Below are 101,422 nucleotides of genomic sequence, written 5' to 3'. Positions count from 1 at the left end.
CGCTCGGCTTTGTCGTCATCGCAAAATCCCCGTTTCAAAAACAGGGAATCATATCCACCCAATTTTGCAACAGTCCCACAAGGGGAGAAGGAGAAGCCGCCCCTCACGGCATCAACTGGTACTCATAAAGCTTCTGGTACAGCCCGCCCTGGTTGAGCAGCGTGCGGTGCGCGCCGCTTTCGACCACCTTGCCGGCTTCCAGCACGACGATCGTGTCGGCTTGGTGCACGGTCGACAGGCGGTGGGCGATGACGATGGTGGTGCGCCCGACCGTCAGCTGTTGCAACGCGTCGCGAAACAGCGCCTCGGATTCGGCGTCGAGCGCGCTGGTCGCCTCGTCGAGCAGCAGGATCTCGGCATTGCGCAGCATGGCGCGCGCGATCGAGATGCGCTGGCGCTGACCGCCGGAAAGCAGCGCGCCGTTCTCGCCGACATCCGTATCATAGCCCTTGGCCATGGCGCTGATGAAGTCATGCGCATTGGCCGCTCTCGCGGCGGCAATCACCTCGGCGTCGGTCGCGTCCTGACGCCCGAGCCGGATGTTGTGCATCACGGTGCCGGCAAACAGGAACGTGTCCTGACTGACATAGGCGATCTTTTCCCGCACCGAGGAGAGCGTGGCGTCGGAGATATCCTGGCCATCGAACAGCACCCTGCCGACCTGCGGGTCGTACATGCGCATGATCAGGTTCAGGATGGTCGACTTGCCACTGCCCGATGGTCCGACCAGCGCCGTCATCTTGCCGGCCGCGAGCGTCAGGTCGAGCCCTTCGAACACCGGCGGGCTTTCCGGGTAGGCGAAGCTGACATTGTCGAAATGGATTTCGCCCGGCCCGGCCTGCATCGGCTTTGCATCGGGTTTCTCGGCCAGCGTCAGCGGCCGGTCGGCGAGCTGGAACATCATGCGCACGCCGACAATGCCGGTTTCCAGCGAAATGCGCACGCGCGCCAGGCGCTTTGCCGGTTCGTAGGCCAGCAGCAGGGCCGCGATGAAAGCCATGATATTGCCCGGCATCTGGCCGCCACCCAGAACCAGGAAGCCGCTGACCAGGACGGAGCCGGAGATTGCCAACCCGGCAAGCGTTTCCATAACCGGACTGGTGGCGGCTTCCAGCGTCGCGATATTGTTGGCGCGGTTCTCCACGTCCGACACGGCCTTGTACATGCGCTTGCGCATCGCGCCTTCGAGGCCGAAGGATTTCACCACGCGCACGCCCACCGCCGTTTCCTGCATCACCTGCACGATCTGGCCGAGCGAGCGGAACTCCTGCGCGGCAATCTTGCGCACGCGTTTCAGGATGTGGTTGACGCCGTAAATGGCTACGGGACCAATGACAAAACAGATCAGGGACAGCGCCGGCTGCTGCCAGACCATCACCCCCACCAGCACAATCATCGTCACCAGATCGCGCACATAGGATGTGACGACGAGGTCGAGCACGTTGCGCGCTGCCTGCGCGTTGTTGGTCATGCGGGTGATCAGCTCCGACGACGAGGTCGAATGGTAGAACTCGATGCCTTGCGCCAGGATGCGGTCGTAGATCTTGCGTTGCCGGTCGGCGATGATGCTGTTGCCGACGCGGCTCATAAAGTAGGCCTGCACGAAGTTGGCGATGCCCTTAAAGACGAAGATCGCGGCGACCCCTCCGGCAATCAGGTTGACCCGGTCGAGCCTCTTGTAGATCACGAACTCATTGGTGATCTCGCGAAGAATCCAGGCGCTGGCGCCGGTCATGGCGGCCACCACCAGCATCGATGCGATCGCCGCGGCATAGCCAAACTTGTGCTCGTGGAAGGATTCCCTGACGAGCCTCGCGATGAGGCGCTGGTTTTCCGTAGAACGGAAGAAGCGAAACAATGGTTGATCCCATGCCTGACTGAGACGAATTTCGGATTCGCCACGGGGGCGAAAGGCGGCTTATAGAGCGAGTTGCCACCGGATGGAACCTTTCGCTGCCGCGGAGACAAACGGCTGCGGCCGGGTGTCTTTTGCGCCACGATTGTGACGAGTGATCTGCAGGGAGATGACGACAGATGGATTTCGACCTTGTTGTGCGCGGCGGAACCCTGCCGGACGGCACCGTCGCCGACCTCGGCATATCAGGCGACACGATCGTCGCCATCGAGCCCGAACTGAACGTCACCGCCGGCACGGCGATCGATGCACATGGCAATCTGATTTCGCCGCCCTTCGTCGATCCGCATTTCCACATGGACGCCACGCTGTCCTACGGCATTCCGCGCATCAACGCCTCGGGCACGCTGCTCGAAGGCATCTCGCTGTGGGGCGAGCTGAAGCCGCTGTTGACGCATGAAGCCGTGCGCGAGCGGGCGCTCGCCTATTGCGACTGGGCGGTCTCGATGGGCCTGCTTGCCATCCGCACCCATGTCGATGTCTGCGACGATAGGCTGCTGGCGGTCGAAGCGTTGCTCGACGTCAAGAAGACGGTCGCGCCCTATATCGACCTGCAACTGGTCGCCTTCCCGCAGGACGGCTTTTATCGTTCGCCGACGGCACGACAGAACACCATCCGCGCGCTCGACATGGGCGTCGACATCGTCGGCGGCATTCCGCATTTCGAGCGCACCATGCACGACGGCACCCGCTCTGTCACTGAACTGTGCGAAATCGCGGCAAAGCGCGGGCTGATGGTCGACCTGCATTGCGACGAGACCGACGATCCGCTGTCACGCCATATCGAGCAGCTTGCCTATGAGACGCAGCGCCTCGGACTGCAGGGCAGGGTGGCCGGCTCGCACCTTACCTCCATGCATTCGATGGACAATTACTACGTCTCCAAGCTCCTGCCGCTGATCGCCGAGGCCGGTGTGTCGGCGATCCCCAACCCGTTGATCAACATCATGCTGCAGGGCCGCCACGATACGTTCCCGAAGCGCCGCGGCATGACCCGCGTCAAGGAGATGCAGGCGCATGGCATCCGCGTCGGCTGGGGCCAGGACTGCGTGCTCGATCCCTGGTACTCGCTGGGCACCGCCGACATGCTCGACGTCGCCTTCATGGGCCTTCACGTCGCGCAAATGTCGAGCCCGGCCGACATGGCGCGCTGCTTCGACATGGTCACCAACGTCAACGCCGCCATCATGGGCCTCGACCATCTCGGCCTCGCCGTGGGCAAGCGTGCGAGCTTCGTCATCCTCGATGCCGGCAACCCGATTGAGGCCCTGCGTCTGCGCGCCGAGCGGCTCTGCGTCGTCGCCAGGGGCAAGGTGGTGGCCGAGCGCACGAAGCAGGAGACCCGGCTGTCGATCTCAGGGCGGCCAGGCCAGGTGAACCGGCGGCACAAGACTGCGTAGATACAGCCGATTTCCGCCGCTGGTCTTACCGATTTGCCTCGTCAAAGCGGCCGCTTGCGGATAGGGAGCCGCATGGCCCAGTCGCTTGCTCGCAGCTTCACGATGAGAAACGTGCTTCTGGCCGGCATACTTTTGATGCTGGCCGGCGACTTCATGTTCGCGCTGAACGACGCGATGGGCAAATGGCTGGTCGCCTCTTTCTCGGTTGGCCAGGTGGTTTTTATCCGCTCGATCGGCGCCTTCATCGTGCTTGGCCCGATGATCGCCAACCAAGGCGCTGGCAGACTGTTCCGGATGGAGCGGCCAGTCCTCCAGTCTCTGCGCGTGCTGGCGACTACGGTGGACACGGCGCTGTTCTATGCCGCTGTCGTCTATCTGCCGCTTGCCGACGTGATGAGCTTCTACATGGCCGGGCCGATCTATGTGGCGGCGCTGTCGCATTTCCTGCTCGGCGAAAAGGTCGGCTGGCGCCGCTGGGCAGCCATCCTGGTCGGCTTCTGCGGCGTGCTGATCATATTGAAGCCGTCCTCGGCGGCGTTCTCGCAGTCCTCGCTGTTCGCGCTGGTCGGCAGCATCGCGTTTGCCTTTGCCATCATCCTCAGCCGCCGCTTGCGCGGCACCAGCGACACCACGCTGGTCACCTGGCAGACCATCGGCACACTGCTGGTCGGCGCCGTGATGACCATCGGCGCCTGGCGCAACCCCTCGACACTCGATTTCGGCGCGATGCTTTTGCTCGGTGTCGTCTCCTGCAGCGCCCATCTGATGATCACTCGGGCGCTGAAACTGGCGCCAGCCTCGACGCTGGCGCCGCTGCACTACAGCCTGCTTTTGTGGGCGGTGATCTTCGGCCTCGCCTTCTTTGGCGACGTGCCGGGACCGCGCATCCTGATCGGCTCGGCCATCGTCGTGCTCGCCGGCCTGTTCATCTTCCATCGCCAGAAAGTGGTGGAAACAGTCGTGCCGCCGGAAAACGTGCCGAAAGGCGTGAACTGACCTAACCTTGGCGCACGGCCGCCAGATGGCGTGAAAACTCCGGCGTCTCCACCAGCGCCTTGCAGCGATCGAAACGGCCGTCGGCATAGGCGCGGAAATCCTCGACTGGGTTGTTGTTGGCAAGCTGGATCAACCCCCACAGCGTCCACAACAGGTCGCACATCGCCTTGTAGATGACGATACGGCCGCGCTCGGCTGGCCTCGCCTCGCCGCCGAAATAGGCGCGCATCAGCTCTTCCTCTTGCGCAGTGTCGAATTTGCCTTCGACGCTGAGATCGCCGATATCCCAGAGCGGGTCGTTCATCCCCGAATACTCCCAGTCGACGATCCACATCCGCTCGCCCGTATCGAGAAAATTCTCGCACAGCGGGTCGCAGTGGCAGGCGGCAAGCGGCAGCTTGTGAGCAGCAAGGGCGGCCCGCACGGTTTCGGATTCGCGCACCACGTCATGATAGCCGGGCGGCAAGGCGACGTCCTTGGTCGATAAAACCTTGAGATAGTCGTCGATCATCGCAAACAATTCGAAGCGGAACGGAAACGCCGCGTCGGACGCGTGCAGCTTGCGGAAGGCCTCGCCCGCGCGCGCCGGGCTTCCCGGTCGGGTCTTGAACTTCTCCGGCGACATCGTCTCCACTCCGGCAACAAAGCGAGTGACCAGCACGCCGGTCTCGGGGTCGACATGCAGCACTTCGGGACTGACGCCGGCCCGGGCCGCCTCACGCGCCGCCACCGCCTCATTGGCGCGGTTGATATACTCCTGTGTGCCCTTACCCGGGATACGCAGGCAGATATCGCCGGCCCGGAACACCAGATTGGTCATCCCGCCCAATCGCTCCAGTGGCCCGTCATAGCCGGCCAATGCCGGAATCGCCGCAAGTGTCTCGCGTGCCTCGTCCGTCCCCATGCCTGTTCCCCTGGCCGTGTTATTTCTTGCGGTAACGGTTCCACAGTTTTCGCCGTTTGGCTATCATCCGATCGAGGGTAAGCAGCGAGCTGGCGGAGAAACAGCCATGGCGGGAAACAAGGATCATGGTGGGCTCGGCGCCGCCTACGCGGCGCAACGCCCCGAGGACGTGGCCGCGATCTATGACAACTGGTCGGAAACCTACGATGCCGACATGTCGGCCGCCGGCTATCGCCACCCAACGATCTGCCTGGCCCTGCTCGCCCGCCATCTGCCGCGCGGTGCAGGCCCGCTTCTCGATGCCGGCGCCGGCACTGGGCTGATCGGCGAATGGCTAGCCATTACCGGTTATCCCCAGGTCGAGGCGCTCGACATTTCGCAGGGTATGCTCGCCAAGGCGGCAGCAAAGGGCGTCTATTCGGCGCTGCATTGCCTGGCGCTCGGCGGCCCGCTGCCCTTTGCCGACAATGCCTATGCCGGCATCGTCTCGGCCGGCGTTTTCACCTCCGGCCATGTCGGCGCCGAGGGGCTGGACGAACTGATCCGCATCTGCCGGCCGGGCGGCATTATCGTGCTGACGGTCAAGAACACGTTGTGGAACGCCGGCTTTGCCGACCGCATCGCTGCGCTCGAGGCTGAGGGCAGGGTCGTTTGCGCCGAGGAGACTGCGCCCTATGTATCGATGCCCGGCGAGGCCGATACGGTGCCCAGCCGCGGCCTCGTGCTGAGCGTTAGCTGATCCAGGATCTATACCTTGATCCTGCTCATCGCCGGATCGTACATCGGCTCCAGATGAATTTTTGCCGGCGTCCGTTCCATCGCCGCCACCAGCTCATAATCGCCGGCGGTGAGGAAATGGTCGCTGACGCCGTCGGCATTGCGGACATAGCCATAGCCGATGTTCTTGCCCAGCGTGTAGCCATAGCCGCCGCTGGTGAGATAACCGACCGGTTCGCCATTGCGCAGAATCGTCTCGCGCCCGACGAGCACAACATCCGGATCGTCGACGGTAAAGCCGGCAAAGCGTTTCTTCAGTTCGGCGCCGCTGATCTTTTCGAGTGCCCGACGACCGACGAAATCGGTGTTCTTCCGAAGCTTCACCGCCCAGCCGAGGCCAGCCTCCTGCGGCGTGTCGTTGGGCGTGATGTCGGAACCCCAGGCGCGATAGCCTTTCTCCAGCCGCAGCGATTCCAGTGCCCGGTAGCCGACCGTCCGGATATCGTGCTTCCCACCAGCGGCCATGAGCGCGTCGAAGATCTCGCCGGTGGCGGCGATCGGCACATGCAGTTCCCAGCCGAGTTCGCCGACATAGGTGACGCGCAGCGCCCGAACTGTGTGGCCGGCAATCGCGATTTCGCTGATATGGCCGAACGGGAATCCTGTGTTCGAGACATCGGCATCGGTCACCGCAGCCAGCACGTCGCGGGCCCGCGGCCCCATCAGCGACAGCGTGCCGAAATCCTCGGTGACATCCTTCAGCGTCACGTCGAGGTCCTTGCCGACATGGTCGCCGATCCAGGAGAAATCGTGTGTGCGGAAGCCGGTGCCGGTGACGATGTAGAATTTGTCCTCGGCGAGCCTTGCCACGGTCAGGTCGGCTTCGATGCCGCCGCGCGTGTTGAGCAGCTGCGTATAGGTCAGCCGTCCCACCGGCTTGGCGACATCGTTGGCGCAGATCCAGTCGAGCGCCTTGGCTGCATCGGCACCCGTCATCTCGTATTTGGCAAAGGAGGACTGGTCGAAGAGGCCGACCTTTTCGCGCACATGCCGGTGCTCGTCGCCCACGGCTGAGAACCAGTTCTGCCGGCCCATCGAATAGATGTCTTCGGGCCTGGCGCCCTCAGGCGCGAACCAGTTCGGCCGTTCCCAGCCGAGCTTGGAGCCGAAGACGGCGCGGTGAAGCTTCAGCCGGTCATAGAGCGGCGAGACGATGCGTGGCCGTCCCGAGACGTACTCCTCATGCGGAAAGCCGATCGTGTAGTGCTTGCCATAGGCTTCCAGCGTGCGGTCGCTGACCCATTGCCGGTCGCGGTGCAGGCCGGAAAAGCGTCTGATGTCGACCACCCAGAGGTCGAGTGGCGCCTCGCCGTCGACCACCCATTGCGCCAGCACCCAGCCGGCGCCGCCGCCCGACGCGATGCCGAAGGCGTTGAAGCCGGCGCCAACGAACATGTTGGCGCATTCGGGCGCGACACCGAGGATGAAATTGCCGTCCGGCGTGAAACTCTCCGGTCCGTTGATCATCTGCTTGACACCGGCCCGCTCCAGCGCCGGCACGCGCGCGATCGCCTGGCTCATATGCTGCTCGAAGTGATCGTAATCGTCGTCGAACAGGCGGAATTCCCATTCGTCAGGCACATCGCCGCCAGGCAGGCCGGTCGCCCAGGCCTGCGGGTTCGGCTCATAGCCGCCCATCACCAGCCCGCCGACCTCTTCCTTGAAATAGGTTCGTCGGTCGGGGTCGCGGATGGTCGGCGCGTCGGTCGCCAGCCCTTCGATCTTTTCGGTGACGATGTACTGGTGCTTGACCGGTTGCAGCGGCACGGAAATGCCGGCCATGGCGCCGACCTGGCGCGCCCATTGCCCGGCGCAGTTCACCACCTTGTCGCAGGCGATGTCGCCCTTGTTGGTCTTCACCGCGGTGATGCGTCCGTCCTTCATGTCGAAGCCGGTAACGCGGACATCCTCGAATTGCTTGGCGCCATGCATGCGCGCGCCCTTGGCCAGCGACTGCGTGATGTCGGAGGGGCTTGCCTGGCCGTCGGTCGGCAGCCACGAGGCGCCGACGAGATCGCTGGTCTCCAGCAGCGGCCACATCTTTTTCACCTCGTCCGGCGACACCAGCTGCATATCCATGCCGAAGCTCCTGGCGGTCGTCGCCAGTCGTTTGTACTCCGTCCAGCGGTCGGCGTTGGTGGCGAGCCTGAGGCACCCGGTCATCTTCCAGCCGGTGGCGAGGCCGGTCTCGGCCTCCAGCCCCTTGTAGAGTTCGACCGAATATTTGAGCACCCGGGTGATTGAGGCCGACGAGCGCAATTGGCCGACCAGCCCGGCCGCATGCCAGGTCGAGCCGGAGGTCAGCTTGCCCTGCTCCAACAGGACGACATCGGCCTTGTGGTCACGCGCCAGATGATAGGCTGTCGAACAGCCGATAATGCCACCGCCGATGACGACGATGCCGGCATGGGTGGGCAAGGTCATGGCTGTGTCCCGTACTTCGTGCGGTAATTGTCCAGCGCCGCGTCGAGCCGCGTCAGGTTCTCTGCGGTATAGGCGACGTAGTCGATGCCCGGCGCATCGAGATAAAGCTCGGAAACCATGCTCCACATCGCCTCGCGCAGCAGCGACGCGCATTGCATGGCCGCGTGCGAACGGCGGATCGCCTCATCCGGCTCGCGCATGAAATAGGCGGTGAGGAAAGCGAAGGAGTCCGCGTCGCTCATCTCGGCATTGGAGGCAACGCCGGCAAGGTCGAACATGGCGGTGTTGAAGCCGGCATATTCGAAGTCGATCAGCCATAGCCTGTCGCCATCGTCAAGAATATTTGCCGGCAAAAGATCGTTGTGGCCGAAGACGATCGGCAGCAGTTTCTGCGCCCGCTCCAACTCGTCGGCCAGCGCCAAAAGCCGTGGCAGCTCGTCCCGCTTGCGGCTGCCGCCTTCGTTCAGTGTGCGCGCATAGTCGCGGATGACATGGAAGACCCAGAACATGAAGCCTGCGCCGGAGATGTGATTGGGCATCTCGCGATGGAACCCGCGCATCAGCGCGGCGACGCGGCCGATATTGGCGCGCACGTCTGCGGCGACGTAGGTTTTTGCGCCGAGGAATTCCGTGACCATGATGCCGGGTTCGGAATAGCGGACCGCCGGCGCGAAGCCCGCTTCATGCGCAGCCCGCGATGTCATCACCTCGCGATCGCGAAAGACATGGTGGAACGGATAGTCCTGCCCAAAGCGCACGACGTGCCGCCCGGCGGCGTCCTTGACCAGATAGTTGGCGTTGCTGAGGCCGCCCGGCAGCGGTGCAATGTCGACGCTGCCATTCCAGCAGGGCAAGGCCCGGATCCGGTCTTCAGCAGTCACGAGGCCATCCCTGATTTGGCGGAGCTTCGACAAGGCGCCCTGCGCCGCGCAAAGAGGGCGGGGGAACGCAAAAAATCTCGTCGGTGCGGGATGCCGGGACTCTCCCATCCCGCGCCGCACCGACGAGCCCGTTTGGCCAGGTTTTGATACCCGGTCTCCGCCCCCGCGGATTTGAAAAGTCCTTGCGCCAAATCAATCCCAGACGGTCTGGCCAGACGGTCCGGTCCGTGAAATTGCGGCTCTGCCATCACCCTCCCGTGGCAGTTCCGAAGCCTGCCACGCGATCAATGTCATGCCAGTGCCGCCCGACTGTCAATCAAATGTTGTGACTTTTTTTGGGTGTTTTGCCCGAAACCACCTGCAATTCCTTTAAAAACGTCTGTATTGCCCGAGAACCGGGCAGGTCGCAGAATTCGGGAGGCCACATGATCCATTCGAAACGGCATGGCGAAATCCTCCGCCTCCTGAAGGAAGAGGGCACCGTCACCATTGCCAGCCTGGCGGACCGGCTGGGGGTCTCGCTTGAAACCGTGCGCCGTGATGTCAAGCCGCTCACCGGTAACGGCTCGGTGCTGAAGATGCATGGCGCCATCGGCCTGCCGTCGATGACCGGCGAGGCGCCGTTCGAACGGCGTATGCGCGACAATGCCGAAGCCAAGCGGCTGATTGCCCGCATGGTCGCCGCCACCATCCGCGACGGCGAGTCGGTGATGCTGGACACCGGCACCACCACCTCGTTCCTGGCCCGCGAGCTGCTCGGCCACCGGCGGCTGACGGTGGTCACCAACTCGTCCGACATCGCCCGCACGCTGGCCACCGTCAACGGCAACAAGGTCTATATGGCAGGCGGCGAGCTGCGCAGCGATTCCGGCGCGGCCTTCGGCGTCTCGGCGATCGACTTCGTCAGCCGTTTCTCGGTCAGCCACGCGGTGATTTCGATCGGCGCGGTGGACGCCGCCGCAGGGCTGGCGGACTATGATCTGGAAGAGGCGGAGTTCGCCCGCATGGTGCTGTCGCGCGGCCAGCGTTCCCTTGTTATCACCGACCACACAAAATTCGGTCGCCAGGGGCTGGTCCAGGTCTGCGGCTTTGACGGTTTTTCCGAACTCGCCACAGACCAGCCGCCGCCGCATGACATCGCCGCTGCCCTTGCCGGAGCCGGTGCGCGGCTCAGCATCGCAGGCGGCGAAGCCGGGTTCTGAATCCTGTCGCCGGATCGGGCATTTGGGGTTGCCACTTCCCAGCGCCGGCTTCGCCGTGTTTAGTCCGGCCATGGCCTTCACCATCCGCCAGTTGCAGTTCTTCATTGCCGTCGCCGAGCAAGGCACGGTGTCGGGCGCAGCGCAGAACCTGTCCATCTCGCAGTCGTCGGTTACCGAGGCGATCAAGGAACTGGAAAGCGACCTCGGCGTCGAATTGTTCGAACGCCATCCACGCGGCCTCAACATCACCCACAAAGGCCACCAGTTCTTGCGTCATGCCACCAAGATCCTGGCCGATGTCTCCGACGCGCGCCGCGCATTCTCCGACGACCAGGTGGTGGCCGGCGGGCGCCTGCAGCTCGGCGTCACCTCGCTGGTCGCCGGCTATGTGCTGTCCGATCTGCTTTCCCGCTATCGCCGCGCCTATCCCGGCGTCGAAGTCTCGGCCATCGAAGACAATGGCGACTATCTCGAGCACCTCCTGATCGGCGGCAAGCTCGACATTGCCGTCATGGTCACATCCAATTTGCGTGACCGCACGGCGCTGCAGTCGGAAATCCTCGAAGTCTCGGCGTACCGGCTGTGGGTGCCGCTCAGCCACAAGCTGGCCAGCGCCGACATTATCGGCATTGGCGATATTGCCGGCGAACCGCTGATTATGCTTACTGTCGACGAGATCGAGGAAAGCACCGGCAAGCTTCTGGCGGCGATCGGCGCCAAGCCATATGTCGCCTTCCGCACCCGCTCCGTGGAAGCTGTGCGCAGCCTCGTCGCCACCGGCGCCGGCGTGGCGCTGCTGCCTGACCTCGTCTATCGGCCATGGTCGCTGGAAGGCGACCGCATCGAATCCCGCGATATTTCCGGCACTCTGCCGGTGGTCCAGGTCGGCATGGTCTGGCGCCGCGGCTCCGGCCTGCCGCAGGCGGCCCGCGACTTCATCGGCCTCGCCCAGTCGCAGCGCACGGTGCGCCAGCAGCGCTGATCGGGTAACGTCTTTGTTTTGATGCATGTCGTTCTCTCAAAACCGGGGGCCACTTTTGGGTGACATGCATTTGGCACCTATCTATCGGAAAAACCGATATCGTGTTTCTGATAAATGAATTTGCGAAACCGGAATTTTCCAAGCACTTTTCATTTCAGGGACGAAAGCCGCCATCAGAGCGGCGACATGTCCATCGGACGAACTGACGCTTTTCAGCCTGCGGCTGACCGCAGCGAAGACCGGCTTCGCAGTCAGGCGCCAAAATGGGAGATTGACGATGAATTCATTTCTGAAGACGTGCACGGCTCTCACGGTCGCGCTCACCTTTTCCGGTCAGGCCGTCGCCCAGGTCAAGGAGCTTGGCAAGGGCGAAGGCGAGGTCAGCATCGTTGCCTGGCCGGGCTATATCGAGCGCGGCGAAACCGACAAGGGCTATGACTGGGTGACCGCCTTCGAGAAGGAGAGCGGCTGCAAGGTCAACGTCAAGACCGCCAACACCTCCGACGAGATGGTCTCGCTGATGAATGAGGGCGGCTTCGATCTGGTCACCGCTTCGGGTGACGCCTCGCTGCGCCTCGTCGCCGGCAAGCGCGTGCAGCCGATCAACACCGATCTCATCCCGAGCTGGAAGAGCGTCGACGACCGCCTGAAGGACGCGCCTTGGTTCACCGTCGACAAGGTGCATTATGGCGTTCCCTATCAGTGGGGCCCGAACGTCCTGATGTACAACACCGATGTCTTCAAGGAAGCGCCCAAGAGCTGGAACATCGTCTTCGAGGAAATGAACCTGCCCGACGGCAAGTCGAACAAGGGCCGCGTCCAGGCCTATGACGGCCCGATCCACATTGCCGATGCCGCCAACTATCTGATGTTCCACAAGCCGGAACTCGGCATCAAGGATCCCTACGAGCTGAACGAAGACCAGTACAAGGCGGCGCTCGAATTGCTGCGCGTCCAGCGCACGCTGGTCGGCCGCTACTGGCATGACGCCGCCATCCAGGTCGACGACTTCCAGAATGAAGGCGTCGTCGCCTCCGGCTCGTGGCCCTACCAGGTCAACACGCTGGTGGCCGCCAAGAAGCCGGTCGCCTCGACGGTGCCGGAAGAAGGCGTCACCGGCTGGGCCGACACCACCATGATGGAGGCCGACGCCGCGCATCCGAACTGCGCCTATATGTGGCTCGAGCATTCGCTGTCGCCCAAGGTCCAAGGCGACGTCTCGGCCTGGTTCGGTTCGCTTCCCGTGGTGCCCGCCGCCTGCAAGGGCAACGAGCTTCTGACCGACGAAGGCTGCAAGACCAACGGCTACGAAAATTTCGACAAGATAAAGTTTTGGAAGACCCCGGTCTCGAAATGCGCCACCCAGAACGACCAGTGCGTGCCCTATTACCGCTGGGTGTCGGACTATATCGGCGTCATCGGCGGACGTTGATCGCCTTACCCTCCCCCTGTGTGGGGAGGGTCGACGCGCAGCGTCGGGGTGGGGGACAGCGCGGTTCGTGCTAGGCCACCCCCACCCGCGGCTTCGCCGCGACCTCCCCACAGGCGTCGCGCGAACTCGCCACAACTCGATCCAAAAACAGACTGGCAGCCCATGACCTCGGCCGTTTCCTTCCAGAAAGTCTCACGCCATTTCGGGAGCGTTCGCGCCGTCGACGCCGTCGATCTCGACATCGTGCCGGGCGAATTCTTCGCCATGCTCGGTCCGTCGGGGTCCGGCAAGACGACGTGCCTGCGCCTCATTGCCGGTTTCGAGCAGCCGACCTCGGGCTCGATCTCGATCTTCGGCGAGCGTGCCGAAGGCGTGCCGCCCTATCGCCGCAACGTCAACACGGTGTTCCAGGACTACGCACTGTTCCCGCATCTCAACGTCCTCGACAATGTCGCCTACGGGCTGATGGTCAAGGGCATAGCCAAGGCCGAGCGGCAGAAGGCGGCGGAAGAGGCGCTGTCGCTGGTACGGCTTCCCGGCTATGGTGCCCGCCGTCCCGGCCAGCTCTCCGGCGGCCAGCGCCAGCGCGTCGCGCTTGCCCGTGCGCTGGTCAACCAGCCCAAGGTGCTGCTGCTCGACGAGCCGCTCGGCGCGCTCGACCTCAAGCTTCGCGAGAACATGCAGGAAGAGCTGAAGTCGCTGCAAAAGGCGCTCGGCATTACTTTCGTCTTCGTCACCCACGACCAGGGCGAAGCGCTGTCGATGGCCGACCGCGTCGCCGTCTTCAACGATGGCAAGATCATGCAGGTCGGCACGCCGGAAGACATCTACCAGCGGCCGAAGACACGTTTCGTGGCCGATTTCGTCGGCTCCTCCAACGTGTTGCCGCCGGATTTCGTCCAGCGCTATTCCGGCCAGCATCGCTGGGGCAGCTTGCGTCCCGAATCCATCCGCATCGGCCGCGCCGCGAAAGGCGATGGCGTTGCCGCGCGCCTGGTCGGAGCCAACTATCTCGGCGCCACGACAAGGCTGGCGCTCGACGCCGACGGGTTGCGGCTGCACGCCATCGTGCCGGCCGGCACGAAACTACCGGCGGAAGGCGAAGCGGTGGTGCTCACCTTCAACCGCGAGCACCTGCATCTGATGGATGAGCCGGCATGAGCCTCGACGCCGCCATGCCGCGCGCCACGGCCCCCGCCATCCTGCCCGGCAGCGGTGGCATGCGCGGTGCGTTGTCCGACCTGTTCTGGCGCCGGCCGCGATTGCTGCTGTTCCTCATGCTGCTGCCCCCGGTGATATGGCTGGGTGTCGTCTATATCGGATCGCTGTTCGCCCTCCTGGCGCAGAGCTTTTTCTCGATCGACGAATTCTCCGGCCTCATCAACCATGAGTTCACGCTGAAGACCTATGGCGACCTGTTCCAGGCCGCCAATCTGGACATCATCCTGCGCACGGTGACGATGGCGGTGCTGGTCACGCTGGCTTCGGCCATCATCGCCTTCCCCATCGCCTATTACGCGGCGCGCTATGCCCGCGGCCGCTGGAAGGCGCTGTTTTATCTCGGCGTCATGCTGCCGCTGTGGTCGAGCTACCTGGTCAAGATCTATGCCTGGAAGCTGATCCTCGCCAAGGAAGGCATTCTGACCTGGCTGCTCGCCAAATTGCATCTGCTCTGGGTGCTCGATGGCTGGCTGTCGCTGCCGGTCGTCGGCGGAAACTCCCTATCGGTCTCCGCCACCGGCACCTTCATCGCCTTCGTCTATGTCTGGCTGCCCTTCATGATCCTGCCGGTGCAGGCGGCATTGGAACGCGTGCCCGGCAATCTGGTCGAGGCCTCGTCCGATCTCGGCGCGTCGCCAGGCCAGACCTTCCGCAACGTGTTGTTCCCGCTGGCGCTGCCCGGCATCGTCGCCGGCTCGATCTTCACCTTCTCGCTGACGCTGGGCGACTACATCATCCCGCAGATCATCGGCACGTCGCGCCTGTTCATCGGCCAGGCCGTCTATTCGCAGCAAGGCACCGCCGGCAACATCCCGCTCGCTGCGGCCTTCACCGTCGTGCCTATCGTCATCATGGGCTTCTACCTCTGGGGCGCCAAGCGCATGGGGGCCTTCGATGCGCTCTGACGGCTCGCAATCCGCCCCGCTCGGCCTCAAGATCGCAGCAGCTTGCGGCCTGCTCTTCCTGCATCTGCCGATCCTGCTGATCTTCGTCTACGCCTTCACCACGGAAGAAAAGAGCTTCGTCTGGCCGCCGCCGGGGCTGACCACGCAATGGTTCGCCGTCACCTGGAACCGGCCGGATGTCTGGCAGGCGCTGTCGCTCTCGGTCCGCGTCGCCGCGATCTCGACGGCGATTGCCCTGATACTCGGCACGCTGTGCGCCGCCGCCGTGTCGCGTACGAAATTCTTCGGCCGCGAGACCATCTCGCTGCTCGTCATCCTGCCGATTGCACTGCCCGGCATCATCACCGGCATCGCGCTGCGCTCAGCCTTTTCGCTGGCCGACATCCCCTTCTCGTTCTGGACGATCGTGCTCGGCCACGCCACCTTCTGCGTGGTCGTCGTCTACAACAATGCGGTCGCCCGCTTCCGCCGTTCCTCGGGCTCGATGATCGAGGCCTCGATGGATCTTGGCGCCGACGGCTTCCAGACCTTCCGGCACGTCGTGCTGCCTAACATTGCGACCGCACTGCTTGCCGGCGGCATGCTGGCCTTCGCGCTGTCGTTCGACGAGGTCATCGTTACCACCTTCACCGCCGGCCAACAGCAGACCGTGCCGATCTGGATGCTGGAGGAGCTGATCCGCCCGCGCCAGCGCCCGGTCACCAATGTCGTCGCCATGGTCGTGGTTCTGGTGACGCTGCTGCCCATCCTGTTTGCCTACTATCTGACCCGCGACGGCGACCAGATCGCCGGCAGTGGAAAATGAAAACAGCGAATAGCGAGTAGCGAGTAGGGAAAGATGCACGACCGCCCCTATTCGCTACTCGCTCCTGACAAGGGAGAAATCCATGGACACTCAGATGCTGATCGGCGCGATCTTCGACAAGGGCACCGAGACCGAGGAGCCGATCCTCAATCCAAAGACCGGGGCGACCATTCTCAACCTGCCGGAAGCAAGCCCGGCGCAGATCGAGGCGGCGGTGGCGGCGGCGGAAAAGGCGTTTGTCACGTGGTCGCGCACCACGCCGGCGCAACGCTCGGGCTATCTCCTCAAGATTGCCGACCGAATCGAGGCCGAGGCCAAGGAGTTCGCCGCGCTCGAGGCGCTGAACTGCGGCAAGCCGATCAATGCCGTGCTCAATGACGAAATCCCGGCGATCGTCGACTGCTACCGCTTCTTTGCCGGCGCGGTGCGTTCGATGCCCGGCGTGGTCGCCGGCGAATATCTCCCCGGCCACACCTCGATGGTGCGGCGCGACCCGATCGGCATCGTCGCCTCGATCGCGCCCTGGAACTATCCGCTGATGATGATGGCCTGGAAGCTGGCGCCGGCGATCGCGGGCGGCAACACCGTCGTCTTCAAGCCGTCGGAACAGACGCCGCTGACGGCGCTGAAGCTGGCCAGGATCCTGGCAGAGGTGCTGCCCGAGGGCGTCGTCAACGTCGTGCTCGGCCGCGGCGACAGCGTTGGCAACACGCTGATCAACCACCCCAAGGTCAACATGATCTCGATCACCGGCGACGTCGCCACCGGCAAGAAGGTGCTGCAGGCCGCCGCCAAATCGGTCAAGCGCACGCATCTGGAGCTCGGCGGAAAGGCGCCGGTCATCGTCTTCGACGACGCCGATCTCGGCGCCGTGGTCAACGGCCTGCGCGCCTTCGGCTATTACAATGCCGGCCAGGACTGCACCGCCGCCTGCCGCATCTATGCCGGCAGGAAGGTCTACGACAAGCTCGTTGCCGATCTGTCCTCTGCGGTCTCGACCATCAAATACAACCAGCCAGATGACACTGAGAATGAGATCGGCCCGCTGATCTCGCGCCGCCAGCGCGACCGCGTCTCGAGCTTCGTCGAGCGCGCTTCCGAACTGAAGCACATCGAGATCACCACCGGTGGCAAACCGGGCGAGGGCTCCGGCTTCTACTACCAGCCGACCGTGGTTGCCGGCGCGCTGCAGGAAGACGAAATCGTGCGCCGCGAAGTGTTCGGCCCGGTCGTCTCGATCACCCGCTTTTCGGAAGTCGACGAAGCCGTGAACTGGGCCAATGACAGCGACTACGGCCTGGCGTCCTCGGTGTGGACCAAGGACGTCTCGCGCGCCATGGCGACGGCCGCCCGCCTGCAATATGGCTGCACCTGGATCAACACCCATTTCATGCTGACCAACGAGATGCCGCATGGCGGCTTGAAACAGTCCGGCTACGGCAAGGATATGTCGCTCTATGCGCTGGAGGACTATACCGCCGTGCGCCATGTGATGGTGGCGCACGGGTAGCGTCTCAGCGCTCAAGCATTTCAAGACCAGGGAGGAAAGAACCATGCATCGCCGCCAATTTCTGACAACCGCAGCCATCGCCGCTACGCTCTTCGTTGCGTCGCCGGCCTTTGCCGCTGACTCCGCGCAGTCGGTGGTCGAGGCCTATGTCGCGGCCTGGAACGCGCATGACTCGGCCAAGGCCGCCGGCTACTTCGCCGACGACGTCACCTACTACGACGCTTCCGTCGGCAAGCCGGTGGCGGGCAGGGAGGCCGCCAAGACCGGGGTCATCGACAATTTCCTGAAGGCCGTTCCTGATGCCGTATGGACGATGAAAGGCAAGCCGTTGATCGACGGCGACCGCGTCTCGTTCGAATGGGAGTTCTCCGGCACCAATACCGGCGCCTGGGGAGACGGCACCGCCGCGACCGGCAAGAAGTTCTCCTTCACCGGCGCCTCGATGTTCCAGGTCAAGGACGGCAAGATCGCGACCCAGAGCGACTATTACGACGCGCTAGGGTTCTACAAGCAGCTTGGCCTGATGTAGCAGCGCCGTCTGCTCCCCTTCTCCCCCTTGCCGGGAAGGAGGGGAGCAGCCGCTACTCGACAATGCGATATATGTTCCAGAGGCTGGTGCCCGACACGACGAACGGCTCCATCTCCTTGCCCCATTTGGCGTGCGCGTCGATCTTGCCGATCTTGGCGAAGAAAGCCTCCAGCTGGGCAAGGCTTTCGACCTGATGATGCGATTCGACCGTCGCTTCCCGGGCGCCGATCGAACCGGTCATGATCTGGAACTGCAGGTCGGCGATGCCGACCTGAGAGCCGATCTCGCGTTCCCATTTCTTGAGCAGTTCAAGCACGGTCTGCTTGTGCCCGAATTTGGCGTCGATCTGCCATCTGGCGCTGAACATTTTTGTCTCCTCCGGCTTTGCGGCCCAGGCCGCGGTTAGGTGGCCTACTCGTCCCAGGCCTGCACGACGGTCTGTCGTGCAATGCGTCCGTTCTTCAACTCCAGCATCGCCGCGCAGAACACCTTGGTTCCGTCCGGATAGGCGCAGGCCTGGGTGAAGGCGAGGTTGTCGCCATCGGCGATGGTGGTGTCGACCTTGTGGGTCATTGCCCGGCTGCAGATGTCGTCCCAGAATGTGCTGATCGCCGCCCGGCCACGGATCTCGCGCGGCTTGCTCGGCGGGTTGTTGCGATCGATCACGCGCACCAGCGCATCGTCGGCGTAGAAGCTCGCCAGCGTCCTGCCGTCCCGTCCTTCGATCGCTTTCTTGATCGCCGCGCCGTCAACGCTTTGCGTCTTGGTCAGCATCTTTTCCTCCATGGCCCCTCGATGGGCGGTTGATGACAAAAAGGGCTGCCCGGCGCCATCGCCGGGCAGGGTCTTTCACTGCGACTTGGCTTTGACGGCCGCGAACACGCCGTCGGTCTGCTGTTTGAAGGTCGCTAAATCGACCTGGCTGCCGTTGAGCATCGTCGACCAGTGGCGCACGATGGCCGCCATCGCGATCGCTTCCTTGATCTCCTCATCGGTCGCGCCATTGAGCTTGGCGGCCTCGGTGTGGAAATAGATGCAGTACTGGCAGGGGATCTGCGAGGCGACGGCCAGCCCCATCAGCTCCTTGGTCTTGCCGTCGAGCGCGGTCTTGGGGTTGAGCTGCACGCCCTTGATCTCGGCCCAGGCGCCGGCAACCGCGACATCGGGCAGCGTCTTGAACATGTCCGGCACCGAGCCGAGCGTCGCCTCGATGTCTTTGTAGGCGGCCGCCGCCGTAGCGTCCTCGGCCTTGGCAGGGGCAATCGTGAACAGTGCACCAACGCCTGCCGCTATCACCAGCGATTTGATCGACCTGTTTGACTTCAGCATTGCATCCTCCGTTCGCAGCGCCTTCCCGGCGACATCCGCCTGGGCTGCATGGAGAGAATTCGTAGCGCCTGCGCGCCCTTGGTCGCTTCGCCCGAAAGCGCCATGGCTCCTATGGCCCGTCCGGGCCAGTGTGCCTGGCGGAGAATGCCGCCGCCGCCGCCCGCGACGGCAGGTCGAGCTTCAGCAATATGTTGGCCACATGACGCTTGACCGTATGCTCGCTGAGCCCCAGCTCGGCAGCGATTGCGGCATTGCTCTTGCCGTCGGCGATCAGGCTGACCACCTCGCTTTCGCGCGCCGTCAGTTGAGCAGGCTCGGCAGACCTGGCCTTGGGACGGCAAGCGGGCTCGAGATGCTGTTCCGACGTCACCTGGACCAGCGCCAGCGACTCGTCCAGTTCATCCAGCGCGACACGGCCGGCATCGGCGAAATGCAGGCCGGAACCGGCGGCGAGGTCGGCGACCAGCCGCGACGCCAGTATCTCGCCGCGCCCGGCATGGGCGGCGATCTGCATCGTCACCCGTGCCATCAGTCCCATCGGCGGTCCGCGCATTTCGACCTCGCCGACATGCGCGCCCTGGGCGCTTGCAATGCCCATATGCTGCGCCGCATCGCGCAGCGCCGCCGCGCAGCGTATGGCCCGCGCCGGCCCGTCGAAGCGCGCGACCATAAGCTCGCCATGGATGCCGGCGGCGCGTCCGCCATGACGGCCGACCAGCTGCCGCCAGCTCTCCTGGAAGCGCTCGCTGCGTTCGCTCCACATGCGGTCGCCTACCCGCGCCGTATCGTAGATGCGTGTCGCCAGAAGAGCGGCAAGCACGCGCTCCGCTTCGATTACGGCGCGCTCGCCGGTCAGGAATTCCTCGATCAGGTCTGCTACCCGGTCGACATCGCCGGTCCAGATCGGGTGATCGCGGCCGGGGATTTCGATCAATCGCGCATTCGCGATCTTCTTGGCCAGGAAGCGGCTGGCGTCGGGGTCGACCCGCACATCGTTGCGGCGATGGATGAGCAGCGTCGGTGTGCCGATCGCCGAAAGTACACCGCGCACGTCGACCCCGGCATTCATCCGGGCCAGGGCAGCCGCTGCCGTCGGGCTGGCCGACAGCCGCTCGAAGCGCGCCCACCACTTGGTGAAATGCGCGTCATCGACGCGGCCCGGCGCAAAGTTGGGCAGAGTGGCGCCGGTGCCCCACTCTGTGCCCGCTGTCGCGATGAAGGCCTCGAGGCGTTCGGGCGGCATCACCCATTTGTGGAAATGCGCATAGCCGCCATAAAGCGCCAACGCCCGTGTCCGCTCCGGATAAGTGGCGGCGAACAACATTGCCAGCGGCGCGCCTTCCGAGGCGCCGAGCAAGGCCGCACGGCCACTGCCGGTGGCATCCATCACCACGCGCACATCGTCCATGCGGGTTTCGAGGCTGGGCAGATGGCGCGGGTCGACCCGGTCGGACAGGCCGGTGCCGCGCTTGTCGAACAGGATCAGCCGCGAGAACGCCGACAGCCGTTTCAACAGCCTGGTATAACCTTCGTCTTCCCAATGCAGGTCGAGATTGGAAATGAAGCCGGGCACGAAAACCAGGTCGAACGATCCCTGGCCGACCACCTGATAGGCGATCCGCACGTCGCCGCTGAGGGCATATCGCGTCTCGATCGGCCTCACGACTGCATCCCGCCCGGCCAGACGACTTCTGATCGTCGACCATAGCAGACACCTGCCGGATGCGGCAGTCAAACTTTAGAAGACAGGAATATAGCCTGGCGACCCGAACTGCGTTCGCCCGGTTATTCCGGCGATCGGCTATTTCTGGGGAGCGGCGCTCTCTGCACCCGTGGGTTGGACGTAGCCGATGCTGATATCGGCCTGCTCCTCGGTCTTCGGCCGCTTGATCCTGGCCGAAGCCACGACGACAAGCTCGTCGAAATTTTCGCCGCCGCTGTCCAGCATCTCGAAGAACTGGCGGCGCATCCTGGGCTCCCAGAACTTGTTGATGTGCTCGGCTACACCCGCCACGCCTTCCTCGCGCGGCCTGGAATGGAAGAAGGCGGCAATCTGGTTGGCCATGCGCACCAGCTTTTCCCTGGTGCTCGTGATGTGGTCTTCGTCATGCGACATGCTGGGCAACTCCCAAGACCACCCTTTTCGGGTGGGTGAAAACATCGAAATCGTCGCCGCGCACCAGCGCCACCAGTGTCATACCGGCTTCTTCGGCAGTGCGGATGGCAAGTGCTGTCGGCGCCGAGACGGCCATGATGAAAGCCGAGCCGATGGCCGCCGTCTTTTGCACCATCTCGACCGAGACGCGGCTGGTCACGACGACAGCACCGGTGGCGCCGTCAATGCCGGCTTTCGCCAGCGCGCCGGCCAGCTTGTCCAGCGCATTGTGGCGGCCGACATCCTCGCGCGCCATGACGATGCCTTTGCCCGGCACATAGAAGCCCGCAGCGTGCACGGCGCCGGTTTCGGAATGCAGCGGCTGCACCTTCGACAGCAACCTGACCGACCGTACGATGTCGTCGGCTTCAAGCGTAAGTTTCGACGCACCAACCTTGTCGACCGAGCGCATCGCTTCCTCGATGGATTCGATGCCGCACAGCCCGCAGCCAACCGGCCCGGCCAGGCGCCTGCGTCGCGCCTCGAAGCGCGTATTGGCCTGGTCCTTCAGCCGGATCTGGATATCGATGCCGGCGCCATGATCCTCGACCTCGATGGCTTCGATCTCGTCAGGCAGCGCGATGATGCCTTCGGTCAGCGAGAAGCCGAGTGCAAAATCCTCGAAGTCGGCAGGGCTCGCCATCATCACCGCATGTGTGGTGCCGGCAAAGGAGAACGCCACCGGCGTCTCCTCCGGCACCATGCGGTTCGCGGCCGCAGTGCCGCTGGCGCGGTGCGCCAGCCGCGATGTCTGCGTCGTTGCTTTGCGGCGCGCGGCCAAGACTACTCCGCCGCCTGCAGCGGAGCGATGCGGCGGCTGTTGCGCGCCTGCTCGTCATAGTCGCGCTGCCAGTCCGAAGGCCCGTTGGAGGCGCCTACTTGCACCGCCGTCACCTTGTACTCCGGACAGTTGGTCGCCCAGTCCGAGAAGTCGGTGGTGATGACATTGGCCTGGGTGTCGGGATGGTGGAACGTCGTGTAGACCACGCCGGGCGACACCCGGTCGGTGATCTGCGCACGCAGCGTCGTCTCGCCCGAACGGCTGGTCAGCCGCACCCAGTCGCCGTCGCGCACCCCGCGATTTTCGGCATCGTGCGGATGGATCTCCAGTCGATCCTCGCTGTGCCACATGACGTTTTCGGTGCGCCTTGTCTGTGCGCCGACATTGTACTGGCTGAGGATGCGGCCGGTGGTCAGCAGCAACGGGAAACGCGGCCCGGTCCGCTCGTCGGTCGCCACATATTCGGTGCGGATGAACTTGCCCTTGCCGCGCACGAAGCCGTCTATATGCATGATCGGCGTGCCGAGCGGGGCTTTCTCGTTGCAGGGCCATTGCACCGATCCGACACGGTCGAGCAGATCGAAGGAGACGGCGGCGAAGCTTGGCGTCGTCTTGGCGATCTCGTCCATGATCTCGGAGGGATGCTGGTAGTTCCAGTCAAGCCCGATCGCACGGGCAAGCTCCTGCGTCGCTTCCCAGTCCGCGTAGCGCGCTTTCGGCTCCAGGACCTTGCGCACCATGTTGATGCGGCGCTCGGCATTGGTGAAGGTGCCGTCCTTCTCCAGGAAGGTCGAGCCCGGCAGAAAGACATGCGCGTAGTTCGCTGTCTCGTTCAGGAACAGGTCGTGCACGACCACGCATTCCATCGCCGCCAGGCCGCCCGCGACATGCTTGGTGTCAGGGTCGGACTGCAGGATGTCCTCGCCCTGGATGTAGATGCCTTTGAAGGAGCCGTCGACAGCGGCATCCAGCATGTTGGGGATGCGCAGGCCCGGTTCGTCGTCGAGCTTCACGCCCCACAGGCTCTCATAGATGTCGCGCACGGCTTCGCCGGAGATGTGGCGGTAGCCCGGCAGTTCATGCGGGAATGAGCCCATGTCGCATGAGCCCTGCACATTGTTCTGGCCGCGCAGCGGGTTCACGCCAACGCCCGGGCGGCCGATGTTGCCGGTCGCCATGGCAAGGTTGGCGATAGCCATAACCGTGGTCGAGCCCTGGCTGTGTTCGGTGACGCCGAGGCCGTAGTAAATCGCACCGTTCCCGCCCTTGGCATAGAGCCGCGCAGCACCCCGGATCAGCTCCGGGTCGACGCCGGAAAGCTTGCCGACGGTCTCAGGGCTGTTCTCCGGCAATGCGACGAACGAGGCCCAGTCCTGGAACTCCGTCCAGTCACAGCGTTCGCGGATGAAGGCTTCGTCGAAAAGCCCCTCGGTGACGATGACATGGGCGAGCGACGTCAGCACAGCCACGTTGGTGCCGGGCTTCAGCGGCAGGTGGTAGTCGGCCTCGACATGCGCCGACTTGACCATTTCGGTACGGCGCGGATCGAGCACGATCAGCTTGGCGCCCTGGCGCAGCCGCTTCTTCAGCCGCGAAGCAAACACAGGGTGGGCGGAAGCCGGATTGGCGCCGATGATGACGGCGACATCGGTGAAGTCGACGGAATCGAAATCCTGGGTGCCGGCCGAGGTGCCATAGGTTTGGCCGAGACCGTAGCCGGTCGGTGAGTGGCAGACGCGGGCGCAGGTGTCGACATTGTTGTTGCGGAAGCCCTGGCGCACCAGCTTCTGGACCAGATAGGTCTCCTCATTCGTGCAGCGCGAGGACGTGATACCGCCGATCGAGGTGCGTCCGTATTGATATTGGATACGACGGAATTCCTTGGCCGTATGGGCGATCGCCTCTTCCCAGCTCACCTCGCGCCAGGGATCGCTGACCTTTTCCCGGATCATCGGCGACAGGATGCGGTCCTTGTGGGTCGCGTAGCCATAGGCGAAGCGGCCCTTCACGCAGGAATGGCCGTGGTTCGCCTTGCCGTCCTTGTAGGGCATCATGCGAATGACTTCGTCGCCCTTCACTTCGGCCTTGAAAGAGCAGCCGACGCCGCAATAGGCACAGGTCGTGACGGCGGAGCGCTCAGGCATGCCTTTCTCAAGCACGGTCTTTTCACGCAGCGCATCGGTCGGACAGGCCTGCACGCAGGCGCCGCAGGACACGCATTCGGAGGCGATGAAATCCTCATGCATGCCGGCGACCATGCGCGATTCGAAACCGCGGCCCTCGATCGTCAGCGCGAAGGTGCCTTGCACCTCCTCACAGGCCCGCACGCAGCGCGAGCAGACGATACATTGCGCCGGATCATAGGTGAAATAGGGGTTGGATTCATCGCGGGCGATGTAGTCGACCGCCAGCGAGCCATGGCCCGGCGCGACGCCGTTTTCCTGCTTGACGTGGTTGCGGCCCTCGATGCCGAAGCGGTTCTCGGTCAGGCCGACCGACTTCGCCACAACGTCGAACTCGCTGGCGCCGGTACCGGCCTTCTCGTTCCAGCCCGTCGGATGGTCGGAGACGTAAAGCTCCATGACCCCGCGGCGGATGGCGTCGAGCCGCTCGGATTGCGTGCGCACCACCATGCCTTCGCCGACCGGCGTCGTGCAGGATGCCGGCGTACCGCCGCGCCCGTCGATCTCGACCAGGCAGACGCGGCAGGAGCCGAACGAGTCCAACATGTCCGTGGCGCAGAGTTTTGGAATCTCGACCCCGCCTTCCATCGCCGCGCGCATGATCGACGTACCCTCCGGCACGCTGATGCTGCGGCCGTCGACGATCAGCGTGACCTGCTTTTGCGCCTTCGATTCCGGGGTTCCGTAGTCGAGTTCTTCGATGAGTGTCGGGAAGTCGGCCTTGATGTTCATCTGCCAGCTCCTATTCAGCAGCCGCGCGCGCCGGCGCGGGCTTGAAATCTTCGGGGAAATGGGTGATCGAGCTCATCACCGGGTAGGGCGTGAAGCCGCCCAGCGCGCAGAGCGATCCGAACTTCATCGTGTTGCAGAGATCGGTGACCAGAGCCAGGTTCTTTTCCGGCTCGATGCCGGCGGCAAGTCTGTCGATGGTCTCCACCCCACGTATCGAGCCGATGCGGCATGGCGTGCACTTGCCGCAGCTCTCGATGGCGCAGAATTCCATGGCGAAGCGCGCCTGCTTCAGCATGTCGGAGGTGTCGTCGAACACGGTGAGGCCGGCATGGCCGATCAGCCCGTCACGCTTGGCGAATTCTTCATAGTCGAACGGTGTGTCGAACAGCGCGCGCGGGAAATAGGCGCCGAGCGGGCCGCCGACCTGCACCGCCTTCACCGGGCGACCGGTGGCCGTACCGCCACCGATATCGTCGACGATTTCGCCCAGCGTCATGCCGAAGGCCGCCTCGAACAGGCCGCCGAACTTGACGTTGCCGGCGATCTGTATCGGGATCGTGCCGCGCGAGCGGCCCATGCCGAAATCCTTGTAGAAAGCCGCGCCCTTGTCCATGATGATCGGCACGGAAGCCAGCGAGATGACATTGTTGATCACCGTCGGCTTGCCGAACAATCCCTGGATCGCGGGCAGCGGTGGCTTGGCCCGCACCACGCCGCGCTTGCCTTCAAGGCTGTTCAGCAACGACGTTTCCTCACCGCAGACATAGGCGCCGGCGCCGACGCGGATTTCCATGTCGAAGGCGTTCGGCGAACCCAGCACGTTGACGCCGAGCACGCCGTGCTTGCGGGCAATCTCGACGGCCTTGTTCATCGTCGCCACCGCATGCGGATACTCCGAGCGGATGTAGACGAAACCCTTGGTCGCGCCGGTGGCGATGCCGGCGATCGCCATGCCTTCGATGAGCACGAAGGGGTCGCCCTCCATGATCATGCGGTCGGCGAAGGTGGCGCTGTCGCCTTCGTCGGCGTTGCACACGATGTACTTGCGCTCACCGGCGGTATCGAGCACCGTCTTCCACTTGATGCCGGTCGGAAAGCCAGCGCCGCCACGACCGCGCAAGCCCGATTCCGTGACCTGCTTGACGATGTCGAGCGGCGCCATGGCCACCGCGTTCTGCAGGCCCTTCAGTCCGCCGAGCGACTTGTAGGCGTCGAGCGACAGCGGGTCGTTGATGCCGCAACGCGCGAAGGTCAGGCGCGTCTGCTTGGCCAGGAACGGGATCTTGTCCGGCGCGCCCAGCCAGCGCTTGTGATGGCCACCCTTGAGGAAGCCGCTGTCGAACAGGCTCTTGACATCGGAAGGCTTCACCGGCCCGTAAGCGACGCGGCCCTCGGCGGTCGCGACCTCGACCATCGGTTCGAGGAAATAGGCGCCGCGCGAGCCGTTGCGCACGATCTTGGCCTCGATGCCCCGTTCGGCCAGTTCCGCACGAATCGCCTTGGCGACCTTTTCGGCGCCGAGCGCCAGCGCGCCGGAGTCACCTGGAATGTAGATGCGCGGGATCATGAGCGTACCTCCGCGACGATCTCTTCGAGCTTCTCGTCATCGAGCCGCCCGATCACCTCACCATCCAGCATCGCCGACGGTGAACAGGCGCAAAGCCCGAGGCAATAGACAGGCTCAAGTGTAACCGATCCGTCGCGGGTGGTCTCATGGAAATCGATGCCGAGCAATTGTTTGACCTTTGCGGCGATCGCATCCGAACCCATCGACTGGCAAGCTTCCGCCTGGCACAGCTTGAGCACGTGCCGGCCGGCCGGCCGGGCACGGAAATCATGATAGAAGGTCACGACACCGTGCACCTCGGCCCTCGACAGGTTCAGCCCATCGGCGATGACAGGCACCGCGTCCTGCGGTACGTGGCCAAATTCTTCCTGGATGCCGTGGAGGATCGGCAGCAGCGGACCCTCAAGGTCCTTCAACTCCTGAATAATGGCCGCCGTGCGCGACTGTATCTCGGTACTTGCAGGCTGCATTGGCACGCAGCGCCCTCCCTATCGTAGCGATCCATGCATATCGTCCAAAAGCATGAAGTGGTTTTGGAACAACGACATGCCTGCGCCGCTTTATCGCTAAGTGCTTAAGATTTCAGAGAAAACCTCTGAAATCAATAAAGCGGTTTCGTTGCACGATAGAAAATTTCTATCGTGCCGTTTCACCAGCTATGACTAGCTCAGCGATTGGCGTGGAAATCGTCTGCCAGCGCCATCGCCTCGTCCAGCAGCGCCTGCACCAGCGGCGTGTGCGGTTCGCGCGGCGTCGCCACCAGCCCGACCGTGTGGCTGGCGTCTGGCTCGACGATCGGAATGGCCCGGATCGGCTCGGAAAAGCCGAATGTTTCCGCAAGGTTAAGCGGCATGATCGATGACCATTTGCCGGTCCTGATATGCGAAAACAGCACGATCATCGAATTGGATTCCAATGTCGGTCGCACCTGCACCCCGGCCTCGGCCAGATGCTGGTCGATGATGCGGCGGTTCTGCATGTCCGGCGTCAACAGGCAGAGCGGCAACTGGCTGATCTCGGCCCAAGTCACTTTGTCGCGGTCGGAATAGGGATTGCCCACAGCCGTGATCAGTTGATAGCGTTCGTCATAGAGAGGCACGCTGGTCACCCGCCCCAGGGGCTCATTGTCGAGATAGGTGATGCCGGCATCGATGTCGAAATTGCCGAGCAGCGACAGCACCTCGATCGAAGTTCGCGAAAGCACCGAGAAGGTGACGCCCGGATGCTTTTCGCGAAATGGCGTCGTCAGGCGCGCCACCATGGCCAAAGCCGTCGGAATAGCGGCGATGCGAATGCGCCCGGACAGGCCGTAGCGCGCCGCCCGCATCTCTTCGCGCATGGTCCTGGAGTCGCCGACGATGCGGCGCGCCCAGACCAGCACCTGCTTGCCTTCCGGCGTCAGCCCCTGGAAGCGTGAGCCGCGATTGACCAGCATGACCCCGAGCTGCCCCTCCAGCTGCTTGATGCCGGCCGACAAGGTCGGCTGGGTGACGCCGCACGCTTCCGCCGCCCGGCCGAAATGCTCCTCCTTGGCCAGCGTGATGAAGAATTCCAGCTTGTCGATCATGCCTGCAGGCTAGCCAGCGCGGGACGGCTGCGCCAGATGGTGCCGGCGCCACAACAACACAATCTTGCCCGCAGACTGGAAATCGTTGGCCGGGACTATTTATCCACGACGTTCAGGATGTTGCCGTCCGGGTCCTTGAACCAGGCGACTTTCATGCCGGAGCCGACATGGATATCGCCCTCGAGCGAAAGACCAGGCATCTCGTAATGTTCGAAGGTGACGCCCTTCGATCTTAGCGATTTGACAATAGCTTCGATTTGGTCGCCGACCGTCCAGGTCACCACCGTCGCCTTGTTGGTTCCCGCGAATTGCGAGTGATAGACATTGATGACCGTGTCGCCGCTTTTGTAGACGACCAACTCATCGCCAATGTTGTCCACCTGCTTGAGGCCTAGCGTTCCTTCATAAAAGGCCTTTGCTCTCGCCAAGTCCTTCACTGCGATGTTGGCCGTTGCGTTGCTGTTTGCGAGCATAATCGTATCCTTCCCTGATTGTCTCCCTCATGCTGGTCATTGAAATAGGTCGCGCGCCCTGTTTGGCGACGTGCGCCGGAGCTCTCGCTCGCAGAAGCCAAGGGTGCGTCGAGGCGGCTGCTTGGTTCTCTCCGAAAACTACATTATCTGAGGTGCCGAACGCTGAGGAAAAGATCATGGCCGTCACCAAGGAAACCGTCATCGAGCGCCTGAAGACGGTCAACGGACCGGATTTCACCGGCAACATCGTCGACCTCGGCATGGTCTCCGAGATTTTCATCGCCGATTCGAAAGTGTTCTTTTCAATCACGGTTCCCGCTGCCCGTGCGCAGGAGATGGAGCCGCTGCGCGCGGCCGCCGAGCGCGTCGTCAAGGCGATTCCCGGTGTCGCCGGCGCCGTCGTCGCGCTGACGGCTGAAAAGAAGGGCGGCGGCATGGAGGCGCCGGTGCCGGCGCGCCCCGCACCCAGACCGGCTCCGCCAACTGCGCCACGCGCGGCTCCGCACGCCCCAGCCTCGCACAGCTCGGGCAAGCGCGGCGTGCCCGGCATCGAGGCGATCATTGCGGTTGCGTCAGGCAAGGGTGGCGTCGGCAAGTCGACCACCGCCGTCAACATCGCGCTCGGGCTCGCCGCCAACGGTTTGCGCGTCGGCGTGCTCGATGCCGACATCTATGGCCCGTCAATGCCCAGGCTGCTCAACATCCATGGCCGGCCGCAGACCGTCGACGGCAAGATCCTGAAACCGATGGAGAATTACGGTCTCAAGGTAATGTCGATGGGCTTCCTCGTCGATGAGGAGACGCCGATGATCTGGCGCGGCCCGATGGTGATGTCGGCGCTGACGCAGATGCTGCGCGAAGTCGAATGGGGCCGGCTCGACGTGCTCGTCGTCGACATGCCGCCCGGCACCGGCGACGCCCAGCTGACCATGGCCCAACAGGTGCCGCTGGCCGGCGCCGTCATCGTCTCGACGCCGCAGGATCTGGCGCTGATCGACGCGCGCAAGGGGCTGAACATGTTCAAGAAGGTCGACGTACCGCTGCTCGGCATCGTCGAGAACATGAGCTATTTCGTCGCGCCCGACACTGGCAAGCGCTACGACATTTTTGGCCATGGCGGGGCGCGGCGCGAAGCCGAGCGCCTCGGCGTGACCTTCCTTGGCGAGGTGCCGCTGGAAATGGGCATTCGCGAAAGCTCGGATGAAGGTGCGCCCGTGGTGGCGTCGAAGCCCGATAGCCCCGAGGCGAAGATTTACCGCGATATTGCTTCGAAGATCTGGGACCGAGTCAACGAAGAACGCGGCGCGGCCGAAGCGGCGGTGCCGAGCATCGTGTTCGAGTGAGAGAGACTTAACCGCCCACCTTCTCGCCGAACGTCGAAAAGAACTGACCCGCCAATTTCTTCGACGTCGATTCGATCAGCCGGCTGCCGAGCTGAGCGATCTTGCCGCCGACATCGGCTTTGGCCGCGTATTTGAGCACCGTCGCATCCGGCCCGTCCGCTGTCAGCGTCACATCGGCGCCGCCCTTGGCGAAGCCGGCAATGCCACCCTTGCCTTCGCCCTGTATGGTGTAGGCGTGCGGTGGCTTGAGGTTTTTCAGCGTCACTTCGCCGTTGAACGTCGCCTTGATAGGCCCGATCTTCAGCACCACGGTCGCTGCCATTTCGGTCGGCGATTTCATCTCCAGGCTCTGGCAGCCGGGAATGCTCTCCCGCAGCACGTTCGGATCGTTCAGCGCCTCCCACACTTTCTGCAGAGGTGCGACAATGCGTTCCTCGCCTTCGATCACCAAAGCCATGCAAACCTCCCCGCACCAGACTGTTCAAAGGCCTAACGCAGCGCTCGATGCATGTCTATCGCACCAAAGTCCGGTTGCGACCGTGCGCCCTCTTGCCTGCTTCCGCGCGTTGCCATATCGATTTGTCTTACAAATACGGAGACCACGATGGCAGGCGCCCCCACCAGGAAGAAGAAATTTCGCTCGCAGGAGTGGTTCGACAATCCCGACAATCCGGGCATGACCGCGCTCTATCTCGAACGCTACCTGAACTACGGGCTGACGCGGGCCGAACTGATGTCGGGCAAACCGCTGATCGGCATCGCCCAGACAGGCTCGGATCTGTCGCCTTGCAACCGCCACCATATCGAGCTGGCCAAGCGCGTGCGCGAAGGCATCGTCTCGATGGGCGGCATTCCCTTTGAATTCCCCTGTCATCCGATCCAGGAAACCGGCAAGCGCCCGACCGCGGCGCTCGACCGCAACCTTGCCTACCTCGGCCTCGTCGAGGTGCTTTACGGTTATCCGCTCGACGGCGTCGTGCTGACTATCGGCTGCGACAAGACCACGCCGGCGCTGCTGATGGCGGCGGCGACCGTCAACATTCCGGCGATCGCGCTGTCGGTCGGCCCGATGCTCAATGGCTGGCACAAGGGCAAGCGCACGGGCTCCGGCACCATCGTCTGGGAATCGCGCCAGCGGCTATCGGCCGGCGAGATCGACTATGACGAGTTCATGGACATTGTCGCCTCTTCGGCGCCGTCCACCGGCTATTGCAACACGATGGGCACCGCCACCACGATGAATTCGCTGGCCGAGGCCCTCGGCATGCAGTTGCCGGGCTCGGCCGCCATTCCAGCGCCCTATCGCGAGCGCGGCCAGATAGCCTATGAGACGGGCAAGCGCATCGTCGACATGGTGCATGAGGATCTGAAGCCGTCCGACATCATGACACGGCATGCGTTCGAGAACGCCATTGTCGTCAATTCGGCCATCGGCGGCTCGACCAACGCGCCGATCCACCTCAATGCCATCGCCCGCCATCTCGGCGTGCCGCTCGACAATGACGACTGGCAGAAGGTCGGCCTCAACGTGCCACTGCTCGTCAATCTGCAGCCGACGGGTGAGTATCTCGGCGAGGACTACCACCATGCCGGCGGCGTGCCGGCCGTGGTGGCCGAGCTTTTGAAGGCCGGACTTTTGCCGCACCCCGACGCTGTGACCGTCAACGGCAAGTCGATCGGCGACAATTGCCGCGGCGTGGCCAACGAGAACCGGGATGTCATCCGCAGCGCCGACAAGCCGCTCAAGGCCAATGCCGGCTTCATCAACCTCAGCGGCAATCTCTTCGATTCGGCGATCATGAAGACCAGCGGCATTTCGCCGGAGTTCCGCGAGCGCTATCTGTCCAACCCGAAAGACCCGGAAGCCTTTGAAGGCAACGCCATGGTCTTCGACGGGCCGGAGGATTACCACGCCCGCATCGACGATCCGGCGCAAGGCATCGACGAGCACACCATCCTGTTCATGCGCGGCGCCGGCCCGATCGGCTATCCCGGCGGCGCCGAGGTCGTCAACATGCAGCCGCCAGCCTACCTCATCAAGAAGGGCATCCATGCGCTGGCCTGCATCGGCGACGGCCGCCAGTCTGGCACGTCGGGCTCGCCGTCGATCCTCAACGCCTCACCGGAAGCGGCTATCGGTGGCGGCCTGGCGCTGCTCAAGACCGGCGACCGCGTGCGCATCGACCTGAACAAGGGCACCGCCAACATCCTTGTCAGCGACGACGAAATCGCCAAGCGGCGCGCAGCACTCCAGGGCAATGGCGGCTTCCACTATCCGCAGCACCAGACGCCATGGCAGGAAATCCAGCGCGGCATCGTCGACCAGTTCGACCAGGGAATGGTGCTGAAGCCGGCGGTGAAATACCAAGATGTGGCGCACACCAGGGGCGTGCCGCGCGACAACCACTGAGTGCTATAACCTTGGTGAAGTCAAAGGCGGCTTGCCCTCGGGCAGGCCGCCTTTTCTCATGCTGGCGCTCTTGTATCGGTCGAGATGGACCTACAGATAAGCCCTCTCGACACGTCCTGTTCAAAGGATGAGACCCTTGGCCAAACGGCGCTCTTCCCTCGGTTTTCTCGGCATGTTCGGCCGCTCGGGCGACTTGCGGGAACTAGACAGCGCACTGCGCGGCGCCGATCTTCATCCGGCCCTTGTTCCCGAGGGCGTAAAGCTCACCATCGTAAACCTGATGAAGGATCATTGGCCAGACGAGCCGCCGCCGGACGCCTACCGGTCTGTGGCGCAGCTGTTCAGTTATTGCGTCGCCGGGCCGGAGACATTCGGGCAGGCCAACGGCCCGGAGCGACGGCTGGGCGCCGAGCGCCGCATCGAAGCAGCGCTTGAGACCGGCGACAGCCTGGACGCGCAGATCGTGCTGATGGCGCTGCACGGCAAGCTGATCAGCAGCGAGGTCGTCGAGCGTTTTGGACTAAGCGCGGACTGATTTTCGTAAGGTAAGGCTTACCCGCCCATGCCGCTGCGCGGCAACTTGATCATCTCGCCGAAGCGGGCGCGCAACTTGTCGTCGAGCAGCTTCGGCACATGGCGAGGGAAGCGCTCGGCAAGCACCCGCTTCTTCTCGATGATCGCCCGCTGCAGGATGTCGGGCCTGCCCTTCTCGTTCCATTCCTTGGGAGAAAAGCGGTCGCCGACAGCCGGATAAAAGTACTCGGTCTGCATCAGGCGCAGCGTCTGCTCATTGCCGAGATAGTGGCCGGGGCCGTTCATACAGACTTCAGCGATGGTGTCGATCGACAGCGCTTCGTCGGTCACCTCGATGCCGCGCACGCAACGCAGGCAATGGCCCAGCATGTCGTTGTCGATGATCAGGCTTTCCAGGCAGAAGCCGAGCAGCGAGGCATGCATGCCGGCCGATTCATAGACCAGGTTGAGGCCGGCAAGGCCGGCCATCACATCGGTGATGCCCTTTTCATAGCCGGACTGGATGTCGGGCAGTTTGGAATCCGTCATGCCCGCGGCCGAACCACCCGGAAGGTCATAGAATTGCGCCATCTGCGCGCAGGCGGAAGTCAGCACCGCCTGCTCGGCCGAGCCGCCCGACATGGCGCCGGTCCTGAGGTCGGAGACGAATGGCCAGGTGCCGAAGATCGCGGGGTGTCCGGGCTTGATGGCGTTGACATAGACGAGGCCGGCAAGCACTTCCGCCACCGCTTGCACGACAGCACCTGCAATCGCCGCCGGGGCGGTGGCGCCGGCCTGGCCGGCCGACAAGAGCAGGATCGGAATGCCGCCTTCGACGCAGGCTTCGAGCACGCCGCAGGCGTCCTCGGCAAATTTCATCGGCGGCACGACGAAGCAGTTGGAGTTGGAGACGAAGGGCCGGGCGCGGAAATTCTCCTCGCCGCCGGCGATCGCATAGAGCATCTCCAATGCCGGCTGCACGTTCTCGCGCACAGTGAACGAGGTGCCGACATGCTTGGACGTGCCCATCACGCAGGCGTAGAGTGTGTTGAAGTCCATCTCGAGCGGATCGGGAATGTCGCGCGGCACCATCGGCCGCTGGAAGAAGTGGATGTTGTCGAGCCCTTCGACGAGGCGGGCGGCGTCGTAAATGTCTTGCACCAGCGACTCGCGGTATTCCCGCTTTTCGACATCGACCAGGTGCACCGCGGCACCTGCGGTGCCGTAATGCACCCGCTTGCCCTGGATCAGCATGTCATGCCTCGGATCCTGGCCGTGCAGCGTAAAATTCCGCGCCGCTTTTTTGATCGTGTCCAGCACCAGTGCGCGGGGGAAGCGAATACGCCCATCATCGCCGTAGATGGCGCCGACCCCGGTCAGCGCCTCGATGCAGGAGGGAATGGCATTGGCGAAGCCGACGGTCTCCAGCAGCGTCAGCACCGCTTCATGGATGCGCTCCTGATCGTTCCGGCTGAGTGGGCCGTAGCTGCCGCCTTCAAGCCCGGCGCGCACCGGCCTGATGTCGTCGGCCAAGGGTGCGGCCCGCATCGCGCGGCGCGCTTCGCGCCCGCCGGATCGGCGCGAGCGCTGGTCAGCCTCCTGCTTCTCGGGCGCATCCTGCTTCTCAAGAGCCACTGACATGGGAGGCACTCCACCTTATCTTGCGAAACCGGACGCGGTGATTGGTCCACCGTCGCCTGCTTCGTCCCCTCTGTCAGCCGACTATGCCGCCGGTATTGGCCCAGCCTATGGGCCAGCTGCTATGGTCGAATATGCCAGAGAGCTAAAGCGGGGCGATGGTGCCAAGCAAAAGGGAGCCGGCTTGCGCCGGCTCCCTTCACAAAGTCAAGCCGTGTATCAGGCTGCTGCCGGCCTGCGTCCGGCTGCGGTGGCCAGCTCGCGAATGCCTGGTTCGATGTGCTGCAGCGCGATCGAGGAGATGCCCAAGCGCATGAAGCGCGACGGCTTTTCGGTGAGGTCGAAGAAACGGTCGCCGGGCTCGATAATGACGCTGCGCGACGCAGCGGCTTCGGCTAGTCCGCGGGAATCGGTGCCGCGCGGCCCCTCCAGCCAGAGCGATGTGCCGCCGGCGGAGTCGGTCGAACGCCATTCCGGCAGGAATGCGGAAATCGCATGGACCAGACGCTTGCGGCGTTCGTCGAAGGCCGACGACAGACGTCGCACCAGTGCCTCGTGATGGCCGAGCGACAGGAACAGGGCGACGGCACGCTGGTTGTTTGCCGGCGGGTGCCGCAGCATGAAGCGGCGCAGCGCCCTGAGCTCAGCGATTAGTCCAGCGGACGCCACGATGTAGCCAAGCCGCAGGCCCGGAGCCAGCGTCTTCGACATCGAGCCGACATAGATGACGCGGCCCGAGCGGTCGAGGCTCTTCAGCGCCTGCTGCGGCGCCTCGTCAAGAAGCTGGCTGTCATAGCCGTCCTCGATGATGATCTGGTTGTGGCGGTTGGCGCGCGCCAACAGATCCTGCCGGCGCTCCGCCGACAGCGGAACCATTGTCGGGCAATGGTGGCTGGGGGTGACGAAGACAAAGCCGGAATCGTTGGGGATGGAAGAAGTTACGATGCCGGACTGGTCGACCGGAACCGGCTGGATGTCGGCGCCCGCCAGCCTGAAGATCGAGCGCGCATCGGGATAACCCGGATCCTCCATTGCCACCTTCGAGCCCTTGGTCATCAGCAGCGTCGCCAGCATGTAGAGCGCGTTCTGGGCGCCCAGCGTGACGATGATCTCGTCGGGATTGGCAAAGATGCCGCGCCGCGGCAAGAGCCGCGCCTGGATCTGTTCGATCAACAGCGGATCGTCGCGGTCGACCATGTCCGAGGCCCAATTGCGGATCTCGAGCACGGCCAGCGCCATGCGGTTGCACTCGCGCCATTCGGCGGTCGGGAACAGCGCCGGGTCGAACTGGCCATAGACGAACGGGTAGGACGACTTGATCCAGTTGTCGTGCTTGGCCGGCGGCGGCATGTCGCTGGCGGCGATCTGCCGGCGCGCCTTCCAGTCGATCTCGTTCTGCTGGTCCGGCGCCTTCTGGTGCGGCTTGGCGGGGGTGGCCAGCACGTCCGGATTGACGAAATGGCCGCGCCGTTCGCGCGCCACCAGGAAACCCTGGTCGACCAGCTGCTGGAACGCCAGCACTACCGTGCCGCGCGCGACGCCGAGTTTCTCGGCCAGGATGCGGCAGGACGGGAGCGGCATCGAAGCCGCGATCTGCCGGTCGAGGATGGCGGCGACGATCGCCTGGCGGATCTGCGCCTGCAGTGTCTGGCCCGATTCCGCAGAAATCCGGAACAGGCCGGACCATATGGCCGTGTCATTACGCTGTGGCATGGAAGATGTTCCTCGATGGCCAAACTTTTTTGCTTGGCTGGACCAGCGGAAGGTAACCGTGGCACAAGGGGTTGCGCCAATCAATTTTTCTGATCGCTGGGATTTATGCCAGTGATCCTTCGCGCGACGCGCAGCGTCGTCGCGCCGCGTTTTCCCCGGGTGACGCTTGCGTCATCACGCCCGCGCAACCAATCGCGTCATCGCTTCCCGCCGCTGTGTCCCGCGACCGCAATGTTGCGCTGCGTCATCCCCACGCATTGAAACAAATGGAATTCGGCTCAATAACTCCAGCGCGACACGCGCCGGAAACATCCGGTCTGATAAGATGTCGTGAAAAAGCGTCAGGAGCCCGGCATTGGATCACTCGTCCTTCGACAAACAGCTTGCCGCCTTGCGCGCTGAGCGCGCAGCCGCATCGGGCACGATGCGCGAGGCTTTTGCCGCCGACCCCAAGCGCTTCGAGACATTCTCGGCCAGCGACGGCGACCTCTTGCTCGACTGGTCGAAATGCGCGGTCGACCAGCGCACGATGGAACTGCTCGAAAAACTCGCCGGCGCCGCCGACCTCGAGGGACGCCGCGCTGCGATGTTCTCCGGCAAGAAGATCAACATCACCGAGGACCGCGCTGTGCTGCACACGGCGCTGCGCAACCTCTCGGGCAAGGGCGTCACCGTCGACGGTCAGGACGTCAAGGCAGATGTGCTTGCCGTGCTCGACGCCATGGGCGCGTTTGCCGATGCCATTCGCTCCGGCAAGGCCGCCGGCGCCACCGGCAAGAAGATCACCGACATCGTCAATATCGGCATTGGCGGCTCCGATCTCGGCCCAGCCATGGCGACGCTGGCGCTGGCGCCCTATCATGACGGCCCGCGCGCGCACTACGTCTCCAACATTGACGGCGCCCATATCCACGACACGCTGAAGGGCCTGTCGGCGGAAACCACCCTGTTCATTATCGCCTCGAAGACCTTCACCACGGTCGAGACGATGACCAATGCCGAGACGGCGCGCAAATGGGTGCAGAAGGCACTCGGCAAGGATGCCGTCGGCAAGCATTTCGCCGCCGTCTCGACCGCGCTCGACCTGGTCGCCAAGTTCGGCATCGAAGCCGACCGCGTCTTCGGCTTCTGGGACTGGGTTGGCGGCCGCTATTCGCTGTGGGGCGCCATCGGCCTGCCGGTGATGATCGCCATCGGCCCGCGCAATTTCCGCGCCTTCCTCGACGGCGCGCATGAGATGGACGAGCACTTCCGCACCGCGCCCCTGCAGAAGAACCTGCCGGCGCTGCTGGGACTGGTCGGCTGGTGGCATCGCGTGGTCTGCGGTTATCCGGCGCGTGCCATCATCCCTTACGACCAGCGTCTGTCCAGGCTTCCGGCCTATCTGCAGCAACTCGACATGGAATCGAACGGCAAGGGCGTCACTCTTGACGGTACACCGGTGACGACGCCAACCGGACCGCTGGTCTGGGGCGAGCCCGGCACCAATGGCCAGCACGCCTTCTTCCAGCTGCTGCATCAGGGCACCGATTTCATCCCGGTCGAGTTCCTTGCCGCCGCCGTCGGGCATGAGCCCGATCTGAAGCACCAGCACGATCTGCTCCTCGCCAATTGCCTGGCGCAGTCGGAAGCGTTGATGAAGGGCCGCACGCTGGAAGAGGCGCGCGCGCAGATGCTGGCCAAGGGCATGAAGCCGGCCGATGTCGACAAGATCGCTCCGCACCGCGTCTTCTCCGGCAATCGTCCGTCGGTGACCATCCTTTATCGCAAGCTCGACCCGCGCACCTTCGGCCGGCTGATCGCGCTCTATGAGCACCGCGTTTTTGTCGAGGGCACTCTGTTCAACATCAACTCCTTCGACCAGTGGGGCGTCGAGCTCGGCAAGGAGCTGGCGACCGGCCTGCTGCCGGTCGTGGAAGGCAAGGAGAGCGCCGCCAAGCGCGACGCCTCGACGGCCGGGCTGGTGGCGCGCATCCAGCAATTGCGGGGTGCGGCATGAAAAACCCGGCGGATATCAAGGGCATATTGTTCGACAAGGACGGCACGCTCGTCGATTTCAATGCGACATGGCTCGGCATTGCCGATTTCATGGCCATGGATGCCGCCGAGGGCGATCGCTGGAAGGCCGACAGGCTGCTTTCGGCGGCAGGCTTCGATTTTGTCGCCAAGCGCTTCAAACCGGATTCCATTTTCGCTTCCGGCACCAACATGGATGTCGTTGAACTGTGGTTCCCGCGCCTGTCCGACGAGGACCAGATGCTGGCCGTCGCCCGCTTCAACGAGATCACCTCGGTGCAGGGTTCATCTCTGGCGGTGGGCCTGCCGGGCATCGTCGAAGCGCTGACGGCGCTGCACAAACGATCCTACCGGCTCGGCGTCGCCACCAACGATTCAACCGCCGGCGCGGAGAAGACCATGGTCACGCTCGGCGTCGCCCAGCTCTTCGACGCCGCCTATGGTTATGATGCGGTGGCCAATCCGAAACCAGCGCCGGACACGATCCTCGCCTTCTGCGACCTGACCGGGCTGCGGCCGGCCGAGATCGCCATGGTCGGTGACAACCGTCACGACCTGGAGATGGCGCGGGCCGGCGGCTGCGGGCTGGCGGTCGGCGTCCTCTCCGGCACCGGCACGCGGGAATCGCTGTCGTCGATCGCCGATGTCGTTCTGGATTCGGTTGCCGACCTCCCCGACTTTCTGTCGGCGCGGGTCAAGGAGACGGTCTGACAGGGAGGGGAAGGGGCAAAACGGCACTGTGCCGTCAATGGCCGTGATTGGCCGCTTCCTGCCTGTCCGGTTTCGGGTAGCATTCGGAAAGCGGACACACTCGTTGACTGGCGCGACGACTAAAATGCCGTTTGCCGGACACGGCAAGGATGCTGAGGGCCTCTCGTATATCGATGTGATGAATCCTTTCGCGTTCGCGTCGACAGGATTCGATGATCTCGGCCGGCGGTGGCAACGACAAACATTGCGTTGCGCTCGGATACCGCTACTTTCCCCCGGGAACTTGGCCTGTGTACAACCGTGAAACCATCAAAAATCACCGCTGTCGATTTCTTCGACGATCTTGGAGTAGGGCCCCGGTGGGGAACTCCCGTCGCCAGTTATGTGGCCGAGCCGATGCGCCCGACGCCCGCCCCGAGACCAAGACACGGAAGGCCGGCACCCAGCCCGCGGATGAGAGTCTGATCAACCGTCGTCTCTGAGTTCCACCCCAGCTCTGTGCAGCTTCAGCCGATCCGACTGCATGGCAAACCTGCCGAGCAGGCGAGCCTTCTTGCCTTCAACCTTGACAGGGAACATGAGAGACTAGTCGTTCAGCTTTCCGCCACGGTGTCCCATCGTCATCTTGGACGCGTACATCGTCGGTGAACGCTTGCCTGGAAGGTTCGCCTCGAGGACGATCTGTTCGACAAAGCCTTGGTTCATCTCCAACTCCACGCATTCGTCGAGCTTATCGACGAGCCAAACCGCGTAGCCTTCAGGTTCCTTGGCGTCAAATTCCGAATCGTCCGCCGGAATCTTGGGCTCCGGAAACGCTGGGATGATCATTATCTTGGGCTTTGGCAAATCGTAGGTATGTCCCTCATAGGCATAACCGACAATTATCCCGCACGATGTTTTCTGTTCTGGAGATGATCCGAGCATGAAGGTACTGCCTACCGTTGAAAGGACCGCAGTGCCAAAATTCTTCAGGTCGATCTTGAAATGATAGGAGACTCTGATTGGTATTTTTGGAAATGGAATATATCCATTTATTATATCTTGGCGACCTTTGTTGCTTTCATATTTCTTCAACACTTCAAGTGCGTTGATACGTTGCTCGTCGGTGATGGGTTGCCCAGGCGCGGTTTCGACATACATGCCGGTGTCCCCAAAGGGTGCCGGCGCACCGGGCACGCTGAGTCCAATCTCCGCCCCCAAGCCATAGAGCCTGACCTGTGTTGCGTTGTAAGCGCCTGATGGAAACGTTAGTGTCGGTCGGTGATAGTCGTCGCTCATTTTCCTCGCTCCTTTTTGCTGCATCCTTCAGTTCACAAGATCTCCCGCCAGCTGAAGTTCTCATCGAATTTTTCCGCGAGCATCGGCGCGACCCGATCGCTGACGTCCACCACCAACGCCGCGGCATTCTCGAACGACAGGTCATCCGCATCGAGGCGTGGCCACGCCTGCGCAAGTGCGAGGGCCACTTCGTCCCTTGCTCTGATCAACATGCTCTTGAACATGAAGGGCCGAGCGCGAAAGGCGCGGGACGTGAAATCCGAAATGCGCTGCATATCGGACTGGTCGACATCCTTGATGTCGATCCCCAGCAGCCGCTCGTCGGCCAACCCCTCGTGCACCAGTGCTGCGTGGTAGACGTCGACGATCGTGTCGAACACAGCCCCCGTGAACGGCCGTGACCTGTCATGGATTTCCGCCGTCACCTCTGACATGCGGCGTGCGTTGCTGGCGAGGCGTATCTGCCGATCGCCAGTTAGCTCGGCAATCCGGTTCAATTCATTGAGAACAAGCAGGTTGCCATCGCAGTGCCGCAGCAGCCGGTCCATGCCGCTGTCAAAATTCAGGAAGGACAAGAGCGAGACCAGATCCGAGCTGGCTTCGTGGAACGGTCCGAAATCGCCTTGAGTCAGACCGCCGGCTGGTGTCCCGAACAGCGAAAACAAGATGACGTGGCCGACCTCATGTGCAATCACATCGAAGTTGAGCGCATAGGGATAGTTGCCTCCGTCGATGCCGCGCTCTCGGCCGAGTTCCAGATAGCCATAGCCTGATTGCGCATTCTCCCAGTCGACGAAGGGGATGATTTCGAGCCGCTCGTACGTCTCGGCGAAGTACCAAACAATCGGTTTGCCGAGGTAGCTTTCCCAGATGTCCAGCACGCGGCTGACCGAGGCGAAAGCGTGCGCGGAAAGGAACTGCCGCGAGGTCAGGGAAAGTTGATCGAAATGGCCGTCAAAGCCAGCCTCTGCAGGCGGAAAGATTTCGCCGACAAACGGTGGCAGATAAGGGTAGTCGTAAGGCTCCTTGTCGAGGAGCGGATCGCGAACGTAGATGCGGTGATCTTCCGGGCCGGAGCGGATCAGATCGGGTGGAGTAGAAATCCATACTGTTTCGGGTGTTCCGTAACCCGAAAGGTGAGGGACCTGCGGGTAGACCAGGAACCGCGTTCCCAGCAACGGATCTTGCGCAACGACACGATCGACCGCGTCCAATCGCTTGGCCCCCCTAGGCTACCACGCTATCACGGCGCTTACGTCACGTAAATCGTCGGCCGCCAAGAGGTCAGGGCCTATAACGCCAGCCCCGCATCATCCATATCCTTGGAGAAGGCCGAGGTTAGCTGTAATTCCAGCATGGGGTGTGCTTTTTCAAATACTTGCTCCCGCAAAAGTTCGAGTGCCCGCAGGGCATCTTGCTTTTTTTGCTGGACGAAAGCCGCGCCGAGCTCCCTGCACAAATTCTCGACGTCGTCGTTGCCGTCGTGCGCATCACGGACCATCCGTGCCAGGGTGCGGTCGCGAAAATTGACGGCCTGTGCCGCACCCTCGAACCTCGCCTGCTGTTCGGGTGAAATCACGCCGCGCCGGCAAGCAGCGCGAAGGGTCCGGCGCAGGTCAATCAGCGCATGCGTCAATTGAGCGAAATTCACCTCGGCCGGTCCATGCAATACCGCTACTGCGTCGTCGGGTGCAAAGGCGAAGCGGCGATACCATCGGTAGATAAGCCCAACGCCTTGCATATGGGGGAACAGCTCGGCTGCTCGAAGGGCACCCATGCTGGCCGCGCCGACGACATGAATGCCACGGCTGAGGGCCCACAGGATTTCCTTGTGCCGAACCGCTGGCTCGGTCTGAAAACCGCCATCGATGAGAAGGATCGCACTCGGGTCGAAATGCTGCACGGCCGAAACGATCGAGCCTTGCACGGCCGGGGGAAGGCATACCGCATCGACGACCTTCAACGCGTCGGAATGGGACACGGTAGGGCCAGTGAAGACGAGTTTCGGGCGCATAATCCCTACCCCTGCATGAGCGGCTGCAAGGCAGGGATGACAATCCTGACAACCGACAGGGCGTCGAGCGGTTTCGTTCCCACCCGGATTAGGTGAACCGCATCGAACCCTCTCTCTTCGAGAATTGCCAAGAGGACCGACAGCCCGTCCGACGCCGTGTTGAACTTCTGCTCGGCGAGCGCGCGGAAATCCACGCTGCGCGGGCCATCGCGGAGGAGCCGACGATGCGCTGCGATCATCTGCCGATCGGGGTATTTCGGATAGGACGCGCGCGTCAGGTCATCGCGCGCGCCCGAGATCGCCGCCAGACGGGCCTGGGCCGCTTCGTAGATGGCGTTCGCCGCCGCGCCGGCGGGACTGAAACCGGCAGCCGAGCCATCAGCCGGATGATCCAAAAGGACCGTTTCCGTCGGTTTGTCTTCCAGCAGATGGCACCACACCACCGGTATGCCCAACGGCGACAAAGCTTGCCAAAGGCCAACCAGCACGTTCTTGGCCGCCAAAGTTTCCAGGAGATCGCGGAGCGACGGATCATCAACCGTCTCGGGATCGATGCGTTGACGGTGGAAAAACCCGTGGGTCCGGTATGCCGTGGCGATCGCGTCGCGTTCGATGCATTCAAGCATGCCATGAACGATGGCATCCGGCTCCTCGAAGCCTGCTGCCAAACCGCTCGTCGATGCCGTGAAAATCCCGTCATGGGGCAGTGACGGCAACACATAGGCGGTGTGCACGAGCTCGAACGGGACCAGGTCGCGGCTGCCGGTAAGAAGATTGTCTGCGGCTACCCACGCCGTCTCCCTGCCGCGCCATCCGGGCGCGGTGCCCCCCTGGAGATGCTTTTCGAAACGATCTGGCGGGATGCCCAATTGATCGGCGCAGCCGACGACTGGTTCGAAATTCGCCACCTGCTCTGCAAAGAAGCTCTCGGCCGATTCCAGCATGGCCGATATCGCGGCTTCCGCCAGGGTGGCGCCCTTGCCTTGCGCGACCGCGTTGGAGAGCGAGAAAGGTCTTGTCACCTGCACGACCGGGATGCCGAGCTGGTCGAGCCCGGTAATGTCGGCGATCCGCGTGATGCCCAGGCCTTCGCGCATCTTCATCAGCCTCGCCAGCGCCTCGTCGGGCGGCGGACCAAGGCGTTTATATCGCTCCAGCATCGCGGATGTCTTGCAGGGCCGGGTAGTGCCGAACGGCCGATTCGGGATTGACGATCAGCGCGGCGCCCGGCTCGAGAGCGGATTTCGCACGTTCGACCCGATCGCGATAGCGCGACGACAGTTCAGGCGACAGGCCTGATGATTGAAGGGTCTCGTATATACTGACGAGGAAAGGCACGGCGCCTTGCTCCGCGGCTATGGCGATGCTCTTTTCGAGGGCAGCGATTACGTCCGCCTCCGCATCGCCCTGGAGAAGAAGTAGCTCCGCCCTTCGCCTGTAGAGCTCTGCCAGCCAGAAGCGGCTGCCGCCGGCCTCGGCCTGCGCCACAGCCGAGCCCAGCAGCGCGAGCGCCTCATCGACCTCGGCAGTTCGTGTCAAAAGCTCTGCCAGCATGCCGCAATAGACCGGTTCGTCCTCAGGCGTCTGGAACTCGCCATGGAGGCCAAGGCCTTGCCGCATTTTGTCCCTGCCGCTCTCGACCTGGCCGGCGTTGCCGTCGCACCAACCTTCGAAGATTTGCGCTGCGGCGGCGAGAGCGGGCATATAATGGCGCTCCGTCAAGTGGCGCAGATCCGCTATCACGCTTCGTAGCCTCGAAAAATCGCGGCGATAGCAATGCAGCATCGCCTCGTTGAGATAGGCATGCGCGATGCTGCCGGCATGTCCGGTTTGCTGCGCCCAGCTCCTAGCTTCCGACATCGAATGGATCGCGCTTGCCGGCTTTCCGACGAACCAAAGCGACAAGGCGCGGTGGGCGAGCCCGCAGACCCTCGCGTCATGCCCGCCGAACAACGCAGCATTGGCTTTGCCCTGGCCGTGCTCATAGAGCGACAGTCCGGCGTCGACGGCCGCGATGCAGCGGTCGTGGCGGCCAAGATTGAAGTCGATTGCCCACACGCAATGCCTGGCCTGGAGTTGCACTTCGGCATCCTCGACATCCCTGAGATCGCTGAGCACGACTTCCGCGCGCTCGCCGTCCATGACGGTATCCGTGAACCACCAGCCCCAGTAGATCGGGAACCACTTGGCCCGCTCGGCCACCGGCCGCCGCCGGGCCATCACCACGCCGTCCTCGTACAATTTGCGGGCGGGCGCCGAGTTCGGACCTTCGACAGCGGTCAGGATGGGACCGAGCACGATCATGGCCGATAGCCGCAGCGCGTCTCGCGTGTCGGCTGCCGCAACTCGCTCGCAGAGCGCCAATGCATGCTCGAGTATCTGCCTCGCTTCTGCCATTGCCGAGCGGGACGAGCTTTCCGTGCCTGCGATCACGAACTGAGCGATCGCGTCCTCTAGAAGGCCTGCGCGCTCGGCGTGCTCGGCGACCTCGGCGGTGCCCAGCCACCCGGCCAGGTTTCGGTTGCGGCTCACCGCGGCAAACAGGCGGCGATGCAAGGCCTGCCGTCTCTTGCGCAGCGTTGCGTTGTAGATCGTCTCCTGGATAAGCGCATGGCGCACGCCATAGACCGGAACGCCGGAAGGCCGCACGCGGATCAGGAACCCGGCCTCGCTCAGTGAATCCAGCGCGTTTGCGATGATTTCGTCGTCGAGCTCCGGCAACAGCGCGCGCAGCAATTCCTGATTGAAACGATTGCCCGCGACGGCCGCGGCGCGCGCAACTTCGTGTGCAGGCCCCAGCGTTTCGAGCCTGGCCTCGATCACGCTTTCAAACACCGAGGCATGACTGCGCGTCGCGGTCTGCGCCAGCCGATCCGTTGCCGAGGCCGCGTTCTCGGCCATCCACTGGCAGATTTCTTCGATAAACAGCGGGACGCCTCCGGTCACGCGTTCCACCACGTCGAGCAATTCCGGGGAAGTTGACGGCTTGCCTTGCGGTAACATGGCCGCGATCGCCAGCCGCGTTTGCTCGCGGTTGAGCGGCTTTAGCGAGATATGCCTTGGATTCGATGCTGCCAGCCAGCTCCCGGTTTCAGGGCGCGTGGTCACGATGACAAGCGCCCGGAAGTGACGGGCCGACTGTGCAAGCTCAGCCAACAATTGTCTCGACGTCAGGTCGATCCAATGAATGTCCTCGACCACCAGGACGATCGGTCCGCTGGCGCACAGGGCTTCGAGCGAGTGGCGAACCGCCCAATTGGCTTTCGCGCGCATCGCCTCGGCGTCGATTTCCTTGAGCATCGGATCGGCTCCCGCAGCGCCGAGCAGGAACGAGAAGATGTCGATGATTTCGGGATCGCGGACGTCATGATCGCGGAATACTTCCGCCACGGCGGCAGCGCTCAGCTGTCCTTCGTTGCCGGCGAGATCGCCGCGTACGTTCTGTAGCAGCGGATGCAGCGCCGAGCGCACGCCGCCGGGCGTGCACTGGAAGAGCAGCAGTTTCGCGCGCTGGTGACGCGTGCGCCGGCGCACTTCGTGAAGAATGCGCGACTTGCCGATCCCGGCCTCGCCCTCGATCACCACCATGCCGCCGTTTCCTGCAACGGCGCTGTCCCATGCTTCGGCGATCGTGGCGAGTTCGGCCTCGCGATCGACGAGCGGACTGCTCAGCCGCCCGAAGGCGAAGAAGCGGTCGACCTCGCGCTTGTGACTCAGCGCGCGCCAGACCAGCTCCGGTTCGGCAAACCCCTTGATCGCATGGGTCCCCCTACAGCTGAACACATGCGACCGTCGCGCCAGGTTGCGCGTCGCGTCCGAGACCACCACCGTATCCGGCTGCGCGATGGCCTGGAGCCGCGTGGCCATCGCGAAGGCAGGGCCGGTGACATTGTCACGACCCGTGTCGGCGTCACCCTTCTGGATCAGGGTCATCGATGTCGCGATTCCGACCCGGACATGCAAATCGGCGCGGCCTTGGTCCGAACCGACGCGCCTGCAGGCGTCGATGATTTCGAGCCCGGCCCGGATCGCCAGCGATGCCGCATCCTTGGCGTCTATTTCGGCAGGAAACAAAGCAACGCCGCCATCGCCGACCTCGACCTCTACGGCACCCGAGCACGACGCGACCGCCTGTCTCGCCGCCCGCTGGAAGGCTGATATCAGTTCCTCGAACTCTTCAATGTCCAGGATGCCAAGAAGGTCGGTCGATCCGACCAGGTCGTAGCAGAGCGCGGTCAGGATCCGGCGCTCATGCCGGGCTTCGGACGCATTGTTGCCGTTGCCGCCCAGAAAACCTGTTGCCACCGACGCCGCCGGCAACGCGACCGGACTCTTCTCCGACATGCTGCGATTTCCTCGCCGAGCACAGTGACGGCAATATTAGCAAAGTGCGATGCTGTTCACAAAACACTTGATCGGTGGGCAGGGCAGGAAAAAGCCGATGCTGGGATCATTATGGAGAGAAATGCTCACGGCGCAAACTCTCCGTGGCGTTGACACCAGCTGTGACCGCTTTTGGTGGGCGGTCGGGATGACTTCGATGACCGAGATCAGGCGCATAGCAGTCGTTCATGCCGGGTCGGCATAGTCAGCTTTGCGTCGAATCCGGTCACTCCGAGCGATTGGGTTTTTCCGCTTCAGCCCTCTCCCGCCTCAAACAAAAACACCCCGCTCGGCCTCGCCGCTGTACCCTTCGCATCCCCAAAATCCGGCACCTGATATTCGGCGAGCAACCGCAGCCTCGACAGCGGCAGGTCGGCGCGGCGGGGATCGCCGACCAGCACTTCGATGCCGGCCGCCAGGCAGCGGTCGAGGAACGGGATAATTTGCAAAGCAATCTCGCGGCCATAGAACACGTCACCCGCAAGCACGAGGTCGACCGCCGGTGGCGGACCCGTGGTGATATCCTGGCCGACAATGGTGATTTCGACGCCATTGGCCGTGGCGTTGAGGCCGATGGCGGCGACGCCGTTGCGATCGATCTCGGCGGCGATCACCCCACAGGCGCCAGCTTTCGCGGCGGCGATGCCGACAAGGCCCGAACCGGCGCCGAGGTCGAGCACGCGGCGAGCGGCCACACTTTGCGGATGGTCGAGTACATAGCGCGCAAGCACCGTGCCGCCGGCCCAGGCATAGGCCCAGTAAGGCGGCGCTGGCTCGGGCGCGTCGTCGACTGGCTCAAGCGCATCGCCGTCCGCGTCGCCGCTTTGGTGCGGATCGACAAGCCGCCTCAAGCCACTGCCGGGATGGGCCGTATAGAGCTGGATTTCAGGAAGCACGGGAACGGTGCTAGCCGCAGGTTCGCCTTGATGAACGCTTCGGGATCGAGACGTCGATCAACGTCCACGATCCCGCCATCGCCGCGGCCGTCGTGCAAATCCCCCACTATTCCCGCAGCGCCCGGCGCAGGATCTTGCCCACCGGCGTCTTCGGCAGTTCGGTCCGGAACTCGATGTATTTCGGTCGCTTGTAGCCGGTCAGGTTCTCACGGCAATAGGCGATCAGCGCCTCGACGGTCAGCGCCGGGTCCTTTTTGACCACGAACAGCTTTGGCACTTCGCCCGAATGCTCGTCCGGCACGCCGATCGCCGCCACTTCCAGCACGCCTGGATGCTGAGCGACGACTTCCTCGAGTTCGTTGGGATAGACGTTGAAGCCGGAGACCAGGATCATATCCTTCTTGCGGTCGACGATCTTGGTGTAGCCGCGCTCGTCCATGAAGCCCATGTCGCCGGATTTGAAGAAACCGTCCTTGGTCATCACCTTGGCGGTCTCGTCCGGCCGGTTCCAGTAGCCGGCCATCACCTGCGGTCCGCGTATGCAGATCTCGCCGACTTCGCCGAGCGGCAGATTGTTGCCGTCATCGTCGCGGATGGCGATCTCGGTCGACGGCAAAGGCAGGCCGATAGTGCCGGTGAAATTGCCGTCGCTGAACTTGTTGGCGGTGGCCACCGGCGACGTCTCCGAAAGGCCGTAGCCTTCGGTGATCGAGTTGCCGGTCAGCGCCTTCCAGCGCTCGGCGACGCCCTTCTGCACCGCCATGCCGCCGCCCAGCGTCAGGATCAGCGGTTTGAAGTCGAGCTCGCGGAAGTCCTCATTGTTGAGCAGCGCGTTGAACAGCGTGTTGAGGCCGGGGAAAATGTGCGCCGGATATTTCTGCAGCTCCTTGACGAAGCCGGGAATGTCGCGCGGGTTGGGAATGAGCACGTTCTGGGCGCCCTGTTGCATCCCCATCAGCGCATTCACCGTCAGCGCGAATATATGATAGAGCGGCAGCGCGCAGATGAAGTTGAGATGCGCCGGTTTCGGCTTGATCGCGTAGGCGTCCTGCAGCCACAGCGTATTCTGCGCGACATTGGACAGCACGTTGGAGTGCAGCAGCACGGCGCCCTTGGAAATCCCGGTGGTGCCGCCGGTATATTGCAGGAAGGCGACGTCGCTCGCTCCCAACTTGGCCGGCTTGAAGGCGATGCCAGCGCCGGCCTTCACGGCCGCATTGAACTTGACATGGCCGGGCAGCGACCAGGCCGGCACCATCTTCTTCACCCGGCGCACGACGAGGTTGACGATCGCGCCCTTGAGGCCCCCGAGCATGTCGCCCATCGCCGCGACGACCACATGCTTGACATCCGTCCTGGCAATCACCGCGTCCAGCGTGCTGGCGAAGTTCTCGAGAATGACGATCGCCCGTGCACCGGAATCCTTGAGCTGGTGCTCCAGTTCGCGCGGCGTGTAGAGCGGATTGACGTTCACCACGACATAGCCGGCGCGAAGCACAGCCATCATCGCCACCGGATATTGCAGCACGTTTGGCATCATCAGCGCCACCCGGGCGCCCTTCTGCAGGCCCTTCGATTGCAGATAGGCGCCAAAGGCGGCCGATTTCCGCTCGAGTTCGGCATAGGAGATCGACTTGCCCATGCACACGAATGCCGGCTGGCCGGAAAACTGCTTGCAGGCGCCGACCAGGAAGTCGCCGATCGAACCGTAGGGCAGGGTGCCGATCTCGGCCGGAACGACTTTCGAATAGCTTTTAAGCCACGGCTTGTCCGGCAGGCCCGCGGCAAGCGCCGTCAGTGTCTTCGGCAGTTTCTTGGCCGGGCTCGGCGCCGGTTTTGAGGCCGGCTTTGCCGCCGCTGTTTTCGATGCAGGGTTGGCGGCGGGTTTTGCAACAGGTGCTGTCTTCGCGGCCGCGGGTTTGGCCGCAGGTTTTGCGGCCGGCTTGGCGCTTGCCGTCGCCGGCGCGCTGGCCGCCTTCGGCTTGGCGGCGGCTTTGACCGAAGGCGCTTTCGGCTTGGCGGCAGCAGCGGCCGGCTTTGAAGCAGTCCCTGCTTTTGCTTTCGCCGGGGCCGTTGTCTTTGTCGCTTTTGCCACCTCTAGCCTCCCTCATTCGTTCTGTTGCCTGCTCCATGCTGCATCGCCTCAATATAGTGAGGCGTCCTCCGCTGCAGCGATGTCGCGGATTCCCGGGAAATCCGGCGTGTCATCTATCTATTGCGACTATCGGCGGCCGTGCAAGTCTTGCCCCAACGGCAGGACGGCAAAGATTTGCGGCCGAAATCCTTCTCGCGACGCCGGCTCCGGAAACGGCCTCCTGTCATGTCGGCTGCGAAACCTGAGCCTGTGGATATTTGTGCTCACGATACCGGCAATCAATGAAAAAATGCGGTCGTTAACAATCCCGTGATTAGCAGATTTTGCTATTTCTTTCTGAAATCGAGCAAAAGCCGAGAAATATTTTCTGCTTACGGTGGGGTAGGCAAACAGGGTGTTCCAAAGCCCGAAAAACGGTGCTTATATGCGCGCTTCGCGAGCCTGCTAGAGGGGCTTGGAAGAACATCAGGGAGTGCTCAATGAAAAAGAAACTGACTTTTGCAGCCGCGTTGCTGGCTGCAAGCGTCCTCGGCGGCGTGGCCAATGCCAAGACGCTGGTTTACTGCTCGGAGGCCTCGCCGGCCAACTTCGACCCGGGTACCACGACGGGCGGCAACGACTTCGATGCCTCGTCGCGTACCGTCTATTCGCGCCTGGTCGAATTCAAGCATGGCGGCACCGAGATCGAGCCCGGTCTTGCCGACAAGTGGGAAATCTCCGACGACGGCCTGGTCTATACTTTCCACCTGCATCCGGGCGTGAAGTTCCAGACCACGGATTTCTTCAAGCCGACACGTGACTTCAATGCAGACGACGTCGTCTTTTCCTTCGATCGCCAGTTCAACAAGGAAAATCCCTGGAACGGCGAAAAGTACCTGCCGAACCTGACTTGGGACTACTACACCGGCATGGACATGCCGAAATACGTCGCCAAGTGGGAAAAGGTCGATGACCTGACCGTTAAGCTGACGCTGACCGAGCCGAACGCGCCGATGCTGGCCAATCTCGGCATGGACTTCGCCTCGATCGTGTCGAAGGAATATGCCGACCAGCTGGAAAAAGACGGCAAGATGGCCGACTTCTCGACCAAGCCGATCGGCACCGGTCCATTCCAGTTCGTCGACTACCAGCTGGATTCGGTGATCCGCTATGCGGCCAACCCGGATTACTTCAAGGGCAAGGAAAAGATCGACGATCTCGTCTTCGCCATCACGCCGGACGCGACCGCCCGCATCCAGAAGGTGCTCGCCGGCGAATGCGACATCGCGCCCTATCCGAATCCTGCCGACATCGGCACGATCAAGGCCAACGCCGACGTGACCCTGATGGATCAGGCCGGCCTCAACATCGGCTACATGAGCTACAACACCACCATCCCGCCGCTCGACAAGCCTGAAGTGCGCCACGCACTCAACCAGGCGATCGACCGGGCATCGCTCATCAAGTCGCTGTTCCAGGACGCCGGCGCCACGCCGGCCGAAAACCTGATCCCGCCGACCATGTGGTCGTGGGACAAGGACGTGAAGTCCGACGCCTATGATCCGGAAGCGGCCAAGAAGGTGCTGGCCGATGCCGGGCTGAAGGAGATCCAGCTCTGGGCCTCCGATCGCGTCCGTCCCTACAACCCGAACTTCCAGCGCGCCGCCGAACTGATCCAGGCCGACTGGGCCAAGGTCGGCGTCAAGGCGGAGATCGTCAGCTACGAATGGACGAAGTATCGCGAGGAAGGCAAGAAGAAGGAACGCCCCGGCGCCTTCCAGATCGGCTGGACCGGTGACAATGGCGATCCGGACAACTTCTTCGCCACGCTGTTCGCCTGCTCGGCCATCGGCGTGTCGAACTACTCCAGCTGGTGCGACAAGGACTTCGAGGACCTGATCCAGAAGGCCAAGAAGACCAGCGACCAGGCCGAACGCACCAAGCTCTATGAGCAGGCGCAGGTGGTCTTTGCCAAGCAGGCTCCGGCCTTCCTCATGGCACACAGCCAGGTTTACGCAGTCGTGCGCAAGAATGTCAGCGGTTACATGATGGACCCGCTCGGTATTCATCGCTTCGATGGCGTCGACAAGGCCGAATAGAACTGTTAGGCGGGCGGCGCGCAATCAAGCGCCGCCCCCTTTTCAAGATGCTCCGATATCTCCTCAACAAAATCGTCTTGGTGCTGCCGACGCTGATCGGCATCACCATCTGTGCCTTCGCTTTCGTCAGGCTGCTGCCCGGCGATCCCATCCTGGCCATGGCCGGCGAGCATGGCGTGTCGCCCGAGCGCTACGCGGAACTGAAGGAACAGTTCGGCTACAATCTGCCGATCTGGCAGCAATACGCGCATTATGTCCGCGATGCCGCGACCGGTAATTTCGGCGTCTCGATCTCGTCCAAGCGCCCGGTCATCGAAGATTTTATGACGCTCTTCCCGGCAACCATTGAGCTCTCTGTCTTCGCCATGATCTTCGCCATGCTGCTGGGCATTCCCGCGGGCATCTTCGCCGCGGTCAAGCGCGGCTCCTGGTTCGACCAGGGGCTGATGGGCACAGCCCTTGTCGGCTATTCCATGCCGATCTTCTGGTGGGGCCTGCTGCTGATCATCTTTTTCTCCGGCTATCTCGGCTGGACCCCGGTTTCCGGCCGCATCGGCCTGCAGTTCTTCATCAAGCCGATCACCGGCTTCCTGACCCTCGACAGCTTGCTCTACGGCAAATGGGATGCTTTCCGTTCGGCATTGAGCCATCTGGTGCTGCCGACAATTGTGCTCGGCACCATCCCGCTGGCGGTGATCGCCCGCCAGACGCGCTCGGCCATGCTCGAAGTGCTGGGCGAGGACTATGTGCGGACCGCGCGCGCCAAGGGGTTGTCGTCGTCCCGCGTCATCGGCGTGCACGCGCTGCGCAATGCGCTCATCCCGGTGGTCACCACCATCGGCCTGCAGGTCAGTACGCTGCTCGCCGGCGCCATTCTCACCGAAACCATCTTCGCCTGGCCGGGCATCGGCAAGTGGATGGTCGATTCCATATCCAAGCGCGACTATGTCGTCGTGCAGTCGGGCTTGCTCTTGATCGCCCTTATCGTCATGGCCGTGAACCTGATCGTCGACGTGCTTTATGCCGTCATCAACCCGCGCATCAGGGCAGCGTGATGAGCCAGTCGACCGAAATCGCCCCGATGGCCGCCGGCAATCCTGATCGCCTGACTGGCTTCAGGACCTTCTGGCACTATTTCTCGGTGAACCGCGGCGCCGTCATCGGCCTGTTCGTCTTCATCCTGCTGGTGCTGGCAGCGCTGTTTGCGCCACTGCTAGCGCCCTATGCGCCCGATATCCAGGATAAGACTGCTTTCTTGCGGCCGCCGGCATGGCAGGCGGGCGGCAGCGCCGAATATCTGCTCGGCACCGACGCGGTCGGCCGCGACATGCTCTCGCGCCTGCTCTATGGCGCGCGTTTCTCGCTGCTGATCGGCGCCGTCGTCGTCACGCTGGCACTTACCGGAGGCATCATGCTCGGCCTGCTGGCCGGCTATTTCCGCGGCTGGGTCGACGTGGCGATCATGCGCGTCATGGATTTGATCCTGTCCTTCCCGTCGTTGCTCTTGGCGCTGGTTCTGGTCACCATCCTCGGCCCCGGCCTGTTCAACGCCATGCTGGCCATTGCGCTTGTCCTGCAGCCGCATTTCGCGCGCCTGGTGCGCGCCGCTGTCATGGCCGAAAAGAGCCGTGAATATGTGGTCGCCGCCAAGGTCGCCGGCGCGGGACATATCCGGCTGATGCTGCGCACCATCCTGCCCAACTGCCTTGCGCCGCTGATCGTCCAGGGCACGCTGTCCTTCTCCAACGCCATCCTCGAGGCGGCAGCCCTTGGCTTCCTCGGCCTCGGCGCCCAGCCGCCGACACCGGAATGGGGAACCATGCTCGCCTCGGCCCGTGAATTCATCCTGCGCGCCTGGTGGGTGGTGACCTTCCCTGGCCTCGCCATCCTGATCACCGTTCTGGCCATCAACCTGGTCGGCGACGGCCTGCGCGATGCGCTCGATCCGAAGCTGAGGAGGTCGTGATGGCGCTGCTCGACATCCGCAATCTCGTCGTCGAGTTCCAGACCGCATCCGGCCCGTTCCGCGCGGTCGATGGCGTCTCGCTCCATGTCGACGAACGTGAAGTGCTGGCCATCGTCGGCGAATCCGGCTCCGGCAAGTCGGTGTCGATGCTGGCGGTGATGGGCCTGTTGCCGTGGACCGCGACGGTCACCGCCGACAAGATGAGCTTCAACGGCCGCGACCTGCTGAAGCTGAGTCCGGCCGAGCGGCGCAAGATCGTCGGCAAGGACATGTCGATGATCTTCCAGGAGCCGATGGCCAGCCTCAACCCCTGCTTCACGGTTGGCTTCCAGATCGAGGAAGTGCTGCGCTTCCATATGGGCATGGACAAGGCTCAGCGCCGCGAACGCGCCATCGAGCTTTTGACGCAGGTCGGCATTGCCGAGCCGGCCGAACGGCTGAACTCGTTCCCGCACCAGATGTCGGGCGGCCAGTGCCAGCGCGTCATGATCGCCATTGCCATCGCCTGCAATCCGAAGCTCCTGATCGCCGACGAGCCGACCACCGCGCTCGACGTCACCATCCAGAAGCAGATCCTCGACCTCCTGGTCTCGCTGCAGGTCAAATACGGCATGGGCCTGATCATGATCACCCACAATATGGGCGTGGTGGCCGAGACCGCCGACCGCGTCATCGTCCAGTACAAGGGCCGCAAGATGGAAGAGGCCGACGTGCTGTCGCTGTTTGAATCGCCGAAGAGCAACTACACGCGCGCGCTTCTGTCGGCGCTGCCGGACAATGCCGTCGGCGACCGCCTGCCGACCGTCTCCGACATGCTGTTTGAACCGGCCGCTGGAGTCGCCTGATGAGCATCAAGGTCGTCGAAGGCAAGAACATCAAGCGCGACTACCATGTCGGCGGCGGCCTCTTTCGCGGCGCGCGCACCGTACACGCGGTCAAGGGCGTCTCGTTCAGCGTCGACAAGGGCAAGACGCTGGCCATCGTCGGTGAATCGGGCTGCGGCAAGTCCACGCTGGCGCGCATCATCACGCTGATCGATCCGGCGACTTCCGGAGAGCTGTTCATCGACGGCAATAAGGTCGATATCGCCAGGAACGGCCTGACCAAGGAGATGCGCCGCAAGGTACAGATTGTCTTCCAGAACCCTTACGGCTCACTCAATCCGCGCCAGAAGATCGGCGATGTGCTGGGCGAACCGCTGCTCATCAACACCGACAAGCCGGCTGAAGAGCGGCGCGACCTTGCCATGAAGATGCTGAAGAAGGTCGGTCTCGGAACTGAACATTACAACCGCTACCCGCACATGTTCTCCGGCGGCCAGCGCCAGCGCATCGCCATCGCCCGCGCGCTGATGTTGAATCCGAGCCTGCTGGTCCTCGACGAGCCGGTCTCCGCGCTCGATCTGTCGGTGCAGGCGCAGGTGCTCAATCTGCTCGCCGACCTGCAGGACGAGTTCCAGCTGACCTATGTCTTCATCAGCCACGATCTGTCTGTCGTCCGCTACATCGCCGACGATGTGATGGTGATGTATTTCGGCGAAGCGGTGGAATACGGCTCGCGCGAAGAGGTCTTTGCCGACCCGAAGCACAGCTATACGAGGACGCTTTTCGCCGCGACGCCGCGTGCCGACGTCGCCTCGATCAAGGCAAGGCTGGCGAAGAAGAAGGCCGCCTGACCTTCCTGGCAATTGCTTTTGCACAATCGGAAATGCGTCGCGGCGGTGTTTTGCCGGCAGGATCGATCGCAATCCGGGAACTGCCGGGCGCAAGCCGTGTCGCAGAATCCGGTGCGCCCCATCACTCACCCGTTCCATGTTGGTAAAGCTCGTCCATGCTGAGCTTTGCCAGCGTTGCGAAGGGAGCCTGTTTCCTCACCCGACCGCGGCTCAAGATCACCACATCGTCGCAGAACGAGATGGTGCTGTGATGATGGCTGATGACAATGGTGGTGCGGCGGCCGGCCCGCGACTTCAGCGTCTCGACGATAGCGGCTTCCGACAACCCATCCACCGCACTGGTGGCTTCGTCGAGGATGAGAATATCGGGATCGCGCACCAGCGCCCGCGCCAGGGCGATCCTTTGCCTTTGTCCAGCTGACAGGTTGACGCCCCGGTATCCGACAAGTGTCGCGTAGCCGCGCGGCAGGTGCTCGATGAATTCATGTGCCTCGGCCAGCCTTGCGGCGTGCATGGCGTCGCTGGCCGATGCGGTGTCGTGGCCGTAGACAATGTTTTCGAAAATGGTCCCGTCGACCAATTCCAGCTCCTGGCTGGCCAAGGCAATGTTCCGCCGCCACTGGTCTGGCTCGATTTCATCGAGCGGTGCCCCATCGACGAGGATTCTGCCGCTATCTGGTTTGGCGAAGCGGCACAGGAGATTGACGATCGTCGTCTTGCCGGCGCCCGAGCGGCCGATCAGCGCCGTCGAGCGGCCGCTGCGGATGTCGAACACGGCCTGATGCAGCACCGCCTCGCGCGCGTCGGGGCCGGACAGGGCACCGGAATAGGCGAAGCTCACATCATCGAACGTGATCCCTTGGCGCAAGCCGTCGAACGGCAGGCTGCCCTGCGGCGCCTTGGGCTTGTCGGAAGGATCGAGCAGCCATTGCACCTCCTCAAGCGAGCCGCTCATGCCTTGCAGCTGACTCCACGACATCTGCAAGGCGCGCATATGAGGCTGCAGTCGGTAGAGCAGGATGAGGAAGGCGACGGTCAGCGGGAAGCTTATATTTGCCAGCCAGGCTCCGATCACCACCGCCAGGAACAGCATCGCGTGCAGCACCTCGGTCAGTGGCGGCAAGACGCCCTGGCGGATTGAAAGCACGAAAGCCGCCCGCCGCACCCCGTCGGACGCTTTGGCGAAAATCGCCTTTTCGCGGCTCTCCTGCCCGAAGATGCGGATCAGGCGCCCAGCATGCACCAGATGCAGCATCTGCGAAGCGAGTGCACTGTTGCGCGAGACGACGCTGCGGCTCGGCGCCTTCAGACTGGACGACAAAATCCCGTGCGCCAACTGGATAAGCGCCAGCCCCAGCGTCACCAGCAGCGTCATCTGCCAGGACAGGAGCAGGAGGAAGGTGAGCAGGATGATGGCGGCCGAGGCACTGACGATCGCGCCGAGCAGGGCCTGGATAGCGTCGGACGCTCGCCAGGATTCGTTGGAGATGATGTTGAGCAGCCGTCCGGGGCTTTGCTGCAGGAAAAAGGGGTAGCCGACCCTGAGCAACTGCTCCGACAATGCGCTGCGGATCGCATAACCTGCCTTGCCGTAGATGAAGCTGGTCAGCAGCGTGTTAGCGAAGGCAAAGACATTCTTCAGCACGATCGAACCGAGGATCGCGGCCGAAATGGCAATCAGCCGCTCGCGCTCTCCGAGGTCCGCTCCAACCTGCTGGAGGAGGGCGGAGAAACCGGCCATGCCTGATGTTTCGCCACGCCCCATAATGATACCGAGCAGCGGAATGATTAGGCCGATGCCGAGGCCTTCCAGCGCGGCGCCCGCAAGCCCGAGCCCCACCACGACGGGAACGAGCCGCAACAGCCTGCCACCAAGCGCGCGGCGCAGCATTGGCAGGGCCGACGGAATCAGTGACATTATCGCGCCCTGGCCTCCGCATTGGCTTCGCTGGCTTGCAGGTCTTGGCGCAGCGGCTGCCGTTTTGGCAATCCCATCATGACCAGCAGCGCAAATCTGGCGGCACCTGCCAGATTCATGACGACAATAGGCCAGTGCGACAGATCGAGGTCGCGGTCGAAGCGAGGACGGCCCGCCAGTTCCTTGAACGCGGCCCGCGCGGACCAAAAGACATGGCGAAGCAGCCAAGGGGCGTGGCGGACATGTTTCAGGCACAGCGCACCATTACCGAGGCTATAGTCGCGGTGCAGCCTGTCGATCGATTTGCGGTCTCGCCGGCCGTGATGATGCAGGACCGTCATGTCGGGCACATACTCGACCGGCATGCCGAGCAGCATTGCCCGTACCAGATAATCCGTATCCTCAGCAGAGCGTAGGGGGCCACCAGCGCCGAAGCGTTCGTCGAACGACCCGATTCGGGCCGCGACATCGCGGTGCATGGTCATGTTGCAGCCGAGCACGAAGCCGCCCGGGTGGACCGCCGGGGTCAGCCGTTCGCGCGCCTCGCAGCGCTTGATGGTGAAGGGCAGGTCCCGGGCATCGCCGAGCTCGACGCGGCCGCCGCGGATCAGCCACTTCTCGCCGCTCCGGTAGTGGCGCTCGAGGTCGCGGAGATAGTCGCGATCGAGCTTGCAGTCATCGTCGATGAACACCAGCACGCGGCCTCGCGCTCGCGCCAATCCGGCATTGCGGGCAGTGGCCAGTCCGGGGCGCGGCTCCGAGACGGCTGTGACTGGGATGTCTGATGCTTCGGCGATACCGGCCAGCCGCTTTGCCGTGCCGTCCCGTGAACCATTGTCGACCACCACCAACTCGGCCGCGAAGGCGGCGTGCGCCCGGCATGCGGCCTGGATCGACGCTATGCAGGCCTCCAGCACAGCGGCGCGGTCGCGCGTGCAGACGATGAAGCTGACCTCGAGCGACGGCCGCTCCGACCGCGGAGCTGTCGGCACGGGCGCGCTCGCAAACGGGTGCTCGCGCAGGAGCGGGTGGGGCCTGTCGGTCATACCTGTCCCCGCTGATAACGCGCAAGCACCGTTTCGGCCGGTGTGGTTTTGAAGAAGTACTCCACCGCGTCCGCCCGCTTTCCGGCCGCTATCGAGGCCAGGCTGAGCCAGGGCGCACAGACGCCGGGACGCAGCGCATATTTTTCGCGGCGCCGGATGAAGTTCCATCTCGCTGTCCGCGTGAGCAACTCGTGCGTCAGCGGCGGTTCTCCTTCGTCGCTGACGAGCTGGTAGAGGAAATAGAACAGGTTCAGTGCGCCGGCCGCGAAGATTGGCCGCGTGCCGGGCGGCAGTGTGGAAATCCGCTCTTCCAGCGCACGGATGAAATCGGCTGCGCGCGCAACCGTGTCGAACGAGACCGCCTCGCCGATGTCGCGCAAATCTGCGGTGGCTTCCGCGAGCCCCTCACCCTCGAGATTTTCGGCCACGATCCGCAAATGCGTTCTGCGCATTTCCTTGGCATGCCGCATGGTCACGCTTCCCGCATGGATGCGATAGATGAGCAGGTTATCGGGCGACATGGTCGCCGGGAAACGGCCAGCAAGCCGCCTGAAGAGATCGAAATCCTCGGCGTGCCTGTATCTGGGATCGTAATAGAGATCGTCGTTCCCTATGACCTTTCTGTTGTAGACCACCGTCGGATGCATGAATATCGTAAAGAACATCGACAATATATCGAGCCGGCCGAACCGGAACACCGGGTCGAGCCTGCCCTTGGCGATACGGCCGTGAAGCAAGGTATCGACGCAGGCGCCACAGAAGCCGAGCTCGGGCCGCCCCTCGAACAGTGCCACCTGGCGCGAGAGGCGCCAGGGATAGGCGACATCATCCGCATCCATTCGCGCAACCAGCTCGCCCTGGGCCAGTCGCAGCCCTTCATTGAGGGTGGCGACGAGGCCGCGGTTTTCACGCGAGATGACAGAAACGCGATTGTCGGCCCGGCGGTATCGTTCGAGGATCTCGAGCGAATTGTCAGTCGACCCGTCATCGATAGCGATGACCTCGAGGCGATCGTAGTCTTGCCGCAGAATGCTCCCCAGTGCAGCGGCGAGATAAGGCCCTGCATTGTAGACCGGCAGCAGGACGGAGACGAGCGGCGCGGCGGTCATCTGTGTGCATCCGTTCGCGGGAGATCGAGCGCGGCGCGGCCATCGGGGCTGGCATAGGCGTCCGCCGCCCTGCCGAGCCAGCCGGCATCGCCGGCGCGTGCCTGGGAGCGGCGGCGCGCGACATAGGGGAAGCGGCGCTTGAGGCCGTTGAGCGGCCTTTCGAAAACCGTCCACGAGATCGAAGCGACGGCGATCGTGGCGGCGCTCGCGACCAGGAACCGCCCTGGCCCCTGCTCCGAGACATTGAGTGGAATCCAGGGCTGTGACTTGACGGCGAGCGACAGAAGGATCGGATGGTAGAGATAGACGCCATAGCTGATGCGGCCCAGTGACAGCAGCGGCGGCAGTTCGAAAACCCTGCCTAGCGCGCCGCCAAGGCCGGCTGAACACGCGGCGACAACGGCCACCAGCGGCACCAGGGGCAGGATCTGCAGCAGCGCCCAGCGGGCCCATTCCAGCATGGGATCGGCCGGCGCCGGGACAAGCCACTCAATCGCCAGGAAGATGGCCGCAAGGGCTGGCCAGCCTAGCCGAATCCACTGCGGCAGGCCAACGCCTCTGGTCCGCCGACAGGCAAGCAAAGCACCCAGCGCCAGCGCATCCATCGACGCAGGCGGCAGCAGATCGCGCGCCAGCGCCGGGGTGGCGGTGATCGGCCAGTAGAAGCGATAGGCCAGCGACAACAGGATGACGCCGATAGTGATCACTTCCACGCGTCGGCGCGGTGCGATAAGCACCACCAGCGGCCAGGCGATATAGAACTGCTCCTCGATGCTCAGGCTCCAGAAATGGCAGAGTAGCCAGGGCGTCCATTCATTGCGCAGCGCGTACCAGAAATTCGACAGGTAAAGCGCATGCCAGGCGAGCGATCCGCTGGATTGCTCCAGATCGGTCAGCCAGACGAACCAAAGCACGGCGAAATAGGGCGGGAATATGCGCAGCGCGCGCCTGATGTAGAACGATCTCAATGCAGGGCCGGCTTCGAATTCGGCCGCAGCGCGGGCTTCGAGCAGCAGTCGGGTGATCAGGAAGCCGCTCAGCACGAAGAACAGCCGCACGCCGATATGGCCCCAAAAGGAGGACCCGTTGGGTGCCAGGAAATGAGAATAGAGAACCATCGTGACAGCGATGGCGCGCAGCGCGTCCAGCTGATTGTCGCGCGCGACCGCCATCAGCCATTTCCGCCGGTCTGATATCTCCGATGAAGCCGACGGCCCGGCATTGAGGGCCGCAGGTCGAGGCCTGCAAGCGCGCCGACAGCATCAAAGCCGCACCTTGTGCGCGAGGCAGCCTCGAAATCGTCAGCGGCCAGCGAAAAACGCAAGCTGGTCAACTTGGCGGAATCCTCCACGGCGCACATCCCGGTCTTGAATCCCCCAGAAAATGGTGTAGCCGGGCAATGGTGCGGTGCAACACAAAATATCTATCGAACTGTAATGTTTATGTGTTTGAACGTTAAAAATGGATATGATTTGCAGATGCGTTGCGTCGCTGACGGTTTTCCCTCGCGCGCCATGCTATCGGATGAGTTGTACCGCATCGGGAAAGATGCGATTTAGTTGCATAATTCGAACCGAGAGCGTCCTGATTATCATCGGAGATTTAATAAGGTAGATCAAGATTGTAGGTAGCGTATTTTATAGTCAATGTTTATATTGTCGAATAATCGACAAAAATCGAAACCCCCAGTTTTGCGCAATGCAACATGACCGACGGTCGAGCCGGCCGCCGCGCGGTTGCGTCGAATGGAGAACTGGTGCCGCTTAGGTGACTCGAACACCTGACCCCATCATTACGAATGATGTGCTCTACCAACTGAGCTAAAGCGGCCCGAGAAGCGCGAGGCTTCCAAGATCGGCTGGGTGATAGACTCAACCGGCCGCTAATTCAAGATGGGCAACCGCGATTTCAAGGCGGTATCCGGCAATTCGTCCCGGCGTTTCCCGCTGGCGCGGAAATGAGCCGCGTCTCGTTTCGGTTTTCAATGGCGCGGGGGTGTATCGGCGGTCTGCGCGCAATTGCCCGGGAAGATGGTGAAACAAGCTGATTTTATTGTCAAAAACCCGCTAAACTGGCTTTCGATGCCCTGCCAAGGCAGAATGCGGACGCTCGCCCGTTGATTGATTGGTCGCCTGCGGCTAACGATCATGGCAATGTGAGCGAACGGACAGGGGAAATTCGCTTGGACGCGATCGAAAAAGCGATCCGCAACGCCTTCGAGAAAGGCAATGCCGAGGACCGGGCGTTTCGCGAGAGGGTCTATCGATCGGCCTTTGCGGCGCTTGACCGCGTCCTCCAGGCCAATCCTGGTGTGACGGTGGAAGCCGCCATCAAGCGCCGCAAGGCGGTGCAGGAAAAGATCACCGAGATCGAATCCGAATTCCTGCCGGCGGTCCCTGATGTCGCTGCGCAGACGCAAGGCCCCGCGCAGACGCAAGATGCCGCACAGGCGCCAGGCGCCGCCGAAGCGCCCGCAATCGACGCCCCGACAGGCGTAGCAGCCGGGCCATCGCCGGCGATCGTCGTTGACGGACCTGTGCAGCCTGACGCATCCGACGCGCCACGCTCGCGCGTCCTGCCGGTCGTCCCCGACATCATGCCTGACGCCACGCTGCCTGGCGCCCCGGCGATCGATATGGCTGATTCTACGCCGGCCGAGGTCGCGACGGAAGTTGCGCCTGACCGCGACGAAAGACGGATAAGGGGCCGCCGCCTGCCGCTGACGGCGATCTTCTTCGGCGTGACGCTGCTCGCCGCAGCCGGCATCGGCCTCTATTTCGCCGTCCAGACTGGCGTCTTCAAGACGCCGGCGCAACTCGACACGGCCCCGCCCGAGGCGCCGCCGACGGTCGACGATGATGATTTCACGCCGCCCGCCGATACCAACGCACCGCAGCAGCCTGGCGTGCCGCAACAGCCTGGTGCGGCCGAAGAGACGCGTGACTGGATCAACGTGTTTACGCCCACCGATCCGACGCATGTGGCGACGCCGTCCGACGCCAAGGCCGATGTCGTGCAGGACGATACCGGCTCCTTCCTGCGCATCCGTTCCGGCGCTTCCGGCTCGGCCATCAGCTTCGATGTCGGGCAGGGCGTGCTCGAGAAGCTTGCCGGCAAGCATGCCGTCTTCGACATCGTCGCCCGCGCCGAGGACGGCAAGGACACGCAAATCTCCATCGACTGCAATTTCGGCGATCTCGGCGATTGTGGCCGCAAGCGCTATGCGGTCGGCCAGCAGCGCAACGAATATCTGTTCGACGTGAAGTTCCCCGACAAGCCCCCGGGAGCGGCCGGCAGCATCGCCATCAACTCCGACTTCGACAAGCAGGGCAAGGCGGTCGATATCTACGAGATCCGCGTCTCGATCGAACCGTAATCGCCGCCTGGAGCAATTCCAGGAAAAGTGTGTGCAGTTTTCCGTCCGGAATTGCGTAACGAAAGAGATAGCGCGCCGTTTCCGTGAAACGGTGAATCGCTCTAGCGATCGAGTAGCGCCTGCAGCGTCTCGATGCGGTCGGCTTCGGCTGCCGGCTTGTCCCAGCGCAACCGGGAAATGCGCGGAAAGCGCATCGCGACGCCCGATTTGTGCCGGGTCGAACGGTTCAGACCTTCGAACGCCACTTCCAGCACCAGACCCTGCTTACGGTCGGCGCGCACCGAGCGAACGGGGCCGAAGCGCTCGACGGTGTTGTCCCGGACAAATTTGTCGATCTGCTTCAGCTCCTCGTCGGTGAAGCCGAAATAGGCCTTGCCGACCGGCACCAGTTCCTCCGCGCCTTCGGGCCCCGCCCAGACGCCGAACGTATAGTCGGAGTAGAAGCTGGAGCGCTTGCCGTGGCCGCGCTGCGCATACATCAGCACCGCGTCGACCGTGTGCGGATCGCGCTTCCACTTGAACCACGGGCCTTTCGGCCGTCCCGCGAGATAGGGCGAATCCCAGCGCTTCAGCATGACGCCTTCGATGATCGGATGCGGTGGCGCACGGCGCAATTCTTCCAGCGCCTGCCAGTCGGCGAAGTCGACCAGCGGCGAGAGATCGAAGCGGCTGGGGTCGAGCGTTTTGATGAAGGCCGCCAGATGAGCCCGCCGCTCGCGGAACGGCAGCGCGCGCAAATCCTCGCCACCGATCTGCAGCGCATCGTAGCAGCGCATGAAAGCCGGGTACTGCTGCCGGATCTTCGGCGTCACGCTCTTGCGGTTCAGCCGCTGCTGCAGGTCTGAAAACGTGCCGGTCGCAGCGGGCTCGCCGACCAGCAATTCGCCGTCGAGGGCGGCAGAAAAATTCATCGCTTCGGCGAGATCCGGAAAGGCGCCTGAGACATCGTCGCCGGTGCGCGAATAGAGCCGGCGCACACCCCCCTCGCATACCGCCTGGACGCGGATACCGTCCCATTTCCATTCCGCCGCATAGTCGGCCGGATCGAGCTTTTCGAGGTCGCCGTCGCCGACCGGGTTCGACAGCATAACCGGACTGAATAGGGCGAGCGCCGTCCGCTGCGGCTTTTCGGCCTTGCCTTCCAGCCAGGCGAACAACGAGATGTAGGGCGGCGTCAGCCCGTGCCACAACTCCTCGATCTCGGCGACATCGACCTTGCCGAAATCGGCCAGCGCCTGTTTGGCCAGTCGCGCCGAAACGCCGATGCGCAGGCCACCGGTGACCAGCTTGATGATGGCAAAGCGCGCCGAGATACCGGCACTGTCGAGCAGCCCGGCCAGCACCTTCGGCCCATCGGAGCGGCTTGCCGCCTGCAACTTCGCCACCACATCGCCGAGCGTCGGCTCCCGGTTGGGGATATGTCCCGGCGTTTGCGGCCAGACCAGCGACACGGTTTCGGCGAGGTCGCCGACATAGTCGTAGGAATAGCCGAACAGCACCGGGTCCATGCGCTCGGTGACCAGCGCGCGCAGCATCGCCGGCTTGACCGCCGCGATGTTGAGATCGCCGGTGATCGCCGCCAGCGCCAGGCCGCGATCGGGGTCCTCGACACTGCGGAAATAATCGCTGAGCAGCGTCAGTTTGCCGTTGCGCGACGGCGTCAGCACCAGGCGGTCGAGGAGTTCGGCGAAGCGGTTCAACTCAATCGCCCTCGTCCTCATAGCCAACCAGATGCAGTGGCCGCGCGGCGATGCCTTCCAGTTCGCACCAGCGCACCAGCGCTTCCTCGCGGCCATGCGTCACCCAGATTTCGCCCGCACCCGTCTCCTTGATGGTGTCGGTCAGCTCGTCCCAGTCGGCATGGTCGGAAACGATCAGCGGCAGTTCGACGCCGCCTTGCTTGGCGCGCTGGCGGATGCGCATCCAGCCCGAGGCGAAGCACGAGATCGGGTCAGGAAAGCGCCGCGCCCAGCGGTCAGCAAAGGCCGATGGCGGGCCGACGACGATGGCCCCAGTGAAATCCTGCTTGCCGCCGCTATCGACGGTTGCCGGCTCCAGCGTGCCGAGGTCGATGCCCTGGCTTTGATAGTACTCGCTGAGTTTGGCCAGCGCGCCGTGGATATAGATCGGCTTGTCGTAGCCGGCATCGCGCAATAGCCGCATCACCCGCTGCGCCTTGCCCAGCGCATAGGCGCCGACCAGATGCGAGCGCTCGGGAAACTGCGCCGCCGATTTGAGCAGGCGGGCAATCTCTTCCGTGTCGGGCGGATGGCGAAACACCGGCAGGCCGAAGGTCGCTTCGGTGATGAAGACATCGCATTGGACCGGCTCGAACGGCGCGCAGGTCGCATCCTTCTGGCGTTTGTAGTCGCCGGAAGCGACGATGCGTTTGCCCTTGTGCTCGACCGCGATTTGCGCCGAGCCCAGCACATGGCCGGCTGGATGAAAGACGACGGTGACATCGTTCAGCGCCATCGCTTCGCCGAGCGTCGCCGCTTGCGTCGTCCCGGCAAAATCCTCGCCGTAACGCAATCCCATAATGTCGAGCGTCTGTTGCGTGGCCAGCACCGAGCGATGGCCGGAGCGGGCATGGTCGGAATGGCCGTGCGTGATCAGTGCCCGGTTGACCGGCCGCACCGGGTCGATGAAGAAGTCGCCGGGCGGGCAATAAAGGCCTTCGGGCCGGGGGTGAAGCAGGTCGCTGGCACGCATCCCGTCAAGATAGTGGCGAATTCCGGCGCGGGAAGCCTGTTGCAAGAGACTGCTGACTCGTCCTACAGCCAGCCACCGGCCGCATCAGCCGGCGGGCCTATCGCCATGCAAACGCTGAAAACCTCGTCCGGCGACCTGACCGCCGACCGCCGTGCCGACTATGCCGAGATGCTTTTCGGCTCGGGCGACCCAGCGGCCGCTGCGGAATTGCTGCTCGGCGCGCTGGAACTGGCGCCGCAATGGGCGGCGGGCTGGTTTCGCCTCGGCGAGATGCAGGAGACAATGGAGCAGCTTGACCTGGCGGCGCAGGCCTGGGCGATGGCGCTGAAACTCGACCCGGCGGATTGCCTGGGTGCGGTGCTGAAGCTGCAGCTGATCGGCGAGGCGCCGGCCGCCGCGGCACCGCCCAGCGCCTTCGTCGAAACGCTGTTCGACTACTATGCCGAAAGCTTCGAGGGCGAGCTGGTCGACAAGCTCGGCTACCGGCTGCCGGAGTTTCTCGATCGCGCCATTCGAGCGGCGAGGCCCGGCCGCTTTTCGCTGGCTCTCGACCTCGGCTGCGGCACCGGCCTGATGGGCGAAAGACTGCGGCCGGTCGCCGACCGGCTGGAGGGCTACGACATCTCCGCCGCCATGCTGAAGAAGGCCCGCGCCAAGGGCGTCTACGACCTGCTCGCCAAGGCCGATCTGCAGCATTTTGCCTATGCCGGTCCGAAAGCAGATCTGGTGGTGGCGGCCGACGTGTTCATCTATGTCGGCGCACTCGATGGCGTGGTGAAGACCGTCGCCGGCATTCTGGCCGGCAATGGCCTGTTTGCCTTTTCCGTCGAGACGCCGGCCGAAGGCGAGGCGGCCGGCGAAGCCGGTTTTGCGCTGCGGCCATCGCGCCGCTACGCCCATTCCCAAGCCTATGTCGAACGGGTGCTTGCGGCCAACGACCTGTCGGTCCTGTCGATGCAGCCGACCGTCATTCGCTGGGACCGGCGCCAGCCGGTCGATGGACTGGCCGTGCTGGCGATGCCTTGGTCCGAGGGCTGATGTCTCGTCCTGTTCGAAAATGTGACTAGGATTTTTTCATCCGGCGCGGCATCAGATAGGATGCCGATCGAGAAAATGCTTGGTCGGCAGGTCGGCCTCGAGGAGGAGCACATGCGACGCAACATGGTGGTGCTGGCATCTTGCCTGGCAATGGCCGGCTGCGTCGGCAGTTCGATGTCCGACCGGCAGGACGCGAATGTCCAGTCCTCGCTGCAATATGACAGCGTGCCTTGCGATCAATTGCTGGCTGAGCGCAACGGGCTGGCACAGCAATACAACCTGTCGACGACCGCTAAGCCGAGCTTCTCCAACCCGGCCATGGGCTTCGGCCCGTTCACGCCGGACGTCCGCTCCAAGAGCAAACGCGACACTGACATGGCCAGCGGCAAGATCGACGCCATGAACCGCTCGATGGAACGTCGCGACTGCGGCAAGCCCAACAGGCAGAAGAAGTTCGCTCTGCCGGGTTGAACCGGCGCACCGGCCTCAATACCCTGCCTTGCGGTCCACCAGATTGTCGAGCTTTTCGCCGCGCTCGAAAGCATCCATCTGGCGCAGCATGATCGGCGCCAGGTGGACAGGGTCCGAGGTTGCCGCCGCATGCGGCGTCACGAACACCTTGGGGTGGCCCCAGAGCGGGCTTGTCTTCGGCAGCGGCTCGACCTCGAACACGTCGAGGCTCGCCTCCTTCAGCGTGCCGTCGTCGAGTGCGCGCAAAATGTCGGCGTCCTTCTGCAGCCGGCCGCGTCCGGCATTGATCAGCACCGAGCCGCCGAGGCCGTTGCGCTTGCGCAATTCCTTCAGCACGCCGTAATTGATGATGCCTTGCGTGTCCGGCGTCAGCGGCAACAGCACCACCAATATGTCGGTGGCGTTGAGGAAGGGGATCAGCCCGGCCTCTCCGGCATAGGTCGAAACGCCTTTCATGGCCTTGTCGCTGCGCGACCAGCCATTGACGGCAAAGCCCAGTGACAACAGCACCGACGCCGCCGCGCGGCCGAGATTGCCGAGCCCCATAATGCCGACCGAAATGTCGCTTGCCGGCCGCTGCGGCGGCTCGTGCCAGGACTTTTTCGATTGCTGCGCGCGGTAGAGCATGCCCTGGCGGTGGTGATCGAGCACCCGCCAGACGACATATTCGGTCATGTGCTCGGTGAGATTGTCAGCGACGATCTTGACGATCGGCACGTCGGGCAGGCCGGGATCGGCGAAGATGTGGTCGACGCCGGCGCCGATCGAGAAGATGGCGCGCAGATTGGGCAGCGACTTCAGCAGGTTCGGCTTCTGCTTCCAAACCACCGCATAGGTGATCGATGGATCAGAGGCGCCGGCCGGCTCCAGCACCACCTCGCGCTCGGCCGACAGCAGCTCGCGCCAGCGCTGCGGATGAAAGCCGGTGACGGCAAGCAGGATTTTGCCTTTTTCCATTTGCGGATTCTTCTTCCCTGTTAGTCCGGCCTGAGCAACTCCAGGAAAAGTGTGAAGCGGTTTTCCGTCCGGAATTGCGTAAAACAAAATATCTATTCGCTGACGATGCCGACCGGCGCCGTCTCGATCCTGAACGCGGCCGAGATCAGCGCTTTGGTATAATCGGTCTGCGGCCGTTCGAAAATCTGTTCGGACGGGCCGGCTTCGACGATCCTGCCATTGCGCATGACGATGACGTCGTTGGCAAGGGCGCGAATGACCTTCAGATCGTGGCTGATGAACAGATAGGCAAGGTCATGCTTGGCCTGCAGATTGCGCAGCAGGTCGACCACTTGCGCCTGCACGCTCATGTCGAGCGCCGAGGTCGGCTCGTCCAGCATGACGAAGCGCGGATTGAGCACCATGGCGCGCGCAATGGCGACGCGCTGGCGCTGGCCGCCGGAGAATTCATGCGGATAGCGGTTGCGTGTGGCTGGGTCGAGCCCGACCTCTTTCAGCACGGCGACCACCTTGTCGTCGCGCTGGTCGGGCGACAGCTTCGGTTCGTGGATTTTCAGTCCTTCCTCGATGATCTCCGACACCGACATGCGTGGGCTGAGCGAGCCGAACGGATCCTGGAAGACGATCTGCAGTTCGCGCCGCAGCGGTCGCATGGCGTTGAAGGAAAGCTGGTTGATGTCGCTGCCGTTGAACTGGATCGTGCCGGTCGACGAGATCATCCGGGCCAGCGCAAGGCCGAGCGTCGTCTTGCCGGAACCGGATTCGCCGACAACGCCCAGCGTCTGGCCGGCGCGCACGGTAACGTCGATGCCGTCCACCGCCTTCACATTGTCGACGGTGGTGCGGAAGAACCCCTTCTTGATCGGAAACCAGACCTTGATGTCCTTGCCGGTCATCACCGGCTTGGCGGCGTCGTTGGCGGCCGGCGGCCTGCCTTTCGGCTCGGCCGCCAGGAGGTGCTTGGTATAGGCGTGCTGCGGGTTGGCGAAGATCTCCTTCGTCGGCCCGGTCTCGACGATCTTGCCTTTGGTCATCACGCAGACCCGGTCGGCGATCTTCCTGACGATGCCGAGATCATGGGTGATGAACAGCATAGACATGCCTTTGCGGCTCTTTAGTCCCGCCAGCAATTCGAGGATCTGTGCCTGCACGGTGACGTCCAGCGCCGTCGTCGGTTCGTCGGCGATCAGCAGTTCGGGCTCATTGGCCAGCGCCATGGCGATCATGACGCGTTGGCGTTGGCCGCCGGACAGCTGGTGCGGATAGGCGTCGAGGCGTTTTTCCGGCTCGCGAATGCCGACCTCGTTGAGCAACGCCAGCGTGCGCGCCTTGGCCTGGCGGTCGCCCATGCCCTGGTGCAGCGCCAGGATCTCGACGATCTGCTGCTCGATCGTGTGCAGCGGATTGAGCGAGGTCATCGGCTCCTGGAAGATCATGGTGATCTTGTTGCCGCGCACGCTGCGCAGCTGCTTTTCGTTCATGGCCAGCAGATCGGCGCCCTGGAACAGGATCCTGCCCGAGGGGTGGTTGGCCGTCGGATAGGGCAAGAGCTTCAGCACCGACAGCGCCGAGACCGATTTGCCCGAGCCGGATTCGCCGACCAGCGCCACCGTCTCGCCTTTGGCGAGGTCGAAGGAGATATGGTCGACCGCAATCGACTGGTTGCCGCCCTGTGTGAAGGCAACGCTGAGATCGCGAACGGAGAGCAGCGGCTCGCTCATCGGAACGCCTTGCGCGGATCGAAAGCGTCGCGTGTCGCCTCGCCGATGAAGACCAGCAACGACAGCATCAGCGAGATGACGACGAAGCCCGATATGCCAAGCCAGGGAGCATTGAGATTGCTCTGTGCCTGTTTGAGCAATTCGCCGAGCGACGCGGTGCCTGGCGGCAGGCCGAAGCCGAGATAGTCGAGCGAGGTCAGCGTCGAAATCGAGGCGCTGACCAGGAAAGGCATAAAGGTCAGCGTTGCCACCATGGCGTTTGGCAGAAGATGGCGCATCATGATTGTGCGGTTGGACACGCCAAGCGCGCGGGCGGCGTTGACATATTCGAAGTTGCGGGCGCGCAGGAATTCGGCGCGCACCACGCTGACCAGCGACGTCCAGGAAAACAGCAGCATCAGCCCGAGCAGGATGAAGAAGCCCGGCGGCAGGATGGCGGCGACGATGAGTAGGAGGTAGAGCAGCGGTATCGCCGACCAGATTTCGATGAAGCGCTGAAACAGGAGGTCGGTCCAGCCGCCGAAATAGCCTTGCAGCGCGCCGGCCGCGACGCCGATCACCGACGAGCCCGCGGTCAGGATCAGTCCGAACAGCACGGAAATCCTGAACCCGTAGATGATGCGCGCCAGCACGTCGCGCGCCTGGTCGTCGGTGCCCAGCCAGTTCCAGTTGCCGACAATGCAGTCAGGATCGGCGGCGCCCTGTGGATACTGGCTGCATCGCTTCTGCGCGTCGTATTCCCATGACGGTTTTGCCGGAGCGGCGTCGGGGATCGCATTGTTGACGGTGCGATAGGAATAGCGGATCGGCGGCCAGATCATCCAGCCATTGGCGTTGATCTCGTCGCGGATGACCGGGTCGCGATAGTCGGTGACGGCGTAGAAACCGCCGAATTTTTCCTCGGGGTAGGCGACCGCCACCGGGAACAGGATCTCGCCCTTGTAGTAGGCGACGATCGGCCTGTCGTTGGCGATCAGTTCGGCAAACAGCGACAGCACGAACAGGGCGAGGAATATCCACAACGACCAGTAGCCGCGCCGGTTCGCCTTGAAGTTCTGCCAGCGCCGCTTGTTGAGCGGCGACAGCCAGGGCCGCGCGATCCTTGTCGGTGTCGTCTCGGCTGCGGCCTGCGTCATCAGACGTCTCTCCGCTCGAAGTCGATGCGCGGATCGACCCATGTGTAGATCAGGTCGGACAGCAGCGTCACGAACAGGCCAAGCAGCGAAAATATATAGAGGTTGGCGAACACGACCGGATAATCGCGCGCCAACACCGACCTGAAGCCGAGCAGCCCGAGACCGTCGAGAGAAAAGATGTTCTCGATCAAAAGCGAGCCGGTGAAGAAGGCCGAGATGAAGGCAGCGGGAAAGCCGGCAATGACGATCAGCATGGCGTTGCGGAACACATGTCCGTAAAGCACCCGCCGCTCCGACAGGCCCTTGGCCCGGGCCGTCACCACATACTGCTTGCGGATCTCTTCCAGGAAGGAGTTCTTGGTCAGCAGCGTCGTCGTGGCAAAGGCCGACAGCACCAGCGCCGTCAGCGGCAAGGTCATGTGCCAGAAATAGTCGACGATCTTGTCCGGCCACGAAAGCTGGTCCCAGTTATCCGACACGATGCCGCGCAGGGGGAACCAGTCCCAGAACGAGCCGCCAGCGAAAAGCACCATCAGCATTATGCCGAACAGGAAAGCCGGTATGGCGTAGCCGACGATGATCACGCCGCTGGTCCAGACGTCGAAGGCAGAGCCGTCCTTGACCGCCTTGCGAATGCCAAGCGGGATCGAGATCAGGTAGGACAGCAGCGTGATCCACAGCCCGAGCGAAATCGATACCGGCATTTTCTCCAGGATCAGGTTGAGCACCGAGATGTCACGGAAATAGCTGTCGCCGAAATCGAAGCGGGCATAGTTCCAAATCATCATGCCGAAGCGTTCGAGCGGCGGTTTGTCGAAGCCGAACTGCTTTTCCAGCTTCTTGATGAATTCGGGATCGAGCCCTTGCGCGCCGCGATATTTCGAACCGGTGTCGCCGGCCACATCGAAATTGCCGCCGCCGCCGGCATCGCCGCCGCCACTGCCGAGGCGGTCGCTGCCGCCCTGGTTGGTCAGGCTGGCGATGACCTGCTCGACCGGCCCGCCCGGTGCAAATTGGGTGACGACGAAAGCGACTGCCATGATGCCGAACAGGGTCGGGATCATCAGCAGGATGCGTCGCAGTATGTAGGCGCCCATCAGGCCGCCAATCCTGCGCGAACGGTCATGTCAGGCTTTGCCAATTTTTGCCGCCTTGCCCTTGTCGACCCACCACAGCGCTTCGACCGGAAAGTCGAAATCAGGTTTCCGCTCGGGAAAGCCGAACATGTCCCAGTAGGCGCTTCGGTGATTCGCCAGGAACCAACTTGGAATCCAATCGCGCCGTGCACGCAAGACCCGGTCGAGCGCGCGCATGGCAATTGTCAGGCTTTCGCGATCCTCGGCGGCGCCCGCGGCGTCGACCAGGGCGTCGATGGCCGGGCTCGATGTTCCCGGCAGATTGCGTGTGCCAGACAGGGTAGCGGTTCGCGAGTGGAAAAAGGTTTCGAGATCGTCACGGGTTGGTGTCGCCGGAAACCGGGCCGCAACCGAGATAAGATCGTAATCGAACAAATTCTGCCGCAGCTGATACTGCGCCGCATCCACCAGCCGGATCGAGGCATTGATGCCGACTGCCTTCATGTTTTCGACCCAGGGCGAATAAACCTGTCCGAAGACTTCGTCGTCGACAAGGATCTCCGCCGACAACTGACCGCCCTTGTCGTTCACGGCGAAATTGCCTGAGCGTTTCCAGCCGGCGTCAGCCAGAAGCCTGGCCGCCTTGCCAAGCAACTGACGGTCGCGGCCGGAGCCGTTCGACACGTCTTGCATCACCGCTTCGCCAAAAGCCTCGACCGGAATCTGGTCACGCAGTGGTTCGAGAAGAGCCAGCTCTTTCGGTGACGGCATACCTTCGGCGCGAAAATCGGATTGCTCAAAGCAGGATTGCGAGCGCTCATACGAACCGTAGAAGAAATTGCGCCGCGTCCATTCGAAGTCGAAGCACAGTCCCAGCGCCTGGCGCACGCGCGGGTCGCGGAATTGCTCGCGCCGCTGGTTCACGGCGGTGGCCTGCATGGATGGCATCGTTTCGGCCGGGAATTCATGTTTCACCACCTTGCCGGCAATGAAAGCGGGGAAGTCGTAACCCGTCGCCCAAATGCGAGACACGGCTTCCTCCTTGTAGAGGATCTCTCCCTTCTTGAACGCCTCGAAGGATGCGTTGCGATCCTGGTAGAACTCGACTCGGATGCGACCGAAATTGTTCTGACCGCGATTGACCGGAAGGTCGTTGCCCCAATAGTCGCCCACACGCTCATATTCGATCCACGCCCCTGCCGACCAGCGGCCGACCTTGTAGGCGGCTGACCCCAGCGGCGGGTTCATCTGCGAGGAATCGAACGGGTTGGCCGTATAGAAAGCCTTTGACAGGATCGGGAACGCGACGACGTTGAGGATGGTCCGGCTTGTCTGCTTGCCCGAGAACTTGAGCTGCACCGTGCGGGCGTCCACGGCGATCGCGTCATCCAGATGCGTCAACGGCAGCGAATAGTCGGGATGTCCCTTGTCCTTGAGCAGCTTGAAAGTGAAGGCGGCGTCCTCAGCCGTCAGCGGCGTGCCGTCATGGAAACGGGCCTGCTGCCGCAGCGAGAAGGTGAAACCGTTGCGGTCGTCGGAAATCGTCACCCCGTCCGCGACCAGCCCGTAGACGGCGTCAGGTTCGTCGAGCGCCCTCACCATCAGCGAGTCGAAGCACATTTCCATGCGCTGCGGCGAATCGCCTTTGGGGACGAACGAATTTAGCGTGTTGAAGGTAAGGGGCGTCTGGTTGGAGCCCCAGGTGCGTGGCAGGAAATTGAAAGTGCCACCTTGCGGCGCATCGACATTGACGTAGTCGAAATGGGTGAAGTCCGGCTTGTATCTAAGGTCGCCGAAAGCGGACAATCCATGCAGTTTCACGCCCGTTGGGCTGGCGGCGAAGGCCTTGCCGCGCAACAGCGCAGCGGCGGTCGCTGCGGCGCCGAGCGCCAGGAAATCGCGGCGAGGAACCGCAGCCATTAATTGCTGCCCTTGTATTTGGCTGCGAGCGCCTTTTCCTTGTCCATATCGATCCACCAGGAATCGATGTCGGCGCCACGGTAGCCGGGCTGCTTTTCCGGGATGCCGAACTTGTTCCAGTACGCCAGCCACACCACTGCGCGGTAGTATTGCGGCACGACATAGTAGTTCCACAGCAACACGCGATCGAGCGCATGGGTAGTGGCGACGAGGTCATCGCGGTCCGTGGCAAAAATGATGCGGTCGACAAGGGCATCGACGACCGGGTTCTTGATGCCGGAATAATTGCGCGATGCCGGTGTGTCGGCGGCCTTGGAGCTCCAGAAGTCGCGCTGCTCGTTGCCGGGCGATTCCGACTGCTGAAGCTGCCCCGTAATGACGTCGTAATCGAAATTTCTGACGCGGTTGGTGTATTGGCTCGGGTCGACGATGCGCAATGTCGCATCGACGCCGATCTTGCGCAGATTGGCGATCCAGGGGCTGGAGATGACCTGGTCGGTTTCACCCGAGCCGAGGATTTCAAACTTGAATGGCTCGCCGGTCTTGGCATTGACCATCTTGCCGCCCTTGATCACCCAGCCGGCCTGGGCAAACAGGTCGACCGCCTGCTTCAGATATTTGCGCTCGGCCTGCGGCGAATCGTAGACCGGCAACTTGAATTCCTGCGTGAATAGCTCCGGCGGCAGCTTGTCGCGGTACTTTTCCAGGATTTCCAGTTCCTTGCCTTGCGGCAGGCCGCTCGAGGCCAGTTCCGTGCCCTGGAAATAGCTGTGGGTGCGGGTGTTGAAGCCGAAGAACAGCGTGCGGTTCATCGACTCGAAATCGAAGGGGTAGGTGAGCGCGGCCCTGACCAGACGATCGGCAAACAGCGGATGTCTCTGGTTGAGCATGAAGGCCTGCATCGGCTCAGGCGAGGTGGTCTTGAACTCCTGCTTGATCACGTCGCCGGCCTTGATGGCCGCGAAATCATAAAACGTCGCCCAGCGCTTCGAGCTGTTTTCCGGCTTGATGTCGTCGAGGCCGCCCTTCTTGAACGCTTCCCAGGAGGCGTTGTCGTCAAGAATGTAGGTGAAATGCTGGGTGTCGAAATTCTCGCGGCCGATCTTCACCGCCAGCTTGGCGCCCCAATAGTCGGGCACGCGCTGCCAGACGATCTCCGAGCCGGCTTTGAAGCTTGCGATCTTATAGGCAGCCGAGCCCAGTGGCGGTTCCAGAGTCCCCTTGGTGATGTCGCGCTTCTTGCCGTTGGCGTCCGTGCCTTCCCACCAATGCTTGGGCAGCACGACGAGATCGCCGAGGATCTTGGGCAGTTCGCGGTTACCCTTCTGGCTGAAATGGAACTCGACCTCGCGGTCGGAGACGGCCACCGCATCGGTGACATTTTCGAAATAGCGGCTGTACATCGGGCTGTTGGCCTTTAGCACCTGGAACGACCAGATCACGTCGTCGGCGGTGATCGGCTGGCCGTCATGCCACTTGGCCCTTGGATCGAGCCGGTAGGTGGCCGAGGAATAGTCGTTCGGGTACTTGTAGGCGTCGGCGATGAGCGGGTGGCTGACGCTGCCTTCGTCAGTAGCCTGGTCCATCAGCGTGTCGTAGAGCAGGCCGCCGCCAAATGGCTGCAAGCCGGCCGCCGGCGAGCCCTGCACGATGTAGGGATTGAAGCTGTCGAATGTACCGGAAACCACCGAATTGTAGGTGCCACCCTTCGGCGCGTCCGGATTCACGTAATCGTAGCGCTGGAAATTCTCGCCATATTTGGAAGGGCCGATCAGTGAAGAGGTGGTGTGCCATTCATCCGCAGCGGCCGCCTGCAACCCGGCAGCCACAACGACTGCTGCAAGCATGGACCTCAGAAGTGTTCGGCCAACCGTCATGCGTTCTCCTCTTCGCGATGCCCGGCGATCCTAGATGATTTGACGCCGGTGAAAACCGCCATGCGCCGGCTTTGTCGCCGCATATGCGATTTTCCTAACAAAAAAGCCGGGCTGAACCCGGCTTTTCTGAGGTCATCGAGATGACAATTTGGTTATTTGGCAGGCGCTGCCGGAGCGGCAGGAGCCGCACCTTCAGCGGGCTTTGCCGGCGCCGTTGCATCAGCGGCGGCACCTGGGGTCGGCAGCGGCTTCGGGCTATCCGACAGCGTGCGCAGATAGGCGATGACGTTGGCGCGGTCCTCGTCCTTCGGCAGGCCGGCAAAGCCCATCGCCGTGCCCTTCACGAATTTCTTCGGCGAGGTGATGAAGTGGTTGAGATTGTCGTAGGTCCAGTGCTCGGCGCCGCCCTTGGAAAAGTCCTTCATGCCGGCCGAATAGGCAAAGCCTTCATGCTCGGCGACGGGACGGTCGACGATGTCCCAGAGATCCGGGCCGACCTTGTTCGGGCCACCCTTTTCGCCGGAATGGCAGGCTTGGCATTTCTTGAACACGGCAGCACCCGCCTCGGCATTGGCGGTGGCGAGCAGGTCGGCAATCGGCTTGGCTTCAACGGCTGGGCCGGCGCCGCCGCCTTCGGCAGGCTCGGTCGCCTCGATGGCGTAGCCGGGCTTTTCCGGAGCGGGCGAGGCAAACAGCGCGTCAGACACCAGACCGACCGAGAAAACGACGAAACAGGTTCCGAGCAATCCGGCGAGCAGCTTGTTGACTTCGTTGGAATCCATGCGCCCCTTGCTCCCTTTTCCGGCGGACCGATCGTCCACTCCGTCCGTCGGTATCCTGACCGCCCCGTCGAGCCGGTCAAATCGGGCGGAAACTAGGTCTTTTGCTCCGGCGTTGCAACACCTATAAGGGCGCTTCCAGTGAGACCTTTTGCCACTTTTCCCATCGTCTTTTCAAACGCCAGCAGCCCTAATGTCCACGCTCATCCTGATCCCGGCCCGCATGGCCTCGACACGCCTGCCGGGCAAGCCGCTGGCCGACATAGCCGGCGCCCCGATGATCGTGCATGTCGCCCGCCGCGCCGCCGAGGCCGGGCTTGGCCGCGTGGTGGTGGCAACCGATACGCAAAGCGTGGCTGAGGCGGTGCGCGTGCACGGTTTCGAGGCGGTGATGACGCGCATGGATCACGAATCCGGCTCCGACCGCATTTTCGAAGCGCTGACCGCGCTCGATCCCGGCCACAGGGTCGAAACCATCGTCAACGTCCAGGGCGACCTGCCGACGATCGATCCGGAGATCATCGGGGCGGCGCTACGGCCTTTCGAAGACACCGCTGTCGACATCGCCACGCTCGGCGTCGAGATCGTGCGTGACGAGGAGAAGACCAACCCGAACGTCGTCAAGATCGTCGGTTCGCCACTTACTGCGACGCGGCTCAGGGCGCTTTATTTCACTCGTGCCACCGCGCCCTGGGGCGAGGGGCCGCTCTATCACCATGTCGGCCTCTACGCCTATCGGCGCGCGGCGCTTGAACGCTTTGTGGCGCTCAAGCCGTCGCCGCTGGAGCGTCGCGAGCGGCTGGAGCAGTTGCGGGCGCTGGAGGCCGGCATGCGCATCGATGCCGAGATCGTGCAATCGCTGCCGCTCGGCGTCGACACGCCGGAAGACCTCGAACGCGCCAGACAAATTCTTTCCTGAGACCATTTCAACCTGAGATATCGGATGCCTGAAAAGACCAACAGAATATCCTTCCAGGGCGAGCCCGGCGCCAATTCCGACACCGCCAGCCGCAACATGTTCCCTTCGATGGAACCTTTGCCGTGCCCGACCTTCGAGGACGCCTTCAACGCGGTCGAGACCAACAAGGCCGACCTCGCCATGATCCCGATCGAGAACACCATCGCCGGCCGTGTCGCCGACATCCATCATCTGTTGCCGGAATCGAAGCTGCACATCGTCGGCGAATATTTCCTGCCCATCCATTTCCAGCTGATGGTGCTGCCGGGCGTCAAGCGCGAAGAGATCAAGACCGTGCACAGCCACATCCACGCGCTGGGCCAATGCCGCAAATACATCCGCAAGAATGGCTGGAAGCCGGTCGTCGCCGGCGACACGGCGGGCTCCGCCAAGCTGGTTTCGGAGCTCAAGGACCGCACCATGGCTTCGCTTGCGCCGGCGCTCGCCGCCGAACTCTATGGGCTCGACATCATCGAGAGAAATGTCGAGGACACGGACTCGAACGTCACCCGCTTCGTCGTCCTGACCAAGGACAAGCGATTGGCCGAACGGCCCTCGGCCGACACCAAGATGATGACGACCTTCATCTTTCGCGTCCGCAACGTGCCGGCCGCGCTCTACAAGGCCATGGGCGGTTTCGCCACCAACGGCATCAACATGACCAAGCTGGAGAGCTACCAGCTCGGCGCCTTCACGGCGACGCTGTTCTACGCCGATATCGAGGGCCATCCCGACGATCCGCTGGTCAAGCTGGCGCTGGACGAACTGCGCTTCTTCTCGCGCGAAGTGCGCATCCTGGGCGTCTATCCGGCCAGTGAGTCGCGCGAGCAGTGGAAGGTCGCCGACTAAACAAGAAGGGTCAGCGGCACGTAGTCGATTTCCATGAAGGTTTCGACTTCCGGGATCCAGCGGTCGCGCACGAAGGCGACGTGGTCGGGATGCTCATTGTACCTGTTGTAGGCGGCCTGATCGGCGAACTCCATCGAGAAGCCGAAATGGTAGTCGTTCTTGGGGCTGACTTGCCGCAGCGGCTCGAAATGCGTGACGCCCTTGATGGCGCTGAGGATCCGCTTGGCGTCGGAGAGGAATCTCTTTTCCTCCAGCGAGTACTGCGGGTGCTTCAGCGTGAAAACCACGGTGTGACGGATCATTTTTTGCTCCCGTTATCCCTACTTACTCGCTGTCGACCCAAGCGCGGATCAGATGATGCGCGATCGCGCCTTTCGGCGGCGTGACCAGATTGTCCTTGTGCGTCCTCTCCAGCATAGAGCGCACCTCGTCACGGAAAAACCAGCGGCAATCTTCCAGCTCGTTGAGGTCGGCCTGGATGTCCTCGTTGAGCGGTTCGCCGAAACAGCCGATCATCAGCGAATAGGGGAACGGCCAAGGCTGGCTGGCATGGTAGACGACGCGGCCGAGCCTTATGCCGGCTTCCTCCAGGGTCTCGCGGCGCACCGCAGCCTCGATTGTCTCGCCCGGCTCGATGAAGCCGGCGAGCGCCGAGTACATGCCGGGGCCGAAATGCCGGCCGCGGCCAAGCAGGCATTTTTCGCCTGTCACCGTCAGCATGATCGCCACCGGATCGGTGCGCGGAAAATGCTCGGTGCCGCAGTTCGGACAGTGCCGCTTGTAACCGCCGGCACGCATTTCGGACTCGGTACCGCATTTGCTGCAGAAACGATGGCTGGCATGCCAGGCGAGCAGCGCCGCCCCTTGCGCCAGCGCGCCCGCCGCCGCCTCATCGATCAGCCCCTGCATATAGACCGAGCGATAGTCAATGGCCTTGATGGTCTCCGGCAACTGCTCTGGCTCGATGCCGACCGGCACAGCCAACACCGGGCCGCTCCCGGAAAAGCCGAGCAGCACGCCTTGTGCGAGTGATGGTTGCAGCGACTGGCTTTCGGCCAGATCGAACCATGGGTCGAAGCTGCCGTCATTTAACTTCAGGTGCAGACGGCCAGCATGCATCAGCAATAGCCTGGCGGCAGGATCGGCGAGCGCCTTTTCGACGGAATCGTCGGCGCGGTTTTCGGATTGCCGATCGATCGTGTTGCCGGCGAAACCGACGAAGTGGCTCGGCTCGCGCAAGGGCGCGTCAAACAGGCGAAAGGTCATGGAAGCTCAAAACGTCTAGAGCATGATGCCGAAAAGTGTGTAGCGGTTTTCGGACGACATCATGCTCTCTTTCTTTGATTTGGAGGCGGATTCAGATTTCAGGTCGAACGGACCTGAAATCATCCGGCTCCAGGGATGGACACTCGCGGTTTATAGCGCCGCCTTTATCTGTTGCGCAAACCGGCGGATGTCGGGGCGTTGATAGGGTTCGCGCAAGCCGTGGCCCCAGACCGGGCCGGGCCAGCCCGGATCGCCTTCCGAGCGGGCGATGACATGGACATGCAATTGCCGCACGATGTTGCCGAGCGCGCCGGTATTGATCTTGGCGCAGCCGGTGGTTCTTTTAAGTGCCTGCGCCACCATATTGGTCTCGAAGGTCAGCATCGCCTGGTCGAGCGGTGTCAGGTCGTGGATTTCCTCGATGCCGGGGCGCTGAGGCACCAGGACAAGCCATGGCCAGCGGCGGTCGTTCATCACGCGCAATTCGCACAGGCCGAGCCACATCAGCTGCTCGCTGTCCGCCTCCAGCCTGGAGTCGAGCGTGAATCCGGCCTTGAGGCCCGGCAGCATTGGCGTTTCCTTGCGTTTCTCGCATTATTTCCCAAACTCAGAACGCTAGAGCGGCTGCACGGGGGCTGCAAGCGATTCATTGAGCGGCGGAGCTCGAGGGTGCCCGATTCTCAATGCACCCTTGCATTTCATCGCTGAATTGCCGATATGGAACCCGGGAGGTTGGTGGTGGACGATCCACTCGCCAACCGGGTCAGGTCCGGAAGGAAGCAGCCCTAACGAGCCCGGAACGGGTCATTGTTCCAGCCTCCCACCTCATCGGCCACTCTCGCGACATTGACGACGCATTGCAGCGCGGGCGAGACTATCAGAGCAATTCCAGGGAAAGTGTGAGCGGTTTCCCGTTCGGAATTGCGTTAAAGCAAAGAGATAGAGCGGTTCGCCGTTTCCAGGAACGGTGAAACGCTCTAGCAGGAATCGGCCAGCCTCGGACGCGGCCTTTGGAGCTTTACGGGCGAATGAGCGAAGCCGGAAATTCGGGACCAAAAAGCCTGGAGATAGCAAAGGCCGCCGCTTATCGTGTGCTGGCGCGCAAGTACCGCCCGTCGAATTTCTCCGAACTGATCGGCCAGGAGCCGATGGTCCGCACCCTCACCAACGCTTTCTCCACCGGCCGCATCGCCCAGGCCTGGATGCTGACCGGCGTGCGCGGCGTCGGCAAGACGACGACGGCGCGCATCCTGGCGCGGGCGCTCAACTACAAGACGCCGACGGTCGACCAGCCATCGGTCGACCTTGCCGTTTTGGGCGAGCATTGCCAGGCGATCATGGAAGGCCGCCATGTCGACGTCATCGAGATGGACGCGGCATCGCACACAGGCATCGACGACATCAGGGACATTATCGAGCGCGTGCGCTATGCCCCGGTGTCGGCGCGCTACAAGGTCTACATCATCGACGAAGTGCATATGCTCTCCACGCAGGCCTTCAACGGCCTGTTGAAGACGCTGGAAGAGCCGCCGCCGCACGTCAAATTCATCTTCGCCACCACCGAAATCCGCAAGGTGCCGATCACCGTCCTGTCGCGCTGCCAGCGCTTCGACCTGAGGCGCATCGATGCCGGCGCGCTGGTTGCGCATCTCTCCTCGATTGCCGGCAAGGAAGGCATTTCGGTCGACGACGACGCATTGGCGATGATCGCACGCGCCGCCGAAGGTTCGGCTCGCGATTCGCTCTCCATCCTCGACCAGGCGATCGCCCATGGCGGCGGCGCCGTCAGTGCCGAGGCGGTGCGCGCCATGCTGGGGCTGGCCGACCGCGCCCGCATCGTCGACCTGTTCGAACATGTGATGAGAGGCGACGTCGCCTCAGCGCTGGCCGAATTCCGCGCCCAGTATGACACCGGCGCCGATCCGGCCGCGGTGCTCACCGATCTGGCCGAATTCAACCATCTCGTCACCCGGCTGCGCTTCGTGCCGACAGCCGCCGACGATGCCTCTCTGTCCGAGGACGAGCGCCGGCGCGGCGCCGACTTCGCCAGGACGCTGTCGGTCAAGGTGCTGTCGCGGACCTGGCAGATGCTGTTGAAAGGCATCCCAGAGGTGCAGTCTTCCAACCGCCCGGTCAGTGCCGGTGAAATGGTGCTGATCCGGCTGGCCCATGCCGCCGACCTGCCGACGCTGGACGAGGCGCTGAAATCGCTGGAGAGCGGTGCCTCCGTTTCGAGCGGCACGCCGCGTCCGAACGGAGCGCCGGCTAGCCCCGGCCCGGCAACACCAGGCAATGGCGGCGCAAGTGCCGTGGCCCAGTCGCGTATGCCGAATTCCGGGGGCAGCGGCGCGCAGACCATGAGGCTGGTCGAGCCCGAACCGTTGCCGGCGAGCTTCGTTGCAGCACCCGAGCCGGTGGTCGAAACGCCGCCGGTGCCGGTGAAATCGCTCGCCGACATCGTCGCCCTTGCCGACCAACAGCGAGACATGGCCTTCAAGGTACAGGTCAAGCGCTGCGTGCGCCTGGTGCGCATCGAACCTGGGCGCATCGACGTCAGCCTGACCGACGATGCGCCGAAAATGCTGCTCAACGAGCTGACCGCCAAGCTGCGCGCCTGGACCGGCCGCAACTGGCTGGTGTCGCTGTCGAAGGAAGAGGGCGGCCAGACTCTGGCCGAGATGGAATCCACCAAGCGCGAGACCGCTTTCTCCGATGCGAAAAGCGATCCGACGGTGGCCGCCATCCTGGCGCGTTTTCCCGGTGCCAAGATCATCGACGTGCGCATTCCCGATGCGCCGGAACTCGATACGGACAAGGCAGAAGTGCCGGTCGAGTCACCGGGCGACGACGACGAAAACTGACCACATCACGAATCCGCAAAAGGACCCGACCATGAAAGATCTACTCGGCCTGATGGGCAAGGCGAAGGAAATGCAGGCCAAGTTCCAGGCCATGCAGGACGAGATCGCCACGCTTGAAGCAAGCGGGCAGGCCGGCGGCGGCCTGGTCAACGTCACGCTGACCGGCAAGTTCGAGATGAAGTCGTTGAAGATCGATCCATCGCTATTCAAGGAGGACGACGTCGAGATCCTCGAGGACCTGCTTCTGGCCGCGCACAATGACGCCAAAAATAAGGTCGAGCAGATTATGCAGGAGAAGACCAAGGCGCTGACGGCAGGCTTGCCGATCCCGCCCGGAATGAAATTGCCGTTCTGAGCCGGCTTCACCAGTTAATTGATTATGAACGGAAATCGGCTGCAGGGGCTATTGTTTAGACTTTCCCCGGCTTTGCTCACGCGGACATATCCGGGCATTTATAAAGTTTTACCCATGCTGCACGAATGCTAATCCTTTAGCCATCTTTTTGCCTTTAAGAGTCTCATTCTTGCCACATCTCGGGACGGGTGGCATCTGGAAAATGAGGCACTTTTGTTGATCGCGACGCGATGGAAGACGCCGCTGTTGCTCGGCATCATCTCTTCCCCCCTGTTTCTGGCGGGTTGCAGCCAGACCACTTCTTCCCACGGCATGTCGGTCGCCAGCCTGACTGACGCCATCACCCCCAGCTTCCTCTCGACGCGCGCCTATGGCCACACGCCGAAGGAGAAGGAATGCCTGGAACGGGCGATGTTCTTCGAATCCAACCGCTCGAGCCGCGACGGCATGATCGCCGTCGGCACAGTGGTGATGAACCGGCTGCGCTCCGGCAACCATGGCAGCACCATTTGCGAGGTCGTCGGCGAACCGGGCCAGTTCGCGCCAGGTGTGATGACGCGGCCGATGAATTCCAAGGCGATGCCCGACGTCGAGGAAGCCGCCGAAGCCGTACTCAAGGGCGAGCGCAAGGCCAAGCTGAAGAACACGATGTACTTCCACACCGCCGGCCTGAAGTTCCCCTACAAGAACATGCATTACACCATGGTTGCCGGCGGCAACGCCTTCTACGAGAAGCGCGGCCGCAACTGGCAGCCGCTGCCCGATGAACCCACGACCATGGTTGCCTCCGCGGCGCCGCGTGCGCCTGTGTCTGAAGCGCCGGTGCAGGTGGCTTATGCCGAGCCGGTGGTGAAGACGATTGTCCGTCCCGATCCTGCCAAGCAGGCCGCAGCTTCTCTTACAGCCAGGGCAATCGCCGCTCCCGCCGACCAGACCTATGTGACGGCTGCCGCAATGCCGGCCAAGAGCGGCCGCGTCGCTGCCAAGCAGACGGTAGTGGCGATGCAGGAGCCGATGGCCGAGCCGGATGCCTCGCGTTTCGGCGGCACGCTGAACGTCCGCTACATCACCTCGGTGCCGTCAGCGTCGCAGGAAGCGTCGATGGGCTTCCAGTCGACACCTGAGAACACCGACGCCATCGGCGCGATGATTGCCAACCAGACCCGGCCGGCTTCAGCCTACTGAGGTTTTAGAACAAAGAGCGTCTCACGGCCCGCCATGGCAGCATGGTGGGCCGTTTGCATGTGTGGCGTGTTTCAAAGCGCGTCGAAAAATCCTAGATCAATGCGATGTCCAAGCGAATCGCCGGTCCCGAGATCGAACGCCTGATCCAACTCCTGGCCAAGGTGCCGGGGCTCGGGCCGCGTTCGGCGCGGCGCGCTGCACTGCATCTGATCAAGAAGCGGGAGCAGCTTTTGTCACCGCTCGCCGCCGCCATGGGCGAGGCGGCGGACAAGGTGCGCATCTGCACGACCTGCGGCAATGTCGATACGGCAGATCCCTGCATGATCTGCACCGATCCGCGTCGCGATGCCTCGACGCTGATCGTCGTCGAGGACGTCTCCGACCTCTGGGCGCTGGAGCGGGCGGCGGCCATGAACGTGCGCTACCACGTGCTCGGCGGCACGTTGTCGCCGCTCGACGGCATCGGCCCCGAACAGCTCAACATCCGCTCGCTGGTCGACCGTGTTGCCGGCGGCGAGGTCAAGGAGGTCATTCTCGCCGTCAACGCCACGGTCGAGGGCCAGACGACCGCGCACTATCTGACCGACCAGCTCTCAGGGTTTGAGGTCAAGGTGACAAGGCTGGCGCACGGCGTGCCGGTCGGCGGTGAGTTGGACTATCTCGATGAGGGTACGCTTGCAGCGGCTCTGCGCTCTCGGACGGCGTTTTGACGCGATTGGCGGAGATGCTTCTGAAATGATCGCGTTCCGTCACACCCCCCTCTGTCCTGCCGGACATCTCCCCCGCAAGGGGGGAGATCAGATGTCATCGCCGCTTTCTCCAATCTCCACGGTTGCAAGAAAGAGCGCGACATCAATTTTGCCTATCTCCCCCCTTGCGGGGGAGATGTCCGGCAGGACAGAGGGGGGTGTGCAGGAACGCCACCTTGGTGTGCTCGGCTTTCTCTTTCTCTTTGCCGCACTAAGCTTTTCCTTCCTCTCGCCCGCCTCGGCCACAAAAATCGACGACCAGTTCCGCGCGTGGCTCCAAACCGATCTCTGGCCGGAAGCCCAGACCAAAGGCATCTCCAGGAAAACCTTCGACGCCGCCTTCGACGGTGTGAAGCCGAACCTCAAATTGCCGGACCTCGTCCAACCTGGCGAAAAGCCCAAAACCCCGCAGAAGCAGCATCAGGCCGAGTTCGGTTCGCCCGGCGCCTATTTCGCCGAAAAGACGGTTCGTGCCGTCACATCAGGTGGGCGCACGCGCGAGGCGGCCAACACCAAGACGCTGGCCGCCATCGAGAAACGCTACGGCGTGCCGGGCGAGGTGCTGCTGGCGATCTGGGGTCGCGAAACCGGCTTTGGCGCGGCGAAGATGCCTTACGACGCTTTCGAAGTGCTCGGCACCAAGGCGTTCATGTCGACCAAGAAGGACTTCTTCCGCACCGAAACCCTGGCCGCGCTCGAAATCGTCGAGCGTGGACTGGCGCCGGTCGGCGCCATGAAATCGTCCTGGGCCGGCGCGCTCGGCCAGCCGCAATTCATGCCGACGTCGTTCCTGAAGCATGCCGTCGATTTCGACGGCGATGGCCACCCCGACATCTGGAATTCGACCCCGGACGTGCTGGCCTCGATTGCCAACTATCTCGTCCACTATGGCTGGGTGAAGGGGCGTGGCTGGGGTTTCGAAGTGACGGTGCCGGAGAGCGTCTCCTGCTCGCTCGAAGGTCCCGACCAGGGCAAGAAAATCTCAGCCTGGGCGGCGATGGGCATCAGCCGTGTCGGCGGCAAGGCATTTCCGGCCAGCGAACTGAAGGCCGAAGGTTTTCTGATCATGCCGGCCGGGCGCAGCGGACCGGCCTTCATCGCGACGCCCAATTTCTATGTGCTGAAAGAGTACAACACCAGCGACCTCTACGCCCTATTCATCGGCCATGGCGCCGACCGCATCGCCCATGGCGATGCGACCTTCGCCGGCAGTTGGGGTCCGGTCGGTGGCCTGCACCGCTCCGACATCGCCGCGCTGCAACGGGCGCTGGAGGCCAAGGGCTACGACGTCGGCAGCGCCGACGGCCTGCCCGGCTTCAAGACCCGCCGTTCGATCGGCAGCTGGCAGGAAAAGAACGGCCGCGCCGCCACCTGCTTTCCCGACGCGGACCTGGTCGCCGCGCTGAAATAATCAGGACGTCGGCAGATTTTTTCCGATGGGCGGCATTTGTTGGCCGGTTTTTACCTCGGCTCCCGTAGCCAGCTGTGGTCCAATATGTTGGCCCGCAAATGCTCGTTGCCGGCCCGCGGGCCGCCGGATATGGTGTTGACCAATTGGACAAAAGCCACGACGCTAGTGGGTAGAGGGGCCGTCGTTCGGCCCTGAAAAAGATCGCCACAACCCTGAGCCGGGAACTCAGGTCAACAAAACAGGGAACAATCAACATGATGATGGAAAAGTCTGTTCTACGCTCTCGCCTATGGTTTGCGAGCGCGGCCATGTCGGCGCTGCTTCTGGCCGGCGCGCCTGCCTTTGCGGTTACCCCCGCCGATACGCTGGTCGAAGGTTTCGCCATCGACGACATCATCACCATGGATCCGGGCGAGGCGTTCGAACTGTCGACCGCCGAGGTCACCGGCAACACCTATGACCTGCTGGTCCGCCTCGACCTCAGCGACACCTCCAAGGTCAAGGGCGACCTCGCCGAAAGCTGGAGCGTTTCCGACGACGCCCTGATCTACACCTTCAAGCTCAAGCCGGGTCTGAAATTCGCCTCCGGCAATCCCGTCACCGCGGCTGACGTCGCTTACTCGTTCGAGCGCGCCGTCAAGCTGGACAAGAGCCCGGCCTTCATCATCGGCCAGTTCGGCATCACTGGCGACAACGTCACCGACAAGGCCAAGGCCGTCGACGACACCACCTTCCAGTTCACCGTCGACAAGGCTTATGCGCCAAGCTTCGTGCTGAACTGCCTGTCGGCAACCGTTGCTTCGGTCGTCGACGCCAAGCTGGTCAAGGAACATGTCGCCGCGGTTACGCCGAGCGCCGACTACAAATGGGACAATGACTTCGGCAATGCCTGGCTGAAGACCGGCTATGCCGGGTCGGGCGCCTACAAGCTCCGCGAATGGCGCGCCAACGAAGCCGTCGTCATGGAGCGCAACGACAATTATTACGGCGAAAAGGCCAAGCTTGCCCGCGTCATCTATCGCAACATGAAGGAAAGCTCGGCCCAACGCCTGGCGCTCGAAGCCGGCGACATCGACGTTGCCCGCAACCTTGAGCCGAACGACCTCGACGCCATCGCCAAAAACGCCGATCTGACCACCACCAGCGCGCCGAAGGGCACAGTCTACTACATCAGTCTCAACCAGAAGAACCCGAACCTCGCCAAGCCCGAGGTGCGTCAGGCGTTCAAGTATCTGGTCGACTACGACGCGCTCGGCTCGACCATCCTCAAGGGCATCGGCGAGATCCACCAGACCTTCCTGCCCAAGGGCGTGCTGGGCGAGTTGGACGAAAATCCGTTCAAGCTCGACGTCGCCAAGGCCAAGGACCTGCTGGCCAAGGCCGGCCTGGCGGATGGTTTCAGCGTCACCATGGATGTGCGCACCGGCCAGCCTACCACCGGCATGGCGGAATCGATCCAGCAGACGCTGGGCCAGGCCGGCATCAAGCTGGAGATCATCCCCGGCGACGGCAAGCAGACGTTGACCAAATACCGCGCCCGCAACCACGACATCTATATCGGCAATTGGGGCCAGGACTATTTCGATCCGAATTCCAATGCCCAGACCTTCGCCTCGAACCCGGACAATTCGGATGCCGGCAAGTCGCACACGCTGGCCTGGCGCAATTCCTGGGACATTCCAGACCTGACGAAGGAGACGGAAGAAGCCCTGCTGGAAAAGGATGCGGGCAAGCGCGCTGCGATATATCAGGACCTTGAAAAGAAGATCCTCGACACCAGCCCCTTCGTCATCATTCACCAGCAGCTGGAAGTCGCGGGCCTGCGCAAGAACCTCAAGGGCTTTGCACTCGGTCCGAGCTTCGACACCAACTTTGTCGGACCGGTTTCCAAGGAATAGCGTTCGCGGACACGCCGCATGAGCGCGATTGAAAACGAAAGCGGGCGCGGCAGCGCCCGCGCCGTCGCCCTTGCATCAGCGATCGGCCGCTTCCTGGTCATTGCGGTGACGACCTATCTTGGTCTTCTCGCGGTCACCTTCTTCATTGGCCGCGTCATCCCGATTGATCCGGTGCTCGCCGTTCTGGGCGACCGGGCACCCGCCAATGTCGTGGAGCGCACGCGCCGCGAGATGGGCCTCGACCTGCCGTTGATCGAGCAGTTCTATATCTACGTGAAGAATGCGCTGAATGGGGATTTCGGCACTTCGGTACTGACTACCAATCCGGTCATGACCGACATCCGTCGCGCCTTTCCGGCAACCATCGAACTCGCGACTTTGGGCACGCTGATCGGCTCGGTCATCGGCGTGCCGCTCGGCGTGCTGGCCGCGGTTAAACGCGGCAGTCTCATTGACCAGATCGTGCGTGTCATTGGCCTGATCGGCTATTCCGTGCCGATCTTCTGGATCGGGCTTCTGGGGCTCGTGCTGTTCTACGCCAAGCTGCAATGGGTGGCGTTCCCGGCGCGTCTCGACGTCGTCTACGAATACACTTTCACGCCGATCACCGGCTTCTATCTTCTCGATGCCGCCATGCAGGGCCAGTGGGACGTCTTCTACGACGCCTACCGCCACATCATCCTGCCGGCAGGACTGCTCGGCTATTTCTCGCTTGCCTATATCAGCCGCATGACGCGCTCCTTCATGTTGAACGAGCTGTCGCAGGAATACATCGTTGCCGCGCGCGCCAAAGGCCTGTCCGAGACCCGCATCATCTGGGGCCATGCGCTGCGCAACGCCGCCGTGCCGATGGTCACGGTGATCGCGCTGTCCTATGCCGGGCTGCTCGAAGGCTCGGTGCTCACCGAGACGGTGTTCTCCTGGCCGGGCATCGGCCTCTACATCACGAATTCGCTGCAGAACGCCGACATGAACGCCGTGCTCGGCGGCACCATAGTTATCGGCTCGGTGTTCATCGGCATCAATCTCCTGTCCGACTTGCTCTACAAGGTGCTCGATCCGAGGACGAAGGTGCGATGAGCGTCCAGACCATCCAGAGCCGTCGCGAGTGGCTGCTCAGCGAGCGGCCGGCCTCGCGCATGCAGGCAAGGCTCGGCCGCGCCTATGTTGCCTGGCGGCGCTTTTCCGCCAACAGGCTGGCGTTCCTCGGCCTGTTGATCATCATCGCGCTGCTGGTTGTGGCGGCCTTTGCAGATGTGCTGGCGCCCTATTCGCCAACCATCGGCGACCTGAAGAATGCGCGCCTTTCGGCACCGAGCGGCGCCCACTGGTTCGGCACAGACGATCTCGGCCGCGACATCTATTCCCGTATTCTCTACGGTTCGCGCTGGACGCTCTATGTCGTCATCCTCGTCGCCATCATCGCCGCACCCATCGGCCTCCTCGTCGGGACCGTCGCCGGCTATGCCGGGGGCTGGACCGACGCCATCCTGATGCGCATCACCGACATCTTCCTCGCCTTCCCCAAGCTGATCCTGGCGCTGGCCTTCGTTGCAGCACTGGGGCCCGGCATCGAGAACGCGGTGCTCGCCATCGCCATCACCTCCTGGCCGCCTTATGCCCGCATCGCGCGCGCGGAAACGCTGACGGTACGCAATTCCGATTACATCAAGGCAGTGCAGTTGATGGGCGCCTCACCCTTCCGCATCGTGCTGCGCCACATCATGCCGCTCTGCATCTCCTCGCTGATCATCCGGGTGACGCTCGACATGGCCGGCATCATCCTGACCGCCGCCGGCCTCGGTTTCCTCGGCCTCGGCGCGCAGCCGCCTCTGCCCGAATGGGGCACCATGATTGCGTCCGGCCGCCGCTTCGTTCTCGACCAATGGTGGGTGGCCGGCGCGCCGGGCTTCGCCATCCTCATCGTCAGCCTCGGTTTCAACCTGCTCGGAGACGGTCTGCGCGATGCGCTCGATCCCCGGAGTGGTGACCAATGAGCGGCCCGCTTCTCGACGTCGACGACCTGCGCGTCGATTTCCCGACCCGCACCGGACTGGTCCAGGCGGTGCGCGGCGTCTCGTTCTCCCTTGGCCGCGAGCGGCTGGGCATTGTCGGCGAAAGCGGATCCGGCAAGTCGCAGACCGGCCGCGCCATTATGGGCCTGACGCCGCCGCAGGCGCGTGTCTCGGCCAGGAAACTCGCCTTCGACGGGGCCGACCTGTTGGCCATGCCGGCCCGCCAGCGCCGGGCGTTGCGGGGAAACCGCATCGCCATGATCCTGCAGGACCCGAAATACTCGCTGGACCCGGTGATGAGCATCGGCCGCCAGATCGTGGAGACGCTGCGCACGCATGAGAAGGTCTCGAAGGCCGAAGCCCGCGACCGCGCGCTTGCTATGCTGGAAGCCGTGCAGATCCGCGATCCCGCTCGCGTCTTCGACCTCCATCCACACGAAGTCTCCGGCGGCATGGGCCAGCGCGCCATGATCGCCATGATGCTGATTGCCGGGCCGGAATTGATGATTGCCGATGAGCCGACCTCGGCACTCGACGTCACCGTGCAGCTCGACGTGCTCGGCATCCTCGACCGGCTGGTCGGCGAGCGCGGCATGGGGCTGATTTTCATCTCGCACGATCTGCGCCTGGTTGCCTCCTTCTGCGACCGGGTTGTCGTCATGTATGCCGGCAAGGTGGTTGAGCAACTCAAGGCTTCGGAACTGCGCGACGCCCAGCATCCCTATACGCGCGGCCTGCTCAACTGCATGCCCAGGATCGGCTACGAACGCCACCCACTGCCGGTGCTCGACCGCAAGCCGGAGTGGGCGGCATGACGCCAGCCATTTCCATCGACGGGCTGGAGGTGGTGTTCGACCGTTTTCGCGCGCTGAAGCGTGTCAGCCTTGAGGTGAAGTCAGGCGAATCCTTCGGCCTGGTCGGCGAGAGCGGCTCCGGCAAGTCGACGCTCCTGAAAGCAATCGCTGGCCTTGTACCGGCCGCGTCTGGCACCATCACCGTCAATGGCAAGACACTCGGCGCCCGCCGCGACAAGGCCTTCTATCGCGAAGTGCAGATGGTCTTCCAGGACCCGTATGGCTCGTTGCATCCGCGCCAAACCGTTGACCGCCTGTTGCAGGAACCGCTCGCCATTCACGGCTTTCCCGACGGCGAACTGCGCATCCAGCGTGCATTGGACGAGGTCGGTCTCGGCAACGGTTTCCGCTTCCGCTACGCGCACCAATTATCAGGCGGCCAGCGCCAGCGCGTCGCCATTGCCCGCGCACTCATCCTCGAACCCTCGATCCTGCTGCTCGACGAGCCGACCTCGGCGCTCGACGCCTCGGTGCAGGCGGAGGTGCTGAACCTTCTGGAAGAGGTGCGGCGCCGCCGCAAGCTGACCTTCCTGATGGTCAGCCACGACCTCGCCATCATCACCCATATGTGCGAGCGGCTGATGGTGATGCAGAACGGCGAAGCGGTGGAGAAGCTCACGGCGAGCCAGCTGATCGGGCACCGCGTGGAGAAGGATTACACGCGCAATTTGCTGAGGGCGAGTGAGGGGTTTGTGCGGACGGCGTGAGTTCGCGCTCGGACTGTTGGGAGGCGATATTATTATGCGCGAGTGGAAGTTTTCAGATCCGCCGAATGTCGCCGTGTTTGTAAACAGGGGCATCTTCCGCCGGGATGATTGGATCGCCTATGTGTCGCATGACGATGAAGACGGCAGCTGGCAATTTCACAACAGCGGGCCCGGCCCTGTCGATGATGACGACATAATGATCGTCGGCCTGCAGACAGTGGTTACGCGAGATGAGAGCATCCTCGAATTGGCCGACTTGCCCGAAGGCTGGCACGCCTGGCGCAGCTCAAAATCGTCGCCATGGCAACGTGCCAAGTCTCGCCCCGTGGGCTTCAACGACAACGACTGATCTAGCAAAGCCTATGCCGGACAAGCGGCCGGTTTGTGCGAACCGTCTGCGTTTATTAGAATTCCCTCTCACTGTACGTTGAACCGTTGGCTTCAGGGGAATCTCATGGACGAATGGAAGTTCGAAGACCCACCCAATGTGGCGGTGGTTTCTGATCGAAGCATATTTTCAAGCGACGATTGGATCGCATACGTTTCGCATGAGAATGATGACGGTAGTTGGCTGTTCTACAGCAGCGACAATCGGGATTGGGATGAACGCGACGTAATGCTGGTGGGCTTGCAAGAGGTGGTTCAGCGGGACGAAAGCATCCAGGAATTAGCCGACTTACCGGAAGGCTGGCATGCTTGGCGCAGCTCGAAATCGTCACCCTGGCAACGCGCCGAGTCGCGGCCGGTAGCCTTCAACGACAACGAATGACCCGGCAACGTCCTAAGTCGGACTCTCCACTGTTTCGCCACTCTCAAAAATGGGGATCTCTTCCCTCGGCTCCTTGATCCTGAACCAGGTCACATAAAGCGCGGGCAGGAACAGCAGCGTGATCGCCGTACCGGCAATGATGCCGCCCATCATGGCGTAGGCCATCGGCCCCCAGAACACTTCGCGCGCGATCGGGATCAGCGCCAGGCTGGCGGCAGCTGCGGTCAGCGCGATCGGCCGCATGCGGTGCTCGGTTGCTTCGATCACCGCCGCCCAACGGTCCTTGCCCTCCGCGACGAGATCCTCGATCTGCACGATCAGGATGACCGAGTTGCGGATCAGGATGCCGATCAGCGCGAGCACGCCCAGAATGGCGACGAAGCCGAGCGGTGCGCCGCTCGGCACCAGGGCCGCGACCACGCCTATCAGGCCGAGCGGCGCTACAGCCACGACCAGGAACAGGCGCTGGAAGCTCTGCAGCTGGATCATCAGGATGGTCGCCATGACGAACAGCATCAGCGGCACGACGGCGGCGATCGGTCCCTGGCTTTTGGCGCTTTCCTCGACCGAGCCTGCGGTGGCGACCGAATAGCCTGGCGGCAGCTTGGCGATGAAGGCGTCGACCGACGGCTTCAATTCGTTGACGACGGTTGCCGGCAGCACGTCGCCGACCAGCCCGGCGCGCACGGTAATCGTCGGAATGCGGTTGCGGCGCCACACTGTCGGCTGTTCGAGGTCGTAGCGGAAGTTGGCGACCGCCGCGAGTGGGATCGCCTCGCCATTGCCGGTCGGCAGCTGCATGTTCTGCAGCGTGTCGATCGAGCCGCGTTCGGCCTCGCGCGAGCGGGCGACGACATTGATCAGATAGGTGGCGTCGCGCACCTGGGTGATGGTTGCGCCGCCGACCGTGCTGTTCAGCGCGCTAGCGATGTCGGACGAGGTGATGCCGAGTTGCCGCGCCTTGTCCTGCAGCACGTCGACCCTCAGCACGCGCTGCGGCTCGTTCCAGTCGAAGGTCGGCGCCGCCAGCTTCGGATTGACCGAGATCAGGCCGGCAAATTGCTGCGCCAGGTCGCGCACCTTTTGGATGTCCGGTCCGCCGACACGGTACTGCACCGGGCGCCCGACCGGCGGCCCGAGTTCGATCGGCTTGACGAAGGCATCGGTGCCGACGAATTCCTCGCGCAGCAGCTTTTCCAGTTGCGGCTTGAGCCGGTTGCGCGCCTCGATGCTCTTGGTGACGATGACGGTCTGGCCGAAATAGGGATTGGCCGGCTGCACGTCGAAGGCAAGCAGGAAGCGCACCGCTCCCTGGCCGATATAGGACGAGAAATGGTCGATGTCGGGATTGCCGGCCAGCGCGCGGCCTTCGAAACGCTCGATCTGGTCGCGCGTCTCGGTGATCGACGAATTCTGCGGCAGGTTCCAGTCGACGATCAATTCCGGCCGGTCCGAAGGCGGAAAGAACTGCTGCTGGACAAGGCCGAAGCCGGCTATCGAGCCGGCAAACAACAAGATCGTGACGATGATGGTCAGCCAGTGATACCGCACGGAGCCAACCAGCACACGCCGGAACAGACTGGTGAAGCGTCCCGGTTGCTCGTGCTTTTGCTTCATCGTCGCCGGCAGGATGGTGACGCCGAGCAGCGGCGCGAAAAGCACCGCCACGATCCATGACACCAGCAGCGAGACCGCTATGACGACGAACAGCGTAAACGTGTATTCGCCGGCGGCGCTGTTGTTGAGGCCGATCGGGATGAAGCCAGCGACCGTCACCAGCGTACCGGTCAGCATCGGGAAGGCGGTGGAGGTGTAGACGTAGGTCGCAGCCTTGCGCAGATTGTCGCCGACCTCCAGCCGCGCCACCATCATCTCAACTGCGATCATGGCGTCGTCGACCAGCAGCCCGAGTGCGATGATCAGTGCGCCGAGCGAAATGCGCTGCAGCGAGATGCCGAGATAGGCCATGACCGTGAAGGTAATGGCCAGCACCAGCGGGATCGACAGCGCCACGACGAAGCCGGCGCGCATGCCGAGGCTGATGAAGGACACGGCGAGCACGATGGCGACAGCCTCAAACAGCGCCTGGGTGAAGCCCGAAACCGCTTCCTCCACGATCACCGGCTGGTCGGCGACCAGATGCACGCCCACGCCGACCGGCAGGTCGGCCAGCACCTGATCCATTTTCTTCTCAAGCGCGGCGCCGAATTCGAGCAGATTGGCATTGGGCTTCATGCCGATGGCGAGTCCGATGGCGTCCTGGCCGTTGAAGCGGAACAGCGCCGTTGGCGGGTCGGCATAGCCGCGCCGGATCGTCGCCACATCGCTCAGCCGGAAGAAGCGGTCGTTGACGCGCAGATTGATGCTGCGCAGGCTCTCCTCGGAGGTGAACTGGCCGCCGACGCGCACGGAGACGCGCTCAGGCCCGGATTCGACGACGCCCGATGGCGTGATGGCGTTCTGGTCCTGCAGGCTCTTCACGATCGCCTGCTGGTTGAGGCCGAGGGCTGCGATCTGGCGGGTCGAGAATTCGAGATAGATGGCTTCGTCCTGCGCGCCGACCAGATCGACCTTGCCGGCATTGGGTACGGTCAGGATCTGGGTCCTGACATCCTCGACATAGTCGCGCAACTGGCGCGGGCTCAGCCCGTCCGAGGTGAAGGCGTAGATATTGCCGAAGACGTCGCCGAAGCGGTCGTTGAAGAATGGCCCCTGCACGCCTTGCGGAAACTGCGCCCAGATGTCGTCGACCATGTTGCGAACCTGGGTCCAGTTCGCAACGACATCGCGCGCCTTGGTGGTGTCCTTCAGGTTGACGAAGATGACGGTTTTGCCCGCCGTGGTGACCGAGCGGGTGAAGTCGAGGCTGTCGAGTTCTTCGAGCTTCTTCTCGATGCGGTCGGTGACCTGCCGTACCGTCTCGTTGACCGATGCGCCCGGCCAGTTGGCCTGGATGACCATGGTCTTGATGGTGAAGTTCGGATCTTCCTCGCGGCCGAGATTGAGGTAGGCGAAGATGCCGGCGACGACGAAGACCAGCATGAAGTACCACACCAGCGAGCGGTGGTTGAGCGCCCAGTCGGAGAGGTTGAACCCCTTCATGACGCTCCTCCTTGCGGGATCTTGACCTTCTGGCCCTCCACCAGGCTGTGGACACCGGCGGTGACGACGCGCATCCCCGCTTCGAGCCCTTCGGCGACGATGAAGCTGGCGCCGTTCTTCGACGCGATCTTGACGTCGCGCGTCGAGACACTCGATGTCTTCTCATCGACGATCCAGACCTTGTCGCCGCCATTCTTCTGCAGCAGCGCCGACAGCGGCAGCTCAATCGTTGCCGCCACTTTTGCCACGCGTGTCGCCGTCACCGTCGAGCCGAGCCGGAAGGCCTGCGGCGGATCGGTGAGCGTCAGCCGGACGCGACGGCTGCGGGTCGAAGCATCGGCCTGCGGCGCGATCTCGCGCAATGTCGCCTTTGTCTGGATGGACGGCAGCGATTGCAGGATGACCTCGAACGGCGTGCCGACGGCGAGATCGCCGGTCAGCTGGTCGGGAATGTCGACCACCGCTTCGCGCAGGTCGGAACGCGCCACGGTGACGATCGTCTGGCCGGCCGAAACCGTCTGGCCGACCTCGGCACCGGTCGCGGTGACGACGCCGTCGAAGTCCGAGAACAGCCGGGCATAGCCCAACTGCTCCTGCGATTTGGCAAGGGCCGCCTTGGCCCGCTCGACGCCGGCTTCAGCCGCTTGCCTCGCCTGCTGCGCGGCATCGAACACGGCCTGCGAGGTGTTGGCCGCGGCAAGCAATTGGCGCTGGCGGTCCTCGCTGGCGGCGGCGTTGGCGAATTGCGCCTCTGCATTGGAGAGTTCGGCCTTGGCCGCCTGTACCGCAAGTTCGAGCGCCGTCGGATCGAGCGTGGCGATCGTCGTGCCCTTGCTGACGATATCGCCGACCTTGACGTCGCGCGAGACGACGCGGCCGAGCAGGCGGAAGGCGAGATCGGCGCGGACCTGCGGCTCGATTGAGCCGGCAAAGCCGAAGGTCCGCGTCGTCTGCGGCTCGACCACCATCGACAGCACCGGCCGGACGATCTCGGGCGGCTTTTCCTCCGACTTCGAACAGGCAGTGAGTGTCGCCAGTGCAACCAGGGCAGGTACAAAAGACAGGATACACCGCCTCATTGTGCTGCTCCCGAGATCTCGACCGTCTGTCCGGGGCTGAGCAGCTGGCCGCCGGCGGTGACGACGCTCTGCCCGGCCTCCAATCCCTTGTCGACGACAACCACGCCGGAATCGAAAGCCAGCACATTGACCAGGGCTGTTGCCACCGCCTTGGTCGAGGGATCGACCACCCAGACGGCCGGCTTGCCCTCGATCGAGGTCAGCGCCTGCCAGGGCAGGATGACCGCTTTCGCCGGTATGGCGTTGACCGAGCCGATGACGGTGGCTCCGAGGGGCATGCCGGCCGGCGTGTCGGCAATGCCGACCTTGACCCGGACCGAACCCGAAGCCGGATCGACCGCCGGCGAGACTTCGCGAACCTTGCCTGTCGCCTTTACCTGCGGGTCGGCCAGCAGTGTAATCGTCACCGAAGGCGATGGCGCTGTCTTGGCGACCAGCGTTTCCTGGACGTTGAACACCGCGTCCCGGTCGCCGTCCTCGGCGATGGTGAAGACGGTCTGCGCCGCCTGCACCACCTGCCCGGCCTCGACCTGGCGGGCGGTGATCACGCCGGCCGCACCTGCCTTCAGCTCGGTGAAGGAGAGGTTTTCCCTGGCATTGGAAAGCGCGCTTTGCGCCTGCTCGACACTGCCTTGCGCCACTTTCTGCGCCTGGTCGGCCGAATCATAGTCGCGCCTTGTGGTAAAGCCCTGAGCAAGCAGCGTCTTTTGCCGTTCGAAGGCGGCGGCGGCCTGGGTCAGCTGCGCCTGCGCGGCATCGAGGTCGGCCTGCGCCGAGCGCAAATCGGATTCCTGCTCCTGCGGATCGATACGGGCAAGCACGGCATCCTTGTCGACATGCTGACCAACATCGACGAGACGTTCGGCGACGCGGCCGCCGACACGGAACGACAGGTTGTTCAGCGTGCGCGCCGCGATCACGCCGGTCAGCGAGGTCCTCGGCGCATAGTCGGCCACCGCCACCGTCTCGGTGCGCACCATGATCGGCAGTTTCTTGGCGGCCGCCTCCTGCTTCTGGCAGCCGGCCAGAATGAGCGGCGCGATCGCACAGATGAAAAGGATTGGGGAAAACAAAAAAAAACCGGAGGCCGGGGGCTGCGGGGCGGACGAAGTCACGTTCCTGCTCATGGGTCCCTCACCGATCCGAACCGCTCATGACGGGTGAGCTGTCACAGACGTCAGGAGGATAATCGATCCCAAGGAAAAGGAAACCTGTCTCGTACGTGTATCCGGCTGTCGAAGCACCCCGCACAGGTGACAGGCCCAATCGCCGGGCGACCGTGCCAACTTGAGCAAAACGTGAAATAAGGTCAGAAGGGCCTTGGCAATCATCAAACGAGAACGGGCGCCGGCCCGATGAGGGATGAAATGAAGAACGCAGCCATTTCCGAACGGAAGAACCAGTCGATTTCGCGCGGCGTCGGCATGACGACGCAGATCTACGCGGACCGCGCCGAGAATTCGGAGATCTGGGACGTCGAGGGCCGCCGCTATATCGACTTCTCCTCGGGCATCGCCGTCGTCAACACCGGCCATCGCCATCCCAAGGTGATCGAAGCGGTCAAGGCGCAACTCGATCGCTTCACTCACACCTGCCATCAGGTGGTGCCCTATGAGAGCTATGTCCGGCTCGCCGAACGGCTGAACGCCATGTTGCCCGGCAAGTTCGAGAAAAAGACGATCTTCGTCACCACCGGCGCCGAGGCGGTGGAGAACGCCATCAAGATCGCCCGCAACGCCACCGGCCGCCAGGCCGTCATTGCCTTTGCCGGCGGCTTCCACGGCCGTACTTTCATGGGCATGGCGCTGACCGGCAAGGTCGTGCCCTACAAGGTCGGTTTCGGCGCCATGCCGGGCGACGTCTACCATGCGCCGTTCCCGGTGCCGCTGCATGGCATCTCCGTTGCGGATTCGCTGGCGGCGCTCGACAGACTGTTCAAGGCCGATGTCGATCCGGCCCGTGTCGCTGCCATCATCATCGAGCCGGTACAGGGCGAAGGCGGCTTCTACGACGCGCCGCGCGAATTTCTGACGGCGCTGCGCAAGCTCTGCGACCAGCACGGCATGCTTTTGATCGCCGACGAGGTGCAGACCGGCTTTGCCCGCACCGGCAAGATGTTCGCCATGGACCACCATGACGTCGCGGCCGACATCACCACCATGGCGAAAAGCCTGGCCGGCGGCTTCCCGCTGTCGGCGGTCACCGGCCGCGCCGAAATCATGGACGCGCCCGGCCCCGGCGGCCTCGGCGGCACCTATGGCGGCAGCCCGATCGGTGTCGCTGCAGCACACGCCGTGCTCGATGTGATCGAGGACGAAAAGCTCTGCGACCGCGCCAATGCGCTCGGCGCCAGGCTGAAGCAGCGCCTGTCGGCGATCCGTGACGACGTTCCCGAGATTGTCGATATCCGTGGTCTCGGTTTCATGAACGCGGTCGAGTTCAACGACGTCAAAAAAGGCCTGCCGTCAGCCGAGATCGCCAACGCAATCCGCCTGAAGGCGCTCGACAAGGGGCTGATCCTGCTGACCTGCGGCGTCTACGGCAACGTCATCCGTTTCCTCGCGCCGATCACCATCCAGGACAACGTCATGAACGAGGCGCTCGACATCCTGGAAAGCTCGATCCGCGAAGTCTGCGCGGCCTGACGAGCGCTTGCCTTCTCCCCGTCCCTATACGGGGAGAAGGTGCCGGCAGGCGGATGAGGGACGGAGCAGACGTCTAAATTGACGCCTATCGCCACTACCGCCTCGTCTCGACCAGCAGACTACGCCTTTTTGCTCTACGCTCGCTTTCGCAATTCAGCGAAATAGCCATCATCAACCGGAGCACCCGGCTCGGATGACGCGCCCTCAAGGAGTAGACGTCGAAGTAGTTGACGGTCTTGATCGCGGCGGATCAACTCACGGAAATATTCGCTGCTCACGGCGTAGCTCCTCTTCGTGGTTACTCGGACACGATCCTCCAACTAGCCCGCAGCCTTGACTGGCTCCATCGTCTGAAACGCCGCCAGCGCAGCCTTCAGCCCTTCCGGACCTTCCGCCACCGTCTGCGGCGTCGGCGAAAACCCGGCGCCCAGCATCTTGCGGCCGAGCATGTGGTCGCCCGGGCGATTGACCGATTCGATGCCGAGCAACCGGCTTCCGGCATAGTGGTAGATCGAGAACTTGTTCTCAGCCAGATCGCCCAGCACCACATGGCTGTCGCCGCCCGAGGTCAGCCCCACCATCTGCAATTTCATGTCGCCGATGTCCGACCAGAACCACGGCACTGCCGCATAGGCGTCCGCGTGGCCGGTGATAGTGCGCGCCGCAAGCCGCGCCTGGTCGGTGGCGTTCTGCACCGATTCCAGCCGCACGTCGCCGCCGGTCAGCCAGTGGCGGTATGAGGCGGCGTCGCCGATGGCGAGAACATCAGGCACCGAACTGCGCATCTGCTGGTCGACGCGGACGCCATTGGCGACCGTCAGCCCGGCGGCCTGCGCCAGTTCGACATTCGGCACCGCGCCGATGCCGACAATGACCATGCGCGCCGGCAGCCTTTCGCCGGTGGAGGTGACGGCAGCCGAGACATGGCCGTTTTCACCTTCCAGCCTTGCAATCGTGGTGCCGGTGAGGATGCGCACGCCGATTGTTTCCAGCCGCTGGCGGACATGGCTCGCCACCACCGGCGCCACCGCCCGGCCGAGCAGCCGTTCGACCGCTTCCACCACGGTGACGTTGCGGCCGGCGGCTCTGAGCGTCGCGGCGATCTCCAGCCCGATGAAGCCGCCGCCGAGGATGACGACGTCTTCGCTCTCTACGCTGAGTTCGCGGATCAGTCGCGCATCGGCGATCGAGCGCAGCGACAGCACACCGGAAAGGTCGGCGCCCGGCAGTGGCAGAAGCCGCGGCCGCGAACCGGTGGCGAGGATAAGGCGGTCGAAGGCAAGCGCGCCGCCGCCTGCTATTTCCAGCCTGTGGCCTGCCGTATCGATGCTGTCGATTCGGATGCCTGGCCTGAAGTCGATGGTGCTGCCTATATAAAAAGCCTCGCCGCGCAATGGCTGCGGTTTGGCCTCGGCATCCTTGATGAAGGTCTTCGACAGCGGAGGCTTGTGGTAGGGCAGTTCGCTCTCGTCACCGATCAGCACGACCGGGCCATCGTAACCCTCTTCGCGCAGGCTCGCAGCCGCCTGCACGCCCGCATGACCCGCACCGACAATGACGACACCGTTCTTCATCGCAAACCCGAATTCCGCTTTTAAATCTAGGCTGTCTCGGTACATGGCAATTGTCTGCCGCCGCCGCAACAAGCCCGTTCCGGGTCGCACCCGGAATGGTCGCCTGTCAATCCGTCTGTCACCGGGCCCATCGCGCCGCAGTGCGGATTTAAAGTTGATAGTTGCAGTTTAGAATAATTCTAAAGTGTTGTTTCAATTGAATTTTTTGGAGTCCACCAGTTGACTTCCGGCGCCGCCGTCGCTTTATGGAGCCTCGCGCGTCAGCGCATCCCTTTGATGTTTGGGCCTTGAACCCGTTCGATTGGAGGCATTTGGTGTCTTTCTTCCGTGAACCGCGCAGCTGCGCGGCATCCGTTGTGTCCCACGGCATGCCTATGTCCAGGCACAGTTTGGCACGCGCGCCTTTTACCGAATTTCCTTTGAACTGGAGAATGATGATGACAGCACGATATGGCAGCAGGCTGGCTGCGATCGGTGCCACGGCTATGCTGACGGCTGCGGTTTTCATACTGCCGGCCAAGGCGGCGGAGACCGATGCCAAGGCGGTCATCAAGACCTACTCCGACATCGCGCTGGCCAAGTACGAGGATTCGCTGACCACGGCACAGGC

At 63.1% G+C, this 101,422-nt stretch carries 86 protein-coding genes, 1 tRNA gene, 1 other RNA gene and 1 pseudogene (1 of these 89 only partly in view); 42 read left to right on the top strand and 47 right to left on the bottom strand.

The window, feature by feature from the left end:
• Window positions 1-103 precede the first annotated feature (103 nt).
• Complete coding sequence (locus ACWGTI_RS17010; protein ID WP_454588171.1) at window positions 104-1,858, bottom strand: ABC transporter ATP-binding protein; 1,755 nt, start codon at window positions 1,856-1,858, stop codon at window positions 104-106.
• Between the two features lie 176 nt (window positions 1,859-2,034).
• Here ACWGTI_RS17010 and ACWGTI_RS17005 point away from each other — a divergent pair, with 176 nt between their 5' ends.
• Window positions 2,035-3,315: an amidohydrolase family protein gene (locus tag ACWGTI_RS17005; RefSeq protein ID WP_454588170.1), complete on the top strand. Its 1,281-nt coding sequence runs from the start codon at window positions 2,035-2,037 to the stop codon at window positions 3,313-3,315.
• Window positions 3,316-3,387: 72 nt separating this feature from the next.
• Entirely contained in the window at window positions 3,388-4,311 is a 924-nt protein-coding gene (locus ACWGTI_RS17000; RefSeq protein WP_454588169.1) for a DMT family transporter, read from the top strand.
• A 1-nt stretch (window position 4,312) separates the two neighbouring features.
• Here the strand turns inward: ACWGTI_RS17000 and ACWGTI_RS16995 are convergent, their stop codons facing one another.
• Window positions 4,313-5,215 carry a phosphotransferase gene (locus ACWGTI_RS16995; protein ID WP_454588168.1) on the bottom strand — a complete coding sequence of 301 codons (903 nt, stop codon included), beginning with the start codon at window positions 5,213-5,215 and terminating at the stop codon, window positions 4,313-4,315.
• A 106-nt stretch (window positions 5,216-5,321) separates the two neighbouring features.
• On the opposite strand from ACWGTI_RS16995, the gene ACWGTI_RS16990 reads away from it, so the two are divergent.
• On the top strand, window positions 5,322-5,954 hold the full coding sequence (locus tag ACWGTI_RS16990) for a class I SAM-dependent DNA methyltransferase (RefSeq protein ID WP_454588167.1): 633 nt from the start codon (window positions 5,322-5,324) through the stop codon (window positions 5,952-5,954).
• Window positions 5,955-5,962: 8 nt separating this feature from the next.
• On the opposite strand, the gene ACWGTI_RS16985 is transcribed toward ACWGTI_RS16990, so the two are convergent.
• Both ACWGTI_RS16985 and ACWGTI_RS16980 read right to left on the bottom strand, forming a co-directional pair.
• The gene (locus tag ACWGTI_RS16985) at window positions 5,963-8,416 is read right to left on the bottom strand and encodes a GcvT family protein (protein WP_454588166.1); all 2,454 of its coding nucleotides are present in this window, start codon (window positions 8,414-8,416) and stop codon (window positions 5,963-5,965) included.
• Complete coding sequence (locus ACWGTI_RS16980) at window positions 8,413-9,297, bottom strand: phosphotransferase (RefSeq protein WP_454588165.1); 885 nt, start codon at window positions 9,295-9,297, stop codon at window positions 8,413-8,415. The genes ACWGTI_RS16985 and ACWGTI_RS16980 overlap by 4 nt, the downstream gene beginning before the upstream one ends.
• 425 nt (window positions 9,298-9,722) lie before the next feature.
• Here ACWGTI_RS16980 and ACWGTI_RS16975 point away from each other — a divergent pair, with 425 nt between their 5' ends.
• From ACWGTI_RS16975 to ACWGTI_RS16940, 8 genes are all read left to right on the top strand, one after another.
• Window positions 9,723-10,499, top strand: coding sequence for a DeoR/GlpR family DNA-binding transcription regulator (locus tag ACWGTI_RS16975; protein ID WP_454588164.1), 777 nt, complete (start codon window positions 9,723-9,725; stop codon window positions 10,497-10,499).
• Window positions 10,500-10,569: 70 nt separating this feature from the next.
• Window positions 10,570-11,481 (top strand): LysR family transcriptional regulator, encoded by a 912-nt coding sequence (locus tag ACWGTI_RS16970; RefSeq protein WP_454576699.1) that lies wholly within the window; start codon window positions 10,570-10,572, stop codon window positions 11,479-11,481.
• Window positions 11,482-11,758: 277 nt separating this feature from the next.
• Complete coding sequence (locus ACWGTI_RS16965) at window positions 11,759-12,913, top strand: ABC transporter substrate-binding protein (RefSeq protein ID WP_454588163.1); 1,155 nt, start codon at window positions 11,759-11,761, stop codon at window positions 12,911-12,913.
• 162 nt (window positions 12,914-13,075) lie between these two features.
• Complete coding sequence (locus ACWGTI_RS16960) at window positions 13,076-14,074, top strand: ABC transporter ATP-binding protein (protein WP_454588162.1); 999 nt, start codon at window positions 13,076-13,078, stop codon at window positions 14,072-14,074.
• A complete protein-coding gene (locus ACWGTI_RS16955) occupies window positions 14,071-15,039 on the top strand; it encodes an ABC transporter permease (protein WP_454576676.1) in 969 nt (322 codons plus the stop codon). The genes ACWGTI_RS16960 and ACWGTI_RS16955 overlap by 4 nt, the downstream gene beginning before the upstream one ends.
• Entirely contained in the window at window positions 15,029-15,844 is an 816-nt protein-coding gene (locus ACWGTI_RS16950) for an ABC transporter permease (protein ID WP_454576675.1), read from the top strand. The genes ACWGTI_RS16955 and ACWGTI_RS16950 overlap by 11 nt, the downstream gene beginning before the upstream one ends.
• A gap of 82 nt (window positions 15,845-15,926) precedes the next feature.
• Complete coding sequence (locus ACWGTI_RS16945) at window positions 15,927-17,354, top strand: gamma-aminobutyraldehyde dehydrogenase (protein ID WP_454588161.1); 1,428 nt, start codon at window positions 15,927-15,929, stop codon at window positions 17,352-17,354.
• Window positions 17,355-17,397: 43 nt separating this feature from the next.
• Window positions 17,398-17,883, top strand: coding sequence for an ester cyclase (locus tag ACWGTI_RS16940; protein ID WP_454588160.1), 486 nt, complete (start codon window positions 17,398-17,400; stop codon window positions 17,881-17,883).
• Between the two features lie 52 nt (window positions 17,884-17,935).
• Here ACWGTI_RS16940 and ACWGTI_RS16935 read toward each other — a convergent pair whose 3' ends face one another.
• From ACWGTI_RS16935 to ACWGTI_RS16885, 11 genes are all read right to left on the bottom strand, one after another.
• On the bottom strand, window positions 17,936-18,250 hold the full coding sequence (locus ACWGTI_RS16935; RefSeq protein WP_013891392.1) for a hypothetical protein: 315 nt from the start codon (window positions 18,248-18,250) through the stop codon (window positions 17,936-17,938).
• Between the two features lie 44 nt (window positions 18,251-18,294).
• Window positions 18,295-18,657, bottom strand: a complete 363-nt coding sequence (locus ACWGTI_RS16930; protein ID WP_454576671.1) for a nuclear transport factor 2 family protein — start codon at window positions 18,655-18,657, stop codon at window positions 18,295-18,297.
• Between the two features lie 75 nt (window positions 18,658-18,732).
• Window positions 18,733-19,212, bottom strand: coding sequence for a carboxymuconolactone decarboxylase family protein (locus ACWGTI_RS16925; protein ID WP_454588159.1), 480 nt, complete (start codon window positions 19,210-19,212; stop codon window positions 18,733-18,735).
• Window positions 19,213-19,321: 109 nt separating this feature from the next.
• Window positions 19,322-20,875 (bottom strand): alpha/beta fold hydrolase, encoded by a 1,554-nt coding sequence (locus tag ACWGTI_RS16920; RefSeq protein ID WP_454588158.1) that lies wholly within the window; start codon window positions 20,873-20,875, stop codon window positions 19,322-19,324.
• Between the two features lie 138 nt (window positions 20,876-21,013).
• On the bottom strand, window positions 21,014-21,328 hold the full coding sequence (locus ACWGTI_RS16915; protein ID WP_454576668.1) for a formate dehydrogenase subunit delta: 315 nt from the start codon (window positions 21,326-21,328) through the stop codon (window positions 21,014-21,016).
• A complete protein-coding gene (fdhD, locus tag ACWGTI_RS16910; protein ID WP_454588157.1) occupies window positions 21,318-22,148 on the bottom strand; it encodes a formate dehydrogenase accessory sulfurtransferase FdhD in 831 nt (276 codons plus the stop codon). The genes ACWGTI_RS16915 and fdhD overlap by 11 nt, the downstream gene beginning before the upstream one ends.
• A gap of 2 nt (window positions 22,149-22,150) precedes the next feature.
• Complete coding sequence (gene fdhF / locus ACWGTI_RS16905) at window positions 22,151-25,063, bottom strand: formate dehydrogenase subunit alpha (RefSeq protein WP_454588156.1); 2,913 nt, start codon at window positions 25,061-25,063, stop codon at window positions 22,151-22,153.
• 10 nt (window positions 25,064-25,073) lie between these two features.
• Complete coding sequence (locus ACWGTI_RS16900; protein ID WP_454588155.1) at window positions 25,074-26,630, bottom strand: formate dehydrogenase beta subunit; 1,557 nt, start codon at window positions 26,628-26,630, stop codon at window positions 25,074-25,076.
• Window positions 26,627-27,106, bottom strand: coding sequence for a formate dehydrogenase subunit gamma (locus tag ACWGTI_RS16895; protein WP_454588154.1), 480 nt, complete (start codon window positions 27,104-27,106; stop codon window positions 26,627-26,629). The genes ACWGTI_RS16900 and ACWGTI_RS16895 overlap by 4 nt, the downstream gene beginning before the upstream one ends.
• Window positions 27,107-27,297: 191 nt before the next feature.
• Window positions 27,298-28,197, bottom strand: coding sequence for a LysR family transcriptional regulator (locus tag ACWGTI_RS16890; RefSeq protein ID WP_454588153.1), 900 nt, complete (start codon window positions 28,195-28,197; stop codon window positions 27,298-27,300).
• A 95-nt stretch (window positions 28,198-28,292) separates the two neighbouring features.
• The gene (locus ACWGTI_RS16885) at window positions 28,293-28,670 is read right to left on the bottom strand and encodes a VOC family protein (RefSeq protein WP_454588152.1); all 378 of its coding nucleotides are present in this window, start codon (window positions 28,668-28,670) and stop codon (window positions 28,293-28,295) included.
• A gap of 173 nt (window positions 28,671-28,843) precedes the next feature.
• Between ACWGTI_RS16885 and ACWGTI_RS16880 the strand changes: the two genes are divergently transcribed.
• Window positions 28,844-30,013, top strand: a complete 1,170-nt coding sequence (locus tag ACWGTI_RS16880; protein WP_454588179.1) for an Mrp/NBP35 family ATP-binding protein — start codon at window positions 28,844-28,846, stop codon at window positions 30,011-30,013.
• Window positions 30,014-30,020: 7 nt separating this feature from the next.
• Here ACWGTI_RS16880 and ACWGTI_RS16875 read toward each other — a convergent pair whose 3' ends face one another.
• Window positions 30,021-30,470, bottom strand: a complete 450-nt coding sequence (locus tag ACWGTI_RS16875; protein WP_454576661.1) for an SRPBCC family protein — start codon at window positions 30,468-30,470, stop codon at window positions 30,021-30,023.
• Between the two features lie 147 nt (window positions 30,471-30,617).
• Here ACWGTI_RS16875 and ACWGTI_RS16870 point away from each other — a divergent pair, with 147 nt between their 5' ends.
• Both ACWGTI_RS16870 and ACWGTI_RS16865 read left to right on the top strand, forming a co-directional pair.
• Window positions 30,618-32,423 (top strand): IlvD/Edd family dehydratase, encoded by a 1,806-nt coding sequence (locus ACWGTI_RS16870; RefSeq protein WP_454588151.1) that lies wholly within the window; start codon window positions 30,618-30,620, stop codon window positions 32,421-32,423.
• A gap of 136 nt (window positions 32,424-32,559) precedes the next feature.
• On the top strand, window positions 32,560-32,958 hold the full coding sequence (locus ACWGTI_RS16865) for a hypothetical protein (protein WP_454588150.1): 399 nt from the start codon (window positions 32,560-32,562) through the stop codon (window positions 32,956-32,958).
• A gap of 17 nt (window positions 32,959-32,975) precedes the next feature.
• Here the strand turns inward: ACWGTI_RS16865 and ACWGTI_RS16860 are convergent, their stop codons facing one another.
• Together ACWGTI_RS16860 and pdxR are read right to left on the bottom strand one after the other, a co-directional pair.
• Window positions 32,976-34,577 (bottom strand): trimethylamine methyltransferase family protein, encoded by a 1,602-nt coding sequence (locus ACWGTI_RS16860; protein WP_454588149.1) that lies wholly within the window; start codon window positions 34,575-34,577, stop codon window positions 32,976-32,978.
• A gap of 216 nt (window positions 34,578-34,793) precedes the next feature.
• On the bottom strand, window positions 34,794-36,287 hold the full coding sequence (pdxR, locus tag ACWGTI_RS16855) for a MocR-like pyridoxine biosynthesis transcription factor PdxR (RefSeq protein WP_454588148.1): 1,494 nt from the start codon (window positions 36,285-36,287) through the stop codon (window positions 34,794-34,796).
• 355 nt (window positions 36,288-36,642) lie between these two features.
• On the opposite strand from pdxR, the gene pgi reads away from it, so the two are divergent.
• Both pgi and ACWGTI_RS16845 read left to right on the top strand, forming a co-directional pair.
• Window positions 36,643-38,286, top strand: coding sequence for a glucose-6-phosphate isomerase (gene pgi, locus ACWGTI_RS16850; protein WP_454588147.1), 1,644 nt, complete (start codon window positions 36,643-36,645; stop codon window positions 38,284-38,286).
• Window positions 38,283-39,014: an HAD family hydrolase gene (locus ACWGTI_RS16845; RefSeq protein WP_454588146.1), complete on the top strand. Its 732-nt coding sequence runs from the start codon at window positions 38,283-38,285 to the stop codon at window positions 39,012-39,014. Before pgi ends, ACWGTI_RS16845 begins: the two co-directional genes overlap by 4 nt.
• A 585-nt stretch (window positions 39,015-39,599) precedes the next feature.
• On the opposite strand, the gene ACWGTI_RS16840 is transcribed toward ACWGTI_RS16845, so the two are convergent.
• From ACWGTI_RS16840 to ACWGTI_RS16810, 7 genes and pseudogenes are all read right to left on the bottom strand, one after another.
• The gene (locus tag ACWGTI_RS16840) at window positions 39,600-40,292 is read right to left on the bottom strand and encodes a hypothetical protein (protein WP_454588145.1); all 693 of its coding nucleotides are present in this window, start codon (window positions 40,290-40,292) and stop codon (window positions 39,600-39,602) included.
• A gap of 32 nt (window positions 40,293-40,324) precedes the next feature.
• Window positions 40,325-41,506, bottom strand: coding sequence for a hypothetical protein (locus ACWGTI_RS16835; protein ID WP_454588144.1), 1,182 nt, complete (start codon window positions 41,504-41,506; stop codon window positions 40,325-40,327).
• Between the two features lie 77 nt (window positions 41,507-41,583).
• Window positions 41,584-42,306, bottom strand: a complete 723-nt coding sequence (locus ACWGTI_RS16830) for a TfuA-like protein (RefSeq protein ID WP_454588143.1) — start codon at window positions 42,304-42,306, stop codon at window positions 41,584-41,586.
• A 5-nt stretch (window positions 42,307-42,311) separates the two neighbouring features.
• A complete protein-coding gene (locus ACWGTI_RS16825) occupies window positions 42,312-43,466 on the bottom strand; it encodes a YcaO-like family protein (protein WP_454588142.1) in 1,155 nt (384 codons plus the stop codon).
• Window positions 43,450-46,650 (bottom strand): AAA family ATPase, encoded by a 3,201-nt coding sequence (locus tag ACWGTI_RS16820; RefSeq protein ID WP_454588141.1) that lies wholly within the window; start codon window positions 46,648-46,650, stop codon window positions 43,450-43,452. Before ACWGTI_RS16820 ends, ACWGTI_RS16825 begins: the two co-directional genes overlap by 17 nt.
• A 293-nt stretch (window positions 46,651-46,943) precedes the next feature.
• Window positions 46,944-47,683, bottom strand: a pseudogene (locus ACWGTI_RS16815) (class I SAM-dependent methyltransferase).
• An 8-nt stretch (window positions 47,684-47,691) separates the two neighbouring features.
• Window positions 47,692-49,680: a long-chain-fatty-acid--CoA ligase gene (locus ACWGTI_RS16810; RefSeq protein ID WP_454588140.1), complete on the bottom strand. Its 1,989-nt coding sequence runs from the start codon at window positions 49,678-49,680 to the stop codon at window positions 47,692-47,694.
• Between the two features lie 479 nt (window positions 49,681-50,159).
• On the opposite strand from ACWGTI_RS16810, the gene ACWGTI_RS16805 reads away from it, so the two are divergent.
• From ACWGTI_RS16805 to ACWGTI_RS16785, 5 genes are read left to right on the top strand one after another with little or no spacing between them, the layout of a single operon-like run.
• Window positions 50,160-51,758, top strand: coding sequence for an ABC transporter substrate-binding protein (locus ACWGTI_RS16805; protein ID WP_454588139.1), 1,599 nt, complete (start codon window positions 50,160-50,162; stop codon window positions 51,756-51,758).
• Between the two features lie 47 nt (window positions 51,759-51,805).
• A complete protein-coding gene (locus ACWGTI_RS16800; RefSeq protein ID WP_025583791.1) occupies window positions 51,806-52,813 on the top strand; it encodes an ABC transporter permease subunit in 1,008 nt (335 codons plus the stop codon).
• 26 nt (window positions 52,814-52,839) lie between these two features.
• A complete protein-coding gene (locus ACWGTI_RS16795) occupies window positions 52,840-53,724 on the top strand; it encodes an ABC transporter permease subunit (RefSeq protein ID WP_454588178.1) in 885 nt (294 codons plus the stop codon).
• On the top strand, window positions 53,724-54,569 hold the full coding sequence (locus ACWGTI_RS16790; protein WP_454588138.1) for an ABC transporter ATP-binding protein: 846 nt from the start codon (window positions 53,724-53,726) through the stop codon (window positions 54,567-54,569). Before ACWGTI_RS16795 ends, ACWGTI_RS16790 begins: the two co-directional genes overlap by 1 nt.
• A complete protein-coding gene (locus tag ACWGTI_RS16785) occupies window positions 54,569-55,399 on the top strand; it encodes a dipeptide ABC transporter ATP-binding protein (protein ID WP_454576648.1) in 831 nt (276 codons plus the stop codon). The genes ACWGTI_RS16790 and ACWGTI_RS16785 overlap by 1 nt, the downstream gene beginning before the upstream one ends.
• 121 nt (window positions 55,400-55,520) lie before the next feature.
• On the opposite strand, the gene ACWGTI_RS16780 is transcribed toward ACWGTI_RS16785, so the two are convergent.
• From ACWGTI_RS16780 to ACWGTI_RS16765, 4 genes are read right to left on the bottom strand one after another with little or no spacing between them, the layout of a single operon-like run.
• Entirely contained in the window at window positions 55,521-57,317 is a 1,797-nt protein-coding gene (locus ACWGTI_RS16780; RefSeq protein ID WP_454588137.1) for an ABC transporter ATP-binding protein, read from the bottom strand.
• On the bottom strand, window positions 57,317-58,363 hold the full coding sequence (locus tag ACWGTI_RS16775) for a glycosyltransferase family 2 protein (RefSeq protein ID WP_454588136.1): 1,047 nt from the start codon (window positions 58,361-58,363) through the stop codon (window positions 57,317-57,319). Before ACWGTI_RS16775 ends, ACWGTI_RS16780 begins: the two co-directional genes overlap by 1 nt.
• The gene (locus ACWGTI_RS16770; RefSeq protein WP_454588135.1) at window positions 58,360-59,472 is read right to left on the bottom strand and encodes a glycosyltransferase family 2 protein; all 1,113 of its coding nucleotides are present in this window, start codon (window positions 59,470-59,472) and stop codon (window positions 58,360-58,362) included. The genes ACWGTI_RS16775 and ACWGTI_RS16770 overlap by 4 nt, the downstream gene beginning before the upstream one ends.
• Window positions 59,469-60,644 carry an acyltransferase family protein gene (locus ACWGTI_RS16765; protein ID WP_454588134.1) on the bottom strand — a complete coding sequence of 392 codons (1,176 nt, stop codon included), beginning with the start codon at window positions 60,642-60,644 and terminating at the stop codon, window positions 59,469-59,471. The genes ACWGTI_RS16770 and ACWGTI_RS16765 overlap by 4 nt, the downstream gene beginning before the upstream one ends.
• A gap of 105 nt (window positions 60,645-60,749) precedes the next feature.
• On the opposite strand from ACWGTI_RS16765, the gene ACWGTI_RS16760 reads away from it, so the two are divergent.
• Entirely contained in the window at window positions 60,750-61,031 is a 282-nt protein-coding gene (locus tag ACWGTI_RS16760; RefSeq protein WP_454588133.1) for a hypothetical protein, read from the top strand.
• Window positions 61,032-61,226: 195 nt separating this feature from the next.
• Here ACWGTI_RS16760 and ACWGTI_RS16755 read toward each other — a convergent pair.
• A tRNA-Thr gene (locus ACWGTI_RS16755) sits at window positions 61,227-61,302 on the bottom strand.
• Between the two features lie 352 nt (window positions 61,303-61,654).
• Between ACWGTI_RS16755 and ACWGTI_RS16750 the strand changes: the two genes are divergently transcribed.
• Entirely contained in the window at window positions 61,655-62,848 is a 1,194-nt protein-coding gene (locus tag ACWGTI_RS16750) for a hypothetical protein (RefSeq protein WP_454588132.1), read from the top strand.
• Window positions 62,849-62,949: 101 nt separating this feature from the next.
• On the opposite strand, the gene ACWGTI_RS16745 is transcribed toward ACWGTI_RS16750, so the two are convergent.
• Window positions 62,950-64,548, bottom strand: a complete 1,599-nt coding sequence (locus ACWGTI_RS16745; protein ID WP_454588131.1) for a cisplatin damage response ATP-dependent DNA ligase — start codon at window positions 64,546-64,548, stop codon at window positions 62,950-62,952.
• Between the two features lies 1 nt (window position 64,549).
• On the bottom strand, window positions 64,550-65,560 hold the full coding sequence (locus tag ACWGTI_RS16740; RefSeq protein WP_454588177.1) for a ligase-associated DNA damage response exonuclease: 1,011 nt from the start codon (window positions 65,558-65,560) through the stop codon (window positions 64,550-64,552).
• Window positions 65,561-65,665: 105 nt separating this feature from the next.
• Between ACWGTI_RS16740 and ACWGTI_RS16735 the strand changes: the two genes are divergently transcribed.
• Window positions 65,666-66,598 (top strand): methyltransferase domain-containing protein, encoded by a 933-nt coding sequence (locus ACWGTI_RS16735; protein ID WP_454588130.1) that lies wholly within the window; start codon window positions 65,666-65,668, stop codon window positions 66,596-66,598.
• Between the two features lie 111 nt (window positions 66,599-66,709).
• Window positions 66,710-67,069, top strand: coding sequence for a hypothetical protein (locus ACWGTI_RS16730; RefSeq protein ID WP_454588129.1), 360 nt, complete (start codon window positions 66,710-66,712; stop codon window positions 67,067-67,069).
• Window positions 67,070-67,084: 15 nt separating this feature from the next.
• Here the strand turns inward: ACWGTI_RS16730 and ACWGTI_RS16725 are convergent, their stop codons facing one another.
• From ACWGTI_RS16725 to ACWGTI_RS16695, 7 genes are all read right to left on the bottom strand, one after another.
• Window positions 67,085-68,026: a 2-hydroxyacid dehydrogenase gene (locus ACWGTI_RS16725; RefSeq protein ID WP_454588128.1), complete on the bottom strand. Its 942-nt coding sequence runs from the start codon at window positions 68,024-68,026 to the stop codon at window positions 67,085-67,087.
• Between the two features lie 92 nt (window positions 68,027-68,118).
• Window positions 68,119-69,747, bottom strand: a complete 1,629-nt coding sequence (locus tag ACWGTI_RS16720) for an ABC transporter ATP-binding protein (protein ID WP_454588127.1) — start codon at window positions 69,745-69,747, stop codon at window positions 68,119-68,121.
• Window positions 69,744-70,883: an ABC transporter permease gene (locus tag ACWGTI_RS16715; RefSeq protein WP_454588126.1), complete on the bottom strand. Its 1,140-nt coding sequence runs from the start codon at window positions 70,881-70,883 to the stop codon at window positions 69,744-69,746. The genes ACWGTI_RS16720 and ACWGTI_RS16715 overlap by 4 nt, the downstream gene beginning before the upstream one ends.
• Window positions 70,883-71,980 carry a microcin C ABC transporter permease YejB gene (locus tag ACWGTI_RS16710; protein ID WP_454588125.1) on the bottom strand — a complete coding sequence of 366 codons (1,098 nt, stop codon included), beginning with the start codon at window positions 71,978-71,980 and terminating at the stop codon, window positions 70,883-70,885. Before ACWGTI_RS16710 ends, ACWGTI_RS16715 begins: the two co-directional genes overlap by 1 nt.
• A gap of 30 nt (window positions 71,981-72,010) precedes the next feature.
• The gene (locus ACWGTI_RS16705; RefSeq protein WP_454588124.1) at window positions 72,011-73,879 is read right to left on the bottom strand and encodes an extracellular solute-binding protein; all 1,869 of its coding nucleotides are present in this window, start codon (window positions 73,877-73,879) and stop codon (window positions 72,011-72,013) included.
• Window positions 73,879-75,756, bottom strand: coding sequence for an extracellular solute-binding protein (locus ACWGTI_RS16700; protein WP_454588123.1), 1,878 nt, complete (start codon window positions 75,754-75,756; stop codon window positions 73,879-73,881). The genes ACWGTI_RS16705 and ACWGTI_RS16700 overlap by 1 nt, the downstream gene beginning before the upstream one ends.
• A 152-nt stretch (window positions 75,757-75,908) precedes the next feature.
• On the bottom strand, window positions 75,909-76,538 hold the full coding sequence (locus tag ACWGTI_RS16695) for a c-type cytochrome (protein ID WP_454588122.1): 630 nt from the start codon (window positions 76,536-76,538) through the stop codon (window positions 75,909-75,911).
• 190 nt (window positions 76,539-76,728) lie between these two features.
• Between ACWGTI_RS16695 and ACWGTI_RS16690 the strand changes: the two genes are divergently transcribed.
• Window positions 76,729-77,454 (top strand): 3-deoxy-manno-octulosonate cytidylyltransferase, encoded by a 726-nt coding sequence (locus tag ACWGTI_RS16690; RefSeq protein WP_454588121.1) that lies wholly within the window; start codon window positions 76,729-76,731, stop codon window positions 77,452-77,454.
• 24 nt (window positions 77,455-77,478) lie between these two features.
• Complete coding sequence (locus ACWGTI_RS16685) at window positions 77,479-78,342, top strand: prephenate dehydratase (RefSeq protein WP_454588120.1); 864 nt, start codon at window positions 77,479-77,481, stop codon at window positions 78,340-78,342.
• On the opposite strand, the gene ACWGTI_RS16680 is transcribed toward ACWGTI_RS16685, so the two are convergent.
• The 3 genes from ACWGTI_RS16680 to ACWGTI_RS16670 form a co-directional block, all read right to left on the bottom strand.
• Entirely contained in the window at window positions 78,339-78,644 is a 306-nt protein-coding gene (locus ACWGTI_RS16680) for a Dabb family protein (RefSeq protein WP_454588119.1), read from the bottom strand. The two genes, ACWGTI_RS16685 and ACWGTI_RS16680, sit on opposite strands and share 4 nt — an antisense overlap.
• A gap of 22 nt (window positions 78,645-78,666) precedes the next feature.
• Window positions 78,667-79,608, bottom strand: a complete 942-nt coding sequence (gene nudC / locus ACWGTI_RS16675; protein WP_454588118.1) for an NAD(+) diphosphatase — start codon at window positions 79,606-79,608, stop codon at window positions 78,667-78,669.
• Between the two features lie 150 nt (window positions 79,609-79,758).
• Window positions 79,759-80,178, bottom strand: a complete 420-nt coding sequence (locus ACWGTI_RS16670; RefSeq protein WP_454576629.1) for an HIT domain-containing protein — start codon at window positions 80,176-80,178, stop codon at window positions 79,759-79,761.
• 157 nt (window positions 80,179-80,335) lie between these two features.
• On the opposite strand from ACWGTI_RS16670, the gene ffs reads away from it, so the two are divergent.
• The 13 genes from ffs (at window position 80,336) to ACWGTI_RS16605 (ending at window position 92,412) form a co-directional block, all read left to right on the top strand.
• Window positions 80,336-80,432: signal recognition particle sRNA small type (ffs, locus tag ACWGTI_RS16665), an RNA gene on the top strand.
• A gap of 204 nt (window positions 80,433-80,636) precedes the next feature.
• Window positions 80,637-82,469, top strand: coding sequence for a DNA polymerase III subunit gamma/tau (locus tag ACWGTI_RS16660; protein ID WP_454588117.1), 1,833 nt, complete (start codon window positions 80,637-80,639; stop codon window positions 82,467-82,469).
• 31 nt (window positions 82,470-82,500) lie between these two features.
• Window positions 82,501-82,824 carry a YbaB/EbfC family nucleoid-associated protein gene (locus tag ACWGTI_RS16655; RefSeq protein WP_454588116.1) on the top strand — a complete coding sequence of 108 codons (324 nt, stop codon included), beginning with the start codon at window positions 82,501-82,503 and terminating at the stop codon, window positions 82,822-82,824.
• Between the two features lie 216 nt (window positions 82,825-83,040).
• Window positions 83,041-84,009: a cell wall hydrolase gene (locus ACWGTI_RS16650; RefSeq protein WP_454588115.1), complete on the top strand. Its 969-nt coding sequence runs from the start codon at window positions 83,041-83,043 to the stop codon at window positions 84,007-84,009.
• 104 nt (window positions 84,010-84,113) lie between these two features.
• On the top strand, window positions 84,114-84,719 hold the full coding sequence (gene recR, locus ACWGTI_RS16645; protein ID WP_454588114.1) for a recombination mediator RecR: 606 nt from the start codon (window positions 84,114-84,116) through the stop codon (window positions 84,717-84,719).
• A gap of 175 nt (window positions 84,720-84,894) precedes the next feature.
• Complete coding sequence (locus ACWGTI_RS16640) at window positions 84,895-86,169, top strand: lytic murein transglycosylase (RefSeq protein WP_454588113.1); 1,275 nt, start codon at window positions 84,895-84,897, stop codon at window positions 86,167-86,169.
• 254 nt (window positions 86,170-86,423) lie between these two features.
• Window positions 86,424-88,067, top strand: coding sequence for an ABC transporter substrate-binding protein (locus tag ACWGTI_RS16635; RefSeq protein ID WP_454588112.1), 1,644 nt, complete (start codon window positions 86,424-86,426; stop codon window positions 88,065-88,067).
• Window positions 88,068-88,085: 18 nt separating this feature from the next.
• Window positions 88,086-89,147, top strand: coding sequence for an ABC transporter permease (locus ACWGTI_RS16630; protein ID WP_454588111.1), 1,062 nt, complete (start codon window positions 88,086-88,088; stop codon window positions 89,145-89,147).
• Complete coding sequence (nikC, locus tag ACWGTI_RS16625; RefSeq protein WP_454588110.1) at window positions 89,144-90,064, top strand: nickel transporter permease; 921 nt, start codon at window positions 89,144-89,146, stop codon at window positions 90,062-90,064. Before ACWGTI_RS16630 ends, nikC begins: the two co-directional genes overlap by 4 nt.
• The gene (locus ACWGTI_RS16620) at window positions 90,061-90,897 is read left to right on the top strand and encodes an ABC transporter ATP-binding protein (RefSeq protein WP_454588109.1); all 837 of its coding nucleotides are present in this window, start codon (window positions 90,061-90,063) and stop codon (window positions 90,895-90,897) included. Before nikC ends, ACWGTI_RS16620 begins: the two co-directional genes overlap by 4 nt.
• On the top strand, window positions 90,894-91,643 hold the full coding sequence (locus tag ACWGTI_RS16615) for an ABC transporter ATP-binding protein (RefSeq protein ID WP_454588108.1): 750 nt from the start codon (window positions 90,894-90,896) through the stop codon (window positions 91,641-91,643). The genes ACWGTI_RS16620 and ACWGTI_RS16615 overlap by 4 nt, the downstream gene beginning before the upstream one ends.
• Window positions 91,644-91,677: 34 nt before the next feature.
• Window positions 91,678-91,992, top strand: a complete 315-nt coding sequence (locus tag ACWGTI_RS16610) for a hypothetical protein (RefSeq protein ID WP_454588107.1) — start codon at window positions 91,678-91,680, stop codon at window positions 91,990-91,992.
• Window positions 91,993-92,097: 105 nt separating this feature from the next.
• The gene (locus ACWGTI_RS16605) at window positions 92,098-92,412 is read left to right on the top strand and encodes a hypothetical protein (RefSeq protein ID WP_454588106.1); all 315 of its coding nucleotides are present in this window, start codon (window positions 92,098-92,100) and stop codon (window positions 92,410-92,412) included.
• A gap of 12 nt (window positions 92,413-92,424) precedes the next feature.
• Here the strand turns inward: ACWGTI_RS16605 and ACWGTI_RS16600 are convergent, their stop codons facing one another.
• Genes ACWGTI_RS16600 through ACWGTI_RS16590 form a run of 3 tightly spaced genes read right to left on the bottom strand, consistent with a single transcriptional unit; the run spans window position 92,425 to window position 97,720 of the window.
• The gene (locus ACWGTI_RS16600; protein WP_454588105.1) at window positions 92,425-95,514 is read right to left on the bottom strand and encodes an efflux RND transporter permease subunit; all 3,090 of its coding nucleotides are present in this window, start codon (window positions 95,512-95,514) and stop codon (window positions 92,425-92,427) included.
• Window positions 95,511-96,593: an efflux RND transporter periplasmic adaptor subunit gene (locus tag ACWGTI_RS16595; RefSeq protein WP_454588104.1), complete on the bottom strand. Its 1,083-nt coding sequence runs from the start codon at window positions 96,591-96,593 to the stop codon at window positions 95,511-95,513. The genes ACWGTI_RS16600 and ACWGTI_RS16595 overlap by 4 nt, the downstream gene beginning before the upstream one ends.
• Entirely contained in the window at window positions 96,590-97,720 is a 1,131-nt protein-coding gene (locus ACWGTI_RS16590; protein WP_454588103.1) for an efflux RND transporter periplasmic adaptor subunit, read from the bottom strand. Before ACWGTI_RS16590 ends, ACWGTI_RS16595 begins: the two co-directional genes overlap by 4 nt.
• 240 nt (window positions 97,721-97,960) lie before the next feature.
• Between ACWGTI_RS16590 and ACWGTI_RS16585 the strand changes: the two genes are divergently transcribed.
• Window positions 97,961-99,238 carry a 4-aminobutyrate--2-oxoglutarate transaminase gene (locus ACWGTI_RS16585; RefSeq protein WP_454588102.1) on the top strand — a complete coding sequence of 426 codons (1,278 nt, stop codon included), beginning with the start codon at window positions 97,961-97,963 and terminating at the stop codon, window positions 99,236-99,238.
• 134 nt (window positions 99,239-99,372) lie between these two features.
• On the opposite strand, the gene ACWGTI_RS16580 is transcribed toward ACWGTI_RS16585, so the two are convergent.
• Window positions 99,373-99,558, bottom strand: coding sequence for a hypothetical protein (locus ACWGTI_RS16580; protein ID WP_454588101.1), 186 nt, complete (start codon window positions 99,556-99,558; stop codon window positions 99,373-99,375).
• The gene (locus tag ACWGTI_RS16575) at window positions 99,559-100,812 is read right to left on the bottom strand and encodes an NAD(P)/FAD-dependent oxidoreductase (RefSeq protein WP_454588100.1); all 1,254 of its coding nucleotides are present in this window, start codon (window positions 100,810-100,812) and stop codon (window positions 99,559-99,561) included. It abuts the gene before it with no gap.
• A gap of 437 nt (window positions 100,813-101,249) precedes the next feature.
• Here ACWGTI_RS16575 and ACWGTI_RS16570 point away from each other — a divergent pair, with 437 nt between their 5' ends.
• Window positions 101,250-101,422: the start of an imelysin family protein gene (locus ACWGTI_RS16570; protein WP_454588099.1), read on the top strand. Its footprint extends 1,120 nt past the window's final position; 173 of the gene's 1,293 nt are visible here — the first part of the coding sequence; its start codon is at window positions 101,250-101,252; its stop codon lies off the right edge, out of view.

This window comes from Mesorhizobium sp. ArgA1, from assembly GCF_053714375.1.
This window is presented reverse-complemented; position numbering and strand designations above follow the sequence as displayed.

What these genes read in the sequence shown, in the direction of transcription:
- ACWGTI_RS16975 (WP_454588164.1), top strand. Translation starts at nt 9,723, where the DNA reads ATGATCCATTCGAAACGGCATGGCGAAATCCTCCGCCTCCTGAAGGAA.
- ACWGTI_RS16925 (WP_454588159.1), bottom strand. Translation starts at nt 19,212, where the DNA reads ATGCTGAAGTCAAACAGGTCGATCAAATCGCTGGTGATAGCGGCAGGC.
- ACWGTI_RS16725 (WP_454588128.1), bottom strand. Translation starts at nt 68,026, where the DNA reads ATGGAAAAAGGCAAAATCCTGCTTGCCGTCACCGGCTTTCATCCGCAG.
- ACWGTI_RS16695 (WP_454588122.1), bottom strand. Translation starts at nt 76,538, where the DNA reads ATGGATTCCAACGAAGTCAACAAGCTGCTCGCCGGATTGCTCGGAACC.
- ACWGTI_RS16720 (WP_454588127.1), bottom strand. Translation starts at nt 69,747, where the DNA reads ATGAGCGAGCCGCTGCTCTCCGTTCGCGATCTCAGCGTTGCCTTCACA.
- pdxR (WP_454588148.1), bottom strand. Translation starts at nt 36,287, where the DNA reads ATGCCACAGCGTAATGACACGGCCATATGGTCCGGCCTGTTCCGGATT.
- ACWGTI_RS16890 (WP_454588153.1), bottom strand. Translation starts at nt 28,197, where the DNA reads ATGATCGACAAGCTGGAATTCTTCATCACGCTGGCCAAGGAGGAGCAT.
- ACWGTI_RS16770 (WP_454588135.1), bottom strand. Translation starts at nt 59,472, where the DNA reads ATGACCGCCGCGCCGCTCGTCTCCGTCCTGCTGCCGGTCTACAATGCA.
- ACWGTI_RS16715 (WP_454588126.1), bottom strand. Translation starts at nt 70,883, where the DNA reads ATGACGCAGGCCGCAGCCGAGACGACACCGACAAGGATCGCGCGGCCC.
- ACWGTI_RS16610 (WP_454588107.1), top strand. Translation starts at nt 91,678, where the DNA reads ATGCGCGAGTGGAAGTTTTCAGATCCGCCGAATGTCGCCGTGTTTGTA.
- ACWGTI_RS16615 (WP_454588108.1), top strand. Translation starts at nt 90,894, where the DNA reads ATGACGCCAGCCATTTCCATCGACGGGCTGGAGGTGGTGTTCGACCGT.
- ACWGTI_RS16605 (WP_454588106.1), top strand. Translation starts at nt 92,098, where the DNA reads ATGGACGAATGGAAGTTCGAAGACCCACCCAATGTGGCGGTGGTTTCT.
- ACWGTI_RS16780 (WP_454588137.1), bottom strand. Translation starts at nt 57,317, where the DNA reads ATGTCACTGATTCCGTCGGCCCTGCCAATGCTGCGCCGCGCGCTTGGT.
- ACWGTI_RS16740 (WP_454588177.1), bottom strand. Translation starts at nt 65,560, where the DNA reads ATGCGTGCCAGCGACCTGCTTCACCCCCGGCCCGAAGGCCTTTATTGC.
- ACWGTI_RS16870 (WP_454588151.1), top strand. Translation starts at nt 30,618, where the DNA reads ATGGCAGGCGCCCCCACCAGGAAGAAGAAATTTCGCTCGCAGGAGTGG.
- ACWGTI_RS16790 (WP_454588138.1), top strand. Translation starts at nt 53,724, where the DNA reads ATGGCGCTGCTCGACATCCGCAATCTCGTCGTCGAGTTCCAGACCGCA.
- nikC (WP_454588110.1), top strand. Translation starts at nt 89,144, where the DNA reads ATGAGCGTCCAGACCATCCAGAGCCGTCGCGAGTGGCTGCTCAGCGAG.
- ACWGTI_RS16820 (WP_454588141.1), bottom strand. Translation starts at nt 46,650, where the DNA reads ATGTCGGAGAAGAGTCCGGTCGCGTTGCCGGCGGCGTCGGTGGCAACA.
- ACWGTI_RS16705 (WP_454588124.1), bottom strand. Translation starts at nt 73,879, where the DNA reads ATGGCTGCGGTTCCTCGCCGCGATTTCCTGGCGCTCGGCGCCGCAGCG.
- ACWGTI_RS16700 (WP_454588123.1), bottom strand. Translation starts at nt 75,756, where the DNA reads ATGACGGTTGGCCGAACACTTCTGAGGTCCATGCTTGCAGCAGTCGTT.
- ACWGTI_RS16635 (WP_454588112.1), top strand. Translation starts at nt 86,424, where the DNA reads ATGATGATGGAAAAGTCTGTTCTACGCTCTCGCCTATGGTTTGCGAGC.
- ACWGTI_RS16620 (WP_454588109.1), top strand. Translation starts at nt 90,061, where the DNA reads ATGAGCGGCCCGCTTCTCGACGTCGACGACCTGCGCGTCGATTTCCCG.
- ACWGTI_RS16885 (WP_454588152.1), bottom strand. Translation starts at nt 28,670, where the DNA reads ATGCTCGCAAACAGCAACGCAACGGCCAACATCGCAGTGAAGGACTTG.
- ACWGTI_RS16690 (WP_454588121.1), top strand. Translation starts at nt 76,729, where the DNA reads ATGTCCACGCTCATCCTGATCCCGGCCCGCATGGCCTCGACACGCCTG.
- ACWGTI_RS16680 (WP_454588119.1), bottom strand. Translation starts at nt 78,644, where the DNA reads ATGATCCGTCACACCGTGGTTTTCACGCTGAAGCACCCGCAGTACTCG.
- ACWGTI_RS16655 (WP_454588116.1), top strand. Translation starts at nt 82,501, where the DNA reads ATGAAAGATCTACTCGGCCTGATGGGCAAGGCGAAGGAAATGCAGGCC.
- ACWGTI_RS16970 (WP_454576699.1), top strand. Translation starts at nt 10,570, where the DNA reads ATGGCCTTCACCATCCGCCAGTTGCAGTTCTTCATTGCCGTCGCCGAG.
- ACWGTI_RS16630 (WP_454588111.1), top strand. Translation starts at nt 88,086, where the DNA reads ATGAGCGCGATTGAAAACGAAAGCGGGCGCGGCAGCGCCCGCGCCGTC.
- nudC (WP_454588118.1), bottom strand. Translation starts at nt 79,608, where the DNA reads ATGACCTTTCGCCTGTTTGACGCGCCCTTGCGCGAGCCGAGCCACTTC.
- ACWGTI_RS16985 (WP_454588166.1), bottom strand. Translation starts at nt 8,416, where the DNA reads ATGACCTTGCCCACCCATGCCGGCATCGTCGTCATCGGCGGTGGCATT.
- ACWGTI_RS16930 (WP_454576671.1), bottom strand. Translation starts at nt 18,657, where the DNA reads ATGCTGACCAAGACGCAAAGCGTTGACGGCGCGGCGATCAAGAAAGCG.
- ACWGTI_RS16830 (WP_454588143.1), bottom strand. Translation starts at nt 42,306, where the DNA reads ATGCGCCCGAAACTCGTCTTCACTGGCCCTACCGTGTCCCATTCCGAC.
- ACWGTI_RS16640 (WP_454588113.1), top strand. Translation starts at nt 84,895, where the DNA reads ATGTCCGGCAGGACAGAGGGGGGTGTGCAGGAACGCCACCTTGGTGTG.
- ACWGTI_RS16935 (WP_013891392.1), bottom strand. Translation starts at nt 18,250, where the DNA reads ATGTTCAGCGCCAGATGGCAGATCGACGCCAAATTCGGGCACAAGCAG.
- ACWGTI_RS16585 (WP_454588102.1), top strand. Translation starts at nt 97,961, where the DNA reads ATGAAGAACGCAGCCATTTCCGAACGGAAGAACCAGTCGATTTCGCGC.
- ACWGTI_RS16945 (WP_454588161.1), top strand. Translation starts at nt 15,927, where the DNA reads ATGGACACTCAGATGCTGATCGGCGCGATCTTCGACAAGGGCACCGAG.
- ACWGTI_RS16800 (WP_025583791.1), top strand. Translation starts at nt 51,806, where the DNA reads ATGCTCCGATATCTCCTCAACAAAATCGTCTTGGTGCTGCCGACGCTG.
- ACWGTI_RS16595 (WP_454588104.1), bottom strand. Translation starts at nt 96,593, where the DNA reads ATGAGGCGGTGTATCCTGTCTTTTGTACCTGCCCTGGTTGCACTGGCG.
- ACWGTI_RS16685 (WP_454588120.1), top strand. Translation starts at nt 77,479, where the DNA reads ATGCCTGAAAAGACCAACAGAATATCCTTCCAGGGCGAGCCCGGCGCC.
- ACWGTI_RS16940 (WP_454588160.1), top strand. Translation starts at nt 17,398, where the DNA reads ATGCATCGCCGCCAATTTCTGACAACCGCAGCCATCGCCGCTACGCTC.
- ACWGTI_RS16660 (WP_454588117.1), top strand. Translation starts at nt 80,637, where the DNA reads ATGAGCGAAGCCGGAAATTCGGGACCAAAAAGCCTGGAGATAGCAAAG.
- fdhF (WP_454588156.1), bottom strand. Translation starts at nt 25,063, where the DNA reads ATGAACATCAAGGCCGACTTCCCGACACTCATCGAAGAACTCGACTAC.
- ACWGTI_RS17005 (WP_454588170.1), top strand. Translation starts at nt 2,035, where the DNA reads ATGGATTTCGACCTTGTTGTGCGCGGCGGAACCCTGCCGGACGGCACC.
- ACWGTI_RS16915 (WP_454576668.1), bottom strand. Translation starts at nt 21,328, where the DNA reads ATGTCGCATGACGAAGACCACATCACGAGCACCAGGGAAAAGCTGGTG.
- ACWGTI_RS16845 (WP_454588146.1), top strand. Translation starts at nt 38,283, where the DNA reads ATGAAAAACCCGGCGGATATCAAGGGCATATTGTTCGACAAGGACGGC.
- ACWGTI_RS16785 (WP_454576648.1), top strand. Translation starts at nt 54,569, where the DNA reads ATGAGCATCAAGGTCGTCGAAGGCAAGAACATCAAGCGCGACTACCAT.
- ACWGTI_RS16955 (WP_454576676.1), top strand. Translation starts at nt 14,071, where the DNA reads ATGAGCCTCGACGCCGCCATGCCGCGCGCCACGGCCCCCGCCATCCTG.
- recR (WP_454588114.1), top strand. Translation starts at nt 84,114, where the DNA reads ATGTCCAAGCGAATCGCCGGTCCCGAGATCGAACGCCTGATCCAACTC.
- ACWGTI_RS16795 (WP_454588178.1), top strand. Translation starts at nt 52,840, where the DNA reads ATGGCCGCCGGCAATCCTGATCGCCTGACTGGCTTCAGGACCTTCTGG.
- ACWGTI_RS16575 (WP_454588100.1), bottom strand. Translation starts at nt 100,812, where the DNA reads ATGAAGAACGGTGTCGTCATTGTCGGTGCGGGTCATGCGGGCGTGCAG.
- ACWGTI_RS16840 (WP_454588145.1), bottom strand. Translation starts at nt 40,292, where the DNA reads ATGAGCGACGACTATCACCGACCGACACTAACGTTTCCATCAGGCGCT.
- ACWGTI_RS16730 (WP_454588129.1), top strand. Translation starts at nt 66,710, where the DNA reads ATGCGACGCAACATGGTGGTGCTGGCATCTTGCCTGGCAATGGCCGGC.
- ACWGTI_RS16995 (WP_454588168.1), bottom strand. Translation starts at nt 5,215, where the DNA reads ATGGGGACGGACGAGGCACGCGAGACACTTGCGGCGATTCCGGCATTG.
- ACWGTI_RS16990 (WP_454588167.1), top strand. Translation starts at nt 5,322, where the DNA reads ATGGCGGGAAACAAGGATCATGGTGGGCTCGGCGCCGCCTACGCGGCG.
- ACWGTI_RS16590 (WP_454588103.1), bottom strand. Translation starts at nt 97,720, where the DNA reads ATGAGCAGGAACGTGACTTCGTCCGCCCCGCAGCCCCCGGCCTCCGGT.
- ACWGTI_RS16960 (WP_454588162.1), top strand. Translation starts at nt 13,076, where the DNA reads ATGACCTCGGCCGTTTCCTTCCAGAAAGTCTCACGCCATTTCGGGAGC.
- ACWGTI_RS16860 (WP_454588149.1), bottom strand. Translation starts at nt 34,577, where the DNA reads ATGTCAGTGGCTCTTGAGAAGCAGGATGCGCCCGAGAAGCAGGAGGCT.
- ACWGTI_RS16965 (WP_454588163.1), top strand. Translation starts at nt 11,759, where the DNA reads ATGAATTCATTTCTGAAGACGTGCACGGCTCTCACGGTCGCGCTCACC.
- ACWGTI_RS16805 (WP_454588139.1), top strand. Translation starts at nt 50,160, where the DNA reads ATGAAAAAGAAACTGACTTTTGCAGCCGCGTTGCTGGCTGCAAGCGTC.
- ACWGTI_RS16900 (WP_454588155.1), bottom strand. Translation starts at nt 26,630, where the DNA reads ATGATCCCGCGCATCTACATTCCAGGTGACTCCGGCGCGCTGGCGCTC.
- ACWGTI_RS16825 (WP_454588142.1), bottom strand. Translation starts at nt 43,466, where the DNA reads ATGCTGGAGCGATATAAACGCCTTGGTCCGCCGCCCGACGAGGCGCTG.
- ACWGTI_RS16670 (WP_454576629.1), bottom strand. Translation starts at nt 80,178, where the DNA reads ATGCTGCCGGGCCTCAAGGCCGGATTCACGCTCGACTCCAGGCTGGAG.
- ACWGTI_RS16765 (WP_454588134.1), bottom strand. Translation starts at nt 60,644, where the DNA reads ATGGCGGTCGCGCGCGACAATCAGCTGGACGCGCTGCGCGCCATCGCT.
- ACWGTI_RS16710 (WP_454588125.1), bottom strand. Translation starts at nt 71,980, where the DNA reads ATGGGCGCCTACATACTGCGACGCATCCTGCTGATGATCCCGACCCTG.
- ACWGTI_RS16950 (WP_454576675.1), top strand. Translation starts at nt 15,029, where the DNA reads ATGCGCTCTGACGGCTCGCAATCCGCCCCGCTCGGCCTCAAGATCGCA.
- ACWGTI_RS16735 (WP_454588130.1), top strand. Translation starts at nt 65,666, where the DNA reads ATGCAAACGCTGAAAACCTCGTCCGGCGACCTGACCGCCGACCGCCGT.
- ACWGTI_RS16875 (WP_454576661.1), bottom strand. Translation starts at nt 30,470, where the DNA reads ATGGCTTTGGTGATCGAAGGCGAGGAACGCATTGTCGCACCTCTGCAG.
- ACWGTI_RS17000 (WP_454588169.1), top strand. Translation starts at nt 3,388, where the DNA reads ATGGCCCAGTCGCTTGCTCGCAGCTTCACGATGAGAAACGTGCTTCTG.
- ACWGTI_RS16600 (WP_454588105.1), bottom strand. Translation starts at nt 95,514, where the DNA reads ATGAAGGGGTTCAACCTCTCCGACTGGGCGCTCAACCACCGCTCGCTG.
- ACWGTI_RS16775 (WP_454588136.1), bottom strand. Translation starts at nt 58,363, where the DNA reads ATGACCGACAGGCCCCACCCGCTCCTGCGCGAGCACCCGTTTGCGAGC.